This window comes from Pseudomonas sp. GD03875 (assembly GCF_029840585.1).
Lineage (GTDB): Bacteria > Pseudomonadota > Gammaproteobacteria > Pseudomonadales > Pseudomonadaceae > Aquipseudomonas > Aquipseudomonas paralcaligenes.
Genome location: NZ_JAOCCV010000008.1, coordinates 110329 through 207908, shown reverse-complemented (window position 1 = coordinate 207908; position 97580 = coordinate 110329). Strand labels below are relative to the sequence as shown.

Annotated in this window: 97 protein-coding genes, 1 tRNA gene and 2 riboswitches (1 of these 100 running past the window's edge); of the genes, 36 read left to right on the top strand and 62 right to left on the bottom strand. The window is 65.0% G+C overall.

All coding sequences use genetic code 11. The annotated features are described in order from the left end of the window. Nucleotides 1–119: 119 nt before the first annotated feature. The 5 genes from N5D30_RS10020 to chrA all read right to left on the bottom strand — a co-directional run bounded on the left by N5D30_RS10020 (nucleotide 120) and on the right by chrA (nucleotide 5896). The gene (locus N5D30_RS10020; protein ID WP_279908833.1) at nucleotides 120–1802 is read right to left on the bottom strand and encodes a hypothetical protein; all 1683 of its coding nucleotides are present in this window, start codon (nucleotides 1800–1802) and stop codon (nucleotides 120–122) included. A gap of 886 nt (nucleotides 1803–2688) precedes the next feature. Beyond that, nucleotides 2689–3030, bottom strand: a complete 342-nt coding sequence (locus tag N5D30_RS10015) for a hypothetical protein (RefSeq protein WP_234493520.1) — start codon at nucleotides 3028–3030, stop codon at nucleotides 2689–2691. Between the two features lie 572 nt (nucleotides 3031–3602). Next, nucleotides 3603–4223 carry a tyrosine-type recombinase/integrase gene (locus tag N5D30_RS10010; protein WP_279908832.1) on the bottom strand — a complete coding sequence of 207 codons (621 nt, stop codon included), beginning with the start codon at nucleotides 4221–4223 and terminating at the stop codon, nucleotides 3603–3605. A gap of 151 nt (nucleotides 4224–4374) precedes the next feature. Then, complete coding sequence (locus N5D30_RS10005) at nucleotides 4375–4680, bottom strand: PadR family transcriptional regulator (RefSeq protein WP_047588115.1); 306 nt, start codon at nucleotides 4678–4680, stop codon at nucleotides 4375–4377. Nucleotides 4681–4690: 10 nt separating this feature from the next. Continuing rightward, nucleotides 4691–5896: a chromate efflux transporter gene (gene chrA, locus N5D30_RS10000; protein ID WP_279908831.1), complete on the bottom strand. Its 1206-nt coding sequence runs from the start codon at nucleotides 5894–5896 to the stop codon at nucleotides 4691–4693. Nucleotides 5897–5976: 80 nt separating this feature from the next. On the opposite strand from chrA, the gene N5D30_RS09995 reads away from it, so the two are divergent. Next, nucleotides 5977–6759: a TSUP family transporter gene (locus N5D30_RS09995; protein ID WP_279908829.1), complete on the top strand. Its 783-nt coding sequence runs from the start codon at nucleotides 5977–5979 to the stop codon at nucleotides 6757–6759. An 87-nt stretch (nucleotides 6760–6846) separates the two neighbouring features. Continuing rightward, nucleotides 6847–7203 carry a rhodanese-like domain-containing protein gene (locus N5D30_RS09990; protein ID WP_279908827.1) on the top strand — a complete coding sequence of 119 codons (357 nt, stop codon included), beginning with the start codon at nucleotides 6847–6849 and terminating at the stop codon, nucleotides 7201–7203. A 348-nt stretch (nucleotides 7204–7551) separates the two neighbouring features. On the opposite strand, the gene N5D30_RS09985 is transcribed toward N5D30_RS09990, so the two are convergent. The 3 genes from N5D30_RS09985 to N5D30_RS09975 form a co-directional block, all read right to left on the bottom strand. Continuing rightward, the gene (locus N5D30_RS09985; protein ID WP_279908826.1) at nucleotides 7552–8247 is read right to left on the bottom strand and encodes an inovirus Gp2 family protein; all 696 of its coding nucleotides are present in this window, start codon (nucleotides 8245–8247) and stop codon (nucleotides 7552–7554) included. A 539-nt stretch (nucleotides 8248–8786) separates the two neighbouring features. Then, on the bottom strand, nucleotides 8787–9017 hold the full coding sequence (locus tag N5D30_RS09980) for an AlpA family transcriptional regulator (RefSeq protein ID WP_279908824.1): 231 nt from the start codon (nucleotides 9015–9017) through the stop codon (nucleotides 8787–8789). A 57-nt stretch (nucleotides 9018–9074) separates the two neighbouring features. After that, nucleotides 9075–10106 (bottom strand): hypothetical protein, encoded by a 1032-nt coding sequence (locus N5D30_RS09975; protein ID WP_279908823.1) that lies wholly within the window; start codon nucleotides 10104–10106, stop codon nucleotides 9075–9077. Nucleotides 10107–10434: 328 nt separating this feature from the next. On the opposite strand from N5D30_RS09975, the gene N5D30_RS09970 reads away from it, so the two are divergent. Beyond that, complete coding sequence (locus tag N5D30_RS09970; protein WP_279908821.1) at nucleotides 10435–11097, top strand: hypothetical protein; 663 nt, start codon at nucleotides 10435–10437, stop codon at nucleotides 11095–11097. A 100-nt stretch (nucleotides 11098–11197) separates the two neighbouring features. Here the strand turns inward: N5D30_RS09970 and N5D30_RS09965 are convergent, their stop codons facing one another. Then, complete coding sequence (locus N5D30_RS09965; protein WP_279908819.1) at nucleotides 11198–11407, bottom strand: carbon storage regulator; 210 nt, start codon at nucleotides 11405–11407, stop codon at nucleotides 11198–11200. Nucleotides 11408–11833: 426 nt separating this feature from the next. Here N5D30_RS09965 and N5D30_RS09960 point away from each other — a divergent pair, with 426 nt between their 5' ends. Then, nucleotides 11834–14053, top strand: a complete 2220-nt coding sequence (locus N5D30_RS09960; protein WP_279908818.1) for an OsmC domain/YcaO domain-containing protein — start codon at nucleotides 11834–11836, stop codon at nucleotides 14051–14053. An 87-nt stretch (nucleotides 14054–14140) separates the two neighbouring features. On the opposite strand, the gene N5D30_RS09955 is transcribed toward N5D30_RS09960, so the two are convergent. After that, nucleotides 14141–15214 (bottom strand): AI-2E family transporter, encoded by a 1074-nt coding sequence (locus tag N5D30_RS09955; RefSeq protein WP_220813023.1) that lies wholly within the window; start codon nucleotides 15212–15214, stop codon nucleotides 14141–14143. Nucleotides 15215–15309: 95 nt separating this feature from the next. Next, complete coding sequence (locus N5D30_RS09950; RefSeq protein ID WP_279908817.1) at nucleotides 15310–16335, bottom strand: DUF2066 domain-containing protein; 1026 nt, start codon at nucleotides 16333–16335, stop codon at nucleotides 15310–15312. 195 nt (nucleotides 16336–16530) lie between these two features. On the opposite strand from N5D30_RS09950, the gene purM reads away from it, so the two are divergent. The 3 genes from purM to N5D30_RS09935 are packed head-to-tail and all read left to right on the top strand — an operon-like array spanning nucleotide 16531 to nucleotide 18961. Beyond that, a complete protein-coding gene (purM, locus tag N5D30_RS09945) occupies nucleotides 16531–17589 on the top strand; it encodes a phosphoribosylformylglycinamidine cyclo-ligase (protein ID WP_220813025.1) in 1059 nt (352 codons plus the stop codon). Continuing rightward, a complete protein-coding gene (purN, locus tag N5D30_RS09940) occupies nucleotides 17586–18236 on the top strand; it encodes a phosphoribosylglycinamide formyltransferase (protein ID WP_279908836.1) in 651 nt (216 codons plus the stop codon). Before purM ends, purN begins: the two co-directional genes overlap by 4 nt. Before the next feature lie 8 nt (nucleotides 18237–18244). Next, nucleotides 18245–18961, top strand: coding sequence for a DUF3108 domain-containing protein (locus N5D30_RS09935; RefSeq protein ID WP_220813026.1), 717 nt, complete (start codon nucleotides 18245–18247; stop codon nucleotides 18959–18961). A gap of 132 nt (nucleotides 18962–19093) precedes the next feature. Here N5D30_RS09935 and N5D30_RS09930 read toward each other — a convergent pair whose 3' ends face one another. The 12 genes from N5D30_RS09930 to N5D30_RS09875 all read right to left on the bottom strand — a co-directional run bounded on the left by N5D30_RS09930 (nucleotide 19094) and on the right by N5D30_RS09875 (nucleotide 33172). Further along, nucleotides 19094–19633 (bottom strand): DUF2058 domain-containing protein, encoded by a 540-nt coding sequence (locus N5D30_RS09930; protein ID WP_220813027.1) that lies wholly within the window; start codon nucleotides 19631–19633, stop codon nucleotides 19094–19096. 19 nt (nucleotides 19634–19652) lie between these two features. Continuing rightward, nucleotides 19653–20492 (bottom strand): nucleoside triphosphate pyrophosphohydrolase, encoded by an 840-nt coding sequence (mazG, locus tag N5D30_RS09925; RefSeq protein ID WP_279908816.1) that lies wholly within the window; start codon nucleotides 20490–20492, stop codon nucleotides 19653–19655. A gap of 134 nt (nucleotides 20493–20626) precedes the next feature. After that, the gene (gene relA / locus N5D30_RS09920) at nucleotides 20627–22873 is read right to left on the bottom strand and encodes a GTP diphosphokinase (protein ID WP_220813029.1); all 2247 of its coding nucleotides are present in this window, start codon (nucleotides 22871–22873) and stop codon (nucleotides 20627–20629) included. Nucleotides 22874–22953: 80 nt separating this feature from the next. Continuing rightward, nucleotides 22954–24306 (bottom strand): 23S rRNA (uracil(1939)-C(5))-methyltransferase RlmD, encoded by a 1353-nt coding sequence (gene rlmD / locus N5D30_RS09915; protein WP_279908815.1) that lies wholly within the window; start codon nucleotides 24304–24306, stop codon nucleotides 22954–22956. A 2-nt stretch (nucleotides 24307–24308) separates the two neighbouring features. Beyond that, entirely contained in the window at nucleotides 24309–25196 is an 888-nt protein-coding gene (gene cysM / locus N5D30_RS09910; RefSeq protein WP_279903840.1) for a cysteine synthase CysM, read from the bottom strand. A 315-nt stretch (nucleotides 25197–25511) separates the two neighbouring features. Next, the gene (locus tag N5D30_RS09905; RefSeq protein WP_279908814.1) at nucleotides 25512–25850 is read right to left on the bottom strand and encodes a DUF3325 domain-containing protein; all 339 of its coding nucleotides are present in this window, start codon (nucleotides 25848–25850) and stop codon (nucleotides 25512–25514) included. Then, nucleotides 25850–27424, bottom strand: coding sequence for a PepSY-associated TM helix domain-containing protein (locus N5D30_RS09900; protein WP_279908813.1), 1575 nt, complete (start codon nucleotides 27422–27424; stop codon nucleotides 25850–25852). The genes N5D30_RS09905 and N5D30_RS09900 overlap by 1 nt, the downstream gene beginning before the upstream one ends. Further along, nucleotides 27421–27726 carry an iron transporter gene (locus tag N5D30_RS09895; protein ID WP_279908812.1) on the bottom strand — a complete coding sequence of 102 codons (306 nt, stop codon included), beginning with the start codon at nucleotides 27724–27726 and terminating at the stop codon, nucleotides 27421–27423. Before N5D30_RS09895 ends, N5D30_RS09900 begins: the two co-directional genes overlap by 4 nt. Then, nucleotides 27723–28685: an alpha/beta hydrolase gene (locus N5D30_RS09890; RefSeq protein ID WP_279908811.1), complete on the bottom strand. Its 963-nt coding sequence runs from the start codon at nucleotides 28683–28685 to the stop codon at nucleotides 27723–27725. The genes N5D30_RS09895 and N5D30_RS09890 overlap by 4 nt, the downstream gene beginning before the upstream one ends. 68 nt (nucleotides 28686–28753) lie before the next feature. After that, nucleotides 28754–31009 carry a FepA family TonB-dependent siderophore receptor gene (locus N5D30_RS09885; protein WP_279908810.1) on the bottom strand — a complete coding sequence of 752 codons (2256 nt, stop codon included), beginning with the start codon at nucleotides 31007–31009 and terminating at the stop codon, nucleotides 28754–28756. A gap of 131 nt (nucleotides 31010–31140) precedes the next feature. Continuing rightward, a complete protein-coding gene (locus N5D30_RS09880; protein WP_279908834.1) occupies nucleotides 31141–32412 on the bottom strand; it encodes a sensor histidine kinase in 1272 nt (423 codons plus the stop codon). 61 nt (nucleotides 32413–32473) lie between these two features. Then, nucleotides 32474–33172 carry a response regulator transcription factor gene (locus N5D30_RS09875; RefSeq protein ID WP_279908809.1) on the bottom strand — a complete coding sequence of 233 codons (699 nt, stop codon included), beginning with the start codon at nucleotides 33170–33172 and terminating at the stop codon, nucleotides 32474–32476. 115 nt (nucleotides 33173–33287) lie between these two features. Here N5D30_RS09875 and N5D30_RS09870 point away from each other — a divergent pair, with 115 nt between their 5' ends. Genes N5D30_RS09870 through N5D30_RS09855 form a run of 4 tightly spaced genes read left to right on the top strand, consistent with a single transcriptional unit; the run spans nucleotide 33288 to nucleotide 37914 of the window. Continuing rightward, nucleotides 33288–36041, top strand: a complete 2754-nt coding sequence (locus N5D30_RS09870; RefSeq protein WP_279908808.1) for a response regulator — start codon at nucleotides 33288–33290, stop codon at nucleotides 36039–36041. 10 nt (nucleotides 36042–36051) lie between these two features. Further along, complete coding sequence (locus N5D30_RS09865; protein WP_279908806.1) at nucleotides 36052–37047, top strand: 2-hydroxyacid dehydrogenase; 996 nt, start codon at nucleotides 36052–36054, stop codon at nucleotides 37045–37047. Nucleotides 37048–37075: 28 nt separating this feature from the next. Next, nucleotides 37076–37513: a hypothetical protein gene (locus N5D30_RS09860; protein ID WP_279908805.1), complete on the top strand. Its 438-nt coding sequence runs from the start codon at nucleotides 37076–37078 to the stop codon at nucleotides 37511–37513. After that, nucleotides 37510–37914, top strand: a complete 405-nt coding sequence (locus N5D30_RS09855) for an META domain-containing protein (RefSeq protein ID WP_279908804.1) — start codon at nucleotides 37510–37512, stop codon at nucleotides 37912–37914. The genes N5D30_RS09860 and N5D30_RS09855 overlap by 4 nt, the downstream gene beginning before the upstream one ends. Nucleotides 37915–38007: 93 nt before the next feature. Here the strand turns inward: N5D30_RS09855 and N5D30_RS09850 are convergent, their stop codons facing one another. From N5D30_RS09850 to rpoE, 14 genes are all read right to left on the bottom strand, one after another. After that, nucleotides 38008–38286, bottom strand: a complete 279-nt coding sequence (locus tag N5D30_RS09850; RefSeq protein ID WP_279908803.1) for a SelT/SelW/SelH family protein — start codon at nucleotides 38284–38286, stop codon at nucleotides 38008–38010. A gap of 49 nt (nucleotides 38287–38335) precedes the next feature. Continuing rightward, the gene (locus N5D30_RS09845) at nucleotides 38336–39556 is read right to left on the bottom strand and encodes a hypothetical protein (RefSeq protein WP_279908802.1); all 1221 of its coding nucleotides are present in this window, start codon (nucleotides 39554–39556) and stop codon (nucleotides 38336–38338) included. A gap of 58 nt (nucleotides 39557–39614) precedes the next feature. Further along, nucleotides 39615–40064 (bottom strand): YcgN family cysteine cluster protein, encoded by a 450-nt coding sequence (locus N5D30_RS09840; RefSeq protein WP_279908801.1) that lies wholly within the window; start codon nucleotides 40062–40064, stop codon nucleotides 39615–39617. A gap of 97 nt (nucleotides 40065–40161) precedes the next feature. Next, nucleotides 40162–40908 (bottom strand): pyridoxine 5'-phosphate synthase, encoded by a 747-nt coding sequence (pdxJ, locus tag N5D30_RS09835; RefSeq protein ID WP_279908800.1) that lies wholly within the window; start codon nucleotides 40906–40908, stop codon nucleotides 40162–40164. After that, entirely contained in the window at nucleotides 40901–41599 is a 699-nt protein-coding gene (gene recO / locus N5D30_RS09830) for a DNA repair protein RecO (RefSeq protein WP_279908799.1), read from the bottom strand. Before recO ends, pdxJ begins: the two co-directional genes overlap by 8 nt. Before the next feature lie 25 nt (nucleotides 41600–41624). Continuing rightward, nucleotides 41625–42527 carry a GTPase Era gene (gene era / locus N5D30_RS09825; protein ID WP_220813046.1) on the bottom strand — a complete coding sequence of 301 codons (903 nt, stop codon included), beginning with the start codon at nucleotides 42525–42527 and terminating at the stop codon, nucleotides 41625–41627. Next, nucleotides 42520–43209, bottom strand: coding sequence for a ribonuclease III (rnc, locus tag N5D30_RS09820; protein WP_279903754.1), 690 nt, complete (start codon nucleotides 43207–43209; stop codon nucleotides 42520–42522). Before rnc ends, era begins: the two co-directional genes overlap by 8 nt. Beyond that, entirely contained in the window at nucleotides 43206–43583 is a 378-nt protein-coding gene (locus tag N5D30_RS09815; RefSeq protein WP_279908798.1) for a DUF4845 domain-containing protein, read from the bottom strand. The genes rnc and N5D30_RS09815 overlap by 4 nt, the downstream gene beginning before the upstream one ends. An 87-nt stretch (nucleotides 43584–43670) precedes the next feature. Further along, nucleotides 43671–44522, bottom strand: coding sequence for a signal peptidase I (gene lepB, locus N5D30_RS09810; protein WP_279903756.1), 852 nt, complete (start codon nucleotides 44520–44522; stop codon nucleotides 43671–43673). Nucleotides 44523–44527: 5 nt separating this feature from the next. Beyond that, entirely contained in the window at nucleotides 44528–46327 is a 1800-nt protein-coding gene (lepA, locus tag N5D30_RS09805) for a translation elongation factor 4 (RefSeq protein WP_220813050.1), read from the bottom strand. A gap of 160 nt (nucleotides 46328–46487) precedes the next feature. After that, entirely contained in the window at nucleotides 46488–47909 is a 1422-nt protein-coding gene (locus N5D30_RS09800; RefSeq protein WP_279903766.1) for a DegQ family serine endoprotease, read from the bottom strand. A 127-nt stretch (nucleotides 47910–48036) separates the two neighbouring features. Then, nucleotides 48037–48975 (bottom strand): MucB/RseB C-terminal domain-containing protein, encoded by a 939-nt coding sequence (locus N5D30_RS09795; RefSeq protein WP_279908797.1) that lies wholly within the window; start codon nucleotides 48973–48975, stop codon nucleotides 48037–48039. A gap of 8 nt (nucleotides 48976–48983) precedes the next feature. After that, a complete protein-coding gene (locus tag N5D30_RS09790) occupies nucleotides 48984–49571 on the bottom strand; it encodes an RseA family anti-sigma factor (RefSeq protein WP_220813053.1) in 588 nt (195 codons plus the stop codon). A gap of 37 nt (nucleotides 49572–49608) precedes the next feature. Continuing rightward, nucleotides 49609–50190 carry an RNA polymerase sigma factor RpoE gene (gene rpoE, locus N5D30_RS09785; protein WP_220813054.1) on the bottom strand — a complete coding sequence of 194 codons (582 nt, stop codon included), beginning with the start codon at nucleotides 50188–50190 and terminating at the stop codon, nucleotides 49609–49611. Between the two features lie 344 nt (nucleotides 50191–50534). Between rpoE and nadB the strand changes: the two genes are divergently transcribed. Beyond that, a complete protein-coding gene (gene nadB, locus N5D30_RS09780; protein ID WP_279908794.1) occupies nucleotides 50535–52151 on the top strand; it encodes an L-aspartate oxidase in 1617 nt (538 codons plus the stop codon). Here nadB and N5D30_RS09775 read toward each other — a convergent pair. Both N5D30_RS09775 and N5D30_RS09770 read right to left on the bottom strand, forming a co-directional pair. Then, entirely contained in the window at nucleotides 52120–52572 is a 453-nt protein-coding gene (locus N5D30_RS09775; RefSeq protein ID WP_279908793.1) for a protein YgfX, read from the bottom strand. The genes nadB and N5D30_RS09775 overlap by 32 nt on opposite strands. Next, nucleotides 52556–52810 carry a succinate dehydrogenase assembly factor 2 gene (locus N5D30_RS09770; protein WP_279903774.1) on the bottom strand — a complete coding sequence of 85 codons (255 nt, stop codon included), beginning with the start codon at nucleotides 52808–52810 and terminating at the stop codon, nucleotides 52556–52558. The genes N5D30_RS09775 and N5D30_RS09770 overlap by 17 nt, the downstream gene beginning before the upstream one ends. A gap of 118 nt (nucleotides 52811–52928) precedes the next feature. Here N5D30_RS09770 and N5D30_RS09765 point away from each other — a divergent pair, with 118 nt between their 5' ends. From N5D30_RS09765 to N5D30_RS09680, 18 genes are all read left to right on the top strand, one after another. Beyond that, nucleotides 52929–53870, top strand: a complete 942-nt coding sequence (locus N5D30_RS09765; protein ID WP_279908792.1) for a folate-binding protein YgfZ — start codon at nucleotides 52929–52931, stop codon at nucleotides 53868–53870. Between the two features lie 111 nt (nucleotides 53871–53981). Then, nucleotides 53982–54818: an HDOD domain-containing protein gene (locus N5D30_RS09760; protein ID WP_220813059.1), complete on the top strand. Its 837-nt coding sequence runs from the start codon at nucleotides 53982–53984 to the stop codon at nucleotides 54816–54818. A gap of 129 nt (nucleotides 54819–54947) precedes the next feature. Continuing rightward, nucleotides 54948–55703 (top strand): transporter substrate-binding domain-containing protein, encoded by a 756-nt coding sequence (locus N5D30_RS09755; RefSeq protein ID WP_279908790.1) that lies wholly within the window; start codon nucleotides 54948–54950, stop codon nucleotides 55701–55703. A 65-nt stretch (nucleotides 55704–55768) separates the two neighbouring features. Continuing rightward, a riboswitch (guanidine-I (ykkC/yxkD leader) is annotated at nucleotides 55769–55872 on the top strand. A gap of 51 nt (nucleotides 55873–55923) precedes the next feature. After that, nucleotides 55924–56979, top strand: a complete 1056-nt coding sequence (locus N5D30_RS09750; protein WP_279908788.1) for a putative urea ABC transporter substrate-binding protein — start codon at nucleotides 55924–55926, stop codon at nucleotides 56977–56979. A gap of 156 nt (nucleotides 56980–57135) precedes the next feature. Further along, nucleotides 57136–57239, top strand: a riboswitch (guanidine-I (ykkC/yxkD leader). 70 nt (nucleotides 57240–57309) lie between these two features. After that, entirely contained in the window at nucleotides 57310–58374 is a 1065-nt protein-coding gene (locus N5D30_RS09745; RefSeq protein WP_279908787.1) for a putative urea ABC transporter substrate-binding protein, read from the top strand. Nucleotides 58375–58452: 78 nt separating this feature from the next. Beyond that, entirely contained in the window at nucleotides 58453–59268 is an 816-nt protein-coding gene (locus N5D30_RS09740) for an ABC transporter permease (protein WP_279908786.1), read from the top strand. Next, nucleotides 59265–60065, top strand: a complete 801-nt coding sequence (locus tag N5D30_RS09735) for an ABC transporter ATP-binding protein (protein WP_279908785.1) — start codon at nucleotides 59265–59267, stop codon at nucleotides 60063–60065. Before N5D30_RS09740 ends, N5D30_RS09735 begins: the two co-directional genes overlap by 4 nt. A gap of 2 nt (nucleotides 60066–60067) precedes the next feature. After that, complete coding sequence (locus N5D30_RS09730) at nucleotides 60068–60796, top strand: urea amidolyase associated protein UAAP1 (RefSeq protein ID WP_279908784.1); 729 nt, start codon at nucleotides 60068–60070, stop codon at nucleotides 60794–60796. 11 nt (nucleotides 60797–60807) lie between these two features. Continuing rightward, the gene (locus N5D30_RS09725; protein WP_279908783.1) at nucleotides 60808–61443 is read left to right on the top strand and encodes an urea amidolyase associated protein UAAP2; all 636 of its coding nucleotides are present in this window, start codon (nucleotides 60808–60810) and stop codon (nucleotides 61441–61443) included. Between the two features lie 362 nt (nucleotides 61444–61805). Beyond that, nucleotides 61806–65483: an urea carboxylase gene (uca, locus tag N5D30_RS09720; protein ID WP_279908782.1), complete on the top strand. Its 3678-nt coding sequence runs from the start codon at nucleotides 61806–61808 to the stop codon at nucleotides 65481–65483. A 58-nt stretch (nucleotides 65484–65541) separates the two neighbouring features. Beyond that, nucleotides 65542–66606, top strand: coding sequence for a DUF2157 domain-containing protein (locus tag N5D30_RS09715; RefSeq protein WP_279908780.1), 1065 nt, complete (start codon nucleotides 65542–65544; stop codon nucleotides 66604–66606). Continuing rightward, nucleotides 66603–67442: a DUF4824 family protein gene (locus tag N5D30_RS09710; RefSeq protein WP_279908779.1), complete on the top strand. Its 840-nt coding sequence runs from the start codon at nucleotides 66603–66605 to the stop codon at nucleotides 67440–67442. The genes N5D30_RS09715 and N5D30_RS09710 overlap by 4 nt, the downstream gene beginning before the upstream one ends. 29 nt (nucleotides 67443–67471) lie before the next feature. Next, nucleotides 67472–68956 (top strand): diguanylate cyclase, encoded by a 1485-nt coding sequence (locus N5D30_RS09705; RefSeq protein WP_279908778.1) that lies wholly within the window; start codon nucleotides 67472–67474, stop codon nucleotides 68954–68956. Then, nucleotides 68953–69156 carry a cysteine-rich CWC family protein gene (locus N5D30_RS09700; RefSeq protein WP_279903792.1) on the top strand — a complete coding sequence of 68 codons (204 nt, stop codon included), beginning with the start codon at nucleotides 68953–68955 and terminating at the stop codon, nucleotides 69154–69156. Before N5D30_RS09705 ends, N5D30_RS09700 begins: the two co-directional genes overlap by 4 nt. A 2-nt stretch (nucleotides 69157–69158) precedes the next feature. Continuing rightward, nucleotides 69159–69869 (top strand): pseudouridine synthase, encoded by a 711-nt coding sequence (locus N5D30_RS09695; RefSeq protein WP_279908776.1) that lies wholly within the window; start codon nucleotides 69159–69161, stop codon nucleotides 69867–69869. 332 nt (nucleotides 69870–70201) lie between these two features. Then, nucleotides 70202–71080 (top strand): alpha/beta hydrolase, encoded by an 879-nt coding sequence (locus tag N5D30_RS09690; RefSeq protein ID WP_279908775.1) that lies wholly within the window; start codon nucleotides 70202–70204, stop codon nucleotides 71078–71080. A 65-nt stretch (nucleotides 71081–71145) separates the two neighbouring features. Then, a tRNA-Gly gene (locus tag N5D30_RS09685) sits at nucleotides 71146–71219 on the top strand. Between the two features lie 238 nt (nucleotides 71220–71457). Continuing rightward, complete coding sequence (locus tag N5D30_RS09680) at nucleotides 71458–73314, top strand: integrase arm-type DNA-binding domain-containing protein (protein WP_004265627.1); 1857 nt, start codon at nucleotides 71458–71460, stop codon at nucleotides 73312–73314. Nucleotides 73315–73346: 32 nt separating this feature from the next. On the opposite strand, the gene N5D30_RS09675 is transcribed toward N5D30_RS09680, so the two are convergent. Next, the gene (locus N5D30_RS09675; RefSeq protein WP_003454711.1) at nucleotides 73347–73973 is read right to left on the bottom strand and encodes a LysR substrate-binding domain-containing protein; all 627 of its coding nucleotides are present in this window, start codon (nucleotides 73971–73973) and stop codon (nucleotides 73347–73349) included. A 104-nt stretch (nucleotides 73974–74077) separates the two neighbouring features. Between N5D30_RS09675 and N5D30_RS09670 the strand changes: the two genes are divergently transcribed. Further along, a complete protein-coding gene (locus tag N5D30_RS09670) occupies nucleotides 74078–74383 on the top strand; it encodes a helix-turn-helix transcriptional regulator (RefSeq protein ID WP_003454714.1) in 306 nt (101 codons plus the stop codon). A 26-nt stretch (nucleotides 74384–74409) separates the two neighbouring features. Here the strand turns inward: N5D30_RS09670 and mobH are convergent, their stop codons facing one another. Continuing rightward, nucleotides 74410–76257, bottom strand: coding sequence for a MobH family relaxase (gene mobH, locus N5D30_RS09665; protein ID WP_016451652.1), 1848 nt, complete (start codon nucleotides 76255–76257; stop codon nucleotides 74410–74412). A gap of 313 nt (nucleotides 76258–76570) precedes the next feature. On the opposite strand from mobH, the gene N5D30_RS09660 reads away from it, so the two are divergent. The 3 genes from N5D30_RS09660 to N5D30_RS09650 all read left to right on the top strand — a co-directional run bounded on the left by N5D30_RS09660 (nucleotide 76571) and on the right by N5D30_RS09650 (nucleotide 77810). Further along, nucleotides 76571–76888, top strand: a complete 318-nt coding sequence (locus tag N5D30_RS09660) for a type II toxin-antitoxin system PrlF family antitoxin (RefSeq protein ID WP_003454724.1) — start codon at nucleotides 76571–76573, stop codon at nucleotides 76886–76888. Beyond that, nucleotides 76888–77352, top strand: coding sequence for a type II toxin-antitoxin system YhaV family toxin (locus N5D30_RS09655; protein WP_003454727.1), 465 nt, complete (start codon nucleotides 76888–76890; stop codon nucleotides 77350–77352). Before N5D30_RS09660 ends, N5D30_RS09655 begins: the two co-directional genes overlap by 1 nt. An 86-nt stretch (nucleotides 77353–77438) precedes the next feature. Beyond that, a complete protein-coding gene (locus N5D30_RS09650; protein WP_003454730.1) occupies nucleotides 77439–77810 on the top strand; it encodes a DUF3742 family protein in 372 nt (123 codons plus the stop codon). A gap of 5 nt (nucleotides 77811–77815) precedes the next feature. On the opposite strand, the gene N5D30_RS09645 is transcribed toward N5D30_RS09650, so the two are convergent. From N5D30_RS09645 to N5D30_RS09545, 21 genes are all read right to left on the bottom strand, one after another. After that, the gene (locus N5D30_RS09645) at nucleotides 77816–79333 is read right to left on the bottom strand and encodes a conjugal transfer protein TraG N-terminal domain-containing protein (protein ID WP_003454733.1); all 1518 of its coding nucleotides are present in this window, start codon (nucleotides 79331–79333) and stop codon (nucleotides 77816–77818) included. Nucleotides 79334–79348: 15 nt separating this feature from the next. Next, a complete protein-coding gene (locus N5D30_RS09640) occupies nucleotides 79349–79690 on the bottom strand; it encodes a hypothetical protein (RefSeq protein ID WP_279908773.1) in 342 nt (113 codons plus the stop codon). Continuing rightward, on the bottom strand, nucleotides 79687–81090 hold the full coding sequence (locus N5D30_RS09635; protein ID WP_003454739.1) for an integrating conjugative element protein: 1404 nt from the start codon (nucleotides 81088–81090) through the stop codon (nucleotides 79687–79689). The genes N5D30_RS09640 and N5D30_RS09635 overlap by 4 nt, the downstream gene beginning before the upstream one ends. 9 nt (nucleotides 81091–81099) lie before the next feature. Next, nucleotides 81100–82050: a TIGR03756 family integrating conjugative element protein gene (locus N5D30_RS09630; RefSeq protein ID WP_003454742.1), complete on the bottom strand. Its 951-nt coding sequence runs from the start codon at nucleotides 82048–82050 to the stop codon at nucleotides 81100–81102. Further along, complete coding sequence (locus tag N5D30_RS09625; RefSeq protein ID WP_003454745.1) at nucleotides 82047–82493, bottom strand: TIGR03757 family integrating conjugative element protein; 447 nt, start codon at nucleotides 82491–82493, stop codon at nucleotides 82047–82049. The genes N5D30_RS09630 and N5D30_RS09625 overlap by 4 nt, the downstream gene beginning before the upstream one ends. 156 nt (nucleotides 82494–82649) lie before the next feature. Continuing rightward, entirely contained in the window at nucleotides 82650–83144 is a 495-nt protein-coding gene (locus N5D30_RS09620; RefSeq protein WP_004265610.1) for a JAB domain-containing protein, read from the bottom strand. 193 nt (nucleotides 83145–83337) lie between these two features. Then, nucleotides 83338–84084, bottom strand: coding sequence for a thioredoxin domain-containing protein (locus N5D30_RS09615; RefSeq protein WP_003454752.1), 747 nt, complete (start codon nucleotides 84082–84084; stop codon nucleotides 83338–83340). A gap of 13 nt (nucleotides 84085–84097) precedes the next feature. Then, nucleotides 84098–86980: a conjugative transfer ATPase gene (locus N5D30_RS09610; RefSeq protein ID WP_016451650.1), complete on the bottom strand. Its 2883-nt coding sequence runs from the start codon at nucleotides 86978–86980 to the stop codon at nucleotides 84098–84100. Next, on the bottom strand, nucleotides 86980–87414 hold the full coding sequence (locus tag N5D30_RS09605) for a TIGR03751 family conjugal transfer lipoprotein (RefSeq protein WP_004265606.1): 435 nt from the start codon (nucleotides 87412–87414) through the stop codon (nucleotides 86980–86982). The genes N5D30_RS09610 and N5D30_RS09605 overlap by 1 nt, the downstream gene beginning before the upstream one ends. Continuing rightward, a complete protein-coding gene (locus N5D30_RS09600) occupies nucleotides 87395–88864 on the bottom strand; it encodes a TIGR03752 family integrating conjugative element protein (RefSeq protein WP_016451649.1) in 1470 nt (489 codons plus the stop codon). Before N5D30_RS09600 ends, N5D30_RS09605 begins: the two co-directional genes overlap by 20 nt. Continuing rightward, nucleotides 88854–89774: a TIGR03749 family integrating conjugative element protein gene (locus N5D30_RS09595; RefSeq protein ID WP_016451648.1), complete on the bottom strand. Its 921-nt coding sequence runs from the start codon at nucleotides 89772–89774 to the stop codon at nucleotides 88854–88856. Before N5D30_RS09595 ends, N5D30_RS09600 begins: the two co-directional genes overlap by 11 nt. Further along, a complete protein-coding gene (locus N5D30_RS09590; RefSeq protein ID WP_003454780.1) occupies nucleotides 89771–90463 on the bottom strand; it encodes a PFL_4703 family integrating conjugative element protein in 693 nt (230 codons plus the stop codon). The genes N5D30_RS09595 and N5D30_RS09590 overlap by 4 nt, the downstream gene beginning before the upstream one ends. Then, complete coding sequence (locus N5D30_RS09585; protein WP_003454784.1) at nucleotides 90460–90888, bottom strand: TIGR03750 family conjugal transfer protein; 429 nt, start codon at nucleotides 90886–90888, stop codon at nucleotides 90460–90462. Before N5D30_RS09585 ends, N5D30_RS09590 begins: the two co-directional genes overlap by 4 nt. 12 nt (nucleotides 90889–90900) lie before the next feature. Further along, nucleotides 90901–91278, bottom strand: a complete 378-nt coding sequence (locus N5D30_RS09580; RefSeq protein WP_003454787.1) for a TIGR03745 family integrating conjugative element membrane protein — start codon at nucleotides 91276–91278, stop codon at nucleotides 90901–90903. A gap of 21 nt (nucleotides 91279–91299) precedes the next feature. Continuing rightward, nucleotides 91300–91539 (bottom strand): TIGR03758 family integrating conjugative element protein, encoded by a 240-nt coding sequence (locus N5D30_RS09575; protein WP_003454790.1) that lies wholly within the window; start codon nucleotides 91537–91539, stop codon nucleotides 91300–91302. Beyond that, the gene (locus N5D30_RS09570; RefSeq protein ID WP_004265602.1) at nucleotides 91536–91943 is read right to left on the bottom strand and encodes an RAQPRD family integrative conjugative element protein; all 408 of its coding nucleotides are present in this window, start codon (nucleotides 91941–91943) and stop codon (nucleotides 91536–91538) included. The genes N5D30_RS09575 and N5D30_RS09570 overlap by 4 nt, the downstream gene beginning before the upstream one ends. 205 nt (nucleotides 91944–92148) lie before the next feature. Further along, nucleotides 92149–92625, bottom strand: a complete 477-nt coding sequence (locus tag N5D30_RS09565; RefSeq protein ID WP_003454794.1) for a Mov34/MPN/PAD-1 family protein — start codon at nucleotides 92623–92625, stop codon at nucleotides 92149–92151. Beyond that, nucleotides 92613–94241: a ThiF family adenylyltransferase gene (locus N5D30_RS09560; RefSeq protein WP_279908771.1), complete on the bottom strand. Its 1629-nt coding sequence runs from the start codon at nucleotides 94239–94241 to the stop codon at nucleotides 92613–92615. Before N5D30_RS09560 ends, N5D30_RS09565 begins: the two co-directional genes overlap by 13 nt. Beyond that, nucleotides 94238–95380, bottom strand: a complete 1143-nt coding sequence (locus tag N5D30_RS09555; RefSeq protein WP_003454798.1) for a cyclic GMP-AMP synthase DncV-like nucleotidyltransferase — start codon at nucleotides 95378–95380, stop codon at nucleotides 94238–94240. Before N5D30_RS09555 ends, N5D30_RS09560 begins: the two co-directional genes overlap by 4 nt. Further along, entirely contained in the window at nucleotides 95374–96375 is a 1002-nt protein-coding gene (locus N5D30_RS09550) for a CBASS cGAMP-activated phospholipase (RefSeq protein ID WP_003454800.1), read from the bottom strand. Before N5D30_RS09550 ends, N5D30_RS09555 begins: the two co-directional genes overlap by 7 nt. A 5-nt stretch (nucleotides 96376–96380) precedes the next feature. After that, complete coding sequence (locus N5D30_RS09545; RefSeq protein ID WP_003454802.1) at nucleotides 96381–96605, bottom strand: DUF2188 domain-containing protein; 225 nt, start codon at nucleotides 96603–96605, stop codon at nucleotides 96381–96383. A gap of 276 nt (nucleotides 96606–96881) precedes the next feature. On the opposite strand from N5D30_RS09545, the gene N5D30_RS09540 reads away from it, so the two are divergent. Both N5D30_RS09540 and N5D30_RS09535 read left to right on the top strand, forming a co-directional pair. Further along, entirely contained in the window at nucleotides 96882–97268 is a 387-nt protein-coding gene (locus N5D30_RS09540) for a helix-turn-helix transcriptional regulator (RefSeq protein WP_003454804.1), read from the top strand. 2 nt (nucleotides 97269–97270) lie between these two features. Beyond that, nucleotides 97271–97580, top strand: the start of a protein-coding gene (locus N5D30_RS09535; protein ID WP_003454806.1) for an ImmA/IrrE family metallo-endopeptidase. 560 nt of this gene lie beyond the right edge of the window; only the first 310 of its 870 coding nucleotides appear in the window; it begins with the start codon at nucleotides 97271–97273; its stop codon lies beyond the right edge, outside the window.

Here is a 97580-nt window from a genome sequence, read left to right as displayed (position 1 = left end):
AAAGCGGACATTCACGAGGTGACTGAGGAACAAGGGGCGGCTCACTTTTGTTCGGATAACGCCGCGCTCTGCGGCAAATTTGGAGCCCAGCGGAAAATTTGTCCGACAGCAGCGTCTTGTTATGCATCTTCGAGACTTACACCGAACTTCTTGACTCGTCTTTTGTTAATTTCGCTTTCGCCTGCAATTCGTCTTAATGCTTCTGTAGCCCTATTCGCAATTTCCTTTTGTTGATCGCTAGCATTACCAAACTGGCCAAACTTCAAACAGGTTGTGACAAAGGATGACAGATGGCGACCACTTTCAGTTTTAAATAAATTATAATAATCATCGACTGATGTGCTCGCTAACACTACTTCGTCACTTTGGTTCCAGCCATTTCTACCAGCTATACGCTCTAACACTTGTTTCGCCGTCTCAGTAGTAACAGACCGATTATATATTTCATTGAATTTTTCTATAATCTCTTTATCTCTAATATCGCCAAAGAAATTATTCTCCTTCATATTAAAAAGCTCGGTTTCGTCCTTTCTATTTTCAATGTAGATATCAATGATTTCTGAGGCCTTCTCTTCCTCACCCAATTCTCTAAATAGCGAAACTGTTCCATTTAGATTTGTAGGCGTTATATGTTTGCAGTTTTCCTTAAAGCTCTCATACAAGCCATTTATTACTTCATCGCCGTTATCATTAAAAGTGTCATGGTAGAGACGCCAGGCATTCGAGAATGAACCCTCAGATTTGGATGCTATAATCTGTTGGTTTTTCTCAGCCGCCTTTTCTTTGAACTCATCTGCAACGAAGTAGCCGGTTTTTACTGCCTCAGATAACAACAGGTCTAATTCGTCAGTTAGCTGATAGTTATATGCTTGTAGAGTAGTTTGCCATTTTTTTTGCTGATCACTGACTTCTTCGTCCCCGATACCTAACAAGGCATAGCCTTTTCTAGTAATAAACTCCAAAGAAGGTATGTCGTCATTAGAGTTTGAGCAAAAATAACTCCACGCAAACAGCACCAGCGAATGTAAAACTTGATCGAATATTTCAGGCTCGAACTCTTCTGTCAGTGGAACAGCTAGAGTTGCTAATCTCTCAATCTTTTTAAGAATACGGATATTTCGAATTCCGAGACTTGTAGTTAGTTTCCTTAGCCTTGAATAATTGGGCGTTTGCTCAGAATAGGCAATTTCCGAACATTCATCTGGATCGGGTGCAAACGCAAGCTCAGTATCAATCACTTTTTCACGATACTTCTCGTAGTCACCTAAGCCTTCTTCACCATCGTTAAGAAGCAATACTACCTTGCACTTCTTTTGCTCCTTTAGCAGTGAGACCAGACCCAAAACATCTTTTATCTCAAGGCCTTTCCCTTTTCTTTCCAAATCATCAATGCATATAAGCGTTTTACTCAAAGACAAGAAAGAAATGGTCTCTATGGCAGGGCTAAATGACTTAATTATTGGCGCACCTTTAAGCAGATTAAAAGATTGCCTTCCGAATGATTCGATTAGACTGGCCGTATTGCTTTTGAAGGTTTCAATACTAGCCTCGGTGCCGATAATCTCCCTCTTGATTACATTTTCAAAAATTGTGTATTTAAAGGCTTCCAATGAGTTAATACCAAAAAGAGAAACGTAAGAGTAGCGTTCGAGGTTCAATTTGCTTTCAGCACAAGCTTCGCTAAGGAACTTCTTCCAGCTAAAAGTTTTTCCGACGCCCCATTCACCTTTGATAGCCATAACTTCAGGCTCATCTGAAGATAAAAACTTAAAAATTTGGTCTTTGATTACTTCGACGGACATCGTTGTTCCTTCAAAAATGCATAACGCTGAATTCAGCCGCCGCTTTAGCGGTCGGCTGGAATGACTGGTTATACGCGACGACCACAACTTGGGCAATAGTTCACGGACAACCTGGTATTTGCCTGGAGCGCCAATACATCGAACAAGACTGCACCGCAGCCTGGACAAATGGAAAGCCGGGCGAGCCTCTTGCGTAATACAAGAACCACCGATGCGAAACCAAGTATTAACGCAGCAAGTATTCCATAGCGAGCCAAGCCCTCATCGAAGTGGCTAATGGCCAACCAAGCAACAGAAGTCAAAGGAATGAGCAGAACGACGGAAAGCCACAATGCCTTTCTTCGTTCCCGCTTCCATGCATCAATTAAGGCTGATGTCATACCCAGAGCCTTTAAACGTATAACGTTTGGTTAAGGGGCGGGCTTTAGCCCGTCCCAGTGAGCGCAGCGAACGGTTTGAACCTATTGTTATGCGGTTGTTAAAGACCGTTGGCTAATGCCTGCTGGATTATTGGTGCTACTGATTCACGCGTAATTTGACGATCAACACAGTATTTTGAAAGAAGCCATTCGGATAACTGTTTCTGTCCTTTGCTTGCGTTGCATGAACAGCAGCATAGAGCAATATTTTCTCTGGTTATGATCTTCGCGTCATTTATGATGTGCTCCCAGCTAGCACAAGTTTTCTTCGAAATATTAGCGGTTGTAAAAGCAGTGCCGCAATAAACGCAACTCTTGTCCCGTGCGCGGACTTCTTTTTCAAGCCAGTTTGGAATGTTCCAACTATTTGCCATGCTGACTCCTTCCTTGTTTACGCATAACGCCCGCCATAAACGGCGCGAGGAACGAGCGTCCGGCGACCGAAGGGAGCGAATTTAATGGCTTGGTTATATGCTCGCATGTTGCATTTCCAAAATACCGAAAGCCGCTATCGCTGCGACACCCACGCCGCAACCCAGACCAATCGCGATAACTTGTATTTGCCACCTTTTGAAGGTTAATGCTTGATAGACAGATGGCACTAAACATCCAGCTGAAAAAGAAACCCCCAATGCAAAAAATGTAAAAGGATACTGAAGCTTGGTGCCGTCACCATGAACTTGCATTACCAGGGCGACCGCAATAGCTGAGAGCGCGATAACTGACAATTCTAAACAATGCCAGATGCGCTTCCATTTTCTGCATTCTGGCTCTCTGTACCACTGAACCTTTTCAGATAGTGTCTTCACAGCTCACTCGATTCATATAACAGTGATTAGACCGAACGCTCGACTAATACGCAGCCTAACATTCCGCTAACAATATTGAGTTTTCAGTTGCAGATCAGTGTCTTACGCATCTCTCACTCCCTTCTGCTGCGACGTTATATCGAGCGCGGTATAAGTCCGTTATAGCCAAATGCGGCATAAGCCCGTGCTTCACAGCAGATCGCCATAGGTGGGAGGAATGAATGCTTGTATGAAATAAGCAAGGCATCCATGCCGCCGAAGATGGGACTGCGCGTGAGCAGTTTTTTCCATAATGCTTTTCCTGCTGTTAATTGCCAAGAGTTTGATGGCAATTAGTGGCCGCTTTTGGCCGATTCTGTTGAAAAAGTCCTGTCGGTTTTTTCGCTAATGAAAGAGCGTTAGCGACGTTGAAATCTGGTTCGTTCAGAAGACGGAGCTGTCTTGGATTTTACGTAGCAACGCCGAAATCGGGCGATTTCTTAGCTACCGAAAAGCTGCTATCTCAGAAACCGACTTTTTCAACAGAATCGGCCGGTTAGCGACGGCCTAACTTCGACCGTCGCTACACATGATCAAACCTCGGTCTGCTCCGCCATCTCCAAGGCGTCGTCGACCTCAATCCCAAGATATCGAACGGTGCTCTCCAGCTTCGTATGGCCGAGCAGCAGTTGAACCGCCCTCAGGTTCTTTGTTCTGCGATAGATCAGTGATGCCTTCGTACGTCTCATTGTGTGAGTGCCATACATGGCCGGATCAAGGCCAATGGCTTGCACCCAGCCTTTGACGATACGAGCGTATTGACGAGTGGATAGATGGTCTGAGGTATGCAGCCGGCTCGGAAAAAGGCAGTCCTCGCTACGGAGCTGGGCTTGATGTATCCAGGCGGCGAGAGCAGACCGTGTTTGCTCTGTGATCTCGAACTGCACTGGCCGGTGCGTTTTCTGCTGCATCACCATGGCTCGTGATGACACATGCTCGCCATGGGCAACATCGCGCACACGGAGCTTGGTTAAGTCGCAGGCTCGAAGCTTGCTGTCGATGGCAAGATCGAAGAGGGCCAAATCCCGGGTTCTTTCTGCAATTTGAAGCCTTACTCGGATGGCCCAGATATCTCTCAGTCGGAGCGGGGTTTTCTGCCCGACCAATTTTCCTTTGTTCCAGGGCTGACGGCTGCTGGTAGCGATGATGTTCATGGAAAGTCCTCCACGTGTGGAAGGACAAGGATGGCTAGCCAGAGCAGTGGTCGCTAACCGGCCAATAGCGGACGTAGTCAATAGACCACTTTTCGGTAGGTGCGCGTTCATTAAAGCGAGGAGCTAGCAGGAGGCACTCTGGATCAGGCCTTCAGTGTCCTTCGATCAACTCCCCGAACAACTCCCTGACCTTGACCTTGGCATCTGCCAGCGCAACTCGGCCTTCATCGGTAATTTCGTACATGCGCCGCTCACGGCGCCCGGTGCGCTCATGGTGCGAGCGCAGATAACCCTTCTTTTCCAGGCCGTGCAGCATCGGATACAGGGTGCCCGCGCTGAGCTCGTAGCCGTGGTGTCGCAACTCCTCAATGATGGCCAGCCCGAAGATGGGGGCCTCGGCCGCGTGGTGCAGGATGTGCAGGCGGATAAGCCCGCCGTAAAGGTCTTTGTCGGTCATTCGCCGTATCTCACAGGGCAATGCTCAACAGCCCGCCCAGGACACCGCTGCCGAGCACGACCAGCCACGGCGGCAGCTTCCAGAACATCAACGCCACCAGTGCCACAAGGGCCAGGCCAAAGTCTTGCGGGCCATGAATCGCACTCGTCCACACGGGCTGGTAGAGAGCAGCCAGCAGCAGGCCGACCACGGCCGCATTGATGCCCAGCAGTGCTGCCTGCGTGCGTAGGTTACGGCGCAGGTGTTCCCAGAACGGCAAGGCACCCACCACCAGCAGGAAAGAGGGCGCAAAGATAGCCAGCAGGCAGATCAGGCCGCCAAGCCAGCCAGTCGGTGCTTGGTTCATCGAGGCGCCGAGAAAGGCTGCGAAGGTGAACAGCGGCCCCGGCACGGCCTGCGCCGCACCATAGCCCGCAAGGAATGCGTCGTTGTCGACCCAGCCTGTTGGTACGACCTCAGCTTGCAACAGCGGCAGCACGACATGCCCGCCACCGAATACCAGCGAGCCGGCGCGGTAGAAGGCATCCACCATCGCCAATGTCTGGTTCGGGAACACCGCTGTCAGCAACGGCAGCCCCAGCAGAAGAGCAAAGAACAGCGCCAGCCAGAACAGGCCAACGCGACGCCGCACACTGATCGGCAGTGGATCATGGGCCTCGCCCTGCTGCGGTTTGAACAGCAGCAAGCCGACGATGGCGGCAAGGATGATTACACTCACTTGCCCCCAGGCAGAGGGTACGAGCAGCACGAAGCAGGTCGCAGCTGCCATGATGGAAATACGCGGCGCATCGGGACACAGATTGCGCGCCATGCCCCAGACCGCCTGAGCGACCACCGCCACGGCCACCACCTTCAAACCGTGCAGCACGCCAGCAGGCATGGCATCACCATAACTGGCGATGCCGAGTGCGAAGAGGATCAGGGCAATTGCGGAGGGCAAGGTGAAGCCCAGCCACGCGGCCAGCGCGCCGCGATAGCCAGAGCGCGACAGACCGAGCGCGATACCGACCTGGCTGCTGGCCGGCCCTGGCAGAAACTGGCAAAGGGCAACCAGATCCGCATAGCTGCGTTCGCTCAACCATTGTCGGCGCACCACGAACTCATCGCGGAAATAGCCCAGGTGAGCGATTGGGCCGCCGAAGGAGGTGAGCCCCAAGCGGAGGAAGATTAAAAAAACAGCCCAAGGGCTACGGTCAGTCTTAGTGATTTCAGTCATGGCCATTACTTGATCTGTGACAGGGCTGGATGAAATTATCGATCTACGATAGCGTAAATCGATAATTGAGGTCGAGCATCATGGAACTGGTTCTGATCGGCTTTGCAGCACTGCTGGCTTCCGGGTTGACGTTGCTCTCTGGCTTCGGCCTAGGGACGGCACTGATGCCAGTGTTTGCCCTTTTCTTCCCCTTGCCGCTCGCAATTGCGGCCACCGCCGTGGTGCACTTCACCAACAATCTTTTCAAGCTCGGATTGATGGCCCAGCAGGCTGATTGGTCGGTTGTTGTGAAGTTCAGCGTGCCGGCTGCCTTCACGGCAATCCTGGGCGCAGGCTCACTGACATTCTTCGACCAACTGCCGCCCCTCTGGCACTACAGCATTGCAGGGTCAAGTTTCGAAATAACGACAGTGAAAGCTGTAATTGGCAGCCTTATCATCCTGTTCGCATTGCTTGAAATGTCCACGCGGTTTCAAACGCTGGCCTTTCCTACGCGCTGGCTTCCGATAGGTGGGGCGCTTTCAGGTTTCTTTGGTGGCCTATCGGGAAACCAAGGTGCATTGCGTTCAGCGTTTCTGCTAAAAGCGGGCTTGTCTAAAGAATCGTTCGTGGCAACAGGGGTTGTCTCGGCAGTAATCGTTGATGCCGTGCGTCTCGCGGTATACGGCAGCGTCATCTTTGTGGGGCAACTCTCGCAAGCTCAGACACTTGCACTTCCCGTTGCAGTTGGGGCGGTCTGTGCATTCATTGGTGCTTTCCTGGGCAAGCGTATGTTGCAGAAGGTCACGCTTCGCACGGTGCAGCTTATCGTCGCCGGAGCTATGTTGGGCATCGGTGCCGGGCTGACTATCGGCTTGCTATAGGCAATTGAAAGCTCAGGGGGATGCCTGTTCGGCTCCCGATACCCTGTTGCAAATAACCTTTTCCACCACTCGTAAGGAGTATTCGCAATGACTAAGCATTCCGACGACTTTCTAAAACTGGCCAACGAGGCCAGACAGCGCATCACTGAAGTGCCCCCCGTGGAGGCCCGAAAGAAAGTCGCCGAAGGGGCTTTGTTGCTTGATGTCCGTGACAAAGAAGAGTTCGAAAAGAGCCACATTGAGGGCGCCGTCAACATCAGTCGCGGTACCCTTGAGATGCTGATTGGCGAAATAGCGCCAGATAAACAGACACCCATTGTCTGCCACTGCGGGGGCGGCAACCGGGGTGCGCTGGCAGCCGATACGTTACAGAAGATGGGTTATACCCAAGTGGTCAGTATTGAGGGTGGCCTTAATGCATACAAGGCCAACTACGAAGACTGAATCGCCCCAGTTTTTGTAGAAATCAAATGACTGCTTCTGGCCGATTCTGTTGAAAAACTCCCTCGGCGATTTTCTTCGCCGAAAGTGCACGGCTGAGGCTGAAATCTGAATCGTTGCGCTGGTCGAGTTGCTCTGGATTTCGCGTAGAAGCGCTCGATTTGTACATTTTTCCGGCTACGAGCAAGCAGCTCTGTCGCACATCGAGTTTTTCAACAGAATCGGCCGGAAGCGAACCCTACGCTGGACCTATTTGCCACTCCGCACAAGAACTGCAAGCGCTGCTATCGCTTGGGACACTGGTCTGGCGATCAACCACACAATCCCAAACCAGCGCCCAGCAGCTACCCGCTACCCCCTGCTAGTGCCATACGCTCGCTGACGATCTCCGTAGGACTTCGTTGCAGCCTTGCACAGGTAGCTGGCTCGATAGAACAGCGCGGGTAGTTCATCCTCATCGTCAGCATGAACATTCCGGTCGACTCGGTACTCAGCATGCTCCGGGATATGCACCAGTCCCTTCGCCTGCCTGACCGATATCTCCAACGCATTGGCCCAGGACTCTTCCATCCTGCTGATCATGTTCACCCTAGCTGAACCCAGCCGACCCATCGTGTAATAGGCATCCCGGTTGAGCAGGATCAGCAGGTGATAGTGCGGTCTCCCCGACTCACCTGTTTCTCTTGCCCAGACGTATCGAACGTTACAGCCGCGGGCATACCTGTTGCGCTTACGCACCCGATCCTGGTCGTACTGGATTTTCCTCGTGAAGGATTCGAAGAACCTGCTAATGACCTGATTCGTACAGGCGTAGCTAGGTAGGTCCTTTTCCTGGGGTAGCCTGAGATCCACCCTGAATGCCAGCACCCTAGGATACTCAGCCATAGCTGAGTCGATAGTGCGCTTGAGATCGGAAAGGTACTCCCGGATGAAGGGGCCCTTGTCGGTCATCACGGGTAAGTTTTTGTAGGTATCGTCGTAGTGCAGGTGGAGGTTGTTGTTATCTGGATGACGAATTGGCTTGCTGGTACCGCTGCGCCTGGGCATGGCTATGAGTCCTCATGGGTTGAGTTTCATAGCCAGTGCTGTGCTGTGTGATTCTCTACTGCGACGGCTTCCCCCTACCTAGTCATCTGGCCAGGCCACCTGTGGCAACGTGTACCTGATCTCTCGTGCCGTATCGAGGACTGTGAGGTAGACGATGGATGTGAAGGATATTCGTAGGAGAGCATTGGGTCGGTAGTGGAAGTATTAGGTGGGTAGATAGTGAAACCATGAAGTAAGTGGAGCCATTGAGTGAGTAGGGCCATTTAAGTAAGTAGTGGAAAGCATACTACCCACACCGCACATGACATCTCCCCCAGGCAAGGAGGAACCCACCTCCATCCCCAAGCCACAAAGGCATTTTTGCTGAAAACAGCATTCCGGAAATAAACCAGGCCAAGGTCATGCTTAGAACCCCCGGACTCGACCGGGGCGGTGGGAGACCGCACCGCCCCGGTGTCTCAGGATTGCCTAAAGCCCCCATGGGCTACGCGGCATAATCGCCATGACCAGCCGCAGCCGGTCATGGCGTGAAACTCGTTTTAGCCAGCCATTCTCAGAGGGCTCGTGGTTTGGACCACATGACCCTCTGCCAAATCTCGCTCTTCGATACGGGCAAGAATCCACTCCTGTACCTCACTCTCCACCCAACCAACACAGCGGTCGCCTAGCGGAACAGGTTTAGGGAAAGTCCCTTCTACGATGTGCTTGTAGATGGTCGACCGAGCTAGCCCGGTGGATTCGATAACTTCTTTTAGGCGAATAATCCTCATGAACGGGTCTCCTCGTGGTTCGTTCAGAGGATTCCCTGGCGAAGTGAAGCCACACGGCTATGGACCTTCCATCGACTGATCAGGCCCCCAAGAAACCAGGCACATGGTCCACTTACCATAAGGAAGTATCGCGATCTGCCCCTCCTCATCCATGCCCTCGATAGAATGGTTCGCAATATATTCATTAGCCAACTCCACAACCCACTCAGCCAGATCCTTACATAGCGATTCAAAATCAACCCCGTCCGCCTTATGAGGCGAGTCAGCCCTTAGGGTCGATGCTATCAACTTACAGGCAGACTCCGCAGATTCTATTTCCGCATTTGGCTTACGCTTGGACAGGACCCTGGAGACAAATCGGTGCAATAAAAGCCAAATACCAAGCATAGCTTCCTGAGAAACCTCGAAACTGATATGCCCAGCCTTTCCTTTCACCAATACCCCTTCAGCACGTGAACGCTGACTCCCCTCCAGACTGAAGGGCTCATACCTTAACAATTTTTGACTATGCGGCAGCAGCTGAAAGTCTAAGACGTAGCTACTTTTCACCTTGCCACCAGGAAATCTCGCAGAGGCGAATCCTGGCGCGTGAAACCTCACGAGGTTACGTTCCTCTAGAGTGGACAAGCGATTGCGAACCCTATCGCCATTAAGCCCTGTCATCTTTTTTAGATCTGATCTGCTAACACCTACTACCAAGCCCACCTCATTGGCGTGATCTAGCAGAACAGCCAGAAGGAGTCGATCAAGTGCGCTTAGGTTAAGCTTTCTCAGGACAAGGCCAACTCCTACCCAAAGCTCTTCACCATTCTGCGGAGATACGTTAGGTGATCGTTCAGCCCCTAAAAATAGTTCATCAAACAACGGCGAGAAAGGGGACTCTAAGCGCGTCAAGCTATCCTGAACCTCACTACTCACTTCGTAGCTGATTGCCGGCCGCCCTCTTCGTTCAGTCACAGCTGATAGCCGGATCAGCAACCCCGCACTCACCAAGTTGCCCACTCCCACTGAGACGAATGTCTTCGTCAACCTCAGCCTCTTAGCCAAGTCATTATCCTTGCCATTCCATCTCTCCCCCAGAATGGCCATGCGAAGCACTGCTTCAAGCAAGAACCTAGCTTCTGGCCCTGTACCCGAAAGCCGCTCCTCCAGCCCTCCAGACCGAATGTGAAGCCCTGAATGCGCTACAGTCACCATAATAAAATCCTGCTTTTAGTACCTATAAAAATACAACAATAATACATAACGTGACTAGTAACGTGACAAAAACAAGAATTTATGTGACGTAACGCACAATACATATATAATTAAAATATGCAAATACGTAAAGTTTAATATAAAAATCAGACCATTAGTTTTGCGTAAAAAAATATATCTAGGCCCAATAAAAACTAAAAAAATCACAGGACTAAAAATAATGGAAAGACTTGGATTATTAAAAAGCAGCGATTATGAGTGGGCAGTAAATTACTTGCTATCAAGAGTGGACGACCAAGAAATAGCCAAAGAACTCAGATCATCTAACAGAGATTACTCATCCATAAGAAATGCCATTAATTTACTAGAGAGGACAGACGACGGAAACTTTCTGATAGTCCAAATGCAGACTGCGCTAAGACAGAGAAGAAATAGAGAATTAAGAAAACGCAATAAATCCCTAATATTCACACTACCTCAAGAAACCGCTAATCAGATAAGAAAAATCGCAAAGAGAGAAAACATCACAGAAATAGATGCAATAACAATTTCCATCACGGAACTTAATGAGATAACAGAGTTTCACAGCCAGCAAATCAAAAAGATACGAGCAAAAAAAGAACAAAGAAACATACAACTAAGAGAGGACATCCGCAGCTACGAAAAAAGACTCGAAACAGCGCTCGAAATCCTAGAGAAAAACATTAGACAATTATTAAACACAGAGATGATAACAAGCAAACCCCTGTCAAGCTCCGAGGAAATTGAAAAACTCGAAGAGGAAGTCAATAAAGAGTTAGATAAAAGAATGCGCGCCGCCAGAAAATATATCGAAGCATCAGGAGTTATATATGGAAGGTACGGGGAAACTGAAAGATACTAATCAAGCAAGGCAAACTTAATAGCATATACCTACCCGCCAGCGGCCTATTTGATAGAGCGAGAGTCATGCTTGCCATATGGCTGATGAAACAACTATGCGCTCAATCAAGCTCTTCCAGTTCAGCGCGAGAAATACACACTTGGTTTGGCGCCTCGACAGAAAGCCGAACCCTACTACGCCCAGAGGATTCAACACGCAAGGTAATACCGTCTCGCAAAAGCAGCCGAAGGAGCTTTTCAGTGTCTACACTTGGATCGATAGTCAGACGGATTTCTTCGCCAGGACGGCGCACAAGGGTCAGCTTGCCCATTCTCGAAGTTCCTTTTCGATGGGGAGGTACGTTCCAGTCGATGTAGAACATAGCACCAACGAGGCAGGCTAAAGCCAAGAAGCGCAGAAAACGTGAAAAGCTTGGCGTATCCCTGGGACGAAATCGCACTCCCGCGAGCCTACGCCCTCACATGGAACACTTACTGACTTTCGAGTCGAGTTACTGAGTTGCTTAGGCAGACAACGAATGGGCAACCAGTAGTGCCCTCATACGTCTGGGCCCATGTAGGACCGAGGCAGCACCAATCGAGTTAGCCGTATCTCTTCTATATAGTAGACAGCAGAGAATCTAAAACCGGGTAAAAAACCGGGTATTAAAAAAAGAAAAATCATCTAAAACCAGTAAAATCAAGCCTCATATGGCGTAACTTACAGATTAACGTCTGAGTGGAAGCCTGGAACCTGCATGGAAATCAAGGTCAACTTTCTCGACAACCTGCGTCTCGAAGCCAAGTTCGATGACTTCACCGTGGTGGCCGACCAGCCCATCCGTTACAAGGGCGATGGCTCGGCACCCGGTCCGTTCGATTACTTCCTGGCTTCATCGGCGTTGTGTGCCGCCTACTTCGTGAAGTTGTACTGCGAGACCCGCAGCATTCCCACCGACAACATCCGGCTTTCGCAGAACAACATTGTCGACCCGGAAAACCGCTACAACCAGATCTTCAAGATCCAGGTCGAACTGCCGGCGGATATCTCTGCCAAGGACCGCCAGGGCATCCTGCGCTCCATCGACCGCTGCACGGTGAAGAAGGTGGTGCAGACCGGTCCCGAGTTCGTGATCGAGGAAGTGGAGAACCTAGATGCCGATGCCCAGGCACTGCTGATGCCGGGTCCGGCTTCGGCGGAGGGCACCCACATTCTCGGCAAGGACCTGCCACTGGAGCAGACCATCGCCAATATGTCGGGGATCCTGGCGGGCCTGGGCATGAAGATCGAGATCGCTTCGTGGCGCAATATCGTGCCCAACGTCTGGTCGCTGCATATCCGCGATGCGCATTCGCCGATGTGCTTCACCAACGGCAAGGGCGCGACCAAGGAAGGCGCCCTGGCGTCGGCGCTGGGCGAGTTCATCGAGCGGCTGAACTGCAACTTCTTCTACAACGATCAGTTCTGGGGCGAGGACATCGCCAACGCGGACTTCGTGCACTACCCGGACGAACGCTGGTTCAAGCCGGGACCGAAGGATGCGCTGCCGGCTGAAATCCTCGACGAGCACTGCCTGCAGATCTACAACCCCGACGGCGAACTGCGCGGCTCGCACCTGTACGACACCAACTCCGGCAACACCGCGCGCGGCATCTGCTCGCTGCCGTTCGTGCGCCAGTCGGATGGCGAGGTGGTGTACTTCCCGTCCAACCTGATCGAGAACCTGTACCTCAGCAACGGCATGAGCGCCGGCAACACCCTGGCCGAAGCGCAGGTGCAGTGCCTGTCGGAAATCTTCGAGCGCGCGGTCAAGCGCGAAATCCTCGAAGGCGAACTGGCCCTGCCCGACGTGCCGCAGGAAGTGCTGGCGAAATACCCCGCCATCCTGGCCGGTATCCAGGGGCTGGAAGAACAGGGCTTTCCGGTGCTGGTGAAGGATGCCTCGCTGGGTGGGGAGTTCCCGGTGATGTGCGTCACCCTGATGAACCCGCGCACCGGCGGCGTGTTTGCCTCGTTCGGCGCGCATCCGAGCCTCGAGGTGGCACTGGAGCGCAGCCTCACCGAACTGCTCCAGGGGCGCAGCTTCGAAGGCCTGAACGACCTGCCCCAGCCGACCTTCGAAAGCCACGCGCTGACCGAGCCGAACAACTTCGTCGAGCACTTCATCGACTCCAGCGGAGTGGTGTCCTGGCGCTTCTTCAGTGCCAGGGCCGATTTCGAGTTCGTCGAGTGGGACTTCTCCGGCCAGGGCTCCAGCGAAAGAGAAAGCTCCAACGCCGAGCAAGCCGCGACCCTGTTCGGCATTCTCGAAGCCATGGGCAAGGAAGCGTACATGGCGGTGTATGAGCATCTGGGCGCGACCGCCTGCCGCATCCTGGTGCCGGGTTACTCGGAAATCTATCCGGTGGACGATCTGATCTGGGACAACACCAACAAGGCGCTGCAGTTCCGCGAGGACATCCTCAACCTGCATCGCCTGGACGACCGCAAACTCAGGGCCCTGCTCAAGCGCCTGGATAACTGCGAGGTGGATGACTACACCGACATTACCACCCTGATCGGCATCGAATTCGACGACAACACGGTCTGGGGCCAGCTGACGATCCTGGAGCTGAAGCTGCTGATCCAGCTCGCCCTGAAGAAGTTCGAAGACGCCAAGGAGCTGGTGGAGGCCTTCCTGCAGTACAACGACAACACGGTCGAGCGTGGCCTGTTCTATCAGGCCCTGAACGTGGTGCTGGAAGTGGTGCTGGACGACGAGCTGGAACTGGGCGACTACGAGGCCAACTTCCGCCGGATGTTCGGCAACCCGCGGATGGATGCGGCGCTGGGGTCGGTGGACGGCAGCGTGCGCTTCTTCGGCCTGACGCCTACCAGCATGCAGCTGGAGGGCCTCGACAGGCATCTGCGCCTGATCGACAGCTACAAGAAGCTGCACAGGGCACGGGCCAGCGTGGCGGCCGCCTCCAGTCGATAGCGCCAGCCTCGGAAGCACCCCAGGTGCTTCCGCTAGTCGAACCCTGCCATTACCAGCGCCGCCACGCGTATCCCCTCCGAACGCAGCTCAGTCGGCAGGTGGCGGCGAGTCGTAGATGACGGACTGCTTGTAGAAGTCGTGGGCATGGCGCAGCAGCACCATGACCACCGCAGCCACCGGCAGCGCCAGCAGAACCCCGGTGAAGCCGAACAGCTGGCCGCCGGCGAGGATGGCGAAGATCACCGCCACGGGATGCAGGCCGATGCGGTCGCCGACCAGCATCGGCGTCAGCACCGTGCCTTCCAGCAGCTGGCCGATGCCGAACACCACCACGATGCCGATCAGCGGGTACAGGTCGAAGCCCGCGTACTGGAACAGCGCCGCCACCACGGCGGCGCCGAAGCCGACGATGAAGCCCATGTAGGGAACGATGCTGGCCAGCCCCGCGAGCAGGCCGATCAGCAGCCCCAGCTCCAGGCCGATGATCATCAGGCCGACCGAATAGATGGTGGCCAGCGCCAGCATCACCAGCAGCTGGCCGCGCATGAACGCCCCCAGCACCTCGTGACACTCGCCGACCAGGCTCACGACCAGCCCCTCGCGGGAACGGGGCAGCAGGTTGCGCAGCTTCTCCATCATCAGGTCCCAGTCGCGCAGCAGGTAGAAGGCCACCACCGGAATCAGGAACAGGTTGCCCAGCCAGCCGAGCAGCGCCAGGCTGGACGCGGTGGCATGGGCCAGCAGGCCGCCGACGATGTCGGTGGTCTTGCCCAGGTGCCCGGACAGCGCCTGCTTGATCTGGTCGAAGCGCCAGAAGCCCTCGGCCAGGCCGAGCTGCGACTGGACCCAGGGCAGCGCCTGGTGCTGGGCCCAGTCGAGGCCCTGGGGCGCCAGTTCGTAGAGGTGCACCAGCTGGCGACCGAGCATGGGGATCAGCACCAGCAGCATGATCAGCAGCAGCAGGCTGAACAGGCCGAAGACGATGACCACGCCCAGCGTGCGCGACAGCCCCCGGCGCTCCAGGCGGTCCACCAGCGGGTCGCCCATGTAGGCCAGCAGCATCGCCACCAGGAAGGGGGAAAGGATGGGGGTGAGCAGGTAGATCAGCCAGCCGCACAGGAACAGTCCTGCCAGCCACATCCAGCGCCGCGAATCGGTCATCTCAGGCACTCCGCCTCGTTGATGGAATCTGCGAGCCCGGTCGCCGGGCATCGAACATTTGCCGCATGTCTGTCCTTGAACGGCCGGCTCGCCGGCTACCAGCCGAACCGCATCAGGTTGGTCGGGACCGGTGTGGGCGCGGCCTGGGGATCGGCGCCGGCATCCACCGGCTCGGCCTCGGCCGGCAGTTCGCGCAGGCCGGCCAGCCCCAGCTGGGCACGCAGCTGATCGGCGCTGGCGTTGACCTGCCACTCCATCCGGTCGCCCCTGATCCGCAGCAGGCGCGCGGAGAACGGCTCGAGCATGCGCTCGATCTCGGCATAGCGGCGCAGGTCGGCGCCCTGGATTTCCACGGTGATGGCGCTGGCCGCGCCGGGCTTGACCAGGAAGCGCGGCGCCAGGCGCTCGCTCACGGCCAGCAGCACGGCGTCGGCCACGGCCTTCTGATCGGCGGCCTGGACGCTGCCCTGCTCGCGGCTGTCGCCCAGCCACAGGCGCCACTGCGCCTGCCACTGGCCGTCCTCTTCACGAGCCTGGACGGCCAGCAGCGCGTCGGCGCCGTAGCGCTCCGAGGCCGGTTGCAGGGCGTCCGGCTGGTTGGCGCCAAGGTTTTCCGGGGTGGCGACCAGTTGCTCCTGCAGATCGGCCAGGGGCAGGCGCAGGGGCAGGCCACGGTGCTGGGCCGCCTGGCGCAGCGGCGTGGACGCCTCCTGGCCGTCGCCGACCAGGTTCGCGCCCTCTACGCCGCTGTTCAGCCACCAGACCAGGATCGACGGGCGGTTGGCGCCCCACAGCGGCAGGCCGGCCTGGCGCAGCTTGTTCTCGGTGGTCAGCGGGTCAAAGTCCACCACCAGGCTGTCGCCCTCGTAGACGTACTGGCTGACCAGTTGCTGCGGGTCCTTGCGCACGCCTTCCAGGCCGGCGCTCTGCACCGCGCCGGCGTCGCCGGTCAGGCGCAGCACCAGGGTCTCCAGCGCGCGGCTGAGCGCGGCGCTGCGCTCCTCCGGCTGCTGGCTGGCGACCGGCTCGCGTACCTGGTAGAGGCCGCTGACCGGTTCGGCCAGGGCCGGCAGGCCGGGCAGCGAAAGGCAGAGGGCGAAGAGGCGGGCGGACAGGCGCATCGATAGGTTCCCGGTTCGGAAGGACGTGCCGGCGCGGCACGCGAAGGGCTATACCTTAAACAGCCGCCTGTCCCCCGGCAACCGTCGCGCCCTGTGGCCGCTGGCGGGCAAGCCTGATAAAATCGCGCGCCTTCGCGGACCGGTCCGGCAGGCCGGTCGCCCACTGCATTTCCCCCTTTTCAAAGGCCTGATCCCATGAGCAAGCAACCCTCCATCAGCTACAAGGATGCGGGTGTCGACATCGACGCCGGCGAAGCCCTGGTCGAGCGCATCAAGGGCGTGGCCAAGCGCACCGCGCGTCCGGAGGTCATGGGCGGTCTGGGCGGCTTCGGCGCCCTGTGCGAAATCCCCGCCGGCTACCGGCAGCCGGTGCTGGTGTCCGGCACCGACGGCGTCGGCACCAAGCTGCGCCTGGCGCTGAACCTGAACAAGCACGACAGCATCGGCCAGGACCTGGTCGCCATGTGCGTCAACGACCTGGTCGTCTGCGGCGCCGAGCCGCTGTTCTTCCTCGACTACTACGCCACCGGCAAGCTCAACGTCGACGTGGCCGCCACCGTGGTCACCGGCATCGGCGCCGGCTGCGAACTGGCCGGCTGCTCCCTGGTCGGCGGCGAGACCGCCGAGATGCCGGGCATGTACGAGGGCGAGGACTACGACCTGGCCGGCTTCTGCGTCGGCGTGGTGGAGAAGAGCGAGATCATCGACGGCTCGAAGGTGGCCACCGGCGACGCGCTGATCGCCCTGCCCTCCTCCGGCCCGCATTCCAACGGCTACTCGCTGATCCGCAAGATCCTCGAAGTGTCCGGCACCGACATCGAAGCCACCGAGCTGGACGGCAAGAAACTGGCCGACCTGCTGATGGCGCCGACCCGCATCTACGTCAAGCCGCTGCTGAAGCTGATCAAGGACACCGGCGCGGTCAAGGCCATGGCCCACATCACCGGCGGCGGCCTGCTCGACAACATCCCGCGCGTGCTGCCGGAAGGCGCCCAGGCGGTGATCGACGTGGCCAGCTGGACCCGCCCGGCGGTGTTCGACTTCCTGCAGGAAAAAGGCAACGTCGACGAGCACGAGATGCACCGCGTGCTGAACTGCGGCGTGGGCATGGTCCTCTGCGTGGCCCAGGACCAGGTCGAAGCCACCCTCGCCAGCCTGCGCGCCTCCGGCGAGCAGCCGTGGGTGATCGGCCAGATCGCCCAGGCCGCCGACGGCGCCGAGCAGGTCGTGCTGAACAACCTGAAAGCCCACTGATGGCCGACTGCAATGTCGTGGTGCTGATCTCGGGGTCCGGCAGCAACCTGCAGGCCCTGATCGACAGCATCGCCAGCGAGGGCGGCCCAGCCCGCATCGCCGCGGTGATCTCCAACCGCGCCGATGCCTACGGCCTGGTCCGCGCGCAGAACGCCGGCATTCCCACCCGGGTGCTGGACCACAAGCAGTTCGACGGCCGCGAGGCCTTCGACGCCGCGCTGGTCGAGGCCATCGACGGCTTCGATCCGCAGCTGGTGGTGCTGGCCGGATTCATGCGCATCCTCACCGGCGGCTTCGTGCGCCACTATGAAGGCCGCCTGTTGAACATCCACCCCTCGCTGCTGCCGAAGTACAAGGGCCTGCACACCCACCAGCGCGCGCTGGAGGCCGGCGACGCCGAGCACGGCTGCAGCGTGCACTTCGTCACCGAGGAACTCGATGGTGGCCCTCTGGTCGTACAGGCGGTGGTGCCGGTAGAGTCTGGCGACACGCCGGAAAGCCTGGCCCAGCGCGTACATGCCGAGGAGCACCGCATCTATCCGCTGGCGATGCGCTGGTTCGCCGAAGGGCGCCTGCGACTGGGCGCCACCGGGGCGCGACTGGACGGCGAGGAACTGCCGGCCACCGGATACCTGATCCGCACATAGGAGATTACATGTCCCGCATTCTGCTGACGCTGCTCGCTCTCCTGGCCCTGCCGGCGCAGGCCCTGGAGCTCAAGCCCTTCTCCGCCAGCTACACCGCCGACTGGAAGCAGGTGCCCATCAGCGGCACCGCCGGCCGCAGCCTCAAGGCGCTGGACAAGGACCGCTGGGAGCTGAACTTCGAGGCATCGATGCTGGTGGCCAGCCTCACCGAGAGCAGCACCCTGCGCATGGAGAACGACGAGTTCCTGCCGCTGACCTACCGCTTCGACCGCAGCGGCCTGGGCAAGGCCAAGCAGATCGAACTGGACTTCGACTGGACCCAGAAGCAGGTGCTGGGCAACGACCGCGGCGACCCCGTGCGTTTCCCGCTCAATCGCGGCATCCAGGACAAGTCGACCTACCAGCTGGTGCTGCAGCACGACGTCGCCGCCGGCAAGCAGAGCATGAGCTACCAAGTGATAGACGGCGACGAGATCGAGACCTACGACTTCCGCGTGCTGGGCCCAGAGCGCGTGCGCACCAAGGCCGGCCTGATCGACGCGATCAAGGTCGAGCGCGTGCGCGACCCGACCCAGAGCAGCCGCAAGACCGTGCTGTGGTTCGCCAAGGACTGGGACTACTTGCTGGTGCGCCTGCACCAGGTGGAGAAGGACGGCAAGGAATACCAGATCATGCTCAAGGACGGCACCGTCGGTGACCGCACCGTCAAGGGCATCGCCGAGTAACACCGAACGCTGTACGCAGACACCGCGACTCCCCCTGGGATCGCGGTGTTTTTGTTTGTCGGTCTCGCGGCTGCACACTGGGCGGTGCGCACGGCGCACCCTACGGGTAGTCCGGATGCGATCCGAGCAGGACTACCACATCAGGTCGTCCGGCACCTGGTAGGCGGCATACGGATCGTCGGCATCCGGTGCCTCGGTCTGGATGTTGAGCAACAGCACGCGGGCCGGGTCGCGCTCCTGGATCTTCAGCGCGGCCTCGCGCGGGATGATCTCGTAGCCGCCGCCGTGGCGGACGATGGCCAGGGAACCGCGGCTGAGCTTGTCGCGCATCAGGTTGTTGACCGCGATGCGCTTGACCTTCTTTTCATCGACGAAGTTGTAGTAGTCCTCGCCGTTCAGCTTGGGCAGGCGGCTGGTCTCGATCAGTTGCTTGATCTGCGCGGTGATGGCCTTGCGTTCGGCCTTCTCCTGCTGCTGGCGATTCAGCTCCTGGTCCTTGGCGGCCTTCTCGGCCTTGGCCTGCAGGGCGGCCTGCCGCTGCGAGTCGTCCACCTCGACCTGGTTCTTCTTCTCCAGGCGCTGCTGCTTCTGTTTCTGCTTGGTGGCCTGCTTGGCCTGCTTTTCGTTGACCAGACCGGCTTTCAGCAGTTGGTCACGGAGGGAAAGGCTCATGGGTACTCGCTCTCGATCATCAGCAGCCGGGCGGCTGCTTTTCCAGCTTCTTGGCTTCGCCCCAGAGGGCATCCATTTCTTCCAGGCTGCAATTCTCGATGGGCCGGCCGGTATCGCGCAATGCCTGTTCGATGTAGTGGAAGCGCCGCTCGAACTTGTTGTTGGCCGCGCGCAGCGCAGCCTCCGGGTCGACCTTGAGGTGCCGCGCCAGGTTGACCGCGACGAACAGCAGGTCGCCGACCTCCTCGGCGATGGCCTCGGCGTCGTTCTCGCTCATGGCCTCCAGCACTTCGTCCAGTTCCTCGCGCAGCTTGTCCACCACCGGCAGCGCCTCGGGCCAGTCGAAGCCGACCTGGGCTGCGCGCTTCTGCAGCTTGGCGGCACGGCTCAGGGCCGGCAGCGCCTGCGGTACGTCATCGAGCAATGAAAGCTGCTCCGGCGCCGCGGCCTTCTCGGCGCGCTCCTCGGCCTTGATCTCTTCCCAGCGCTGCTTGATCGCCGCCTCTTCCAGGCGGGCCATGTCCGGGGCGCCGTACAGGTCGCCATCGGGGAACACGTGGGGATGGCGGCGCACCAGCTTGCGGGTGATGCCATCGACCACGGCGGCGAATTCGAAGCGCCCCTCCTCCTTCGCCAGCTGGCTGTAGTAGACGACCTGGAACAGCAGGTCGCCCAGCTCGCCGGGCAGGTGGTCGAAGTCGCCGCGCTCGATGGCGTCGGCCACCTCGTAGGCCTCTTCCAGGGTGTGCGGGACGATGGTCGCGTAGCTCTGCTTGAGGTCCCACGGGCAGCCATGCCGCGGGTCGCGCAGGCGGGCCATCAGGTGCAGCAGGTCGTCGAGGGAGTAGCGGTCTTGCATGGGTCAGTCTCTAGGATTGGGCCACACACTCCCCTCTCCGCCGGGAGAGGGGCCGGGGGTGAGGGATTTCCAGGCAGCTCCGAGTCGCCCGCGACACCCTCACCCCACCCCTCTCCCGGAGGGAGAGGGAGTGCTCAGGAACCGCTGCGGCTGCGCCGCACTTCGATGATGTTCGGCAACTGGCTGATCCGCGCGAGCAGGCGGGCCAGCGAGTCCAGCCCGGGAATCTCGATGGTCAGCAGCATGGAGGCGGTGTTGTCCTCCTTGTTCGAGCGGGTGTTCACGGCCAGCACGTTGATGCGGTCGTTGAGCAGCACCTGGGACACGTCGCGCAGCAGGCCGGAGCGGTCGTAGGCGCGGATGACCACGTCCACCGGATAGGTCTGCACCGGCACCGGCCCCCAGTTGACCTGGATGATCCGCTCCGGCTCGCGGCCGGCCAGTTGCAGCACCGAGGCGCAGTCCTGGCGGTGGATGCTGACGCCGCGCCCCAGGGTGATGTAGCCGACGATCGGATCGCCCGGCAGCGGCTGGCAGCAGCCGGCCATCTGCGTGAGCAGGTTGCCGACGCCTTCGATCTGGATGTCGCCGCGCCGCCCCGGACGAGGGGTGGACGAGCGCCGCGGAATCAGCTCCAGCTGCTCGCTGGCGCGCTCCGGCTCCACCTGCTGCTGGGCCAGGTTGACCGCGTGGGCCAGGCGCAGGTCGCCGGCACCGAGGGCCGCATACATGTCCTCGGCAGTCTTCAGGTTGCACTTCTCTGCCAGCTTGGCGAAGTCCACGGCCTGCAGCGCCAGGCGCGACAGGTCGCGCTCGAGCATGGCCTTGCCGGCGGCGACGTTCTGTTCGCGGTCCTGCAGCTTGAACCAGTGGACGATCTTCGCCCGCGCCCGCGAGGTGGTGATGTAGCCCAGGTTGGGGTTGAGCCAGTCGCGGCTCGGCGCGCCCTGTTTGGAGGTGATGATCTCCACCTGCTCGCCGGTCTGCAGGCTGTAGGTCAGCGGCACGATGCGGCCGTTGACCTTGGCGCCGCGGCAGTTGTGGCCGATCTGGGTGTGCACGCGGTAGGCGAAGTCCAGCGGCGTGGCGCCCTTGGGCAGGTCGATGGCGTGGCCGTCGGGGGTGAACACGTAGACCCGGTCCGGCTCGATGTCGACGCGCAGCTGTTCGGCCAGGCCGCCGATGTCGCCCAGCTCCTCGTGCCACTCGAGCACCTGGCGTAGCCAGGCCATCTTCTCCTCGTAGTGGTCGGAGCCACCCTTGACGTCGGTGCCCTTGTACTTCCAGTGGGCGCAGACGCCCAGCTCGGCTTCCTCGTGCATGGTCTGGGTGCGGATCTGCACCTCCAGCACCTTGCCGTCCGGACCGATCACCGCGGTGTGCAGGGAACGGTAGCCGTTCTCCTTGGGGTTGGCGATGTAGTCGTCGAATTCCTTGGGGATGTGCCGCCACAGGCTGTGCACGATGCCCAGCGCGGTGTAGCAGTCGCGCACCTCGGGCACCAGCACGCGTACCGCGCGCACGTCGTAGATCTGGCTGAACTGCAGGCCCTTGCGCTGCATCTTCCGCCAGATGGAATAGATATGCTTGGCCCGGCCGCTGATGTCGGCCTTGATGCCGGTGGCGGTCAGCTCGTCGCGCAGCTGCTGCATCACGTCGGCGATGTACTGCTCGCGGTCCAGACGGCGCTCGTGGAGCAGCTTGGCGATCTGCTTGTACTGGTCGGGTTCCAGGTAGCGGAAGGAGATGTCCTCCAGCTCCCACTTGATGTGGCCGATGCCTAGGCGGTGGGCCAGCGGCGCGTAGATGTCGAACACCTCGCGGGCGACGCGGTGGCGCTTCTCGTCGTCGGCGTGCTTGACCGCGCGGATCGCGCAGGTGCGCTCGGCCAGTTTGATCAGTGCCACGCGCACGTCGTCGACCATGGCCACCAGCATCTTGCGCAGGTTCTCCACCTGGGCCTGGGAGCCGACCACCACCGATTCGCGCGGGTTGATACTGGCGCTGATGGCGGCCATGCGCAGCACGCCCTCGATCAGCTTGGCCACCACCAGGCCGAACTTCTCCTGCACCACCTTGAGGCTGGTCTTGCCTTCGCGCACGGCGCGGTAGATCACCGCGGCGACAAGGCTGTCCTGGTCCAACTTGAGGTCGGCGAGTATCTCGGCGATCTCCAGGCCCGTCTGGAAGCTCGAAGTGCCTTCGGCCCAGAGGTTCTGCGCGGCGTTGGCCTGCTGCTCGACCTCGCGGGCGAACTCGCAGGCCGCCTTCAGGGCCTCGCGATCCAGCGCCGGGTCGACGCTCAGCGTATGGTCCAGCCAGGCCTCGAGGTTGATGCTGCCGTCGAGGTTGATCGGCTGGTGTGCTCTCACCTGTACCATCTTCTGCCTTCCCTACGATGGGTCGCTGCCCATCGGACTATCGCCAGCCTTCTGTGAGCCGGTCGGATTGCATGGGCATCCTAGCCCATCTCGAATAACGCCATCGCCTCCACATGTGCCGTCTGCGGGAACATGTCGAGAATCCCGGCCCGTTTCAGCCGGAAGCCCTGCCTGACCAGTTCGGCGGTGTCGCGCGCCAGGGTCGCAGGGTTGCACGAAACATATACCAGACGCCGCGCGCCCAGTTCGCCGATCTGCCTGACGACCTCGAAGGCCCCGTCGCGCGGCGGGTCCAGCAGTATGGCGTCGAAGCCCTGGGAGGCCCAGGGGGCACCGGCCAGCGGGTTCGACAGGTCGGCCCGGAAAAAGTGCAGATTGCCCAGGCCGTTCGCCGCGGCGTTGTCCCGCGCCCGCTCGACCATCGCCTCCACGCCCTCCACCGCGACCACCTCGCGCACGCGCTGGGCCAGCGGCAGGGCGAAGTTGCCCAGGCCGCAGAACAGGTCCAGCACCCGCTCGCCAGTCTGCGGCGCCAGCCAGTCCAGCGCCTGTTCGACCATCGCCTGATTGACCACGCCGTTGACCTGGACGAAATCCCCCGGCCGGTACTGCAGCTCCAGGTTCCAGGGTTCAAGGCGATAGCCCAGCGCCTGGCCAGACCGCTGGTCGGCCTCGGGTTCGCCCTCGCCGTGCAGCCACAGCTGGGCGTCGTGCGCGGCGCAGAAGTCGCGCAGGCGGCCCAGGTCGGCCTCGCCCAGCGGAGCCGTATGGCGCAGCAGCAGGGCCGAGCGGGTACCGTGGAACAGCTCGACGTGGCCGAGGGCCTGGGGCTTGTCCAGGCCGCGCAGCAGCGCGGGCAACGCCCGCATGATCGGCTGCAAGGGCTGTACCAGCACCGGGCAGTCGTCGATGGCGACGATGTCCTGGCTAGCCGCCGCGCGGAAGCCGACGTCCAGGCGCCGGGCCTTGGCGTCCCAGCGCACGGCGATGCGGGCGCGGCGCCGGTAGGCGAATTCGGGGCCGGTCAAAGGCGCCACCCACTCGTCCGGCGTCACGCCGGCGAGGCGCTGCAGCTGCTCGGCCAGGCTGCTCTGCTTGAGGGCGAGCTGTTCGGCATGGGGCAGGTGCTGCAGGGTGCAGCCGCCGCAGCGGCCGGCGTGGTCGCAGGGCGGCTCGCGGCGCAGCTCCACGGCGTGCAGCACGCGCTCGGTGCGCGCCTCCACCACCTGGCTGCGGGCGCCCAGCACGCGCGCCTCGACTTCCTCGCCCGGCAGCGCGCCCGCGACGAACCAGCTGCGCCCTTCGACGAAGGCGATGCCGCGCCCGTCGTTGGCCAGCCGCTCGATGGTCAGCTTCTGCTTCTTGCCCACCGGCACCTGCGCCTTCCGCTCGCCACCGGCGGGCTGGAAGCGCAGCGATCTGTGCTTGGCCATGGCTACTGGTTGAACAGCCCGGAGGACAGGTAGCGGTCGCCCCGGTCGCAGATGATCGCCACCATCACCGCGTTCTGCGTTTCCCGGGCCAGGCGCAGCATGGCCGCCACCGCGCCGCCGGAAGACACGCCGCAGAAGATGCCTTCCTCGCGCGCCATGCGCCGCATCATCTCCTCGGCCTCGGCCTGGGTGATGTCCAGCACCCGGTCGACCCGGCTGGCGTCGTAGATGCTCGGCAGGTATTCCTCGGGCCAGCGGCGGATGCCGGGGATGGCCGAGCCGTCCTGGGGCTGCAGGCCGATGATCTCGATGGCCGGGTTCTGCTCCTTGAGGTAGCGGGAGGTGCCCATGATGGTGCCGGTGGTGCCCATCGAGCTGATGAAGTGGGTGATGCCGCCACCGGTCTGCTGCCAGATTTCCGGGCCGGTGCCACGGTAGTGCGCCTCCGGGTTGTCACCGTTGGCGAACTGGTCGAGCACCTTGCCCTTGCCCTCGGCCTGCATGGCCAGGGCCAGGTCGCGCGCCACCTCCATGTTGTCCACCAGGATCAGCTCGGCGCCGTAGGCGGTCATGGCCGCCTTGCGCTCGTCGGTGGAGTTGTCCGGCATGATCAGGATCATCTGGTAGCCCTTGATCGCCGCCGCCATCGCCAGGGCGATGCCGGTGTTGCCACTGGTAGCCTCGATCAGGATGTCGCCGGGCCTGATGTCGCCGCGCAGCTCGGCGCGGGTGATCATCGACAGCGCCGGGCGGTCCTTCACCGAGCCGGCCGGGTTGTTGCCCTCCAGCTTCACCAGCAGGGTGTTGGAGGTGTCGCCGGGCAGGCGTTGCAGGCGGACCAGGGGCGTGTTGCCGATGCAGTCGGCGATGGTGGGGTACTGCACGGTCATGGCGATGTTCGCGAATCCGGACACGGAAAGGGGCGCCTATGATAGCGGCAAACCCGCCGCCACCATATTGCGGAACGCTAGCGCCCTAGAGCCGATGGCTATAAGACGGGCGCGCCTGCCCGGTGAGCAGTCCGTAGGGCGGGTGCAACCCGCCGGATCGTGCAAGCGGGTTGCCTCTCTTGTAGGAGCGGCCTTGGCCGCGAACTTCAGGCGTTTGGCGCCTGCGTGGCTCCATGCAAGAACTCGCGGCCAAGGCCGCTCCCACGGGGCCGTGTGTCTTCACGCCCCCGAGGCTCTCAGTCCTGCATGGGGCGGCTAGCCCGCCAGCAGCCAGCCGACGCCCCAGGCCAGCGCGCCGGCCGGCACCAGCCAGGCGCTCAGGCGCGGCGCGTAGGGCAGCAGCATGACCAGGGCGAAGCCGGCCAGGGAGATCTGCCCGAACCAGCCCACCGGCCCCATCGCCCAGCCCCAGCTCGCCACGCAGGCGGCGAAGCTCAGCGCCAGCGCCAGCCAGCCGAGCGCCCGCAGCAGCCTGCGCCGCGCGATGCCCGGCACCTTCCCCCAGACCTGCTTGTAGTGGCGCTCCAGCCCCTGGCACAGGGCGACCATGCCGCCATAGGCCAGCAGGGTGCCGCCGAAGAATGCGCTGAGCATCAGACCACCTCCGCGGTACGTGGCGCGCGGCGCGGCGCCTTCTCGGTCGCCGGCCGGCTGACGTGCCAGCAGGTCCAGGCCATCGCCGCGCCGATCGCCACGCTGGTCAGTTCCAGCAGCAGGCGGGTGCCGCCCTCGCCGCCGGTCGCCAGGCCCAGCAGCGGCAGGCCGATGCACAGCGCGGCACCCAGCCCCAGTTGCTCGCGCCAGGCCGCCATGTACGGACGCAGGCAGGCATGGACGAGGGTGAGCAGCCAGATGCCGAAGAACGCCTGCACCTCCCAGCCCGCGCGCTCGGCCAGCTCGACCGGCAGCAGGCGGTTGGCCCAGAGCATGCCCACGCAGGCGATGCCCAGGCCCGCCACCACGGCGACGTTCAGGCGCTCGGCCGCCGCGTATACCCGTGCGGCGATGGCGCCTTCGGCGTCGGGCCGGCGGCGGCGCTTGACGGTGAACAGCACCAGCCCGGTGGCGATCATGCCGCTGCTGACCAGCCCGCAGATGAAGTAGAGCCAACGCATCGGGTAGCCGCCGAACTGGGCGAAGTGCAGGCCCGCCATCACCCGCTGGGTGAGCTGCACCGGGCGGCTCTCGTTGGGCTGGCGCAGCACCTTGCCGGTCACCCCGTCGAACTGCATGCTCTGGCCCTTGGTCAGCTCGATGCGGTTGCCCAGCACCGGACGCGCCTCGATGCGCGCGTCGGCGCGCCCCGGATTGCGGATCGACAACCCGGCCACCGGTCCCATGGCCCGCTCGGCCTCGGCCAGCAGCGGTCCCAGGTCGGTCAGCGGCACCCGCTCGATAGCGACGGCACGCTCGCCACGTCCTTCGCCACCGCGTCCCTGTCCCTGCGGCCCGCGCGCCTCGCGCTGCTCGCCACCCTGCGGACCACGACCGAAGGCCGCCTGTATATCGCCGTCGAACAGCGCATCCACCGCCGCCGGCATGTAGATGAGGTAGAAGATCACCAGGCCGGTGTAGGTGATCATCAGGTGGAACGGCAGCAGCAGCACGCCGCTGGCGTTGTGCGCATCCAGCCAGGAACGCTGCCCCTTGGCCGGGCGGAAGGTGAAGAACTCCTTGAAGAACTTCTTGTGGATGACGATGCCGCTGACCAGCGCCACCAGCATCGCCGCCGCGGCCAGGCCGACCAGCCAGATGCCCAGGGTGCGCGGCATGTTGAGGGTGAAGTGGAAGCGGAAGAAGAAGCCGCCGCCCGCCGTCTCGCGCACGTCGATGCGCTCTCCCGTTTGCGGGTCGAGCGACTCGCCGCCGCCCCGGCGCTGTTCGCCGGCGGAGACGCCGAGGCCCGGCGAACGCTCGGTGGGCAGGCCGATGTTCCAGGCCTCGGCATCCGGGTGCTTGGCCTGCAGGTAGGCCAGGGCACGCTGCGCGGCCTCCAGCTGGTCGACGTCATGGGCCGGGATTTCGGGGCGCATCCACTCGTCGATCTCCTTGTCGAACACGGCCAGCGTGCCGGTGAGGAAGATGGCGAACAGCAGCCAGCCGAAGATCAGGCCACCCCAGGTGTGCAGCCAGGACAGGGATTGGGTGATGGTCTGCGGCTTCTTCATGCCAGCGCCCTCATCAGTTGTGGCCAGAAGCCGATCACCGCCAGCGGCACCGCCAGCGCCACGCCATACCAGGCCTGGGTCGCGTTGCGGCAGCAGAAGGACCAGAGGATCGCCAGCGGGTAGATGACGAAGGCCGGCAGGGTCGCGACGATCAGCGCGTCGTTCGGCGTCAGCGGCAGCAGCCGGGCCAGCGCCGCGGTGAAGGCATAGGTGAAGGCGTAGCCGCCGAGCACGGCGGCCAGGGTTCGGGACAGCACCGGCAGCCAGGGCGTCGCCTGCCGCTCGATCTTGCTCTTGCTCATCGACTGGTTTCCTCGATCGAGGTCATCTCATCGTCCGCGCCCGCGGCCAGGCGCAGGGCCGGCAGCAGCGAGGCCTTCAGCATCGGGCCATGGCCGAGGCCGGGGAATTCGCGATAGCCGACCGTCAGCCCGGGCGCGGCAGACATCCGCCGCGCCATCTGCGCCGCGGCATCCGGCGGCACCGAGGCGACCGCCGCCCGGCGCGCCTTGGCCACCGCGTCGTCGGCAGCCGGCGCGGGGCGGGGCTCGCCACCGACACCACGAAGGATCAGCAGGCGCAGACCGGCTCCGCTCGCGGCGCGACGTTTCTCTTCTTCCAACAGAAAGCCCTGCTGCCACCACAGCGACGGCTCGGCGGCGATGTAGGTCTGGAACAGTCCGGGCCGGGTGAAAAAGGTGTGCATAACGAACAGGCCGCCGTAGGAGTGCCCCCAGATCGACTGGCGGCTCGTGTCGATCGCTGCCCGCGCCTCGACCTGCGGGCGGATGCGCTGCTCCAGCAGATCGAGGAAATGATCCGCGCCGCCACCCTCGCGATTGCGCGCCAGGTCGTCGATCACCGGCTCGCCGCCCGGCAGCGGTGGCGTGTAGTCGTAGGCCCGCGACACCACGTCGAAGCGCCGGCCGCTGTCGTAGCCGACATGCACCATCACCGGCGGGTCGAGCGCATCCAGCTCACGCAGCCAGTCCTCCTGCAGGGCCTCCAGGCTGGCATTGCCGTCGAGCAGGTAGATGACCGGATGGCCGGCCGCGGGCGCCTCGCGCTTCGGCAACGCCAGCCAGACCCGGTAGGCGCGCCGGCCATCGTCGGAAACCACCCGCAGGGACTCGAAACGGTAATAGGCCGAACCGCTCTCGGCCAGGCCGAGCCCGGCCGCCGCGTCGAAGTCGGGTCGCGCCGATACGGACGGAGCGGCCAGCAACAGGGCCAGCAGGGAGCAATACAGTAGTCGTCGCATGGACAGGTACTCCAAAAGCACAAAGGCCACTGCCCGGCGAGCCGGGCAGTGGCTTGCTACACCCGCGATCAGAACGAAGTGGTTACCGAGGCGTAGAAGGCCCGGCCCGGTTCGTTGTAGGTCGCCGCGCCCTGGGCGGTGCCCGAGTCTTCGCGGTACAGGCGCTTGTCCAGCAGGTTGCTGACCCCCAGGTTCACCCGCAGGTTGCGGTTGAACTCGTAGTCGGCGCTCAGGCCGTACAGCTCGTAGGAGCCGCGCGTCTTCAGCGCTTCGCCGGTCTGCTCGGTGTTGCTGGCCATGTTCATGGTCCTGGGCTCCTGCTCGCCGTAGAAGGTGGCGGTCAGCATCAGCGACAGCTTGTCGTTGACGGCGTAGTCCAGGGTCGAGTTGATGGTGTACTCGGGGATCACCGACAGCGGCTGTCCGGTGGACTCGCTGTGGTTCCTCTGCATGTAGGTGAAGTTGTTGCTCAGCTTGAGCACGTCGCCATGCTCGCCCAGCAGCGGGATGTCCAGGTTGCCTTCCCAGCCACGGACGACTGCCTTGCCGGAGTTGACCCACTGGAAGGCCCGGTAGCCGTTGACCACCGGCGGGATGTCCTGGTCGCCCATGTCGGCGATGATCTTGTTCTTGTAGTCGTTGTGGAAGTAGGTCAGGCCAGCCGACCATCCCTCATGCACCCAGGCCAGGCCCAGTTCCTTGTTGATGCTGGTTTCCGGGTCCAGGTTGGCGTTGCCGAAGATGTTGCACGGCCCGCTGATGCGGCTGCCATCCACCACCGGGCAACCATTGCCGCGGGTGGTGTACATGTAGTTGGGGTTGGACTGGTACAGGTTGGGCGCCTTGAACGCCCGCGCCACGCCGCCCTTGAGGGTCAGCTCGTCGGTCAGCTTGTAGGAGGCGTTGAGGCTGGGGCTCCAGTTGACGCCGAACTTGTCGTGGTCGTCCACCCGCACGCCGGGAGTGAGGATCAGGTTCTGGCCGATCTCGATGTTGTCTTCGACGAACAGTGCACGGGTGTCGGTGCTGCTGACCGGGGACGCATCGCCGCTGATGTTGGCGCCGCTGCGGGTCGAGTAGGAGTCGTTCAGGCGCTGGTCGCGGTATTCGCCGCCGACGGTCAGCACCTGGTAGAAGCCACCCAGGGTCATCGGCAGGTTGTACTCGCCGCTGGCGATGTAGCTGTCCAGCTGCGAGGTGGAACGGCTTGCGCCGCTGCCGATCGAGCCTTCGCCACCACCGGCCAGGCCCTCGTTGAGGCGCGAGTTGGTGGTGCCCTCGTAGGACAGGGTCATGCGCGAGCTGGCGCCGTTCTCGTAGTTGCCCCGGTGCGTGATGGCGCCGGTGCGGCGGTACATGGTGTTGGTTTCGGCGCCGTCGGCGGCCAGTTCGGCCATGGCCTCGCCACTGCTGGTGAACAGGCGGTCGCCAGCGTAGATGTTGCCCTGGCGGCTGAAGCCGCCTTCCAGCTCGACCACATGCTCGTCGTTCAGGTCCCAGCGCAGCAGGCCGTTGATGTCCTTGTTGCGCACGCCCTCGCGGCCGGCCGGCGGAATGGCGGTGGTGGTGGCGTCGATGCCCGAGGCGCCGGCATTCAGGCTCGGCTCGTCGCCATCGGTACGGTTGACGTTGCCGTAGAGGCGGAACGACAGGCTGTCGACCAGCGGGCCGGCCAGGTTGAAGCCGATACGGCGGGTATCGCCCTCCTCGCTGTGCTCCGGCACGTTGACGTAGGCGGTCATCGAGCCGGTCAGTTTCTCGGTCGGCGCCTTGGTGATGATGTTCACCACGCCGCCGGCGGCACCGGAGCCGTAGCGGGCCGCGGCCGGACCACGCAGCACTTCGATGCGCTCCACTGCCTCGGCCGGTACCCAGTTGCTGTCGCCACGGGTGTTGCGCTCGCCGCTGCGGCCCATGCGCACCGAGTCACGCGAGCTGACCGGCTTGCCGTCGATGAGGATCAGGGTGTTTTCCGGGCCCATGCCGCGCAGGTCGATCTGGCGGTTGTTGCCATAGGCGCCCGACGAGCTGTTGCCGGTCAGGTTGACGCCGGGCATGCGGCGGATGATGTCCGACAGGTCGTTCACCGGCGGACGCTTCTTCAGGTCCTCCTCGGTGATCACCGATACACCCGGGGCCTGCTTCAGCTCCTGCTCGGCGGTGCCCAGCACACGGGTTTCGCCCAGTTGCAGGGCCTCGTCGCCGGCGGCCGCGGCGGCGGCTTCCCCGGTGCTGAGTTCGAGGGTTTCGGCCAGCAGCGTGGCCGGCATGGAAGCCGCCAGCAGGGCGAGGGTCAGGTAGCTGAGCTTGAATCGGGATTGCATCGCATCTCTCCTTAAGCGTGAAAATTGGCAACTTTTCTAAGGGCGAGCGCGAAGTGATGTTTCGCCCTCCGGTCTGCGCCGGGCGGGCAAATGATAGTAATTCCTAATTGTTAATAAAGAGCATTTACAAACTATACACTTTGCAGACGCAGATTCAGGCGCAGCCCCTCGCGGCCGTTGTCCGCCCACACCTCGCCGCCCTGCATGCGCACCGCGCCCCGGGCGATGGCCAGGCCCAGGCCGAAGCCGTCGCCACCCGGTCGGGAGGCGTTCAACCGGGTGAAAGGGCGGAAGATCTCTTCCAGCTGGTTCGGCGCCACGCCGCCACCCTGGTCCTCGATGTACAGGCGCCAGAAGTCCCCTTCCCGCACGCCGCCGAAGCGGATCACACCGCCCTCGGGCGAATGGCGGATGGCATTGCGCAGGATGTTCTCCAGCGCCTGCGCCAGGCCGTTGAGGTGGCCGCGCACCCGGCAGGGCTCGGGCAGCTCGCAGATCAACCGCTCGGCCGCCCAGCCACTCTCAAAGCAGGCGTTCTCGCCGAGCACGTTCCACAGGGCGCGCACGTCCACGTCCTCGAGCGCCAGCCGTGGCCGCTCGGTGTCCAGCCAGACCAGCTCCAGCGTGTCGTCGACCAGCCGCTGCATGCACTCGACCTCGCGCTCCAGCCGCTCGCGTAGCATGTCCAGATCGCCGGCGCACTCGCCGGCCACGCGCAGGCGCGCCAGCGGCGTGCGCAGCTCGTGGGACAGGTCGCGCAGCAGCTGGCGCTGGTAGCCCACCGTGTGCTCCAGGCGCTCCGCCATGTGGTCGAAGGCCCGTCCCAGCTCGCCAAGCTCGTCGCGCCGCCCCGCCACCGAGGTGCCGGAGCGTGCCGTCAGGTCGCCCAGGCTGAGGGCGTTGGCCTGGCGCTGCAGGGTCACCAGCGGGAAGATCAGCAGACGGTAGAGCATCACCCCGAGCAGGATCGCCAGGCAGGCCGGCAGCACCCGTTGCAGCAGCACCAGCCACAGCTCGCGGTGCTTGCGCGGGTCGAGCCGCCGGGGCAGCTCCATCACCAGGCTGGAGGCCTGGTCGCTGAACGGGATGTAGACGGTCGGCCAGCCCGTGGGACGGCCCATGGACCAGTCGAGCTGGCGCATGAAGTTCAGCCGCTGGCGTTCCTCCTCCTGCAACGGCTCCGACGACAGGGAATGACGCTCGTCGTCCACCACCACCGCCCAGATCCGCTCGCGCCCGCGCAGCTCGCGCAGGAACTGGTCGACCCCGGCCGTGCCGCGCTCCGTCCAGGCCACCTCGGCCTGGCGCGCGTAGTCCCGCAGCACGGCCCGGGTCGGTTCCGGCAGGCGCGAAGTCATGTCGTTGATCCGCTGCTCCAGGTCGGCCAGCAGGCTGAGCAGCATCAGGCAGAACAGTGCGAGTACCCCGGCGAGCTTCCAGAGCAGCGAATGCCGGGAGAACACCTCAGCCTTCCTCGCCGCTGAACAGATAGCCCCGGCCCCAGACCGTCTCCAGGCGGCCAGCCAGATAGCCGATGCTCTGCAGCTTGCGACGGATATGGCTCACGTGCATGTCCAGCACCCGGTCGTGGGCCGAGTACGGGCGGTGCAGCACCTGCTGGTAGAGGAAGGCCTTGCTCTGTACCTCGCCGGGATGACGGGCGAGCAGTTCCAGCAGGCGGAACTCGGTGGTGGTCAGCTGCGCCCAGCTCCCTTCGTGACAGACATCGCTGCGCTGCTCGTCGAAGCGCAGCGCGCCGGGCGCAGCGGGCTCGTGCTGGCGGCGCTCGTAGGCCACCCGGCGCAGGATGGCGGCGATGCGCACCTCCAGCTCGGCCATGGCGAACGGCTTGGGCAGATAATCGTCGGCGCCCTGACTGAAACCGGCGATGCGGTCCTGCTCGGCGCCCAGGGCCGACATCAGGATCACCGGCACGCCCCTCTTCTGGCGCAGTTCGGCCAGGGCATCCAGGCCGTTGCGGCCGGGCAGCAGGATATCCATCAGCACCAGATCGAAGGTTTCGGAACAGGCCAGCGCCAGGCCGGCTTCTCCGTCACCCTGCAGGGTCACCCTGAAACCACGTCGTCCCAGATGCTCCTGCAGGTGCGAGGCCAGCACCGGATCGTCCTCGATGGCGAGAATGCGGGCGGAAGTGGCAGGCATGCGGAACACTCTCAAATGAGAATAAATATCGACATTCTGCCAAAAACCCATGCAGATTCCCACCCGCCGAGTCGCTAAACTGCCTCGTGAACTTCCCATTCCACTGGAGAACGTCGTGCTCAAGGACCTCGGCATCAAGGGTCGCGTGCTGCTGCTCACCCTGCTGCCCACCAGCCTGCTGGCACTGGTGCTGGGCGGCTACTTCACCTGGATGCAGCTGGCCGACCTGCGCAACCAGTTGCTGCAGCGCGGCGAGCTGGTGGTGCAGCACCTGGCGCCGCTGGCCGCACCAGCGCTGGCCGGTAGCGACGGGAAGCAGCTGAAGCGGCTGGCCGAGGAGGCGCTGAACCAGCAGGACGTGCGCGCCGTCGGCTTCCTCTCGGCGGACCGGCAGCGCCTGGCCCATGCGGGACCGGAAATGCTCAACCCGGCACCGCAGACCACCGTGGAACCCATGGCCACCAGCAGCGGCGAGGACGCCACCCGCTTCCTGATGCCGGTGTTCGGCCGCCACCAGCGCTCCGCGCCGACCTCCGAGCCGGCCAGCACCGACCGCCTGCTGGGCTGGGTCGAACTGGAACTGTCGCACCATCGCACGCTGCTACAGGGTTACCGCAGCCTGTTCGCCAGCCTGCTGCTGATCGCCGCCGGGCTGGCGGTCACCGCCCTGCTCGCCCTGCGCATGAGCAGGACCATCAACGACCCGCTGCGGATCATCAAGCTGGGCGTCGACCGACTCAGGAAAGGGCAGCTGGAAACCCGCCTGCCGCCCCTGGGCAGCCATGAGATGGACGAGCTGGCAGCCGGCATCAACAGCATGGCCGAGGCCCTGCAGAACGCCCAGGAAGAGCTGCAGCACAGCATCGACCAGGCCACCGAGGACGTGCGCCAGAACCTGGAAACCATCGAGATCCAGAACATCGAGCTGGACCTGGCGCGCAAGGAGGCCCTGGAGGCCAGCCGCATCAAGTCCGAGTTCCTGGCCAACATGAGCCACGAGATCCGCACCCCGCTCAACGGCATCCTCGGCTTCACCGGCCTGCTCCAGAAGAGCGACCTCACCCCGCGCCAGCAGGATTACCTGGGCACCATCGGCAAGTCCGCCGAGAGCCTGCTGGGGATCATCAACGAGGTGCTCGACTTCTCCAAGATCGAGGCCGGCAAGCTGGTGCTGGAGAACATCCCCTTCAACCTGCGCGACCTGGTCCAGGACTGCCTGACCATCCTCGCCCCGTCGGCCCACGAGAAGCAGCTCGAACTGGTCAGCCTGATCTACCGCGACACCCCGCTCGCCCTGCAGGGCGATCCGCTGCGCCTGAAACAGGTGCTGACCAACCTGGTGAGCAACGCGATCAAGTTCACCCGCGAGGGCACCATCGCCGTGCGCGCCATGGTCGAGGACGAGAGCGACGAGCGCGCCCAGCTGCGCATCAGCGTGCAGGACACCGGCGTGGGCCTATCCGACGACGACCAGCGCGCGCTGTTCCAGGCCTTCAGCCAGGCCGACAACTCGCTGAGCCGCCAGGCCGGCGGCACCGGACTCGGGCTGGTCATCTCCAAGCGCCTGATCGAGCAGATGGGTGGCGAGATCGGCGTCGACAGCAGCCCGGATGCCGGCTCGGAGTTCTGGATCAGCCTGACCCTGCCGAAGGCCCGCGACGATGCCGACGACCTACCCCGGGCACCGCTGCAGGGCCGCCGCGTAGCCCTGCTGGAAGGCCACGAACTGACCCGCCAGGCCCTGCGCCACCAGCTGGAGGACTGCAACCTGAAGGTGCTGGAGTTCGACAGCCTCGACCGGCTGCTGGCGCAGGTCGCCACGCAGCGCGAGGCCGGCCAGCCGATCGACCTGGCGGTGCTCGGCGTCAACGTGCAGGAGTTTCCGCCGCCGTCGCTCGGCCACCACCTGTGGGAACTCGGCCGCCTCGGTTGCAAGCCCCTGGTGCTCTGCCCCACCACCGAGCAGTCGCTCTACCACGAGGCGCTGCCGGACAGCCACGTGCAGCTGCAGGCCAAGCCCGCCTGCACGCGCAAGCTGCTGCGCGCGCTGAGCGAGCTGGTCAGCCCGCGCCCGCTCAAGGCCGAGGAACCGGCCCCGCTGGCCAGCCGCCCGCCGCGCCTGCTCTGCGTCGACGACAATCCGGCCAACCTGCTGCTGGTGCGGACCCTGCTCGAGGACATGGGTGCCGAAGTGGTCGCCGTGGACAGTGGCCAGGCGGCCGTCGAGGCGGTGCGGGAGCAGGCGCTCGACCTGGTCTTCATGGACGTGCAGATGCCGGGCATGGACGGCCGCCAGGCCACCGAGGCGATCCGCCAGTGGGAGCAGGAACACGAACGCAGCCCGCTGCCGATCATCGCCCTCACCGCCCACGCCCTGGCCAACGAGAAGCGCGCCCTGCTGCAGGGCGGCATGGACGACTACCTGACCAAGCCGATCAACGAGCGGCAACTGGCCCAGGTGGTGCTCAAGTGGACCGGCCTGGCCATGCGCAACCAGCTGCAGCCCGCCACGCCGCCGCCCCCGGCGGCCGGGGAGGCACTGCATGTGCTCGATCCCGAGGAAGGGCTACGCCTGGCCGCCGGCAAGGCCGACCTGGCCAGCGACATGCTGAGCATGCTGCTGGCCGGCCTGCCCGCCGATCGCCAGGCCATTCGCCAGGCGCGCCAGATCGGCGAACGCAATGTGCTGATCGAGCGGGTGCACCGGCTGCATGGCGCCACCCGCTATTGCGGGGTGCCGCAGTTGCGCGCCGCCTGCCAGCGCAGCGAGACCCTGCTCAAGCAGGACGATCCCGCTGCCCAGGCCGCGCTCGACGAGCTGGATGCCGCCATCGTCCGCCTCGCCCAGGCAGCGACGGTCGGCGCCTGAGGGAACGTCCATGCGCATCGTCCTGTTCAGCAGCAAGCCCTACGACCGCGCCAGCTTCGAGGCCATCGACCTGCCCGCCGGCTGGCAGCTGCACTTCCAGGACAGCCTGCTGCGCGCCGACACCGCGGCGCTCGCCGAAGGTTGCGAGGTGGTCTGCGCCTTCATCAACGACGACCTTTCCGCGCCGGTACTGGAGCACCTGGCCGCCGGCGGCACGCGCCTGATCGCGCTGCGCTCGGCCGGCTACAACCACGTCGACCTGCAGGCCGCCGAGCGCCTCGGGCTGACGGTGGTGCGGGTGCCCGCCTACTCACCGCACGCCGTGGCCGAGCACGCGGTAGCGCTGATCCTGGCACTGAACCGGCGCATCCACCGGGCCTTCAATCGCACCCGCGAGGGCGACTTCTCGCTGCACGGGCTGACAGGCTTCGACCTCCACGGCAAGACGGTGGGAGTGGTCGGCGGCGGCCAGATCGGCCTGGCCTTCGCCCGCATCATGGCCGGCTTCGGCTGTCGCCTGCTGATCGCCGACCCCTGCCCCGTCGCCGGCCTAGACGCGCTCCCGGCCCGCCAGGCAGGGCTGGACGAGCTGATTGCCGAGAGCGACGTGATCAGCCTGCACTACCCGCTGACCGAGGCCAGCCACCACCTGATCGATGCCGCCAGGCTGGCGCGCATGAAGCGTGGCGCCATGCTGATCAACACCGGGCGCGGCGCGCTGGTGGATACCCCGGCGCTGATCGAGGCGCTGAAGAGCGGCCAGCTCGGCTATCTGGGCCTGGACGTGTACGAGGAAGAGGCCGAGCTGTTCTTCGAGGACCGGTCCGACCAACCGCTGCAGGATGACGTGCTGGCCCGCCTGCTGACCTTTCCCAACGTCATCGTCACCGCCCACCAGGCCTTCCTCACCCGCGAGGCGCTGGCCGCCATCGCCGCGACCACCCTGGACAACATCGCCGCCTGGGCCGCCGGCGTGCCGGTCAACCGGGTGACACACATGGCGTGATAGCATCACCGGGCTTTCCGGAGGCCCCATGACCACCCACGATTTCCGCTACACCCTGCTCGACCCGCAGCACACCCTGACCGAATGCCGCGCCCTGGCGCCGGGCCGCTATCAGGTGACCGGCAACGGCGGCGCGATCCAGCCCGGCGACACCCTGCTGGTGACCCTCAAGGGCAGCCGGGACCTGTCCATGAGCCTGGCCGTGGAAAAGGTCCGCCACCTGATCAACCCGCCCGGCCAGTGGCTGGCGGTCGCCAGCGGCCCGGTGTTCCGTGAACTGGCGATCCACAACTGGCAGGTGGATTGCGACGGCTGCGGCAAGCGCATCGACCTGGAGTTCGCCGTCGACGCCTCGCTCGGCGCCAAGGCCCAGTCGGCCGCCGCCGAGCAGCGCCTGGCCGAACTCGGCTGGGCCGGTCGCGAAGGGCGGCACTTCTGCCCGGCCTGCGCGGAGAAAACCGCATGAAGCCCACACTGGCTGCCAGCCTGTTCGCCGTGGCCCTGGCCGGCTGCGCCGGCGATCCGGTGCAACTGGAGAGCGACAAGACCTACCGGGTCGAATGGATCGGCGAACGCCCGCTGATCGACCGCAGCCATCTCACCATCACCCTGGGCGAGGATGGCCGCGCCTACGGCAGCGCCGGCTGCAACCACTGGTTCGCCAGCTACACCCGCGACGGCGATGCGCTGTCCTTCGGTCAGCCCGGCGCCACGCGCAAGCTGTGCGCCCCGGCGCTGATGGAGCAGGAGCAACGCTTCCTAGCGGCGCTGGGCGAAGTGAAACGCTGGGATGTCTCCGCCATCGGCCAGCTGCGGCTCTGGCCGAGCGAGGGCCTGGCCATCCGGCTCTGGCCGGAGGAAGGCTAGCGCCACGCAACGCCTTTGGTGCGCACGGCGCACCCTACCGCGGCCTGGACACGTAGGGTGCGCCGTGCGCACCGGATGCCGAGCGGGCAACGGCTAGCGGTCGACGTGGCCCAGGTCGCGGCCCGGCTCGATCAGGTCGCGCAGGCGCTGCTTGAGCACCTTGGCCTCGGGAAAGCCGCCGTCAGCCTTGCGCTCCCATAGCTGGACGCCGCCGCAGGTGATCAGAAAGATCCCACCGGTACCCGGCTTCAGGGCGACCATCCCCAGTTCGTCGGAAAAGGTCGACAGCAGCTCCTGCGCCAGCCACGCCGCCCGCAGCATCCACTGGCACTGGGTGCAGTAGGTGATGGTCACCTCGGGCTTGGCGGACATGGCGGCATTCCTCTCACGGATCGGACGTTGATGATACGCGGGGCGGCCATCAGCGCAGCAGCTTGGTCTCCAGCACCGCCGAGCCGCGGCCCATCACGTTCTCGCTGATCTCGATGAAATCCTTGGTACTGGCCTTGTCCAGGCGCATCAGGCCGCGGGTGACATCGTCCAGCGAGCGCTGGTTGTCGGTGGCCTTGCGAATCTCGCGATCCAGCTCCTGCAGCAACAGCACCGCGCGGGCGGTGACCGGGCCGGTGGAGCTTTCGGTGCGCAGGCTGTCGACCTTCTTGCTCCAGTTCACCAGTTTCTTGCGAATGGCCTGGTAGCGGTCCTCGCTCATGCCGCCGGCACGGCGCATCAGCTCGATCGCGTAGTACTCGGCCAGGCCCTCGCTGATCCAGTCGCTGCGGTCGGTGTCGCGGATGCGGCTGAACACGTGGACCAGTTCATGCACCAGCGAACTGGTGCCGTTCTCGCTGACCAGCGGGCGATCGGCGTGGAAGAACACCGAGTTGGGTGCCGACAGGCCGCCGCGCCACATGGGGTCGCCGGCGCCGACGATCAGCAGCTTGGCCGGGTCGCGGGGAAACACCGCCTGGGCCTCGGGCCAGATGAAGGTCAGCAGGGTGATGATGTCCATCCGGCGCATGCCCTCGCCCACCGGCGCGGCCACCGTGACATCGGTATCGCCCAGCTGGGCCCGGCGGCTGCCGAGCTTGCCGGCCAGTACCCAGCCGGTGGGACGGTCGAACTGGCGGGACGGGTTGTCGATCCGGAAGCGGTTCTTGCCGACCCGCGACCAGCCCGTCTCGACGCTCTTCCAGCCCTGCGGCAGTTCGAACTGCAGGCGAGCGACCAGCTCGACCTTGTCTTCCTTGTCCATGTGCGCGCTGGGCACCAGGTCGTCGCCGCGCAGCAGGGCCCAGTCCGCGGTCATCCGCGCGTCGAACTTGCCATTGTCGCGCGGATGGTCGATACGCACCTTGTAGGTCAGGCTGCTCTTGCCCTTGGCCGGCTTCCAGACGCCGCGCTCGGCGCCACTCTGCTGCCAGGTTCCGTCGGTCTTGAAGTCGCTGTAGTAGCCCTTGTCACCCAGGTTGAAGTCGAGGCTGCGGATCACCTCGCCCTTCTCCAGGGTCAGGCTGACCTCGGCCTGGTCGCTGCCCGGCAGGAAACGCACGAGATAATCCAGATCGACGCGCTTGGCGGCCCACGACGGGGCACTCAGGCCAAACAAAATAGCGGCGAGCAGCAACGGGCGGGCGGGCATCGATGAGAACTCCATGGGCAACGGTGAATCGGTTGGACCCACGCCGGCCTGGAATCGCTCAACCGGCGCGGAAGATCAGGTGATCCTCCCAGTCCTCTTCCGCCACGCTGTCTTCGGCGAGCATGCGGCCGGACTGGGAAATGCGCTCGTGGTGGACGGCGTCGGGATCGCCGCAGACCAGATGATGCCACAGCGGCAGGTCCTTGCCCTCGCTGACCAGGCGGTAGGCGCAGGTCGGCGGCAGCCAGTGGAACTGGTCGGCCTGAGCGGGCGTGAGCTGGATGCAGTCCGGCACGTGCTGGCGGCGGTTGGCGTAGTCGCTGCAGCGGCAGGTCTGCAGGTCCAGCAGCTTGCAGGCGATGCGCGTGTAGTAGACGCTGCCGTCGTCCTCGTCCTCCAGCTTCTGCAGGCAGCACAGGCCGCAGCCGTCGCACAGCGACTCCCACTCTTCCGGGTCGAGCCGGTCGAGTGTCTTGCGTCTCCAGAAGGGTTCGACTTTGGCAGCCATGGCGGGAGGGGCGACTGAAAAGGAGCGGCAGTCTAGCCCCTGGGACCGGTACAGCCAAGCAGGGATGACTAGCGGTCGTCCCTGCCTGGGCGGGGCATCAGCCCCGGCCGGCAGCGGCGACGATCAGCTGCTTCATCTCCGCCACCGCGCCCTTGAAGCCGACGAACAGGGCATGGGCGACGATGGCATGGCCGATGTTCAGCTCGTGCACGCCGGGGATGTCCGCCACCGGCTCGACGTTGTGGTAGTGCAGGCCATGACCGGCGTTGACGATCAGGCCATGGCCCAGGCCGCAGGCCACGCCGTCGCGGATGCGCGCCAGCTCGCGGGCCGCCTCTTCCGGGGTGTGGGCGTCGGCGTAGCGGCCGGTGTGCAGCTCGATGGCCGGTGCGCCGATGCGCCGGGAAGCCTCGATCTGCCGCTCCTCGGCATCGATGAACAACGACACCTCGCAACCCAACCGGCTCAGGCGCTGCACCGCCGCCTTGATCCGCTCCTCCTGGCCGGCCACGTCCAGACCGCCCTCGGTGGTCAGCTCCTGGCGGGTCTCGGGCACCAGGCAGATGTGCTCGGGGCGGATCTGCTCGGCGAAGTCGAGCATGAAGTCGGTGACGCCCATCTCGAAGTTCATCCGCGTCTGCAGCACCTCCTTGAGCAGGCGCACGTCGCGCTCCTGGATGTGCCGGCGATCCTCGCGCAGGTGCACGGTGATGCCGTCGGCGCCGGCTTCCTCGGCGTCCAGCGCGGCCTTGACCGGGTCCGGGTAGCGGGTGCCGCGAGCCTGGCGCAGGGTGGCGACGTGGTCGATGTTGACCCCGAGGAGGATGCGGTTGGCTTCAGTCACGGGCGGGTTCCTTGAGTGTCATGAAGAGTTCGCGGCTGACCAGCGGTCGGCCGCCCAGGTGAGGGGCCAGGGCCTGGCGCATCAGGCGCTTGGCGGCGGCCAGGGCGCCGGGGGCGGACCAGTCCGCGTCGGCCATGGCCAGCAGATCGGCGCCCTGGAACAGGCCGGGCTGCAGCTGGCCCACCGGCTCCAGGCCGGCGTCCGGCTGCAGGCGGTAGAGGCCGTCGACGGCAATGGGCTGGCCGGCGACGTCGATGTCCAGGGCGAAACCATAGCCCAGCTCGTCCAGCAGGCGCCATTCGAAGGCGCGCAGCAGCGGCTCCAGCGGCGGATCGGCGGCCAGCGCCTGCAGGGTCAGGGCGTAGTGCTCGAACAGGGCGGGATGGGCGTCCTCGGCGGGCAACAGACGCAGCAGCAGCTCGTTGAGGTAGAGGCCACTGTACAGGGTCTGCCCCTGCAGCCACACGGCGAGGCCGGCGGCCTCCAGGCGCGCCACGTTCTTCAGCTCGCCGCGCCCGCGCAGCTCCAACTCCAGTGGGGCGAACGGCCGGGCCAGGCTGCCGGTCTTGCCGCGCGCACCGCGCAGCACCGCACGCAGGCGTCCCCCGGGGGTGAGGAAGTCGACCAGCGCGCTGGTTTCCTTGTAGGGCCGGCTGTGCAGGACGAAGGCCGGAAGCGCGCCGCTGGGCATGGTTCAGACGGCCAGGGGAATGGGCTTAGAAGTCGGTGTAGCCGAGCGACCGCAGCGCGCGCTCGTCGTCGGACCAGCCGCCCTTCACCTTGACCCAGAGGTTGAGCATCACCTTGGAATCGAACATGGTCTCCATGTCCTTGCGCGCGTCCTGGCCGATGCGTTTGATGCGCTCGCCCTTGTCGCCGATGATGATCTTCTTCTGCCCGTCGCGCTCCACCAGGATCAGGCCGTGGATGTGCAGGACGCGACCTTCCTGCTTGAACTCCTCGATCTCCACGGTGATCTGGTACGGCAGCTCGGCGCCGAGCTGGCGCATGATCTTCTCGCGGATCAGCTCAGCGGCGAGGAAGCGGCTGGAACGGTCGGTGATCTGGTCTTCCGGATAGAAATGCTCGGACTCCGGCAGTCGCTCGCCGACCAGCCGCTCCAGGGTGTCCAGGTTCTGCCCGTGCAGCGCGGAGATCGGCACGACCTCGGCCTGCGGCAGCTGGGTGGCCAGCCACTCCAGGTGCGGCAGCAGCTCGCTCTTGTCCTCCAGCCGGTCGGCCTTGTTCACCGCCAGCAGGATCGGGCACTGCACATGCTGGACCTTCTCCAGCACCATCTGGTCCTCGTCGGTCCAGCGGGTGCGGTCGACCACGAACACCACCACGTCGACATCCTTCAAGGCGGTGGAGGCGCTGCGGTTCATGTAGCGGTTGAGCGCCTTGTCGTTGTGCTTGTGCAGACCGGGGGTGTCGACGTACACCGCCTGCACCTCGCCCTCGGTCTTGATCCCGAGCATGTTGTGGCGGGTGGTCTGCGGCTTGCGCGAGGTGATCGCCAGCTTCTGCCCGAGGATGTGGTTGAGCAGGGTCGACTTGCCCACGTTGGGGCGGCCGACGATGGCGACATAGCCACAACGGGTCACGGGTGCGTCAGTCATGGCTGTTCTCCACGCCCAGGGCCACCAGCGCGGCGGCGGCTGCCACCTGCTCGGCGATGCGCCGACTGGCGCCCTGCCCCTGGGTCTTGTCGGTGAGCAGCGCGACCTCGCACTGCACGAAGAAGGTGCGGCAATGCGGCTCGCCCTGGATGTCCACCACTTCGTAGCGCGGCAGCTCGGCGGCGCGGGACTGGAGGAACTCCTGCAGGCGGGTCTTGGGGTCCTTGTTGGTGTCCACCAGGGTCAGGCCATCCAGCTCACCCGCCAGCCAGGCTAGGACCCGTGCGCGGGCCACGTCCATGCCGGCATCCAGGTAGATCGCGCCGATCAGGGCTTCGAGGGCATCGGCGAGGATCGACTCGCGGCGGAAACCGCCGCTCTTCAGCTCGCCCGAGCCCAACCGCAGGTACTCGCCCAACTCGAAACCGCGGGCCAGCACAGCCAGGGTCTCGCCCTTGACCAGACGCGCGCGCAGGCGCGACAGCTGGCCCTCGCGGGCCTGCGGGAAGCGCTCGAACAGCGCCTCGCCGGCCACGAAGTTGAGGATGGCATCGCCGAGGAACTCCAGGCGCTCGTTGTTGCGCCCGGCGAAACTGCGGTGGGTCAGCGCCAGGAGCATCAGCTCCTGGTTCTGGAAGGTGTGGCCGAGCTGACGCTCGAGGCGGGAGAGGGGGACACTCACGGCATGCGTACGCGGAATTCTTTGTCGAAATTGGCAACTAGGTCGAGATTCTGCACCAGCGGCTCACGCTTCTCGTACTTCAGGTGGACCCTGAACTCGTTGTTCTCGACCTTGACCTCCAGGACCTCCTTCAAATTGATATCCTGGATGCCATTGACCTGCACCATCTTACCCACATGGCTGTAGAAGTCGGACACGGAGCGCACATCGGAGGAGCGGTCGTTCTCCACCGACATGATGGCCTTCTCCATCGCCCAGTAGTCCATGTAGTGCGGAAACATCTTGAAGCCGGTACTGGCCAGGAATGCAACCACGGCCAGCACCATCAGCCAGCCCAGCATGGAAAGCCCTTTCTGCGAGCGCGCAAACGTCATGATCGACCCCGATTTATCAGTATTGTTGTGATGACTATATACAAGGAGGCGCCATTCGATTGAACAGCGCCTCGCAATTTCTAGCGGTCAGCGGATCAGGCCGACCCTGGAGAAGTTTGGCAGGTTGCGCGACTTCGGATCGGGCCAGCTCATCCAGACGGCGAACGCCTTGCCGACGATATTCTGGTCGGGAACCATGCCCCACAGCTCCTTCGGAATGGCGTCATCGTTCCAGTAGCGGCTGTCGTTGGAGTCGTCGCGGTTGTCGCCCATCATGAAGTAGTGCCCTTGCGGCACCACCCACTCGTCACCGCCGCGGATATTACGATTCAGCAGTTTGCGGATCATGTGCTCCGCTTCGCCGAGCTTTTCCTGGTACACCAGGGTACGCCCCAGCGACCCAGGCTCCTCGCCGAGGAACTGCTCGGCGACCGACTGGCCGTTCACCAGCAGACGCTTGTCGGTGGTGTAGCTGATGCGGTCGCCCGGCAGGCCGACCACGCGCTTGATGTAGTTGATGCTCGGGTTGCTGGGGTAGCGGAACACCATCACGTCGCCGCGCTGGGGGTCGCCCACGTCGATGATCTTGGTATCGATCACCGGCAGGCGGATGCCGTAGGCGAACTTGTTGACCAGGATGAAATCACCCACTTCTAGCGTGGGCTTCATAGAGCCTGATGGAATCTGGAACGGCTCGAGCAGAAACGAGCGCAGCACCAGGACGATGGCCAGCACCGGGAAGAAGGACTTGCCGTACTCGACCAGCAGAGGTTCCTTGTTCAGGCGCTGCAGCACTTGCTCGTCCGGCGCGGCCACCTGGCCTTCGTAGCTGGCGATGGCGGCCCGCCGGCGTGGCGCCAGCAACAGCAGGTCGAGCAGAGCCAGAGCACCGGATACCGCGACGGCGACCACCAGAAGCAACGGGAAGTTGAACGACATAGGTATTAACTATCCACCTTGAGTACGGCGAGGAAGGCTTCCTGCGGGATTTCCACACTGCCCACCTGTTTCATCCGCTTCTTGCCGGCCTTCTGCTTCTCCAGCAGTTTTTTCTTACGGCTGACATCGCCGCCGTAGCACTTGGCCAACACGTTCTTGCGCAACGCCTTGACCGTGGTCCGGGCGATGATCTGTCCGCCGATGGCTGCCTGAATCGCGACATCGAACATCTGCCGCGGGATCAGTTCCTTCATCTTCTCGGTCAGCACACGGCCCTTCTGGTGGGCACGGTCGCGGTGCACGATCAGCGCCAGGGCATCGACCTTCTCGCCGTTGATCATCACGTCCAGACGCACCAGGTTGGCCGACTGGAAACGATCGAAGCTGTAGTCCAGCGAGGCATAGCCACGGCTAACGGACTTGAGACGGTCGAAGAAATCCAGCACCACCTCATTCATCGGCAGGTCGTAGGAAACCTGAACCTGGCTGCTGAGGAATTGCAGGTCGCGCTGCACGCCACGCTTCTCGATGCACAGGGTAATGACGCTGCCCAGGTGCTCCTGCGGCACCAGGATATTGGCGCGTACGATGGGCTCGCGCATGTCGAGAATGCCCGCCGGGTCTGGCAGCTTGGAAGGGTTGTCGACGCTGAGCACGTCGCCATTCTTCATTTCCACTTCGAAAACCACGGTCGGCGCGGTGGTGATCAGATCCAGGTCGTATTCGCGCTCCAGGCGCTCCTGGATGATCTCCATGTGCAGCATGCCAAGGAAACCGATGCGGAAGCCGAAGCCCAGGGCGTCGGAGCTTTCCGGCTCGTACTGCAGCGCGGCGTCGTTCAGGGTCAGCTTCTGCAGGGCCTCGCGGAAGTCCTCGAAGTCGTCGGAGCTGACCGGGAACAGACCGGCGTAGACCTGCGGCTTGATGCGCTTGAAGCCTGGCAGTACCGCCACGTCCGGCGTGGTGGACAGGGTCAGGGTGTCGCCTACCGGCGCTCCGTGGATATCCTTGATGCCGGCGATGATGAAGCCCACCTCGCCCGCCTTGAGGTCGTCGGTGGCGGTGTGTTTGGGCGTGAAGACTCCGACGCTGTCGACCTGGTGAATCTTGCCGGTCGATTTGACCAGCACCTTGTCACCCTTCTTGATCCGGCCGTGCTTGACCCGCACCAGCGAGACCACGCCCAGGTAATTGTCGAACCAGGAATCGATGATCAGCGCCTGCAGCGGCGCCTCGATCTCGCCTTCCGGCGGCGGGATCACCTTGACCAGATGCTCCAGCACATCGATCACGCCCATGCCGCTCTTGGCACTGCAGGGCACGGCGTCGCTGGCGTCGATGCCGATGATGTGCTCGATCTCGTCCTTGACCCGCTCCGGCTCGGCTTGGGGCAGGTCCATCTTGTTCAGCACCGGCATGACCTCGAGACCCTGCTCGATGGCGGTGTAGCAGTTGGCGACCGACTGTGCCTCCACGCCCTGGCCGGCATCCACCACCAGGATCGCGCCCTCGCACGCCGCCAGGGAACGGCTCACCTCATAGGTGAAATCCACGTGGCCGGGGGTGTCGATGAAGTTCAACTGGTAGGTCCTGCCGTCCTGCGCCGGGTAATGCAGGGTCACGCTGTGCGCCTTGATAGTGATGCCGCGCTCGCGCTCCAGATCCATGGAATCGAGCACCTGAGCCTCCATCTCCCGGTCGGAGAGGCCGCCACAGATCTGGATGAATCGGTCGGCCAGGGTCGACTTGCCATGATCGATGTGGGCGATGATGGAGAAATTGCGGATATGACTCAGGTCACTCACAGATCAGACACTCGAAAAGCCGCAGGCAGGCTGCCCGCCGAAAAATAGCCGGGAATTCTACCTGACCGGCAAGCGCCGCGTCACGCTCATGACGTGGACGGCGGACACAAAAAGGGCGACCCAGGCCGCCCTCGTTGATCACCCAACCTCCCGGCCAGACCTACTCGGCCAGTTTGAAGGTGATAAAGCTGGCCCGGCCCTGGCGCAGGACGCGCATGGAAACCGAGCGGTTGACCGGCAGATCTTTGGCCACCTGGGCGAAGGTCTTGGCCGAATCGATAGCCTGGTTGTTCAGGTGGGTGATCACGTCACCCGAGCGCAGGCCGATCAGCGCAGCCGGGCCGCCCTGCACTTCCTTGATCACCACCCCGCCACGCAGGTCGAAGGCCTTCTTCTGCTCGGCGGTCAGTTCGACGACCGAAACACCCAGGCGGTTGCTGCTACGTTCCGCACCGGCCTGGCCCACCACCGGCATCTCGCCACCCTCTTCAGGGAGAGCCCCGATCTTCAGCTGGATGCGCTTGCGCTCCCCCTCACGCACGACTTCGAGGCTGGCCTCGCTGCCCGGCTTGAGGGCGCCTACCAGATGAGGCAGGTCGGCGGACATGACGATGGGCTGGCCATTGAGACTGAGGATTACATCGCCGACCTGCAGACCACCCTTGGCGGCGGGGCCGTCTTCCAGCACCTGGGCCACCAGGGCACCGGCCGGCTTATCCAGGCCGAAGGATTCGGCCAGGTCCTTGTTCACTTCCTGAATCACCACGCCCAGCCAGCCGCGGCTGACCTTGCCCTCGGACTTGAGCTGGTTGGCCACGTCCATCGCCACGTCGATCGGGATGGCGAAGGACAGGCCCATGAAGCCGCCGGAGCGGGTGAATATCTGCGAGTTGATGCCGACCACCTCGCCATCCAGGTTGAACAGCGGACCGCCCGAGTTGCCGGGATTGATCGCCACGTCGGTCTGGATGAACGGCACGTAGCTCTCGTTCGGCAGGCTGCGGCCCTTGGCCGAAACGATGCCGGCGGTGACGGAGTGATCGAAGCCGAACGGCGAACCGATCGCCAGTACCCACTCGCCGACCTTGAGCGCCTGGGACTTGCCCAGCTTGACGGTCGGCAGCCCCTTGCCTTCCACCTTGAGCAAGGCCACGTCGGTACGCGGGTCAGCACCGATCAGCTTGGCTTCCAGCTCGCTGCGGTCGGACAGGCGCACGATGATCTCGTCCGCATTGGCCACCACGTGGTTGTTGGTCAGTACGTAGCCGTCGTCTGAAATGATGAAGCCGGAGCCCAACGACTGGGCCTCGCGCTGGCGACCGCCCTGCCCCCGCGGCACCTGCGGGATATTTCGCTCGAAGAACTCGCGGAACATGGGCGGCAGGCCCTCGAGATCGGGCACCTGACCCTGGATCGCCACATCACGCTGCGGCAGGTTCTGCCGGGTACTGATGTTCACAACCGCCGGCGAGGCCTGCTCGACCAGCTCGGTGAACTCAGGCAAATCGGCACGTGCCAGGGACATCTGCCCCAACAGCAGCAACGCGCACAGACCGGACAACGAGGATTTCAGACCAAGCATCGACTTCAGCTCCATCCACTCACAAAGACAAGAAAAGGATTGCTGCCACTTATCGCTCAGAATCCTGACGCAAAAGAGCCGACCCGGAACGAAATGCTCGCCTCGGGTCGGCCCGGGAAAAACCGATTCACTGTGCCGAACTCTCGATAGCGGTCGCCGCCTGCATCGACATGGCCACACGCTCGGCGGTGCCCGCCGGGATTTCCCCGACTACCGTCACCATCATGTCGCCGTTGGTGGTACTCATGCGTCGCGAGACCACGGCCGTGGGGCCCAGTTGGCTACGTGCATCCTCCACCATCGACTCGTGCAATGGTTCGAGGAACACCGTGAAACGGGCCAGACCATCGCCATAGAGCAGGCAGGCGAGGGGCTCGGCCGACGCAGGCGTGCTGCACTGCAACGCCTGGCTCAGCTCGAAGCCGGGCGGAACCCAGCCGGCCCGCCAGGATTGGGGCAGTTCGGCCATCTTGATCAGTTTGACGGGCTTGCAGGTGTCGCTGGGGGCGAGCGCCGCATCGGCCATCTCGCCGCCCATTTCCAGGCTGACGAACTGGAAACGCTCCAGCAGCTGCCCCTTCTCGCTGATCAGCAGCGACTTGAGCGGCAGCGCGGTCACGTCATCGAGATGCAGTTCGAATGCATAGCGGTGCTGATCGCGCGGAATCAGGGCCAACACGGTAGCGGGGCGACCCGCAACCCTGGAATGCCCCAGCACACGCAGGTCGTAACGCTGTTCCAGTTGGGAGGCGTCCAATCCACGGGCCGGCCACTGCGCGTCCACCACCTGCTCGGCCAGCGCGCCGCTCATGCATTGCGGCTTGCCGTTGACACGCAACACTTCCTGGGCGGGACCGTCCAGCTGCAACAGCCGCTCGGTCATGCCAGCTTCGCCACCCTTGCGCCAGATGCCATGGGTGGAAAAGCTGCCATTCCGTTCGTAGATGAAGGTGCCTTTGAAACTCTCTCGATCGGACTGTGCCAATCGTTGCAACCAGCTCTCGGCAGCTTGCGCAGGAAGAACCAGGCAGCTGCCGACCAGTGCGATAAGGGAGATGACGCGCATGTACTCTCTCAGCGATTTTCCAGACTGGCAGCCCGAGCATACGGCAGCGCGGAATCGCTACCGGTGGCGGCAGCCTGCTGGGCATGCTGGCGCAGGTAGGCGGGCAAACGCTGCTCATGCCAGCCCGAACCCGCCTGCTCGGTGCTGCGCACCAGCGGCGATGCCGCTTCGGGAGTATAGCCTGCCAGTACAGCCGGCCCCTGCACCTGAGGCAAGGTCAGGCCGGGTTGCGCGCCTTGCTGCTGAGCCAGTTGCGCACCGCCCAGTTCGTCCTGATTGTAGAAACGCACGCCGGCGAGCACGGCCAGGGTCACCGAGGCGGCTACCGCCACGCGACCGACCATGCGCCAGGGAGCGCGGTTCGCCGGCTTGGGCAGCGCCTCGTCGGCCAGCGCGGCAGATACCGCAGCCGCGATATCAAGGCGCGGCTCCAACAGCTCCTTGTGCATCACCGCACGGGCGATCTGGTAACGGGACCAGGTGCCGCGCAGTTCGGCATCGTCGCCGGCAGCCGCCAGCACTCGACGCAACTCCAGTTCGTCCGCTTCGTTATCCATCACCGCGGACAGCGATTCCTGCAGGGCTTCACGACTCATGGTGTTTCCTCTCTTGGCTGTCGCCGCTGTCTCACATTCAAACTTCCTGCAGCAGCGGCTGCAGGGCTTTGTCGATGGCTTCGCGAGCTCGAAAGATTCGCGAACGCACGGTGCCGACCGGACACTGCATGACGCTCGCAATGTCCTCGTAACTCAGACCGTCGAATTCGCGCAACGTCAGCGCCGTGCGCAGATCCTCGGGCAACTGCTGGATGGTCCGGTGCACGGTGGCCTCGATCTCATCCCGCAACATCGAACGCTCGGGTGACTCGATGTCCTTGAGCGCATGATCCCCGTCGTAGAACTCCGCATCCTCTGCGCTGACATCGCTGTCCGGCGGACGCCGGCCACGCGATACCAGATAATTCTTCGCCGTGTTGATGGCGATGCGGTACAGCCACGTATAGAAGGCGCTGTCACCGCGGAAATTACCAAGCGCACGATAAGCCTTGATGAAGGCTTCCTGGGCGACATCCTGCGCCTCGTGGCTGTCGTGAACGAAGCGCACCACCAGACCTAGAATCTTGTGCTGGTACTTGAGAACCAACAGATCGAAGGCCCGTTTGTCGCCGCGCTGCACCCGCTCGACCAACTGCTGATCGTCTTCCTGGGCTAGCATGAATACTCCTCGTTCGTTCCGGAGGAGATAGGCGTCGGCCAGTCCGTCGATCTGCCAAGATAGACTCGGGCGTTGCGCAAAAGTTCTCCCCTCCGAATAAGCTTTGCGCGGCGTCTCTGGTGCCTTGCAAAGCGTCACAGCGTGGCCGGTCCGACCGCTGCATTAATAATCTGGCCACCAGGGCCATCGCACCAATACGACAGCCACTTTCGGCAACTGTCTTTGGAACTTGAACGACTAAGAAAAGTTCCAGAGCGTTCTTCTCCGTCATAAGCGCCGCTATTGTGCCGCCCACCCCCTCGATATACTAGGCGCCGCCCTTCCACCTGCGGGACCAGTAGTAGATGAGCCGACACTATCAGCACGACGTTCTGGTCATAGGCAGTGGTGCCGCCGGCCTGACACTGGCCCTGACACTGCCCGCGCATCTGCGCGTCGCCGTGCTGAGCAAGGGCGACCTGGCCAACGGCTCCACCTACTGGGCCCAGGGCGGCGTCGCCGCGGTGCTGGACGATACCGACACCATCGAGTCCCACGTCAGCGATACCCTGAACGCCGGCGGCGGCCTGTGCCGCGAGGAGGCCGTGCGCTTCACCGTAGAACACAGCCGCGAGGCGATCCAGTGGCTGATCGAGCAGGGCGTGCCCTTCACCCGCGACGATGAGCAGGACCGCGAGGACGGCGGCTTCGAGTTCCACCTCACCCGCGAGGGCGGCCACAGCCACCGGCGCATCATCCATGCCGCCGACGCCACCGGCGCGGCCATCTTCAACACCCTGCTGGAGCAAACCCGCAAGCGCGCCAACATCGAGTTGCAGGAGCAGCGCGTGGCGGTGGACCTGATCACCGAGCGCAAGCTCGGCCTGCCGGGCCAGCGCTGCGTCGGCGCCTACGTACTCAACCGCAGCAGCGGCGAGGTGGATACCTACCATGCGCGCTTCGTGGTGCTCGCCACTGGCGGGGCAGCCAAGGTCTACCTTTATACCAGCAATCCGGACGGCGCCAGCGGCGACGGCATCGCCATGGCCTGGCGCGCCGGTTGCCGGGTCGGCAACCTGGAGTTCAACCAGTTCCACCCGACCTGCCTCTACCACCCCCAGGCCAAGAGTTTCCTGATCACCGAGGCCCTGCGCGGCGAAGGAGCGCACCTCAAGCTGCCCAACGGCGAGCGTTTCATGGAGCGCTTCGACGAGCGCGCCGAACTCGCCCCGCGCGACATCGTCGCCCGCGCCATCGACCACGAGATGAAACGCCTCGGCATCGACTGCGTGTACCTGGACATCAGCCATAAGCCGGCCGAGTTCGTGAAGTCGCACTTCCCCACCGTGCACGAACGCTGCCTGCAGTTCGGCATCGACATCACCCGCCAGCCCATCCCGGTGGTGCCAGCGGCGCACTACACCTGCGGCGGCGTGGCGGTCGATCGCCACGGCTGCAGCGACGTGCCGGGGCTCTACGCCATCGGCGAGACCAGCTTCACCGGCCTGCACGGCGCCAACCGCATGGCCAGCAACTCGCTGCTGGAATGCTTCGTCTATGCCCGCTCGGCGGTCGAGCACATCGTTTCCCAACTCGACAATGTGGCTATGGCGCCGGCGCTGCCGGCCTGGGACGCCAGCCAGGTGACCGACTCGGACGAGGACGTGATCATCGCCCACAACTGGGACGAGCTGCGGCGCTTCATGTGGGACTACGTGGGCATCGTGCGTACCAACAAGCGCCTGCAGCGCGCCCAGCACCGAGTACGCCTGCTGCTGGACGAGATCGACGAGTTCTATTCCAACTACAAGGTCAGCCGCGACCTGATTGAGCTGCGCAACCTGGCTCAGGTCGCCGAGCTGATGATCGAGTCGGCGATGCGCCGCCGCGAGAGCCGCGGCCTGCACTACACCCTGGACTACCCGGACCTGCTGCCCGAGGCACGCGACACTATTCTGGTGCCGCCCATCTACGCCGGCTGAACTTCAGGCGCACCCGCAGGCGCCTGTGCGCGTCGCGGGCCATCGCATCGCGCCCGATGCAAAGCCCGCGGATGCGGCGCTCGCCCACCAGGCGAAAGCGCAGCACCACAGCCACCGGCAGCGCTAGGCTGTCCGGCCTCAGCTGCACCGCCTGCCAGCCATCGCGAAGATTGAACAACTGCCAGCCGCCCTCGTCGCGGCGCAGGCCGGTGAAGGCCGCGGGATGGGTCAGCAGGATCTGCCGCGGCAGCGCCCAGGCGCCGTGCAGCAGGCAGGCGGTGGCGCCGAGCAGCGCGCCCCAGAGTGGAAGGTCGATGAGGAATAGCGTCGCCAGCGCCAGGACCAGCGCGGCAAGGTAGGCCGCCAGCAGCAGGCGCGAGGCCTGCCACCGGCATTCGAAGCGGTCACTTGGGTTGGACACGGTCCAGGATCATCCGCACCATGTGGCGCAGATCGGGGTCTTCCGGTTCTCCGCGCTGCATGAACCAGCCGAACATGTCCTGGTCCTCGCATTCCAGCAGCTTGCGGAATCGGGCCTGGTCCTCGGCGCCCAGGCCGGGATAGACCTCCTTGACGAAGGGCACCAGCAGCACGTCCAGCTCCAGCATGCCGCGGCGGCTGTGCCAGAAGAGGCGGTTGAGTTCGGTAGCGTCGGCCATGCAGCGGCTCCTGTGCAAAGGGGCGCAGTATAACGGCGGGCGGCGTGCTCGGCACCCGCTGACAAGGCGACGGGTGGCCTCTATGATGACCGCCTGACTTTCCAACCAGCGATCGCCCATGGCCGACTCCGCCTTCTTCACCCCCCTGACCCACGAGGCCCTGCTCGCCGTGCGCGGCCCGGACGCCGCCAAGTTTCTCCAGGGGCAGCTCACCTGCAACCTCAATTACCTCGACGAACGGACCTCCAGCCTGGGCGCCCGTTGCACGCCCAAGGGCCGCATGGTGTCCAGCTTCCGCATCCTTCAGGAGGGCGACGGCTACCTCCTGGCGATGGCCGCCGAGCTGCTGGAACCGCAGCTGGCGGACCTGAAGAAATACGCGGTGTTCTCCAAGTCGACGCTCGGCGACGAGTCCGCCGCCTGGGCGCGCTTCGGCCTGAGCGACGGCGATGACGCCCTGCTCGCCCAGGGCCTGGAGCTGCCGCAGCAGGCCGACGCCGTGGCCCGCGCCAACGGCCTGATCGCCATCCGCCTGCCCGGCGGACACGCCGAGCTGTGGGCCCCGGCGGAGCAGGCCGAGAGCCTGCGCGACCAGTTCACCGCACAACTGCGCGAAGCCCCGCTGGACGACTGGCTGCTTGGCCAGGTGCGCGCCGGCGTCGGCCAGGTGTTCGGCGCCACGCGCGAGCTGTTCATCCCGCAGATGATCAACCTGCAGGCGGTCGGCGGCGTCAGCTTCAAGAAAGGCTGCTATACCGGTCAGGAAATCGTCGCGCGCATGCAGTACCTGGGCAAGCTCAAGCGCCGCCTGCAGCGCCTGAAGCAGAGCCAGGGCGAAATCCCGGCGCCGGGCACCGCACTGTTCTCGCCGGTGCACAGCTCCAGCGTCGGCGAAGTGGTGATCGCCGCCGCCGCGGAGCAGGGCACCGAGTTGCTGGCGGTGCTGCAGGAAGATGCGGTGGCCGATGGCCGCATCCAGCTCGGCAGCCCCGACGGCCCCGCGCTGGAATTGCTGGAAATGCCCTACCAGTTGGACGCGGATCGCGAAATCCAGCGCTAGGTAAAAAAAGCTGATGCACGATCCCGGGCAAACGCGGTACAACCCGGGCAGACCTGAACGAAAGCCCGCATCCGTCCCCGACGGACGCAGGCGAGCGACCCGAGAACAGAAATGAGCAAGCTTGCCGAAAAAGTCCAAGAGGAACTGATCCAGGCCATCGACAACGATGATCTGGTGCTGCCGACGCTGCCCGAGGTGGCGCTCAAGGTGCGCGAGGCGGTCGAGGACCCGAACATCAGCATCCCCGCCCTCAGCAAGGTGATCGGCAACGACGCGGCCCTGGCCGCGCGCATCATCAAGGTGGTCAACAGCCCGCTGCTGCGCACCAGCAAGGAAATCACCGACCTGCAGATGGCGGTCAGCCGCCTGGGCATCAACTACACCTGCAACCTCGCTACCGGCCTGGCCATGGAACAGATGTTCCAGGCCACCAGCGACGTGGTCGACCGCAAGATGCGCGAGGTGTGGAACAAGAGCACCGAGATCGCCGGCATCTGCCACGTGCTGTGCCGCCACTACACCCGACTGGCGCCCGACCAGGCCACCCTGGCCGGCCTGGTGCACCAGATCGGCGTACTGCCGATCCTCACCTACGCCGAGGAGCACAACGCCCTGCTGGCGGACTCGATCAGCCTCAACCACGTGATCGAGCGCATCCACCCGATCATCGGCGACCGCATCCTGCGCGCCTGGGAATTCCCCGAGCCCATCGCCATGGTTCCCGGCCAGCACCTGGACTTCACCCGCAACTCGCCCAAGGCCGACTACGTGGACATCGTCCAGGTCGCCACCCTGCAGAGCTACCTGGGCAGCGAGCACCCCTACACCCAGCTGGACTGGAGCAAGATTCCGGCCTTCGCCAAGCTCGGCCTCGACCCGAACGTGGACATGCAGGCCGACGACGACCTTTCGGCCGCCATGGAGGCCGCCGCCAGCATGCTGAAGTGATCGGCGGCGCTCTTCGCGCGCACTGACTAGACTGCAGGCAGACCCGGCGGCTCCCCCGCCCCGGGTGGCGATTCTCGCCACGGCCGGGCGGCCCCGTGCCCGGTCCGGCCCAGGCAAAGGAAGTGCGCCATGCGTCTGCTGTCTCTGGTCCTCACCCTGCTGATCACGCTCCCCTGCGCCGCCGACGAGATTCGCCTGACCAATGGCGAGTGGCCGCCCTACCTCAGCCAGAATCTGCCGCACCACGGCGTCGCTTCGCGCATCGTCGAGGAGGCCTTCGCCCTGGAGGGCGTGCGGGTGCAATGGGAGTTCCACCCCTGGGCCAGGGCCCTGCACAAAGCCGAAAAGGGCACCAGCGACGGTAGCGCGGTATGGCTGCGCAGCCCCGGGCGCGAGGAAGCGTTCTTCATCAGCGACCCGGTGGTGGAAAGCGGCTACTACCTGTTCCACCGCAAGGATCGCCCCCTCGAATGGCAGGAGGTCGCCGACCTAGCCCCCCTGCGCATCGGCGGCGCCATCCACTACGACTACGGCGATGCCTGGCGCCAGGCCGAGCGCGAAGGCAGGCTCAAGGTCAAGCGCGTCAGCAGCGAGGAACAGGGGCTGCGCATGCTGCTGGCCGGCCGCCTGGACGTGTTCCCGATGGACAAGATCGTGGCCTTCGACATGCTCCACGGCCGCTTCAGCCGGGAGGAACGCGCCAGGCTGAGCTTCCACCCCCAACCGCTGCACCGGGACAGCCTCCACCTGCTGCTATCGAAGAAGATACCGGGCAACGAGGTGCGCCTGCAGCGCTTCAACCGCGGCCTCCAGCAACTCAGGGAGAGCGGCAGGGTCGCCCGCTATCTGATGGACATCCAGCGCCCGCTGAGCCTCGCTCGGTAGTGGCGCGCCACCTGGCACGAAGTTCGCTTCCGGCCCTGGCGATGTGGGTACGGCACTACGACTTGCAAATGGCCGACTAGGGTTCCGGCTCGTCCACCACGACGAGCGGCTGGTCCGAGAGTGGGCGACCCTGACAGGGGTTACACGGCGGGACAAAAGCCCGGGAGAACGACAGGCATGGCCGCCGCCCCGTCTCCCGTCCATTGTCCCGAGGTCATTCATGCCGAACCGCCTGCTGTGCGCCCTTCTCCTCCTGCTCCTGCTGCAACCCGCCCACGCCGCTCCCGAGCAACGCCCGTTCAAGGTCTGCTGGTCGGTCTACGCCGGCTGGATGCTGTGGGGCTACATGGCCGAACAGGGCATCGTCGACAAGTGGGCGAAGAAGTACGGCATCGAGATCCAGGTCCGCCAGGTGCCGGACTATGTCGCCTCCATCGAGCAGTACACCGCCAATCAGTACGACGCCTGCGCCATGACCAACATGGACGCCCTGACCATTCCCGCCGCCGCCGGCGTGGACTCCACCGCGCTGATCGTCGGCGACTTCTCCGCGGGTGCAGACGGCATTCTGGTACGCGGCGGCAGCAAGGACCTGAAGGACCTCAAGGGCAAGACCATCCTGCTGGTGGAGAACTCGGTGTCCCACTACCTGCTCAGCCGCGCCCTGGAATGGGCCCATCTGCAGCCCGGCGACGTGAACATCGAGAACGTCTCGGACAAGGACCTCGCCCAGGCCTGGCGCAGCGGCCGGGGCGATGCGGTAGTGACCTGGAATCCGATCCTCTCCGAGCTACGCCAGGATGGCGACAGTGTGCAGGTGTTCAGCTCGCGCCACGTACCCGGCGAGATTCTCGACCTGCTGGTGGTCAACAGCCAGACCCTGACCCAGCACCCGGAACTGGGCCGCGCCCTCACCGGCGCCTGGTTCGAGGGCATGCGCCTGATGGGCCTGCCGACGCCCGCCGGGGCGGCCGCGCGCGCCAGGATGGCCGACGCGGCGGGCGCCACACCCGAAGACTTCGACGAACAGCTGCGCACCATCCGTTCCTTCTATGCGCCGCGCTCGGCGGTGGCCTTCGCCCGTGGCGACAAGATGCCGGCCCTGATGGAGCGCGTGGCCGGCTTCGCCGACGCCCAGCGCCTGCTCGGCGAAGGCAAGGGCCTGCAACGGCTGGGCATCGCCTTCAGCGACGACCGCGTGCTGGGCAACCGCTCGCAGATCATGCTGCGCTTCGACCCGGCCTACATGCAGCTCGCTGCCGACAACCAGCTCTGAGCACCAATAACGACCACCGCGCACCGATTTCGCGCACGCCGGCGCCCCGTGCCGGCCCCCGCGCCCCACCAGGGCGCGGTTTGCGCCGACTGGCACGATGTTCGCTTTAGCCCAGCCATGCAGAAGCACCCCTGCCGGGGCGCGGCACTACAACTTGCAATGGCCGACTAGGGTTCCGGCCCGTTCACCGCGACGGGTGTCTGGTCCGAGAGTTGGCGACCTCGACAGGGGTTACACGGCGGGACAAAAGCCCGGGAGAACGCGCCACCTGATCCGTCAGGCCAGTGCCGCGCCGCTCCTGCCCGCATCCCTAGAACTGGAGGTCCATCCATGCGCAAGTCCCTGTCCTCGCTGATCGCCGCCGGCCTCGCCGCCACCCTGAGCTTCTCCGCCCAGGCCGCACCCAAGACCGACTTCAGCGTCTGCTGGACCATCTACGCCGGCTGGATGCCGTGGGAATACGGCGCCACCCAGGGCATCGTCGACAAGTGGGCGAAGAAGTACGGCATCAGCATCGACGTGGTGCAGCTCAACGACTACGTGGAGTCGATCAACCAGTACACCGCCGGCCAGTTCGACGGCTGCACCATGACCAACATGGACGCCCTGACCATCCCCGCCGCCGGCGGCGTGGACAGCACCGCCCTGGTGATCGGCGACTTCTCCAACGGCAACGACGGCATCGTGATCAAGGGCGAGAAGAAGACCCTGGGCGACCTCAAGGGCCAGAACGTCAATCTGGTCGAGCTGTCCGTCTCCCACTACCTGCTGGCCCGCGGCCTGGAGCGCGCCGGGCTGAGCGAGAAGGACCTGAAGGTGGTCAACACCTCCGACGCCGACATGGTCGCCGCCTTCGCCACCAACGACGTGCAGGCCGTCGCCACCTGGAACCCGCTGTTGGCCGAGATCGAGGCCACCCCGGGCGTGACCAAGGTGTTCGACTCCAGCCAGATCCCCGGCGAGATCATCGACCTGATGGTGGTCAACAGCGAGACCCTGAAGGACAACCCCGCCCTGGGCAAGGCACTGGCCGGCGCCTGGTACGAAATCATGGCGGCGATGAGCGCCGACTCCGCCGCAGGCATGGCCGCCCGCGAGCACATGGCCAAGGCTTCCGGCACCGACCTGGCCGGCTACGAGGCACAGCTGGCCGCGACCAAGATGTTCTACAGCGCCAAGGACGCGGTGGCCTTCGCCACCAGCGCGAAGCTGCCGGCGACCATGACCAAGGTGGCCGAGTTCTCCTTCGCCCACGGCCTGCTCGGCGAAGGCGCGCAGAGCGCCGAGGCCATTGGCATGGCCTTCGCCAAGGGCGTCACCACCGGCGACAAGGGCAACCTCAAGCTGCGCTTCGACCCGACCTACATGCAGATGGCGGCCGACGGCGCGCTGTAAGGCCTGACGACACCTGTGGGAGCGGGCTTGCCCGCGATCGCGGCCAGAGGGCCGCTCCCACACCTGCGAGAGACTGCCATGCGCCTGATCAACCGACACCCGGACCGCGGCGGCCGCCTGCTGCTGGTCCTGCTGCCCTTCGCCCTGCTGCTGTTCGCCTACTTCACCGGCTCGGCGGCGCGGCAGGCGGAGAACCCCAACGACAAGCTGCTGCCGAGCGCCGCGCAGATGGCAAGCGCGGTGGATCGCCTGGCCTTCACCGAGGACAAGCGCACCGGTGGCTACCTGTTCTGGCAGGACAGCGCGGCGAGCCTCAAGCGCCTGGGCATGGGCATCGGCATCGCCGCCCTGGCGGGGCTCGCCCTCGGCATCGCCGCCGGCGTGCTGCCCCTGTTCCGCGCGCCGCTGTCGCCGCTGCTGACCGTGCTGTCGATGGTGCCGCCGCTGGCGATCCTGCCGATCCTGTTCATCGTCTTCGGCCTGGGCGAGCTGTCCAAGGTGATGCTGATCGTCATCGGCATCACCCCGGTGCTGGCCCGCGACCTGGAGCAGCGCGCCCGGGAGATTCCCGGCGAACTGCTGATCAAGGCGCAGACCCTCGGCGCCAGCACCTGGACGCTGATCCTGCGCGTAGTCCTGCCGCAGCTGCTGCCGCGCCTGCTGATCGCCCTGCGCCTGGTGCTCGGCTCGGCCTGGCTGTTCCTCATCGCCGCCGAGGCCATCGCCAGCACGGACGGGCTCGGCTACCGCATCTTCCTGGTCCGCCGCTACATGGCGATGGACGTGATCCTGCCGTACGTGGTGTGGATCACCCTGCTCGCCTGGCTGATGGACCTGGGGCTGCGCCAGCTCACCCGCCTGTGCTTCCCCTGGTACGAAGGAGCCAAGGCATGAGTTTCATCCAGGTCAACAACGTCTGGCAGCAGTACGGCGACCAGGTCGTGCTGGAGCGGCTGAACCTGATCGTCCGCGAAGGCGAGTTCTGCACCCTGGTCGGCGCCTCCGGCTGCGGCAAGTCCACCTTCCTGCGCCTGCTGCTGGGCCAGGAGCGCCCGAGCCGCGGCGAAATCCTGCTGGCCGGCCAGCCGCTGGCCGCCGAACCGGACGCCAGCCGCGGCGTCGTCTTCCAGCGCTACTCGGTGTTCCCCCACCTGAGCGTGCTGGACAACGTCGCCATCGGCCTGGAACTGCCGCGCTCGCCCCTGCTCGGCCGGCTGTTCGGCGCGGCCAAGCGCGAGGCCCGCGCCCAGGCCGAGGCGGTGCTGCGCAAGGTCGGCCTCGGCCACGCCCTGGACAAGTACCCCAGCCAGCTCTCCGGCGGCATGCAGCAGCGCCTGGCCATCGCCCAGGCGCTGATCATGAAGCCACGCGTACTGCTGCTCGACGAACCCTTCGGCGCCCTCGACCCGGGCATCCGCAAGGACATGCACGCCCTGCTGCTGGAACTGTGGAGCGAGACCCGGCCGACCGTGTTCATGGTCACCCACGACCTGTCGGAAGGCTTCAGCCTCGGCACCCGCCTGCTGGTGTTCGACAAGACCCGCGTCGACCCGCACGCGCCCAACGCCTTCGGCGCGCGCATCACCTACGACATCCCTCTCAACGCCGACCGCCGCGCCACAAGCGTCGCGCTCGACAAGCTGCCGGCCCAGCTGGTCGACAGCCTACAACCCACTCCCCAAGGAGCCTGAGCATGACTGCCTCTCTCGCCCTGCGCCCCACCCTCTACGAGGAGACCGTCCCCGGTGGCGGCCACACCTCCTTCGTGCTCAAGCGCGGCCAGCTGCTGCGCATCACCGATCTCGAAGGCGGCGCCAACGTCAGCCTGCTGCTGCTCTCCGCCACCGAGAAGAGCGAGCGCCTGAACCTGCCGGACACCCTCAAGTGCCAGCACACCGCCCGGCTCACCGCCGGCCACTGCCTGTACTCGGACATGGGTCGCGTGCTCGCCGCCATCACCGCCGACACCTGCGGCTGGCACGACAGCTTCGGCGGCGTGCTCAACGCCGCGGAAACGGCGGAGAAATACGGCCAGGGTCGCTACCAGGAACTGCGCAACGGCTTCTTCCGCAACGGCGAGGACAACCTGCTGGTGGAAATGGGCAAGTGGAACCTGAACCTGCAGGACCTGCTGATGACCCTCAACCTGTTCAGCAAGGTGACGGTCGACGAAGGTGGCCGCTTCCACTTCGAGCCCGGCAACTCCAGGGCCGGCGACTACGTGGAGCTGTACGCGCCGATGGACTGCCTGGTGGTGCTCACCGCCCTGCAGCACCCGCTGGACCCCAACCCGCTCTACGCGCCCAAGCCGGTGCAGCTGGGCTGGAGCAAGGTCGAGAGCGACGGCATCAGCGTGCTCTGCCGTACCTCGCGCCCGGAGAACGGCCGCGGCTTCCACAACACCGAACGCCTGTACCTGTGAGGGCACCGACCATGAGCCTTACCGCCAGCACCAAGCACGCCGCCAGCGCCGCCTTCCGCCACGTCATCCCGGCCGGCGAGCCCTACCTGTTCGAAGTCAGGGCCGGGCAGACCCTGCGCCTGCTCGACCTGGAAGGCAACCAGGCCGTCGACACCCTGTTCTACAGCGCCCGCAACCCGCGCGAGCGCTACGACCCGCAACGCACCCTGCGCAAGCAGAACGGCGCGTACCTGACCACCGGCACGGTGCTCTGGTCCAACCTGGGCAACCCGCTGCTGACCATCGTCGCCGACACCTGCGGCCGCCACGACACCCTCGGCGGCGCCTGCGCCCAGGAGAGCAACACGGTCCGCTACGCCCTCGACAAGCGCTACATGCACAGCTGCCGCGACAACTTCCTGCGCGCCAGCCTGCGCGACGGCCGCCTGGAGAAGCGCGACATCGGCGCCAACATCAACTTCTTCATGAACGTGCCGGTGACGCCCGAGGGCGGCCTGACCTTCGAGGACGGCATCTCCGCCCCGGGCAAGTACGTGGAGCTGGAGGCGCACATGGACGTCATCGTGCTGATCTCCAACTGCCCGCAGCTGAACAACCCCTGCAACGGCTGGAACCCGACCCCGGCCGAGGTGCTGGTATGGAACTGAAACCAGGTAGCCCGGACGCAACCCGGAAAGCCGGCGACGCCCCGCCCCGGATTGCATCCGGGCTACGGCGCTGGCTGTTCCTCCTGTGCCAGAGCCGCTCGGGGCAGTGCCTGGAGCACAAGGCTCCACCCTATCCGTGACGGTGTGCCGCCTCTGTGCAAACACCTGTGGGAGCGGACTTGTCCGCGAGCTTTTACAGGCCAAGTTCGCGGACAAGTCCGCTCCCACGGTGGTTCACCAATGAAATCAGCCGGTTACTTTATGTTTGATAGAAGCGAGCCTGCGCTGATCCACCACCCCGGACGACCGGGGTGCAGACCGAATGACGGCGGGACGGCCCGCCACCCCATGAGGCAAACCTCATGTTCGACACACTGCTGATCGCCAACCGCGGCGCCATCGCCTGCCGCATCCTGCGCACCCTGCGCCAGCTCGACGTGAAGGGGGTCGCCGTCTACTCCGAGGCGGATGCCGCCAGCCTGCATATCCAGCAGGCCGACGAGGCCCACTCCCTGGGCGAAGGCCCGGCCGCGCAGACCTACCTGGTGGTCGACAAGATTCTAGGCATCGCGAAGCGCAGCGGCGCCCGAGCCATCCACCCCGGCTACGGCTTCCTCTCCGAGAACGCCGCCTTCGCCGAAGCTTGCGAGGCCGCCGGTATCGCCTTCGTCGGGCCGACGCCGGAGCAGCTGCGCGTGTTCGGCCTCAAGCACACCGCTCGCGCGCTGGCCAAGCAGCACGGCGTGCCGCTGCTGGAAGGCACCGAACTGCTGGAAGACCTCGACGCCGCGCTGGCCGCCGGTGAGCGGGTCGGCTACCCGGTGATGCTCAAGAGCACCGCCGGCGGCGGCGGTATCGGCATGCGCGTGTGCCGCAGCGCGGAAGAGCTGAGCGACGCCTTCGACGCGGTCAAGCGCCTGGGGCAGAACAACTTCAGCGACAGCGGCGTGTTCATCGAGAAATACATCCAGCGCGCCCGCCACCTGGAAGTGCAGGTGTTCGGCGACGGCCACGGCGAGGTGCTGGCGCTGGGCGTGCGCGACTGCTCGGTGCAGCGGCGCAACCAGAAGGTGCTGGAGGAAACCCCCGCGCCGAACCTGCCGGCCGGCATGGCCGAAGAACTGTGCGCGGCGGCGATCAAGCTGGCCAAGGCGGTCAGCTACCGAAGCGCCGGCACCGTCGAATTCGTCTACGACAGCGAGGCCGAGCGCTTCTACTTCCTCGAAGTGAACACCCGCCTGCAGGTGGAACACGGCGTCACCGAACAGGTGTGGGGCGTCGACCTGGTGCGCTGGATGATCGAACTGGCCGCCGGCGACCTGCCGCCACTGGCCGAACTGGCGAAGACGCTGCAACCCGCCGGCCACGCCATCCAGGCGCGGCTGTACGCCGAGGACCCGGGCCGCGACTTCCAGCCCAGCCCCGGCCTGCTCACCGCCGTGCAATTCCCGGCAGCCGACGGCAAGGCCCTGCGCATCGACACCTGGGTCGAGGCCGGCTGCGAGATCCCGCCCTACTTCGACCCGATGATCGCCAAGCTGATCGCCTGGGCGCCGAGCCGCGCCGAGGCCGCCGCCGCGCTGGACCGGGCGCTGGCCGACTCGCTGCTGTACGGCGTGGAGACCAACCGCGACTACCTGCGGCAGATCATCGAGGACGCGCCCTTCGCCAACGGCTCGCCCTGGACCCGCTGCCTGGAAGGCCTGGTCTACCGGGCCGACACCTTCGAGGTGCTGTCCGCCGGTACCCAGACCACGGTGCAGGACTACCCCGGCCGCCTCGGCTACTGGGCCGTCGGCGTGCCGCCCTCCGGGCCGATGGACGACCGCGCGCTGCGCCTGGGCAACCGCCTGCTTGGCAACGACGAGGGCGCCGCCGGCCTGGAAATCACCATGAGCGGCCCGCTGCTGCGCTTCAACACCGACGCCGTGGTGGCGGTGACCGGCGCGACCATCCCGCTGAGCGTGGACGGCGCCCCACAGCCGATGAACACCGCGCTACTGGTCGCGGCTGGCAGCACCCTGGCCCTCGGCACCCTCGCCGGCAGCGGCGCGCGCAGCTACCTGTGCCTGCGCGGCGGCCTGCAGGTGCCGGAGTACCTGGGCTCGCGGAGCACCTTCACCCTCGGCCAGTTCGGCGGCCACGGTGGACGCGCCCTGCGCGCCGGCGACGTGCTGCATATCCCGGCCCTGGCCGACCGCCAGGCCGGCGCGCGCCTGCCCGCCGAGCTGTGCACCGAACTGCCCACCGTGCGCCAGCTGCGGGTGATCTACGGTCCCCACGGCGCGCCGGAATACTTCACCCCGGCTTACATCGACACCTTCCTCACCACCGACTGGGAAGTGCACTTCAACTCCAGCCGCACCGGCGTGCGCCTGATCGGCCCGAAGCCGGAGTGGGTGCGCGACAGCGGCGGCGAGGCCGGCCTGCACCCCTCAAACATCCACGACAACCCCTACGCCATCGGCGCGGTGGACTTCACCGGCGACATGCCGGTGATCCTCGGTCCGGACGGCCCCAGCCTGGGCGGCTTCGTCTGCCCGGTGACCCTCATCGAGGCCGACCTCTGGCAGCTCGGCCAGCTCAAGGCCGGCGACAAGGTGCGCTTCGTGCCGGTGGACATCGCCACGGCGCGGGAACTGGCGCAGGCGCGTAACGCGGAGACCGCGCTTCTCTCCCCTCTCCCTCCGGGAGAGGGGGCGGGGGTGAGGGAGCTCTCCGCACGCACCGATCGTCCCTCACCCCAACCCTCTCCCAAAGGGAGAATGGGCTGCTCCGTGGATGACCTGACCTCCCCCATCGTCCTCGACCTCGGCCGCGACGACACCCGACTGGTCGCGCGCCTGTCCGGCGACACCCACCTTCTGCTGGAGATCGGCCAGCCCGAACTCGACCTGGTGCTGCGCTTCCGTGGCCATGCGCTGATGCAGGCACTGGAGGCCAAACAGCTCGATGGGGTGATCGACCTCACGCCGGGCATCCGCTCGCTGCAGGTCCACTACCAGCCGGAAACCCTGCCGCTGGCGCGCCTGCTGGAAGTCGTCGCCGGCGAATGGGACGCCGTGTGCGCCGCGCGCGACCTCAAGGTGCCGTCGCGCATCGTCCACCTGCCGCTGTCCTGGGACGACCCGGCCTGCCAGCTGGCCATCGAGAAATACATGACCACGGTGCGCAAGGACGCCCCCTGGTGCCCGAGCAACCTGGAGTTCATCCGCCGCATCAACGACCTGCCGAACCTCGACGAAGTGCACCGCACCGTGTTCGACGCCAGCTACCTGGTGATGGGCCTGGGCGACGTCTACCTCGGCGCGCCGGTGGCCACCCCTCTGGACCCGCGCCACCGCCTGGTGACCACCAAGTACAACCCGGCGCGCACCTGGACCGCGGAGAACTCGGTGGGCATCGGCGGCGCCTACATGTGCGTGTACGGCATGGAAGGCCCCGGCGGCTACCAGTTCGTCGGCCGCACCCTGCAGATGTGGAACCGCTACCGCGAGGTCGAGGCCTTCGACGGCAAGCCCTGGCTGCTGCGCTTCTTCGACCAGATCCGCTTCTACCCGGTATCCGCCGAGGAACTGCTGCGCATCCGCCGCGATTTCCCCCTGGGCCGCTACCCGCTGCGCATCGAGCACAGCGAACTGGCCCTGGCCGACTACCAGCGCTTCCTCGCCGACCAGGCCGAGGGCATCGATGCCTTCCGTACTCGGCAGCGCGCCGCCTTCGACGCCGAGCGCCAGCGCTGGATAGCTTCCGGCCAGGCCCACTTCGAGGTGGACGAAACGGTGGCCGAACTGGGCGAGGACACCCCGCTCGCCGCCGGCCAGCACGGCATCGACAGCCACATCGCCGGCAACCTCTGGCAGGTGCAGGTCGAGGAAGGCGCCACGGTGCGCGCCGGCGACGTACTGGTGATTCTCGAATCGATGAAGATGGAGATCCCCCTCGTCGCGCCGGTCGGCGGCGTGGTCCGCGAAGTGCGCGTGCAGCCCGGCTCGCCGGTGCGCGCCGGCCAGCGCGTGGTGGTGCTGGAGGAGGCCTGACTGGCTGGCGGCCACGCCAACGAGTAGAGTGCGGGCAGCGCATCCACAGGGAAGAACCATGCCGCTGACCCGCGACCAGGCCCAGCAACGGGCCGACGACATCCAGGCGTTCCGCCGCGAGGCCCTGCGCCTGCAGGGCGAACAGGCGCTCCCGCTGAGCGACGCCCAGCTCGGCGAGATCGAGCGCCACCACGACGGCCTGCTGGCCCGCTACCGCGCCAGCTTCGACATCGACCACGATCAGCAGACCCGGCGCCTGTCGCTGAGCATGCGCGTGGTCTCGCTGCTCGGTGCCCTGGCACTGGCCGCCAGCCTGCTGTTCTTCTTCTACCAGTTCTGGGGGCTGATCGGCGAAGCCCTGCAGGTCGGCATCCTGATCGGCTTCTCGCTCGGCAGCCTGGCGCTGACCTTCGTTCTGCTGCGGCGCGACGCCTCCGGCTACTTCGCCAAGCTCGCCGGCGTGCTGGCGCTGGCCTGCTTCGTCCTCAACATCCATCTGCTCGGGCAGATCTTCAACATCACCCCGACCGACAACGCCCTGCTCTGCTGGGCTGCCTACGCCCTGCTGCTGGCCTACGCCTGCAACGCGCGTCTGCTGCTGGCCGCCGGCCTCGCCTGCCTGCTGGCCTACAGCGCCACGCGCATGAGCGACTGGTGCGGCTGGTACTGGCTGGACGCGGCCGAGCGGCCGGAGAACTTCCTGGCCGGCGGCCTGCTGGTGTTCCTGCTGCCGGCGCTGGTGTCCCAGGCCCGCTTCAGCGGCTTCGCCGCCACCTACCGGATCGTCGGCCTGCTGGCCATGCTGCTGCCGGTGCTGGCGCTGTCCAACTGGGGACGCGGCAGCTACCTGCCGTTCGACCACGACAGCATCGAGAAGGCCTACCAGCTGGTCGGCTTCGCCGCCTCGGCCCTCTTCATCTGGCTCGGCATCCGCCGCGACTGGGCCGAGGTCAGCCTGCTCGGCCAGCTGTCGTTCCTGCTGTTCCTGTTCATCAAGATGGTCGACTGGTGGTGGGACGTGCTGCCCAAGTACCTGTTCTTCCTCATTCTCGGCCTGACCGCGATCCTCGCCCTGCTGGTGCTCGGACGCCTGCGCCGCGGCCACAAGGGAGGTGCCGCATGAACAAGCGTCTGATGCTGGGCGCGGGGCTGGGCCTGATCCTGCTGAGCAACGCCGTGGCCCTGGCGGGCGTCTGGTACAACCGCCAGGGCGAGCCGGACAGCCGCCTGCTGCTGTCCGAGCGCGAACTGCACCGAGACTGGGACGGGCCGCGCCAGGAAAACAGCGGCCTCAGCCTGAGCCTGGACTGGCGCATGGTGTCACGCGACGCCCCGGGGCAGGACTACTGCACCAGCACCTACGGCCTGAGCGCAGCCCAGTTGCAGGCGGTCGGTCTGCCCAGCAGCGGCCCCGAGCCGCGCCGCGACACCCGACGGGCCTGGGCGGTGCTGGAGCTGGACGGCCCCGCCTACCGGCAGTCGCTGCAGCTAGCCGAGCGCCATCTGCAGCAGGCCAGCGACAAGCTGAGCCAGCAGCCGGACGACAAGGAACTGCAAGAGCATGAGCAGGACGCGCGCAAGGCACTGGAGAACGCGCGCCTGCGGGAAACCCGGCTGTTCCTGGTCGATGTCGGCCTCGATCCCGAGGCGCTGCGCGAACGCTATCCGGAGCGCGCCCGCCATGCCCTGGTGCACGGTACGGTGCGGGTCTGGCGACGCTGCTACGACGCCGACAGGATCACCCTGGGCGGCACCTTCTCCGCCAGCAACGAGCGCATCAACGTGCCCCATGCCTGGCGCCGGGCGCTGGCCGAGCGGCTGCCGGAGCACTACGGCAACGCGGACCAGCCCTTCAGCGCGGCAGTCAGCTTCGGCCAGCGCCTGGAGCCGTGGGTCGACGAGGTACGGATAGAGGAAAAAGCCACCCGCCGCGATGACGGGAACGGCGCTGCACGCTAGCATTACGCCATTCCCTCAAGGCTTTCCCCATGCCGCTCAGCACGTCCCGCAAGGCCCAGTTATCCCTGCTGCTGCTCCTGACGATCCTGCTGCTGGGCGGCTTCCTCGCCACCAGCCTGGCCAGCTACTACAGCTCGCGGGACAGCATCCGGCGCACCATCGTCAACACCGAGCTGCCACTGACCTCCGACAACATCTACTCGGAGATCCAGAAGGACCTGATCCGCCCGACCCTGATCGCCTCGATGATGTCCCGCGACACCTTCCTGCGCGACTGGGTGCTGGCCGGCGAGCGCGACCCGCAGCCCATGACCCGCTACCTGCGCGAGGTGCAGGGGCACTACGGCACCTTCACCAGCTTCTTTGTCTCCGAGAAGACCCACGTCTACTACCAGGCCAAGGGCGTGCTCAAGAAGATCGACCAGAACGAGCCCCGCGACGCCTGGTACTTCCGCGTGCGCGACATGGCCGAGCCATACGAGATCAACGTCGACCCGGACATGGCCAACAGCGACCGGCTCACCTTCTTCATCAACTTCAAGGTATACGACTACCAGGACAACTTCATCGGAGTGGCCGGCGTCGGCCTGACGGTGGACGCCGTGGTCAAGCTGGTGGACGACTACCAGCAGCGCTACGACCGCAGCATCTACTTCACCGACCGCAACGGCTACCTGATGCTCACCGGCGCCGACGGCGGCCCGATGGGCGCGCACCGCGGCCAGCAGCTCGGCCAGCTGCCCGGCATGGAATCGCTGCTGGCCCAGCTGCCGCAGCCGCGCAGCGGCAACTTCAGCTACCAGCACAAGGGGCGCAGCCACTTCCTCAACGTGCGCTACATCCCCGAACTGGACTGGTACCTGTTCGTCGGCAAGCACGAGGAAGGCGCCCTCGCCGGCATCCGCCACAGCCTCTACCTCAACCTGCTGATCTGTGCCCTGATCAGCGCCGTGGTGCTGTTCCTCGTCTACCTGGCCACCCGGCGCTACCAGCAGCGCATCGCCGCCCTGGCCACCACCGACGTGCTCACCGGCCTGCCCAACCGGCGTGGCTTCGACCTGCTGGCCGCCCAGGCGCTGCACGAGGCCATGCGTGAACAGAGCCCGCTGAGCGCCCTGCTACTGGACCTGGACCACTTCAAGCAGCTCAACGACACCCACGGCCACCTGGCCGGCGACCACGTGCTGCGCGGCTTCGCCAGGAACCTGCAAGGCAACCTGCGGCAGTCCGACATCATCTGCCGCTGGGGCGGCGAGGAATTCATCCTGCTGCTCAAGGACACCGGCGGCAGCACCGCGCGGCAGCTGGCCGAGAAGATCCGCCAGCAGGCCGAGGAACAGGTGTTCCCGTTCAACGGCGTCAACCTGCGGGTCACAGCCAGCATCGGCATCACCGAACTGCACGACGACGACAGCCTGGATCGGCTGATCGCCCGCGCCGACCGCGCGCTCTATCGGGCCAAGCAGTCCGGGCGCAACCGGGTGTGCGAAGACACAGGCAATCTGCAGCCATGAACGCGGAGCGCTGCCCGCGCTGCGGCCGGCCCAACCGCTGCGCCCAGGCCGGCGAACAGCAGCCGGTGCAGGACTGCTGGTGCTTCCACGCGCCGCTCGAACACGGCGCTCTCGACGCACTGCCCGCCGAACAGTTCGACCGCACCTGCCTCTGCCCCGATTGCCTGCGCGCCCTCGCCGGGACCGGCGAACCTGGGTAGCGATGCGCCTCGACCGTTTCCTCAGCAACCTGCCCCGCTTCAGCCGCGCCGACGCCCGCCTGCTGCTGGCCGAGGGCCGCCTGCGGGTGGACGGGCAGGTGGTGCGCGACGGTCGCCACGAGGTGCGCGAATTCAGCCGCATCGAACTGGACGACGAGCTGCTGCAAGCTGGCAAGCCCGCGCGCTACTTCATGCTCAACAAGCCGGCCGGCGTGGTCAGCGCCACCGAGCACACCGAACACCGCACCGTGCTCGACCTGCTGGACGAACAGGACAGGCACGAACTGCACATCGCCGGGCGCCTGGACCTGACCACCACCGGGCTGCTGGTGCTCACCAACGACGGCCTCTGGTCGCGCCACCTCACCCAACCGCGCAGCCGGCTGGGCAAGGTGTACCGCGTGCACACCGAGCAGCCGATCACCGAGGAATACGCCGAGGTCTTCGCCCGCGGCCTGTACTTCGCCTACGAAGACCTCACCACCCTGCCCGCCGAGCTGGTAATACTCGATAGCCACTGCGCCCTGCTGACCCTACACGAGGGCCGCTACCATCAGGTCAAGCGCATGTTCGGCCACTTCCGCAACCGGGTGATCGGCCTGCACCGGGAGCGCATGGGGCCGCTGCGACTCGACGAGCATCTGGCGCCGGGGCAGTACCGCCCCCTGAGCGCGGACGAGATCGCGGCAGTCCGCCACCCCACCGCCGGATGACCGTCCGGCAGGCGCATGGTCCCTCGTCATCCGAGCGACTTGCACCTGCAACACAAGCCTGCTTGAATCAGAACCGTGGTCCCGATGTGACTCATCGGTTCCAACAACATTCCAAGAGAATCTTTCCGGTCGAGTGCCCCAGGCACCGCCAACGGGCCTGCCCCCGTCGCGCCGCAAGGCCGATGCCCGTCTCGGAAATATCCGCCACTCACAACAATCATCGGCCAGCCCTTCGAGCCGACTAGGCCCCTCCCAGGCGCATGCCACCTGTCCTGAACCCGCGCGCGACCGCGTGCCGCGCGTCCGTATCGCCGTACGTCAGGGGCATGACCATGAAAGCAGAAACCGCTGTGCTGGATATCCAGGGGCAACACCGGGTTTACACGGAGTTCTATCGTGCCGACGGCGCCGAGCAGACCATCATCCTGGTCAACGGCTCGCTGTCGACCACCGCATCCTTCGCGCAGACGGTCCGCTACCTCCACCCGCACTTCAACGTGGTGCTGTTCGACCTGCCCTACGCCGGGCAATCGCGCGAATACAACCACCACGACCACTTCCTAACCCGCGAGGACGAAGCCGACATCCTGCTGGAACTGGTGGAGCATTTCGACTGCGACACCGTGCTGTCCTTCTCCTGGGGCGGCATCGCCACACTCCAGGCCCTGGCCCGTCGGCCAAGAAGGATCGAGCGCGCGGTGATCAACTCCTTCTCGCCGGTGGTCAATCCGGCCATGCTCGGCTACCTGCGCGCCGGCCTGGCGGTGATGCGCGACTGCGACCGGGAGAGCATCGGCATGGTGCTCAACGGCACCATCGGCAAGCACCTACCATCGCTGTTCAAGCGCTACAACCATCGCCACGTCACTGGCCTGGAGCCTTACGAATACGAGCAGATGAGCTTCCACGTGGAAACCGTGCTGAACAACGGCGGGCGCTCCTGCGTCAGCTTCGCCGGGCAGATCGAGATTCCGCTGCTGTTCGTCAACGGCGAATGGGACGAGTACACCACGCCCGAGGATGCTCGCCTGTTCACCCGGCACGTGCGCCACTGCGAATTCCGCACCATCGACCAGGCCGGCCACTTCCTCGACATGGAACACAAGACCGCCTGGCTGCAGACCCGCGACGCGCTGCTGGCCTTCCTGCTCCCTCCGCTCGCCAGCCGCACGCGCAGCCTACCGGCCGAGAGGCATGCCGTGGCGATATGAGGGGTCGGCACGCCCGGATCAGCTTCACCTAAGCGGGCGATTCTGGTACAAAGTCACCCGCCCAGGCGGGCGTCGTATAATGGCATTACCTGAGCTTCCCAAGCTCATGACGAGGGTTCGATTCCCTTCGCCCGCTCCACTGCATCGTTCCAGGGAATTCTGAGGAAGTCCAAGAGGCATCGTAAGTCGTTGATTCTGGTTGAGTTTTCGACACCTCGATGTTCCAGTGGGCTCCACGGAAATCCACCTGAAGCCACGACGTTTATGTCCATTTTTGTGTCCATTTTTGCGGGCACGACGGCTTCCGGATTGTTGCTAGGGCGCTGAGGTCGATGGGTTAAGCATCTGGTTCCTGACTCATGTTCAGGAGCTAGAGCATGGCACTCTCAGACTTGGTGGTCCGCCAAGCCAAAGCCACCGGCAAGGCCTACACACTTCCAGACATCGATGGTCTCTCCCTGGCCGTGACGGCCACGGGCAGCAAGAGCTGGCACTTCCGTTACTACTGGATGAAGGAGCCCAAGCGCATGTCGCTGGGCACCTATCCCGAGGTGTCCCTTCGTGAGGCACGCGCCCTGCGTGACGAGGCGCGCGCCTTGGTGGCCAAGGACATCAACCCGCGCCTTCACCGCAAGCAAAAGCGCGCCGCGGTCAAACTCGCCGGTGAAAACACCTTCGAGGCGATCTACAAGAAGTGGCTTGCCCACCGCGAACGCGGCCTCAAGAAGGGCCGGCAGACCACCCTCTCGATCCTCCCTCGCGTCTTCGCCAAGGATGTGCTGCCCTTGCTGGGCAAGCGCTCGATCTACGACATCAAACGCCCTGACCTGCTGGAAGTGATCGCCAGGATCGAGCGGCGCAAGGCGCTCTCCGTCGCCGAGAAAGTCAGGACGTGGTTCAACCAGATGTTCCGCTACGCGCTGGTGGTCGTGCCGGGCCTGGAGCAGAACCCGGCTTCCGACCTCGACGTGGTGGCGCTGCCGCTGCCCCCGGTGAACCACAACCCGTTCCTGCGCATGGCCGAGTTGCCGAAGCTGTTGCAGCGCCTGCGCAAGTATCGTGGCCGGCTGCAGACCCAGCTCGGTCTGCGGCTGCTGCTATTCACCGGCGTGCGCACGGGCGAGCTGCGCCTGGCGACGCCGGATCAGTTCGACCTCGATCGGGGCCTCTGGATCATCCCGCCCGAGGTCGTGAAGCAGCTCCAGGTGGACATGCGCAGGAAGCGCCAGTTGCCCAAGGACATTCCACCCTACATCGTGCCGCTGTCGGTGCAGGCCATCGAGATCGTCCGGCACCTGCTCGAACAGCTCAAACCGGCCCAGCACTATCTGTTCCGCCACGACAGCGAGTTGAAGAAGCGCATGAGCGAGAACACGCTCAACGGCGCGCTCAAGCGCATGGGCTATCGCGACCTGCTGACCGGGCACGGCATCCGGGGCACGATGTCCACCGCGCTCAACGAGATCGGCTACCCGAAGGTGTGGGTGGACGCGCAACTCTCGCACGTCGATCCCAACAAGGTCAGTGCCACCTACAACCACGCCGAGTACGTCGAGCAGCGGCGGCGGATGATGCAGGATTGGGCCGACCGGCTCGATCTCTTCGAGCAGAACATGGTCGAGGCAGCGAGCATGCCGCTCACCATTCATTTGGAGGGCGTGCCCGTCCTCTCGGATGAGGAAGCCGCGAGTGCGCCACCCAAACCAGCGGCCGCGTCGGCGCCGCTCCTGATCGTGACCAGGCCGGGAGACGCGATGCCACTGGTGTCAGCCGAGACGCATCGGCTGCCCGCAGTGCCGTTGCCGCGTTCCGTCATGGAGGAACCGCTGTCCGACATACAGCGCCAGCGGATGGAACTGGTCGATGTCTTCGAGGCACCACACAACCTGCCAGTCGCCGAGTACGCGAAGATGGCGGGCAAGTCCCGCCGGTGGATCAGCTACGAGATCAAGGCCGGCAACCTGCTGGCGCTGAACCTGGGCAACCGTGGTCAGCGCGTGCCGGATTGGCATCTCGATCCGGTCAAGCACGCGCTGATCCAGGCGGTCCTCAAGCTGACCAGGGGCGCCGACCCTTGGCAGATCTACAACGCGCTCCTGCAGCCGCGCGCGAAGCTGCGCGGCGGCTCGGCTCTGGAAAGCGTCAGTGCCACAAATCTCGACAAGATCATCATGGCGGTGAGCACGACGGTGAAGGAAAGCGAGTGGTCCCCGCAGCAGGTGGCGTTTGCGTAGCGCGCCAGCGCCCAGCAGTGCGCGCCCCTGTCTCAGGACACGGAGCGCGCGCGGCGGGCGAATCTTTCCTGGGGCTCGGTCAAGGACGAGGACGGGCGAAGCAGGTAGGCCATCACGATGATGGGTGCGCCAGCCAATGGCCGCGCGGCGATGCCGCGACGCAGGTAGCAGGTCAGTCTCGCGGCGGGTGCGACGGCAATGCCGTAGCCCGCGGAGACGAGCGTCATCGCCATGTCGAAGGTGCTGACGGTCTGCTCATGGCCCTGCGGTGCATCCTCGACCAGGCCATGCGCCACCGCGCGCCACGGCTCGTCGGCCGTTGACTGCGCGCAGATCAACGGCTGCTTGAGCAGCTCTTGGCGAGGCACTTCACGGTAGGACAGCAGGTGCGAGCGCTTGGCGACGGCGACTGCCAGCGTGTCATGCCACAACGGCTCGCACACCCAGCCTGGCCACTCCCAGGCGGCTGTGGACAGGGCCAAGTCAAAGTTATCGTGCGGCAGTTCCTGCGCCTGCGCTGTGGAACTGCATCCGATCAAGGCGGTGGCGGTCTCTGGCTCTTCGGCGCGCTGCAACGCCAGCAAGTCGGCAAGCGGTGAAGGCACCCACTCGCCGAGCACAGCCACCCGGATTTCAGTGGAGGCATCGCTCGATTTCACGTCCAGTTCCTCCAGGCAGTGAACTCGCGGCGACCGATGAAGTCGCTTCTATTGAGTTAAGTTTAACGTGGTTTATATCGTGTCAATCCTCGACGCTTTTGGCAATGCAAAAGCGTTCGATTCAAAGAGGCCGGCCCACCGGGACAACAACCTACGAAGCGGAACCAGCCATCGCGTTTGGGGCCTCCGTGCGCGAAGAAAGAACCAGTCAAGGCATCGCCCAGGAAACGCTGGCTCATCTGTCAGGAATCGAGCGTTCGCACATGGGAAAGATCGAGCGTGGCGAGCATGTCCCCACGCTCCCCCTCATTCTCAAAATCGCCCGTGCGCTGAAATGCAGTTCTGCCCACTTGATGGCGCTGACTGAAGCCAAGCTGGCAGAGACGGCTCCGCCTAAATCAGCGGACTGAAGCCGGCCCGCGCCGTGGCTCCTTGTCTACCCCTGTTCGTTGTCGTTCTTATTACCGGCGGCTGAATTTTCGCGCTTTACGGCCTCGGTGAGGAGGCGCAGGTATGGATTGTCCGGAGGCATTTCCTGGAACAGCGCTTCGGGAGCGCTCAGCAGGTAGCCGTGCAGTCGCCTGGATTTGCGCGGCCCCGTGACTTCGCAGGTCCAGATATTCAGCCCGCTGGCTTGCTTGCGGTGCAGGCCTAGCTTCTCGAAACGCTTCTGCACCCACTGCCATCCCTCCAGGTTCTCCGGTTTCGCCAGTGCGGCGATTTGCAGATGTTCCTGCGCATAGCGCTGGAAGACGCCGGGGCTCACCAGGTAGGCCGTTCCGGCGACGCTGTGCACCAAGGCTTTGGCGTCGTTGATGATGAGCTTGTGCGTCTGGATGCCCTGACGCAGCCAGGCCATGAAATGCTCGCCGGATGGCTCCGGCCGATCCTGAAATGGCGCGAGGCTTATCTGCGGCAGCACCGTAGGCGCCGGTGGCGAGGCAGGCTCGGGTTCGCTCGGGGCCTCCGGCGCTACGGGTGGGGCCGTGTCACTCAGCAGATCGAGCAGCGCAGCCACGCCGTTGTCGCTGGGCATAGGGACGGTCGGCGCGATGCTTGGTGGCGCCGTATCGGCGCTTTCCAAGCCTGGCGCTTCGGATGCCGGTGCCTGCGGTGTCGGCGCCCCTTGTTCCTCGTCGGCCTGCACGCGACCCGCGAACGGCGCCGGCCGGTCGGCCGCATCCCAGACCATGGCCGGAGACAGTTTCAGGAAGGTGAAGCTGTGCGACCAGCCGGCATCGCTGGTGACGGTGGCCTTCCAGATCGCCTTGCCGTCCGGTGTGGCCAAGGCGATGCCGTGATCCTGCAGCACGTTGAACACCGCCGTGTTGCTGGCCGGGATGCCGTCGATGCCCTGCGACAGCAGATGCGCGCGCAGCTTGTCCGAGACGGTCTTGCTCACCAGCCAGAGCGCGTCCTGGGTCAGCCAGCCATCCGAGGCCTGGGGCTGGTTCAGCTTGAATTCTTCCTTCAGGAGGTAGCGCAGGCCATCGAGCAGCTTGCGCTGCAGTGCGTGCCGGGGCGCTGCCAGGGCCTTGCTCGGATCGCCGCCGAGTTCCTGGGCGACGGATGCCTGGTCCGCCTGCACGACCAGTTCGCCGAGCATGCCGGCGTGCTCGTACTGGCCGGCCAGGACGTACAGCAGCGCGGCCCACAGGTCGGGGTAGTCGGCGAGCCAGTCGAAGATGCCCGGATCGAGCAGCCGGGCGTAGAGCAGCCCGGTGGCGGCGCTGTGCAGCCGGTATTCGCGCTCCCTGCGGTAGCGGAAGCGGTACGGCCGCCGCAGCGGGCCGTGCCAGGGATGCCAGACCGTGCCGTCCGCGTACTCGACGTGCAGGTCGACCGCGATCTTGCCGATGTCGTGCAGCAGCGCAGCATAGGCGGTGCCTGCGGTCCAGGCCTCGGCCTGGGCGGCTTGCGCCTCCGGCGTGGCGCCGGCGGGCAGCAGATGCGACTGCCGCAGCTTGAGCGCGTAGGCGACGATCTCCAGGCCGTGGTCCAGCATGCCGCCCGGATAGGCGTGGTGATGGGCCTCCGACGCGGGGAATTGCTGGACCAGCTCGGCGTAGCGTTCCAGCGGGGCGAGGTACAGCGTGGCGAACTGCCGGCGCGACAGCGAGGTGCGCTGCCAGATGTGTTCCAGCAGCTTCTGCCGGCGCGGCGTCGCCAGCAGCGATGCGGCCGGCTCCGGCCGCATCAGCCCTTTGCCGGGCTCGGCGGGAGGTTTGGGCGGTGGCGCACTGGCGGCAGGTGGCACCCGTTTGCGTTGGAACAGCGAGAGCATGGCGAACCCCAGACGGCGGGCCGGTCGGGAGAGCCTTTTGGCCTTTTCGGGTAGGGCCTTTCCCCTTGGCCCCATTCCCTTGCCCCTTCCCCAGCCCTTTGGCCTTTACGGAAACCTTTGGATATAGGGCAACGACGCCTGCCGAACCACAACCAATGCGGGTTTGGCCCAAGTCGGATTGATGCGGGAAGGCTGGCTGTGCCGCCCCTACGATGGAGCCGTTTCATCGACCGGACGGAGCACCATGCACACCCAGATTGACAAGGTAAGGAAATTTCCTTACCATCCAGGCATTGCCATCAGGAGTGCCGCCATGCCCGAAATCCACGAAGTCGCGACGCTGACCTCCAAGGGTCAGATCACGCTGCCCAAGTCCATCCGGCAAGCGCTGGGCGTGGACACCGGCGGCAAGGTGGCGTTCGACCTGCGCGGCGGCGAAGTCGTCGTGACCCGCGCCGACGCCGACCATGAAGACCCGGCCATCGGCGCCTTCCTGGGGCTGCTGGAAGCGGACATCCGGGCCGGGCGGCACGTCCAGTCCCTGCCGGACGATCTGGCGCGGGCCATGCTGGCCAACGCGCACCACGCGGTGAACCTCGATGAAGACATCGAAGGCGAAGTGGCGCTCTGATGCAGCGGCACGGTTGGACGCTCCTGTTCCACGAGGGCGTGATCGAGCAGTTGCGCAAGCTGCACGCGGCCGCGGAACGGGCCGAACAGAACGACCCGCAGGGGTTCGAGAGCAACGCCAACGTCAAGCTGTTCCGGGCGTTGAGCCAGTTGATCATGGATGTCGTGCCGAGCGATCCTGCGCGCGACGAATTCCGCCAGGGCAACACCTTGGGGCCGGCCTACCGGCACTGGCGGCGCGCAAAGATCGGGAGGCGGTTCCGGCTGTTCTTCCGCTTCGACTCCAAGGCCAAGGCGATCGTGTTCGCCTGGGTCAACGACGAGCAGACCTTGCGGTCGTCGGGCAGCAAGTCCGACCCCTATGCGGTGTTCGAGAAGATGTTGGGACGCGGCAACCCGCCGGACGATTGGGCGGCGCTGGTGGCCGCAAGCCAGGCCGACTGGCGCGCAGCAGACAAGGACTAGACCGCGGTTGAAGAACAGCACAGGTTTCAATCGCGACACGGACAGGGATCACAGCCACACGACAGGATGAACATGAGGTAGCCACCATGAAGACCGCCGCACAGACCACCTTCGCAGAACGCCTCGGCCGGACACTGGGCCGGGCGTGGAGAGGCTGCGCGCGTCTGGATCGGCGGGCGCAGGGCTGGCTGCTCGCGCAGGGATGGGCGCCTGGCATTGCCAAGGCCGCGCTGCTGGCCGTCAAGCTCGCTGCGATCGGTGTCCTGCTCTACACCGCGTTCTGGCTGGCACTGCTGCTTGCGTTCGCGCTGGTCGGCGCCTGGGTAGTCCGCAACGACGATGGGAGCTACGACGAGGAACACAAGCCGGAATGGCGATACGGCCCTGCCGGGTACGGCCTCTACACCCATGACGATTACCGGATCGACCCCCACGATCCAGAAGACGAGCAAGCCTAGAGGCGTTACTTCGCTGCTTTCATAGCGACACCCGCACCCCTGCCGCCAGCAGCTTGGGCATCCCTGGTTCCTGCCGCCAGCCCTTGAATTGCCGTTCCCGCGCGCACGCCTACCCAGCCCAGCGCAGCCACCCAGAAGGTAGGCAGCACGATGAACATCGTCGCCATGACGAAGTTCAGCAGCATGTCGCCGAAGGCGTTGTTCAGGCCGATCAGCGGATCGAAGTTGCTGTGCGGCCGGTTCGCGCCGAACCCCCAGCCGTAGAGCGCGTCGAGGATCGTGCTGTCCAGCCAGCGCGCGAGCTGGAACCAGAAGTCCACGAAGAACAGCGCGAACTGCACGCAGCTCACCGCGACCAGCGCCTTCAGCTCGTAGGTGCCGAAGACCAGCACCAGCGGGATGCAGATCACCAGCGCCATCTTGAGCAGCGACAGCACCATCGGCAGCGCCTGGCGTACCACGTCCATCGCCGGAAAGAAGCCCAGCGAGCCCATGGTCAGCCCCAGGTCGCCGGCGCCGCGCGTCACGACGTTGGGCAGCGTCTTCTCGATCTGGCCGCCGTAGTCGGTGTAGACCGAGCCCTGGTTCATCTTCTGCTGCCGCGGCGAGACCACGGCGCGGATCACCGAGTCGTTCACCTCGCTCTGCGACAGGAAGCCCGCCCAGCGGCCGATGCGCGTCAGCAGGTCGGGATCGACCTGGGCCAGCAGGCGCGCGCGCAGGCCGCTGCCGCCGTCCGACCACCACTGCCGGCACGTGGGGTAGCCCCCGCCGCTATCCACCTGGGCCAGCCCCGCATCGCGCGTCGCGTCGTAGGGCCAGGCCGTGCGTGGCGTGTTCGAGTGGTAGGTGTCGTAGAAGCCCGCGTTGTTCAGGAAGTAGCTCGAACCGATCCAGGTCACGTCATTCATCTGCTCGTCGGAGAGCGTGGGCCGAGACATGAACAGCTTGGCGCGCGAGGGGCCGTAGCAGTCATGCACGAAGTCGCCGACCTCCTGGGCCAGCACCGGGTCATCGATGCGCGTGGCATCCACGTCCATGCGCATCTGACGCAGATCCGTTCCGCAGGGGATGGCCGCCACCGCGCCGCCCGTCACCGCCTTCGAGATGGCGTGCATGAAGAACCACCACACCGGCACCAGCGCGCTCTGGTTGTTGAGCGTGGTGTAGGCGTTCGACCAGCCCGTGTCGGTGGGCTGCGGGACGCTGACCTGGCATTGCGCGGAGCGCGTCGTGTCGAACTTGATGGTGCTGAGGTCGACCGGAATGAAGGGGATGCCGGCGAACAGGATGACGACGATCGCCACCCACACGCGGTTCTCGATGCGCATCGATGACAGCACCCCCTTGTTGCCCTCGTCCGCACCCTCGGCCCGCGCGCGCAGCCATTCCTGCACCACCATGACCACGAAGGGCAGCGCGAATACGCCGCTGGCCACGAGGATGTTCCAGATGCCGTTGCTGACGATCCACCCGACCAGGGTCAGGTAATACTCCAGGTAGTCCGTTGTGTTGAGCGTCATGGCGTTCTCCAGGGCTCAGCCATTGCGCAGTAGCTGGCTGCCTTCGAGCAGCACGAGGGTGGCGACGGCCGCGATCTCGGCGCGCAGCAGGCGCTGATGGGTCTCGGCCAATGGCTCGCGTTCGCGCAGGCGCCGACGCATCCACCACCAGCCGTAGGCCGTCGCCGCGTAGAGCAGCAGCCGCCAGACGAGGAAGTGGCCCGAGTGCTCGCGCAGCCACTGCTCCCAGCCGTCGATGCTGCCGACGATGTGGAGGCCGACGACGTTCACGCCGACCGCGATGCCCGCCACCAGCAGCACGATGCCAACGCGGCGGCCGAGCAGCCGTGCCGGCCGCAGCCAGGCCCGGCTGGTCATGGCCCGCTCCGCGGCTTCTGCACTTCCTTGAGCCGGTCGCGCGTCGTGTCGCCCTCGAAGATGCCGCGCGAGCCCGCGGCGCGGGTGCCGTGGCGCTGCACGATCGCCATCGCCGAATTGCCGGCCAGCGTGCGCCGCAGCTCCAGCTCGGTCTTGAGGTTGTTGATCTCCTGCTCCAGCGCGTTGTTCTCCTGATCGACCGCCTTCACGGCCAGCTCGTTGGCGGCGACGTTCGGCTCCTTCTTGCCGGTCAGCAGCGTGCGCTGCAACAGCAGGGCCTTCTCCAGCACGCTCGACAGCGCGGCTTCGGACGCCAGGCGCTTGCCGAGCAGGTCTTGATCGGGCTCGTCGCGCAGCGCCTCGATCACGCCGCGCGTGATCGGCAGCGAGTTGCTGCCGGCGGCTTCGAGGTTTGCCACCGTCATCGGCGTCGAGCCCGTCACGAGGCCCTGCAGTGCCTGCAGCTTGGTCTCGTACTCTTCCTGGATCACCGGCGTCAGGCCGACGCCAGGCGTGGTCTGCGTCTTGGTGCAGGTCTCGCAGGTGCGTTGCTCGCGCTCGCCGAGCACGCGGGTTGCGAAGTCCGCTGCGGCCTGCGGCGAGGACCAAGTTTGGCAGGTCAGCCGGTTGCCGCAGGACGCGCGCGGGATGGATGAGGTGTCGCTGACGCCGCGGCTGTTGAGCAGGTTGTAGCCGGCACGGGTCACGTCGCCGACCACCTTGATGGAACCCTGGCCCGAGCCGCCCGCGTTGCCGCCGCCCACCCAGGGCACGCCGTTGTTGCCCTTGTTCGATTCGGCCTGCTCGACGGCGGACACCGCATCGGTGCTGCTCACCGCATCGCGCAGCGCGAAACCTTCGGCGAGCTGATCCCACCCGGCCTGGCCGCCGGCCATGTCCGCCATCCGGTTGGCCATCGCCTTGCACGTCAACTTGCTGCGGTCGAAATCGAGCCGAGCCTGCAGCACGCCGTTGGTCAGCAGGTTGTAGAGGCCCGGATCGGCGCGCTGGATGATCAGGGCCGGCAGCGACGCCACGGCGCTGGTGGCGCTCTGGATCACCGAGGACATGATCTGCTGAAAGCCATTGGTGAGGCCGTTCAACTGGTTCTGCAGCGTCGTCGTGATGCTCATGTTTCCGCAGATCAGGTTGCTGTTCCAGCCGATGCCCACGCCGATGCTCTGCATGTTCCCGGCGCCGCCCATGGACACGGCCCGGCCGCCGCCGATGCTGTAGAGCACGTCGTCGCCGATGACGCTGCCGCTCACGCCGACGCCGGTGGGGCTGATGCGGGTCTGCGCCCACGCGACGCCGGCTGCGGCCGTGACGGCGCAGGCGAGCGCGATGCTGAGCGCGTAGGGCCTGGCGCGCTGTGCGAAACGGGAGAGAGACGCTTTCATCGGAATACCTCAGAGGAAATCGACGCTGCCGAGGAAGACCTGCCCGCGGCGCTGGCAGCAGGCATAGGGCCGCCACAGCGCCCAGGCGTAGTCGCCTTGCTGGGCCTGCACGCGCGTGTTGGAGTGGGGGAACACGGCGCAGGAGTTGGAGAGGGTCGGCGTCAGCTCCTGCCACTTGCCGGTGGAGGCATCGCTCTCCACCAGGGCGCCGGCCGGCCAATAGCCGTCGCTCGAACTCGCGAGCAGCGGCTGGTAGACGTGCGGCTGCATGCGCCGCGTGACGACATCGCCCGCGCGCTGCGCGACGACGGCGCCGCTCTTGTAGTCGTCGGTCTGATGCAGGAAGCCGCCGCGCGGATAGACGTTGCCCCACAGGTTGAGCGTCGTGCGGCCGCCGATCTCGCGCATGCCGGGGATCACCGCCTCGGGGTACACCATCTCCGGGACGTTGTAGCGCCAGGCCAGCGTGTCGAGGGTGCTCAGCAGGTACGGCATGAAGGCCGTGCCTGCGCCCTGGCAGGCGTAGCCGGACGCGCTGGCGAACTGGCTGAACACCGAACCGCCGGGATGCCCGATCACGTCGGCGTTCTTGAACTTCGCCAGGTTGTTCTCGTTGTCGTGGTTCGTCGTCCCGTCGCCGCCGGCCTGCGCCGTGGGATTGGGCATGCTCATGGCGCGCACCTCGATCCACGGGTTCTCGCCGGTGTTGCTGTAGCTCGACACCACCGCGTCGGGAATGTAGTGGCGCACCTTCACCGAGGTGCGCACCGTGCAGCCCGTCCAGGTGCAGAACAGCCAGTAGCAGATGCCGACGACGCGATATTCCAGGCAGTCGGGCGACAGGGCCGAGGACACGATGGTAGCCGTGTTCAGCGCGAAGCTCGAAGCGGCGCCGCCGAGCAGCACCGAAGCGATGGCAAGGCGGGCCCGGCGCGACGACGCCGACAGCAGGCGGTTCATGGCTGTGCCCTCCGATGTGATTCGATGCGTGCCACGGCGCGCGCGACATCGGGCTCGCCGTAGACCACGTAGCGGCGATCGACCACCACGGCAGGCACCTTGGCCAGCCCCAAGCCCCAGGCATCGGCGACGCCCTGGTAGGCGCTGCCGATGCGGCGCTGTAGTGCCTGGCTGCCATCGCGCAGGCGTTGCTGCACGAGCGCGGCCGCGCGGCCCGGATCGGCAGGCAGGCCCGCGGCCAGTTCGGCCTCGATGCGCTCGGGCAGATCCAGCTCGATCACGCGCGCGCCGGATGCGGACTGCACGGGATGGCGGCTGTCGGTCACGACCAGCACGTCGGCTGCGGATGCGTCCTGGCCGAGCAGGCACAGCAGCAGCCCTCCCGCGCAGGCGATGCGCGTACACCGCAGCCGCGGGATGGGTTTCAAGAAGGGAGCCGTCATGGCGGGCGTCCTGGGAATGAGAGCAAGGCTCTAGTCGAACGCCGAAGGCAGTCCAACCGCGACAAGGAATGCGCACCGCGCGCGCTCCGCTTTGGGCAGACAGGCGAAAGAAAAGCGGCAGCCGAGGCTCCCGCGGGGACCAGGCGGTCAGCGGCGCTACAGCAGGCCGGATTCGGCGAAGGAGTACGGCGTGCCCTTGCCGACGATGAAGTAATCCACCACCCGGACATCGACTATCGCCAGGGCGGCTTTGAGCCGGTCGGTCAGCGCCTGATCGGCGGCCGAAGGCACGGTCATGCCAGATGGATGCTGGTGGGCCAGGATGACCGCCGAGGCGTTGAGGGCCAGGGCGCGCTGCACCAGCACCCGCGGGTACACCGAGGTTTGATCGACCGTGCCCTTGAACATCGGCTCGTAGGCGAGGACTTGGTGCTGAGAGTTGAGGAACACGACGGCGAAGACCTCGTTGGGCTCCGCGACCAGCTTCAGATGCAGGTAGTCGCGCACGGCGGCGGGACTGTTCAGCATCGGGCCGGCCTTGAAGATGCGTTGTTCCAGCAAGGCGATGGCCTGGCGGATGATCCAGTCTTCGTGCTGGGCGGCGATCAGGCTGAGCGACTCGGGACGCGAGTCGGCGACGACATAGGACATGGCGAACCTCCACGGGATGAAGTCGGAGGACGCCTGTCCCGGGAGGGACAAACCCTCCGGGGACGATGAAGAACAAGCGGCAGAAGAGCGGGCATCCGCCACCGCATGCACAGTGGCTGTTCGCGTCCAGGGATGCGCAGCGAACGGGGTCGATCAGCACGGCCAAGCCGCGTCGTAGCCTTGAAGATCGTGGCTACCTGGGCATGTCTCCGAGAGACTCGGCAGGCATTTCCTTCGATGCGGGCTCGGCCGCTGCACTGGCCGCCAGCAGGTCGATCGCGGACAGCAAGGCATCTCCTTCGACCGGGCCGTGCAGCAGCAGCGTCTTGCCGGACTGGCGATCCTGCAGGCGCAGCGTGGGCGTGACCTTGATGCCCTCCTGCGCCGCGCTCGCCGACTGTGCGCGGATCAGCGCATCGGGGCGGTCGCTGTCGAGGCACTGCTGCGCGGCCGGCGTGAGGTCGGGATAGCGCAGGCCCTCGGGCAGGCCCTGACCGTCGCCGCGGGTGTGCGTGTAGACCCACTCGGCGGCCTGCCAGAACGCGGCCTGGCCGCCGGCCTCGCCGACGCACTCCACCAGGCGCGCACCGGCAGACGCGGCCGGCTCGTGCAACGGCAACGGCAGGTGATGCCATTGCCAGCTCACGTCCGGGTGCGCGTCGATCCAGCGCTTGAGCACTGCGAAGTAGGCGCGGCAGAACGGGCATTCGAGGTCGGCGTACTCGACCACCGTGAAGCGCGCATCGGCGCGGCCATAGCGCCAGGGCGGGCCGGCTGGTGCCGTTGCCGGCGCAGGCGTTGCTTCTGCCGAAGGAAAATCGGGTTCGGCGGGCGGCGACTGCGGCCGCAGGCCGAGCCATGCGGCCGTTGTCAGGGCCGCGGCCATCAGCAGCGCGACGACAAGGACGGTGCGGGACGGCGCGAAGCGAGGGATGCGCATCGTGGACTCCCCGTCACGCCAGCGCATCGAGCACCAGCGGCTCGATGCTGCGGGCGCGGTCGATCTTCTCGGCGATCTTGAAAGCGGCGTCCAGTTCGCCGATGCCGTACTGCTGCATCAACTGGAAACGCTCGGCCTTCTCTTCCGGCTCGGTCTGAGCCAGCGCCAGGTACAGGCTGGGCGGCACCGCGCGGAATAGCACTTCCATGCTCTTGGAAAGGATCACGCCCTCGCTGAACTTGCCGGCCTCCTTGCGGGCCGACAGCATCAGCGCCTTCTGCGCCGCGTTCAGCTCGCGAAAGCGCGCGATCTTCTCCACCTCGTCGGGCGGCATCGAGAGGCAGATCCACCACTCGATCATGTTGAGCATGGGCTCGGCGGCCTTGGGCAGGTCGTCGATGTTCTGCGTCGCCAGCCAGTACCAGGCGCCGAGCTTGCGCCACATCTTCGTGATCTTGACGACGTAGGGCGCAAGCAGCGGGTTCTTGGTGATGATGTGCCCCTCGTCCGTCACGTTGATGATCGGCCGGCCGAGGAACTGGTCGCGCTCGGCGATGTTGTTGACCGTGTTGATAAGGCTGATGTAGGCGATGGAAAGCTGCGCGTTGTAGCCCTCGCGTGCGAAGGTCGCCAGATCGACGATGGTGATGTCGGCCTCGGGCCAGGGCGTGCCGGGCCGGTCGAACATCTCGCCGTCCACGCCCTGGCAGAACATATCCATCGCGTCGGCCATTTCCAGCAGCCGCGCGCGCCGCACCTCGGGTAGTGCCGTATCGCGGCCGCGCTCGCGCAGCGCATCGCGCACGTCGCGCGTCAGGACGGTGCGCTGGTTGGCCACGCAACGCTGGGCCGCATCGAGGATGCACTGGCGGATCAGGCTGCGGTCGGCGCGCGTCATGCGCGCCTCTTCCTTGTCCTCGCCGCCGGTGATCATCAGCCGCGCGGTGATTTCCAGTTCCCCCAGCACGTCACGCTGCTCGTCGGCATCCGCTGCCTGTGCCGCTTCGTCGCGGTCCTCGTCCAGGGCGTCGGCATCCAGCGTCTGCACCTGGCTGGGCGTTTCCACCAGCCGGTGGGCGTCGGCGAACGGCGCGAGGCTCACCCCGGCACCGGGGGCCAGCTTAACGCGATGCACCTTCATGCCTAGCCGCGCCGCGAAGTCGCCGAACAGGCCGAAGCTGTTGCCCGCCTCGACGATGAACAGCCGCGGCCGGTAGATCGCCGTCACCTGGTTCAGGATGTTGTTGAGCGTGGCGCTTTTGCCCGAGCCGGTGGGACCGAACAGGAACAGGTGAGCGTTCATCTGCCGGTCGAGCCGGTTCAGCGGGTCGAAGGTGATCGGCCCGCCGCCGCGGTTGAAGAACGTGATGCCCGGATTGCCGGTGCCCTGGCTGCGGCCCCACACCGGCGCGAGGTTCGCCGCGTGCTGCGCGAACATCAGTTGCGTGTACCACTGGCGCTTGTCGGTGGCCGGATCGAACACGCACGGGAGCCAGCGCAGGTAGCTGTTGAGCGGCGCCACCTCGTCTTCCTCGCGCACCGGCTGCAGGCCGGCGTTGAGCATGACGTTGACCAGTTGCAGGCCGCGGGCGTCGAGCTGCGCGAGGTCGCGTCCGCGCAGATAGAAGGCAAGCGCACCGCGGTAGAGCTTGTGCGCGCTGCCGATCAGCCCGCGCGCTTCCTGCACGTCGCGGCGCGTCTGCTCCGAAGCCAGCGTCTCGCCGACCGACTTCTTGCTCAGGTGGTTCAGGTGCCCTTCGAGCACGTCCTGCGGCGTCGCGACGACGGTCAGGCACATCACCGTGTCCTCGGGCATCTGGTCGAACAGCGCGTTGACGGCATCGCCGCCCTTGCGCGTTTCGCCGGTGACGTGGCCGGTCGCAGGCGGCATGCGCAACCGGTCCATCACGATGATCCGGTGCGGCATGCCGTCGAGCAGCCACGTGCCGTTCGCCACGTCCGAGCGCGGCTGGCCGAAGAACAGGCGCTGCGCGAAGTCTCCGCTAGCCAGCTCGATCTCGCCGTCTTCGACTGCCTCGGGGTAGCGCGTGAGCGCATAGAAGCGCTCGCGGTCGTCGGCGCTGGGGCCGAGCAGCGTCGGGTGCGGGTTGAACCAGCGCAGCAGCCAGTCGTGGATGTCGGCCGCCTCCATGCGGCGGGATTTCACGCCCGCGTTGGCGAGGCCGCCCACGAGCCGGTCGCAGATCGTCGTCAACGCCTGCTCGGGGGACTGGCCGCGCCGCGATGCGGTCGTAGCGTTCGCGCGCCGGTAGACCACCATTCGCACGCGCCGGACCTGGCCGCGCCACGGCAGCCGCGTCACCGTGGTGTCCTCGAACAGCCCGCCGGGCTTGGCAATGGCGCGCAGGTGGTGCCCAAAGAAACGCAGGTAGAAGTCCGTGAAGGCGCTGCCCTGGGCGCGCGGCCGCACATAGTCGGCCAGCCCGCGCAGGTAGGTGTCCCAGGTCGATTCGTCCTGGGCGTAGAGCTGCACGACCCACGGGTTCTCGTCGAGTTCGTCGAACGAGTCCTGCAGCGCGTTCTCCAGTGCATCGCGTGCCTGCCACAGCCAGGCCATCTCACGGCCTTCGGTGCCGACCGGGGCCAGTTCGAAGAAGCCCGCAACCGACTGGCCGTCTTCCAGCAACATGCTCTTGGAGCCGGGCAGGTACTCCATCCACGGCAACAGGTCGGCGAAGGACGGTGCCACGCCGTAGAGCGCCTGCAGGTCCGCTTCGGTGGTCGGCGGGCGCGGCTGGCTGCCCATCGCGCTGCCGGGCTCGGGAATGCCGTGCGCGGCCAGCGTCGAGACATGCTGCGACCAGGCGTCATCGGCATCCAGGTCGGGGCCGGCGGGCGTGACGGCCTTGCGTGCCCAGGGCAACGACCAAGCCATCAGTAGTCCTCCAGGCGCTCGCCAGGCATCGCGTACTGCACGCGCTGGTAGAGCGGGAACACGGTGGTGTAGCCGGGCACGGGCACCGGGTCGGTGCCGGCCAGGTGCGGGAACACGTACATCACTAGGTCCGGGTTCGGCAGGCGTCGGAACTGGCGGTAAATCTCGTTGGCCGCGGTGCGCGTGTAGGCGGCAGCGGCGGCGGGCACCGCCTGCACGTCGGCCTCGGTCAGCGGCCGGCGCAAGTCCTGGCGTGCATCGAGCAGTTGCCGCGCTGCCTGCCCACCACCGGCGCTGCCGCCCGTCTCCTGATTCCACACGTCGAGCATGGTGTGATCGCCGTGCGGCAGCAACTTGTCCTTGCTGGTGGCGCAGCCGCCCAGCACCAGGACCGCGCACAGGATCGCGGCCGATTCAATCCAAATCCGACGCATGCTTGCCTCCGATGCGTTGATTGACCCGGCGCCCCTTGGCGTCGTAGTCGATGTTGAGCGGCTGCTCCAGATGCACCGCGACCTTGGCGCCGGGCCGCACGTAGACGGCGGCGAAGGCTTGGCCGTAAAGCTTGTTGACCCAATCGGCCATGTCGCGGACGCCCCCGGCCAGGATGCGGCCCATCGCCTCGTTGCCGCTGATGCCTACCGTGCCAAGCGAGCCGTTGCTGTTAGCGACCACGGCCACGCTGCCGTTGTCCGACTTGATCAGTGAAGCGGCGCCGGCGCCGGCCGCGGTGATGAGGGCTTGCGAACCCAGGTACTGCTGCGCGTTGCTGCGCCGTTCGCCGCTGACGCAGGGGATGCCGTAGGGATCGCTGATCCAGCCCAGGCCGCCTTGCGTCGTGCTGTTTGCACCATTGCCCTGGCCGCCGCCGCTCTGGTTGCGGTTGCCGTCCTCCGGCATCGTGCGCACCGTGCCGTCGTTGAAGACGAACGTCACCGAGCGAATCTGGCCGCGCACGCAGGAAAGCGTCCAGTCGCCCGAGGCCGTGCCGCTGACCACCGCGCCCGCCACGTCGGGAATGTCGATGCCGTTGGCGGTGAGGTTGTCCGGGCCGATCAGCACCTTGAAGGGGTACGGGTCGTTGACCGTGCCGTCGATCGGCACGCGGCCGATCAGCGCGGTCATCGCGATGGAGCCCATCAGCGTCGAGTTCGACGGCACCGTGTAGACCGGCTTGGACGACGTGCCCACGGCGCGGCTGCCTGCATCCGCGACGGTGCTGGCCACGTTGTCGGCCGTGTCGGAAAGCGTCTTCTGCGCCGGCCCGAAGCTGGTCGGAAAGTTCAGGCCGCCGCTGCTGCCGTTCTTCGCCGAAGGCTTCGCATCGTCCGGTTCCACCCAGCGCGTGCCGCTGGTGCTGCGCGCGGCGCCGCCCTGGCTGCCGCTGAAGCCCTTGCCGTCGCCGTCCTCCAGGCCGAGCCCGACCGGCAGATCGGCCTGGCCGCCCTTGCCGGAAAGCCCATCCAGGCGCCGCTGCAGGTCTTGCAGCAGGCCCTGGGTCTGCTGGCGGTCGCCGGCCAACTGCTCGCGGTACTGCTGCAGGCGGCCGCGTTCACCATCCAGCGCGGACTGGATGCGCTGGTCGATCGCGCTTTCCCGCGCGCGCATACGCTCGTTCTCGCTCTTCTGGTTCTTGTTGTCGTTGAGCGCCGTCTGCAGCTCGTTGCGCAACTGCTTGACCTGGGCCACCAGTGTGGCAACGGTATCGCGCGGCGTGTCGCCCTCGATGCCCAGCGCCTTCATCTCTTCGGGCGTGAGCGAGTTGGCGCTGCCGGCCGGAACGGGCTTGGCGCCGCGATCCCCGGAGAACATCTTGATGCCGACGAACAGCAGCACCAGCGCCATCGGGATCAGCAGCCACTTCAGGAGGGGGTTACTTTTCATGGCGGGCACCTCCTTCGGCCTGGCCGGCCGCCGCGGCCGGCGGCAGGTTCACCGTCGCGTCGATCGGTGAGAGCTTGGGCAGCAGCGACTCGGCCAGGCCGTGGCCACGGGTCACGAGGTAGACCACCGTGGTGTCGGCGGCGCGGCCGGCCGGCGCCAGATTCGGGTGCTGGAAGGTCGCGGCGAGAAAGTCGCCCTGCAGCGCGCGGGGATCGAGGTCGAGCCAGCGCCCGGAGGCGTTGGTGAGCTTCACCGCCGTCACCCACTGGTCTTCGAGCCGCCAAGCGGCCAGCGCCTGCGCACGCACCGGCAGTGTGGGCAGCAAGGTGGAAAGCTCCAGCCCACGGCGCAGATTGACGCGGCCGAGGCCGGGAACGGGCTCCACGGTGCGCAGCGGCGCGTAGAGGTTCTGCGCCGCATAGCGCGTGAGCACAACCGCCACCGGCGTGGCGCGCTTCGCTGCGGGTACGGTGCGCTCCGCATCGTCGTCCGCCGGCTTGGCCGGCTCGCCGTAGCGCGTCGCCGGCACGTCGCCTTCGACGATGCGCACGGGTTCGAGTGCAGGCTGGCCCGCCTTCGCCGGCTCGGCCGCGATGTCCAGCAGGATCAGCGCGCCCGACTCCACGTCCTGCAGTTGCAGCCGTGTGGGCGGGATCGGCGCGCTCGCGCGCAGGTAGATCGCGCCACCAGCGCTCTGCACGCGCAACTGCTCGCCAACCGTGGGCGGCACACCGATGCGCACGTTGCGCTCGATGAACACCACGCGCTCCTGGCCGACCACCAGCGGCACCGCCAGCGGCAGGCGCTCCCAGCGCAGGATTTCGACGGCATGGGCCGCAGGCACGAAGGCCAGGCACAGCAGCAGGCCAGCCAGGGCCGCCGCAGATGAACGCTTCCCGAGGGACTTCATGGGGTGTCTCCCTGCAAGTTGGAGCCGGCGCTTGCGGCCCGGCCGGGCGGCGCCGCAGGCGGCGGGGTCTCGATGCGCTCCGGCGCGCGTGCATGGCAGTCCAGCGCCAGGCCGAAGGGGTTGCGCTCGGGGTCCACGTCCATGCGCACAACCTTGAGTGCATAGCGCACGAGCGCGCGCTTGACCTGCTCGGCGCCCAGGTACTCGTCGGCGCTCACGTCCAGCGTGACGATCCAGTTGTTGGCCGACACGGTGCGCACGCGCATGGCCGGCTCGTCGCCGTAGCCGCGGCCGGGAATCTCGTAGATGCCGCGCACGCGCTGGCGTAGCTCGCCGTTGCTGCGCCGGAATTCGTAGTCCTGCTGCAGGAAGGCACGGCAGCTCGGCGTGAAGTACGCAGACAGTGCATGCAGGTTGCGCGGGTAGTCCTGCTCGCCATTGGTCGGCCAGCGCTGGGCCTGCTGCCAAATGTAGAAGGTGAAGGCGTAGACGCTCTCCGGCGGCACGTCCCACCACTTGCGCGTGCTGCCCGAGCGCAGGTCGGGTGGCACGTGGATGGTCAGGCTCTTGGGTGCGCTCCACCAGCCGAAGCCGAGCAGCAGCGCCACGACGAACAGTGCGGCGCCAGCCAGGCGCAAGGTCTTCACATGCGCCTGCAGGTGCGCGACCTCGTTCTTGAATCGGCTCATGGTCTACCTCGACGCAGGGACGGATCGGGCCGCAGGCGCCGCGTGGACCACCAGCCCGACCGGGTGATGAGCTGGCCCCCGCCCGCATGCGCAGCCAGCGCGGGGTAGCGCAGCGCGAGGCGCCACTGGAGCTGGCGGTACAGCCAGGTGTCGGGCCGGCCGCGCTTCCACCGCCGCAGCAGGCCGCCGCCCACGAAGACACCGACACCGATGCCGGCGACGATCAGCGTGGGCACCATCGCGATGCTGTGCGTCAGCCAGGCCAGCGGTACGCCGGCCACGAGACCGGCCGCGCCGGACAGCCCGGCGCAGACCCACAGCTCGTCGGCCGTGAGCCCGCGCACGACCACCGGGTGGCGGTTGAGGCGGTGCGGCAGGAAGGTCACGAGCCCGTCGCGCGACGGACTCTCCAGGGCGCCGGCCATCGTTGCCGGGCCTTACAGGACGCCGGTAGCCTTGGTCAGCAGCCAGATGCCGACGACCAGCAGGATCGCGCCCACCGCGACGGTCAACCCGAACTGCCCCCACGTTGCGCGGCCGGTGTGGATCTCGGCGTAGCGCGTGTAGGCGTGGTAGCAGACGCCGACGAACATCGAGGCGACGACGAGCAGCGCGATCAGCAGCACGATGTCGTAGCCGTAGTTTTGCAGCGTCTGCATGATGCCGCTGCCGGTGCCGCGCGACGGGTCTTCCAGCGTGGGAAGGTCGGCGAACGACGGCAGCGGCGTGGCGGCGATGCCCAGCGGGATCAGCAGCGCGGCGATGCGCGCGGCGGGCCGCGACGTGGGACGGCGAGAAGTAGCGGGAGCGTTCATGGCGAAGTACCTTTCATGGGGTCAGGACAGGAGGAAAAAGCCCAGCACCAGGTACATCGCGACGAAGCGCACGATGACGCCGAGGAACTGGCGTTGGGTCAGGTGGTGCTCGGCCCAGCCGACATAGGCAGTGCGCATCGCCCACACGCCCCACAGCAGCAGGATGGCGAAGACGAAGCCGAGCACGACGGTGGAGACGGCCCCGGGCGCGAAGCCGCCGTTGGCCGTGAAGGCGGCGACCTGATCGGCGGAAGGCGTCATGACGACGGCGCCTCCTTGGGCGACGTCGCAGGCGCCGCGTTACTGCGCGTGTAGTCACCGGCCAGCGGCACGGGATCACGCGGCTGGGCGCGTTGCGGAACGAGGTAGTCGCGCACGCCGGTGCGCACGCGCTCCAGGTCGGCGCGCAGCCGCGCGTAGTCGAAGTGGTAGCGGGCGCGCTCCTGCGGCGCGGTGGTGGCGGCGTGCTCGGCGAGGCGGTCCAGCAGTTCGAGCTGGCGCGTTACCGCGGCGAGCATCTCGCGCTCCGCAGCGTTGTCGGAGGCGTCAGCGGCGATGGCGGGCTGCAATCCGGCAGCGGCAAGCAGCAGCGCGGCAACACGCACGGCCCAGGGTGCCTCGACGGCGAAGCGCCGAACCTGCGCGGGATTGCGAGTGGTTTCCATCGAGCCGTTCTCCGAGGGATGCGGATGGCTCGATGCTCAAACGGCCGGTCTTCCGGCGCCGCAATCAATCGGAACCGGCCAGCCACCGCTTTCCGCGGCAAACTCCGCTGCAGAGGAAGGAATTTCCCCGATGACGTCGTCTTTAATGCACTACCGTCTGAGTGGAGGTGCAAGTCAAGACGATGATGGTTGTTGCGCTAGTGCTCTACTCCACGGGGAAGAATATCGACCCTTCGCCTGATCTCGGCACCAACTCTGCATACAGAGATCTACGCCCGATGATGACAGCGAGCACTGGCCGCTTGTCCCGACGCTGCGCTGCCAACAAAGTCCATTCAGATCTGTCAAGGCTAGAAGGCTGGGGATGGTCTTCCGGGTGGGTATGCCATTCGCCTAAATAGCGGACAGTTCCCTGACTCGCCGTCCATCGCGACAACGCAATAGCCTCATGACCAAACGGCATCCGCTCGAACAGATAGCGAAACCGCTTGTCCCACGCGGTAGGAACCGTCGCCTGCTCAATGAGCAAATGGGCTCCATGTACAGAACCAAGCAAGAGTCCGCCCGCTTCGCAGTCGGCATCACTAGCCTGGATATGCTGACTGAATGTCTCCAGCGTCTGGGTCGAAAAATGCAGCAACCTGCTCTTGTCGCCAGTTGCCCAGGACCCTAGGAATTGCATAGAGGGCAATCATGATCTCGCAGAGGATCGCAGTCAGGCGTGGCCAGATGATGGGTCTGGTCGATCAGCCGGGTCCGCAATGCAGGAGAGTGGACGCCCTTGACCCAATCAAGGGCCATCTCAGCACCCAAGCTGGCTGCCTGCACCGACACCGAAGCCGGAAATGGCACATACAAGCCCTCGCACCCGTGGCCTGCCAAGATGTTAGGCAGAGCATCAATGGTCGAGCGAAGTTCGCCTCTTCTGTGGCTCTGCCATAGGCATCGGTAGCACGCACCCGATGCGTTCGTTCTCAGGAGCGCACGCACAGCCGTTCCCGGCCCTTCGATCCAAACAGAAAGCATGGGCGTGGGAGCCCTGTAGCGGCCGCACAGCCAATGCCCGAGGGATTCTTCGCCGGTGGCATCGATGAGTAGGTCCAGCTTTCCCAGTTGGGCCTGTCTCACGTCCACGGGGAGCGCATGAACCTCGACGCCTGGCGACAAGCGCTTGAGTTCCTTCGCCATCGCCTCAGCCTTGTTCGACAACAGGTCCGGGAAGCCGAGCCGATGCCGTCCGATGTTCTGTGGAAGGAGGCCATCAAAATCCACCAGCGTGAGTTTCCCTCCGCATGATCCTGCCCCGGCCTTGACCAGCATGTCCGAGAGGTATCCGCCGATCGTGCCGCAACCCACAAGTGCGATTCGTTTCCCCGCCAACGTTTTCGACTTGGGGATGTTGCGCTGGGCCAGATACCGGTCATCGATCCTGATCACTGAGACGGGCATTACCTTCAGCCCAAAACTCGAATCCCTGCGATCAGCAAGCTTGGTCTTTTGACTCACTTGGTGGTCAAAGAGCACGGCAAAGCCGTAGGTCATCAGTGGCGATTCGATGATGATCAGGACGCCATTTGCTTTTTTGCTTTGCCCTTCCTTGATTCGTTCGTGAATCTTGCGCCGACACCGTGGGTCCAGGGTGCTTTGCCAAGCCAAGACGTCCCCCACCGTTTCGGGGGGCCAGTGGCTGGTTAGTGGGCGGGGTTGCGCGGTGGTCTTGACCCGGTATGTCAGCACCGTTTTATCAGTGACCTGGTAGCCGAGTGAATGCAACTTTCTTGTTGTTCGATCTTCGTTGTCGGTGATGAACCAGAGTGGATTCCCATTGGCTTGCGCAACGATACAGTTTTGTCGCCCCAGATCTTCGCCTTGCATGTCCACAAAACAAAGCCAGCCGCTCCAGTAGGCAAAGAACTCTTCGGCGAGATCTTCGATCATCTCGCCCTTCAAGATCTGCCCGAGCACCGCTGCCGCCCGTTGCAGGCACGCCAAGGACTGCCCTACAGGATCGTAGATGTCCAGCACGACAGTTCCCTTGGCCAGATAGCAAAGGCCGCCCTCCGCGCCAAGATGAGGAACTGCATTGGGCAGTTCAGGCGGAATTTCGAGCAGCCGAATGCGAGGCAGGTCGAAGAAGGTAGGGTCGAGCTGAACCTCACATGGAATGCCATCGTCCGCGCCGCACGGGATCAACGGCCCCCTCAGCTTGAACCAGCCGTCGTCCGTCTTGCCGACAAACTCGAAGCCTTGCAGCCTGAAGGCTTCGACCACATCGGAGACCACGGCGACGCTGCTCATCCGGCCTTCGTGCGCCCGACCAATTCGCTCGGACCAGCCGTAGCCGGCGCTGCGGCAATGGTGGCGACAACGGATACCACCTTGACCCGGTCCGGCTCGTTCGGAAAACGCGGACCGAATTCGCCTTGCATCCAGACGCAGGCCTGTGAAGGGCTGCCGGCGTTGGTGGCTCCGCGCAGCACTTTTTCGAATGCTTCGAACGCTTTCGCAGCCTCTTCGACGCCCTCTTTACCAAGGCGTGCAGTAAGCGACTCCGACTCATCAACGGGGTTGTTCACCCCCGCGCGCAGCCGGGCCGGCAATGCCGCGACGACATCCAGCAACGCCAGGTCGTCGCGCCGATCCCGCTTCTCGAATAGCGGAGCCGCAGCGGCCATCAACAGAATCGAAGCCGGTCCACCGCTCGACCACCGCCAATCGCGAAACGCCTTCAAGTAGCGAATCACGCGGCGGAACTGTTCGCCCTTGGCCTCCACCTCGCCCAAAAACCATTCCTTCACAGGCCTGGGGTCGGAGGGCATCCAGTTGCACTCGCGGTGAGCCAGGAGCACTTTATCAGCGGGCAATGCCGTCCAGGCATCCCGCTCTGCCATGTTCACCGCCTCCGTCAGCGAGTCATAGCCGTATCGCTCCATCGAGGCTTTCGCGAGCGTGACGAATTCTTCGTCGGGGATGGCGTACAACGGAATGTCGATGTGGGCATAGGCCGCAATGACAATCCGGATGCATGTCGGCTTGTCGGTGACAAGCTTCCAGTGCTTCTCCTCGACCAACAGCCTCAAGGCTTCTTCAGCAGCTGCAAAGAACACCGTTGTGGCCCTGCTGGGACGCTTCGTCTGCGAGACAAAACTCAACGGCAGATAGCAACCATCATCGACATCCGCCTGCTGGGGCCGTTGTGCCGGGCCGTTCAAGGTCTTGTACGCCCACGATCCTTGCGTGAAGAAGCGTGGCTGCGGCACGTCGTCCGTGTACCCGCGTTCGCGCAGCACGCGCGGAATTCCGGTGCGAAGGCAGTTCCTGACATCATTTCGGGCGCTGGCGATCCAGGCTCGTTGCTCGGGCGACAGATCCAGCTCGTCATGCATGCAGGATTCGTCATCGACGGTGGTAAAGAAAAGCGGGCTCAGGTTCAGCATTCGGCCTCCGGCACATTCTTGTTGGGGCCGTGATAGAAGGTGGGTGCGCCGGCCTGGTGCGCTCGAAACGGTTGGAAAAGAGGGTCGCCAAGCGCGCGCTGCGCTGCATGATTGCCGCGGTCCTTCAGCGTATTCGTGGCGCCGATGGAAACCCGGTCCAGCGCCTTTACGTCCTTGCTTTGATCGGGCGTGGCCTTGTCGTCGATCTGGAAGTAGTTGCTACCCAACGACTGGCGCAGCATGTAGTCCACCGACGACTCCTGGGCAGAGATCACCAGATCGAACAGCCCTCCGCGCCACTTGCCGAATCCGCGGTCGAGGCTGGCGCCGCCACGGACGGTTGCACCGATCGTCATCGTGCCGATGGACAGCACCCGGACCAGTGCATTCTGTTTCGGCGCGAGGAACGTATTGACTTCGTGCAGCCCGAACAGTCCTGGCGCATTGCCGACCAGTCCTCCATCCGCAAAGACGCCACGATCGTTGCGCGCTAGCGGAAAGTAAACGGGCGCAGCGGCGGTCGCCAACGCCACATCCACGATCCTCATGCGGTGGTCCATCTCAAATGAGGGATGGTGAGGCGTTTTGAAGAACTGGCCGCGCCCCGTCGAGTAGTTGACGGCTGGCACGAGAACGCGGTGCTTCAAGTTGCCGATCGTGGCGTCTTGAAAGCGCTCGGTCAGCACGCCCCGCAACCCTGCGGAGTCGTGCTTGGCGGTCAACCAGAAGCCCAGAAGGCGCCGAGCGAGACTTCGGCAACCAAAGATGCGGGAGCCCTGTCGTTCGAACAAGGCTTTGAGTTCAATGGCGGGGATTTCCGCGGCCAGCCCCAAGGCCAGCATCCCGCCTGCAGAGGTGCCGCAGATCAGGTCGAAGTGAGAAGCGATGGGGCGGCCTAGCACGGCTTCAAGCTCGGCAAGAACCGTCGCTGTGTACAAGCCGCGATAGCCGCCCCCAGACAGGGCGAGCACATGGTAGGTGGGCACGCCCATCATGGCACTCAGCCCTTCGGCGGGAAGGAGTCGTTACCGTGGCTGTCCTTGTCACGGATGCGACCGTCCGGACGGTGGATGACCAGTTCGGACTGCTGGTTGCGTGCGATGTCCCGCGCCGCGTCAATGGCCTGCTGCTGCGTATCGTGCACGGAGGTTGCCCGTTGATTGCCGGCACCCTTGACGGCCCAACCGTCCTGGTGAGGAACTACATGCTGATTTTTGCCTGTCATGGCGAATTTCCTAAAGTTGAACCATCGAGACCCCGGCCAGCCGGCCGGGTTGCCAATGACCACCGGTTGAAGCAAAATTCGTTGCTCTTGCAGACAACGGGCGAGTCAAGCCAAATCAACTTGCTGCAGTCGTAGAACTCACTTCTGTTGTCTGGCTGGACAACAATGTATCAGACTTGGTGCCAAGCTGCAAATGGTGGGATTGGTGCCGCAGAACGCAACTGCTTCGGACCGGACACACACCGTTGTCCGCCGCAGCCACAAGGAACGGAACGGATGTCACAAACAGGCCTGGGCGTCGCCCTCAAGACGCTACGCGAGCGCAGAACCCTCTCATTGCGCGAAATCGGTCAACTGTCTTCGGTGGACCATGCCTATGTCCACCGGCTGGAGTCCGGCGAAAAGACAAATCCGTCAGTGGACTTAGTCGAGAAGCTGCTGAAGGTTCTCAAACCAGGTGAAAGAGATGCTGCGCTGGTGATGTGGCTTGTCGACCATGCGGAGGCCGATCCCCGCCTTGTTGAATTCGTGCTGAACGATCCTTCCATCAGCATCGACATCTTTTCGGCTGCAGCAGGCGTGAGGCATCGTGGAAATACAAGGCCCGATCCCGCGACACTGATCGCCCGGATACAGCGAGCATTCGAGGACGAGGATGACTGAATATGGATGAAGCGGATGTCACACAGAAAGCACGGGCCTTTGTTGCGAAGGTTGATGTGTCCGGCATCCGAGAAGACCTGACGCCCTATGTGGTCGCGGCCAACGCCAAAGTCAAGAAAGAGGAGCTTAGTGAGGGGGAGTCCGGCTACACGATCACCAAGCCGAATGGCAAGCACGTGATCACGGTGAATTCGCTGGAGACAGAAGAACGCCAACGCTTCACCATCTGCCACGAAATTGCGCATATCGTCCTTGCGCTGGAATCGAGCCACGAAGAGGTGCCGTCCTGGTCCTATGCGAAGCGGCATCCGA

Bases quoted from the DNA above. Each gene is read 5' to 3' on its own strand.
- N5D30_RS09600 (WP_016451649.1), bottom strand. From the start codon at position 88,864: ATGAAAAGTAACCCCCTCCTGAAGTGGCTGCTGATCCCGATGGCGCTG.
- N5D30_RS09970 (WP_279908821.1), top strand. From the start codon at position 10,435: ATGGAAAGACTTGGATTATTAAAAAGCAGCGATTATGAGTGGGCAGTA.
- era (WP_220813046.1), bottom strand. From the start codon at position 42,527: ATGACTGACGCACCCGTGACCCGTTGTGGCTATGTCGCCATCGTCGGC.
- N5D30_RS09650 (WP_003454730.1), top strand. From the start codon at position 77,439: ATGAAGACCGCCGCACAGACCACCTTCGCAGAACGCCTCGGCCGGACA.
- N5D30_RS09540 (WP_003454804.1), top strand. From the start codon at position 96,882: ATGTCACAAACAGGCCTGGGCGTCGCCCTCAAGACGCTACGCGAGCGC.
- N5D30_RS09840 (WP_279908801.1), bottom strand. From the start codon at position 40,064: ATGGCTGCCAAAGTCGAACCCTTCTGGAGACGCAAGACACTCGACCGG.
- cysM (WP_279903840.1), bottom strand. From the start codon at position 25,196: ATGACCGTGCAGTACCCCACCATCGCCGACTGCATCGGCAACACGCCC.
- N5D30_RS09855 (WP_279908804.1), top strand. From the start codon at position 37,510: ATGAAGCCCACACTGGCTGCCAGCCTGTTCGCCGTGGCCCTGGCCGGC.
- N5D30_RS09580 (WP_003454787.1), bottom strand. From the start codon at position 91,278: ATGAACGCTCCCGCTACTTCTCGCCGTCCCACGTCGCGGCCCGCCGCG.
- N5D30_RS09850 (WP_279908803.1), bottom strand. From the start codon at position 38,286: ATGTCCGCCAAGCCCGAGGTGACCATCACCTACTGCACCCAGTGCCAG.
- N5D30_RS09670 (WP_003454714.1), top strand. From the start codon at position 74,078: ATGCAAAAGCGTTCGATTCAAAGAGGCCGGCCCACCGGGACAACAACC.
- N5D30_RS10010 (WP_279908832.1), bottom strand. From the start codon at position 4,223: ATGAACATCATCGCTACCAGCAGCCGTCAGCCCTGGAACAAAGGAAAA.
- N5D30_RS09695 (WP_279908776.1), top strand. From the start codon at position 69,159: ATGCGCCTCGACCGTTTCCTCAGCAACCTGCCCCGCTTCAGCCGCGCC.
- recO (WP_279908799.1), bottom strand. From the start codon at position 41,599: ATGCCCAGCGGCGCGCTTCCGGCCTTCGTCCTGCACAGCCGGCCCTAC.
- N5D30_RS09705 (WP_279908778.1), top strand. From the start codon at position 67,472: ATGCCGCTCAGCACGTCCCGCAAGGCCCAGTTATCCCTGCTGCTGCTC.
- N5D30_RS09590 (WP_003454780.1), bottom strand. From the start codon at position 90,463: ATGAGCCGATTCAAGAACGAGGTCGCGCACCTGCAGGCGCATGTGAAG.
- N5D30_RS09755 (WP_279908790.1), top strand. From the start codon at position 54,948: ATGCGTCTGCTGTCTCTGGTCCTCACCCTGCTGATCACGCTCCCCTGC.
- N5D30_RS09860 (WP_279908805.1), top strand. From the start codon at position 37,076: ATGACCACCCACGATTTCCGCTACACCCTGCTCGACCCGCAGCACACC.
- N5D30_RS09735 (WP_279908785.1), top strand. From the start codon at position 59,265: ATGAGTTTCATCCAGGTCAACAACGTCTGGCAGCAGTACGGCGACCAG.
- N5D30_RS09890 (WP_279908811.1), bottom strand. From the start codon at position 28,685: ATGCGACGACTACTGTATTGCTCCCTGCTGGCCCTGTTGCTGGCCGCT.
- N5D30_RS09800 (WP_279903766.1), bottom strand. From the start codon at position 47,909: ATGCTTGGTCTGAAATCCTCGTTGTCCGGTCTGTGCGCGTTGCTGCTG.
- uca (WP_279908782.1), top strand. From the start codon at position 61,806: ATGTTCGACACACTGCTGATCGCCAACCGCGGCGCCATCGCCTGCCGC.
- N5D30_RS09570 (WP_004265602.1), bottom strand. From the start codon at position 91,943: ATGGAAACCACTCGCAATCCCGCGCAGGTTCGGCGCTTCGCCGTCGAG.
- N5D30_RS09655 (WP_003454727.1), top strand. From the start codon at position 76,888: ATGCAGCGGCACGGTTGGACGCTCCTGTTCCACGAGGGCGTGATCGAG.
- N5D30_RS09635 (WP_003454739.1), bottom strand. From the start codon at position 81,090: ATGAAAGCGTCTCTCTCCCGTTTCGCACAGCGCGCCAGGCCCTACGCG.
- N5D30_RS09575 (WP_003454790.1), bottom strand. From the start codon at position 91,539: ATGACGCCTTCCGCCGATCAGGTCGCCGCCTTCACGGCCAACGGCGGC.
- N5D30_RS09560 (WP_279908771.1), bottom strand. From the start codon at position 94,241: ATGAGCAGCGTCGCCGTGGTCTCCGATGTGGTCGAAGCCTTCAGGCTG.
- N5D30_RS09680 (WP_004265627.1), top strand. From the start codon at position 71,458: ATGGCACTCTCAGACTTGGTGGTCCGCCAAGCCAAAGCCACCGGCAAG.
- N5D30_RS09630 (WP_003454742.1), bottom strand. From the start codon at position 82,050: ATGAACCGCCTGCTGTCGGCGTCGTCGCGCCGGGCCCGCCTTGCCATC.
- N5D30_RS09625 (WP_003454745.1), bottom strand. From the start codon at position 82,493: ATGACGGCTCCCTTCTTGAAACCCATCCCGCGGCTGCGGTGTACGCGC.
- N5D30_RS09765 (WP_279908792.1), top strand. From the start codon at position 52,929: ATGGCCGACTCCGCCTTCTTCACCCCCCTGACCCACGAGGCCCTGCTC.
- N5D30_RS09845 (WP_279908802.1), bottom strand. From the start codon at position 39,556: ATGCCCGCCCGCCCGTTGCTGCTCGCCGCTATTTTGTTTGGCCTGAGT.
- N5D30_RS09990 (WP_279908827.1), top strand. From the start codon at position 6,847: ATGACTAAGCATTCCGACGACTTTCTAAAACTGGCCAACGAGGCCAGA.
- N5D30_RS09545 (WP_003454802.1), bottom strand. From the start codon at position 96,605: ATGACAGGCAAAAATCAGCATGTAGTTCCTCACCAGGACGGTTGGGCC.
- N5D30_RS09710 (WP_279908779.1), top strand. From the start codon at position 66,603: ATGAACAAGCGTCTGATGCTGGGCGCGGGGCTGGGCCTGATCCTGCTG.
- N5D30_RS09900 (WP_279908813.1), bottom strand. From the start codon at position 27,424: ATGAAGAAGCCGCAGACCATCACCCAATCCCTGTCCTGGCTGCACACC.
- mobH (WP_016451652.1), bottom strand. From the start codon at position 76,257: ATGCTCTCGCTGTTCCAACGCAAACGGGTGCCACCTGCCGCCAGTGCG.
- N5D30_RS09880 (WP_279908834.1), bottom strand. From the start codon at position 32,412: ATGCTGCTCAGCCTGCTGGCCGACCTGGAGCAGCGGATCAACGACATG.
- N5D30_RS09730 (WP_279908784.1), top strand. From the start codon at position 60,068: ATGACTGCCTCTCTCGCCCTGCGCCCCACCCTCTACGAGGAGACCGTC.
- N5D30_RS10020 (WP_279908833.1), bottom strand. From the start codon at position 1,802: ATGTCCGTCGAAGTAATCAAAGACCAAATTTTTAAGTTTTTATCTTCA.
- N5D30_RS10005 (WP_047588115.1), bottom strand. From the start codon at position 4,680: ATGACCGACAAAGACCTTTACGGCGGGCTTATCCGCCTGCACATCCTG.
- N5D30_RS09585 (WP_003454784.1), bottom strand. From the start codon at position 90,888: ATGGCCGGCGCCCTGGAGAGTCCGTCGCGCGACGGGCTCGTGACCTTC.
- N5D30_RS09700 (WP_279903792.1), top strand. From the start codon at position 68,953: ATGAACGCGGAGCGCTGCCCGCGCTGCGGCCGGCCCAACCGCTGCGCC.
- N5D30_RS09885 (WP_279908810.1), bottom strand. From the start codon at position 31,009: ATGCAATCCCGATTCAAGCTCAGCTACCTGACCCTCGCCCTGCTGGCG.
- N5D30_RS09875 (WP_279908809.1), bottom strand. From the start codon at position 33,172: ATGCCTGCCACTTCCGCCCGCATTCTCGCCATCGAGGACGATCCGGTG.
- N5D30_RS09790 (WP_220813053.1), bottom strand. From the start codon at position 49,571: ATGAGTCGTGAAGCCCTGCAGGAATCGCTGTCCGCGGTGATGGATAAC.
- N5D30_RS09950 (WP_279908817.1), bottom strand. From the start codon at position 16,335: ATGCGCCTGTCCGCCCGCCTCTTCGCCCTCTGCCTTTCGCTGCCCGGC.
- N5D30_RS09660 (WP_003454724.1), top strand. From the start codon at position 76,571: ATGCCCGAAATCCACGAAGTCGCGACGCTGACCTCCAAGGGTCAGATC.
- N5D30_RS09565 (WP_003454794.1), bottom strand. From the start codon at position 92,625: ATGCAATTCCTAGGGTCCTGGGCAACTGGCGACAAGAGCAGGTTGCTG.
- N5D30_RS09815 (WP_279908798.1), bottom strand. From the start codon at position 43,583: ATGACGTTTGCGCGCTCGCAGAAAGGGCTTTCCATGCTGGGCTGGCTG.
- N5D30_RS09930 (WP_220813027.1), bottom strand. From the start codon at position 19,633: ATGAGCCTTTCCCTCCGTGACCAACTGCTGAAAGCCGGTCTGGTCAAC.
- N5D30_RS09985 (WP_279908826.1), bottom strand. From the start codon at position 8,247: ATGCCCAGGCGCAGCGGTACCAGCAAGCCAATTCGTCATCCAGATAAC.
- N5D30_RS09750 (WP_279908788.1), top strand. From the start codon at position 55,924: ATGCCGAACCGCCTGCTGTGCGCCCTTCTCCTCCTGCTCCTGCTGCAA.
- N5D30_RS09620 (WP_004265610.1), bottom strand. From the start codon at position 83,144: ATGTCCTATGTCGTCGCCGACTCGCGTCCCGAGTCGCTCAGCCTGATC.
- N5D30_RS09865 (WP_279908806.1), top strand. From the start codon at position 36,052: ATGCGCATCGTCCTGTTCAGCAGCAAGCCCTACGACCGCGCCAGCTTC.
- N5D30_RS09965 (WP_279908819.1), bottom strand. From the start codon at position 11,407: ATGGGCAAGCTGACCCTTGTGCGCCGTCCTGGCGAAGAAATCCGTCTG.
- N5D30_RS09550 (WP_003454800.1), bottom strand. From the start codon at position 96,375: ATGATGGGCGTGCCCACCTACCATGTGCTCGCCCTGTCTGGGGGCGGC.
- N5D30_RS09725 (WP_279908783.1), top strand. From the start codon at position 60,808: ATGAGCCTTACCGCCAGCACCAAGCACGCCGCCAGCGCCGCCTTCCGC.
- N5D30_RS09615 (WP_003454752.1), bottom strand. From the start codon at position 84,084: ATGCGCATCCCTCGCTTCGCGCCGTCCCGCACCGTCCTTGTCGTCGCG.
- rlmD (WP_279908815.1), bottom strand. From the start codon at position 24,306: ATGGCCAAGCACAGATCGCTGCGCTTCCAGCCCGCCGGTGGCGAGCGG.
- N5D30_RS09935 (WP_220813026.1), top strand. From the start codon at position 18,245: ATGTCCCGCATTCTGCTGACGCTGCTCGCTCTCCTGGCCCTGCCGGCG.
- relA (WP_220813029.1), bottom strand. From the start codon at position 22,873: ATGGTACAGGTGAGAGCACACCAGCCGATCAACCTCGACGGCAGCATC.
- mazG (WP_279908816.1), bottom strand. From the start codon at position 20,492: ATGCAAGACCGCTACTCCCTCGACGACCTGCTGCACCTGATGGCCCGC.
- N5D30_RS09795 (WP_279908797.1), bottom strand. From the start codon at position 48,975: ATGCGCGTCATCTCCCTTATCGCACTGGTCGGCAGCTGCCTGGTTCTT.
- N5D30_RS09740 (WP_279908786.1), top strand. From the start codon at position 58,453: ATGCGCCTGATCAACCGACACCCGGACCGCGGCGGCCGCCTGCTGCTG.
- N5D30_RS09995 (WP_279908829.1), top strand. From the start codon at position 5,977: ATGGAACTGGTTCTGATCGGCTTTGCAGCACTGCTGGCTTCCGGGTTG.
- nadB (WP_279908794.1), top strand. From the start codon at position 50,535: ATGAGCCGACACTATCAGCACGACGTTCTGGTCATAGGCAGTGGTGCC.
- N5D30_RS09690 (WP_279908775.1), top strand. From the start codon at position 70,202: ATGAAAGCAGAAACCGCTGTGCTGGATATCCAGGGGCAACACCGGGTT.
- N5D30_RS09595 (WP_016451648.1), bottom strand. From the start codon at position 89,774: ATGAAGTCCCTCGGGAAGCGTTCATCTGCGGCGGCCCTGGCTGGCCTG.
- N5D30_RS09895 (WP_279908812.1), bottom strand. From the start codon at position 27,726: ATGAGCAAGAGCAAGATCGAGCGGCAGGCGACGCCCTGGCTGCCGGTG.
- N5D30_RS09975 (WP_279908823.1), bottom strand. From the start codon at position 10,106: ATGGCCATTCTGGGGGAGAGATGGAATGGCAAGGATAATGACTTGGCT.
- N5D30_RS09905 (WP_279908814.1), bottom strand. From the start codon at position 25,850: ATGCTCAGCGCATTCTTCGGCGGCACCCTGCTGGCCTATGGCGGCATG.
- N5D30_RS09555 (WP_003454798.1), bottom strand. From the start codon at position 95,380: ATGCTGAACCTGAGCCCGCTTTTCTTTACCACCGTCGATGACGAATCC.
- N5D30_RS09770 (WP_279903774.1), bottom strand. From the start codon at position 52,810: ATGGCCGACGCTACCGAACTCAACCGCCTCTTCTGGCACAGCCGCCGC.
- N5D30_RS09745 (WP_279908787.1), top strand. From the start codon at position 57,310: ATGCGCAAGTCCCTGTCCTCGCTGATCGCCGCCGGCCTCGCCGCCACC.
- N5D30_RS09980 (WP_279908824.1), bottom strand. From the start codon at position 9,017: ATGAGGATTATTCGCCTAAAAGAAGTTATCGAATCCACCGGGCTAGCT.
- rpoE (WP_220813054.1), bottom strand. From the start codon at position 50,190: ATGCTAGCCCAGGAAGACGATCAGCAGTTGGTCGAGCGGGTGCAGCGC.
- N5D30_RS09605 (WP_004265606.1), bottom strand. From the start codon at position 87,414: ATGCGTCGGATTTGGATTGAATCGGCCGCGATCCTGTGCGCGGTCCTG.
- chrA (WP_279908831.1), bottom strand. From the start codon at position 5,896: ATGACTGAAATCACTAAGACTGACCGTAGCCCTTGGGCTGTTTTTTTA.
- N5D30_RS09640 (WP_279908773.1), bottom strand. From the start codon at position 79,690: ATGACCAGCCGGGCCTGGCTGCGGCCGGCACGGCTGCTCGGCCGCCGC.
- N5D30_RS09955 (WP_220813023.1), bottom strand. From the start codon at position 15,214: ATGACCGATTCGCGGCGCTGGATGTGGCTGGCAGGACTGTTCCTGTGC.
- N5D30_RS09645 (WP_003454733.1), bottom strand. From the start codon at position 79,333: ATGACGCTCAACACAACGGACTACCTGGAGTATTACCTGACCCTGGTC.
- N5D30_RS09960 (WP_279908818.1), top strand. From the start codon at position 11,834: ATGGAAATCAAGGTCAACTTTCTCGACAACCTGCGTCTCGAAGCCAAG.
- N5D30_RS09610 (WP_016451650.1), bottom strand. From the start codon at position 86,980: ATGGCTTGGTCGTTGCCCTGGGCACGCAAGGCCGTCACGCCCGCCGGC.
- purM (WP_220813025.1), top strand. From the start codon at position 16,531: ATGAGCAAGCAACCCTCCATCAGCTACAAGGATGCGGGTGTCGACATC.
- lepB (WP_279903756.1), bottom strand. From the start codon at position 44,522: ATGTCGTTCAACTTCCCGTTGCTTCTGGTGGTCGCCGTCGCGGTATCC.
- N5D30_RS09760 (WP_220813059.1), top strand. From the start codon at position 53,982: ATGAGCAAGCTTGCCGAAAAAGTCCAAGAGGAACTGATCCAGGCCATC.
- N5D30_RS09715 (WP_279908780.1), top strand. From the start codon at position 65,542: ATGCCGCTGACCCGCGACCAGGCCCAGCAACGGGCCGACGACATCCAG.